At 51.1% G+C, this 112,897-nt stretch carries 125 protein-coding genes, 6 tRNA genes, 1 other RNA gene and 2 pseudogenes (2 of these 134 running past the window's edge); 69 read left to right on the top strand and 65 right to left on the bottom strand.

The window, feature by feature from the left end; genetic code table 11:
• The 12 genes from CVV30_07715 to CVV30_07660 form a co-directional block, all read right to left on the bottom strand.
• Positions 1–274: the beginning of an oligosaccharyl transferase, archaeosortase A system-associated gene (locus CVV30_07715; GenBank protein ID PKL69435.1), read on the bottom strand. Its footprint begins 2,312 nt before the window's first position; the window shows 274 of its 2,586 coding nt (coding positions 1–274); the start codon lies at positions 272–274; its stop codon lies beyond the left edge, outside the window.
• A 65-nt stretch (positions 275–339) separates the two neighbouring features.
• Entirely contained in the window at positions 340–1,473 is a 1,134-nt protein-coding gene (locus CVV30_07710; GenBank protein PKL69434.1) for a glycosyltransferase WbuB, read from the bottom strand.
• Positions 1,474–1,522: 49 nt separating this feature from the next.
• Positions 1,523–2,125 (bottom strand): N-acetyltransferase, encoded by a 603-nt coding sequence (locus CVV30_07705; GenBank protein PKL69433.1) that lies wholly within the window; start codon positions 2,123–2,125, stop codon positions 1,523–1,525.
• Complete coding sequence (glmS, locus tag CVV30_07700) at positions 2,122–3,867, bottom strand: glutamine--fructose-6-phosphate transaminase (isomerizing) (protein PKL69432.1); 1,746 nt, start codon at positions 3,865–3,867, stop codon at positions 2,122–2,124. Before glmS ends, CVV30_07705 begins: the two co-directional genes overlap by 4 nt.
• 1 nt (position 3,868) lies before the next feature.
• Positions 3,869–5,023, bottom strand: coding sequence for a nucleotidyl transferase (locus CVV30_07695; protein ID PKL69431.1), 1,155 nt, complete (start codon positions 5,021–5,023; stop codon positions 3,869–3,871).
• An 8-nt stretch (positions 5,024–5,031) separates the two neighbouring features.
• Positions 5,032–6,231 (bottom strand): glucose-1-phosphate thymidylyltransferase, encoded by a 1,200-nt coding sequence (locus tag CVV30_07690; GenBank protein ID PKL69430.1) that lies wholly within the window; start codon positions 6,229–6,231, stop codon positions 5,032–5,034.
• A gap of 23 nt (positions 6,232–6,254) precedes the next feature.
• On the bottom strand, positions 6,255–7,505 hold the full coding sequence (locus tag CVV30_07685; protein PKL69429.1) for a phosphoglucomutase: 1,251 nt from the start codon (positions 7,503–7,505) through the stop codon (positions 6,255–6,257).
• An 84-nt stretch (positions 7,506–7,589) separates the two neighbouring features.
• Positions 7,590–8,201, bottom strand: coding sequence for a hypothetical protein (locus tag CVV30_07680; GenBank protein PKL69428.1), 612 nt, complete (start codon positions 8,199–8,201; stop codon positions 7,590–7,592).
• 14 nt (positions 8,202–8,215) lie between these two features.
• A complete protein-coding gene (locus CVV30_07675; protein ID PKL69776.1) occupies positions 8,216–8,818 on the bottom strand; it encodes a cyclase in 603 nt (200 codons plus the stop codon).
• A 4-nt stretch (positions 8,819–8,822) separates the two neighbouring features.
• Complete coding sequence (locus CVV30_07670; GenBank protein PKL69427.1) at positions 8,823–9,473, bottom strand: protein-L-isoaspartate O-methyltransferase; 651 nt, start codon at positions 9,471–9,473, stop codon at positions 8,823–8,825.
• Between the two features lie 12 nt (positions 9,474–9,485).
• Positions 9,486–10,601 (bottom strand): hypothetical protein, encoded by a 1,116-nt coding sequence (locus tag CVV30_07665; protein PKL69426.1) that lies wholly within the window; start codon positions 10,599–10,601, stop codon positions 9,486–9,488.
• Positions 10,586–11,317, bottom strand: a complete 732-nt coding sequence (locus CVV30_07660) for an ABC transporter ATP-binding protein (GenBank protein ID PKL69425.1) — start codon at positions 11,315–11,317, stop codon at positions 10,586–10,588. Before CVV30_07660 ends, CVV30_07665 begins: the two co-directional genes overlap by 16 nt.
• Before the next feature lie 122 nt (positions 11,318–11,439).
• Here CVV30_07660 and CVV30_07655 point away from each other — a divergent pair, with 122 nt between their 5' ends.
• A complete protein-coding gene (locus tag CVV30_07655) occupies positions 11,440–12,363 on the top strand; it encodes a site-specific DNA-methyltransferase (protein PKL69424.1) in 924 nt (307 codons plus the stop codon).
• A 15-nt stretch (positions 12,364–12,378) separates the two neighbouring features.
• Here CVV30_07655 and CVV30_07650 read toward each other — a convergent pair whose 3' ends face one another.
• Together CVV30_07650 and CVV30_07645 are read right to left on the bottom strand one after the other, a co-directional pair.
• Positions 12,379–13,497 (bottom strand): hypothetical protein, encoded by a 1,119-nt coding sequence (locus tag CVV30_07650; GenBank protein ID PKL69423.1) that lies wholly within the window; start codon positions 13,495–13,497, stop codon positions 12,379–12,381.
• Positions 13,498–13,533: 36 nt separating this feature from the next.
• Positions 13,534–14,304, bottom strand: coding sequence for a TIGR01458 family HAD-type hydrolase (locus CVV30_07645; protein PKL69422.1), 771 nt, complete (start codon positions 14,302–14,304; stop codon positions 13,534–13,536).
• Between the two features lie 178 nt (positions 14,305–14,482).
• Between CVV30_07645 and CVV30_07640 the strand changes: the two genes are divergently transcribed.
• Both CVV30_07640 and CVV30_07635 read left to right on the top strand, forming a co-directional pair.
• Positions 14,483–15,571, top strand: a complete 1,089-nt coding sequence (locus CVV30_07640) for an exonuclease (protein ID PKL69421.1) — start codon at positions 14,483–14,485, stop codon at positions 15,569–15,571.
• A complete protein-coding gene (locus CVV30_07635) occupies positions 15,561–17,870 on the top strand; it encodes a DEAD/DEAH box helicase (protein ID PKL69420.1) in 2,310 nt (769 codons plus the stop codon). Before CVV30_07640 ends, CVV30_07635 begins: the two co-directional genes overlap by 11 nt.
• A gap of 11 nt (positions 17,871–17,881) precedes the next feature.
• On the opposite strand, the gene CVV30_07630 is transcribed toward CVV30_07635, so the two are convergent.
• The 11 genes from CVV30_07630 to CVV30_07580 form a co-directional block, all read right to left on the bottom strand.
• Entirely contained in the window at positions 17,882–18,115 is a 234-nt protein-coding gene (locus tag CVV30_07630) for a transcriptional regulator (protein ID PKL69775.1), read from the bottom strand.
• A gap of 22 nt (positions 18,116–18,137) precedes the next feature.
• Positions 18,138–18,524 carry a hypothetical protein gene (locus tag CVV30_07625; protein PKL69419.1) on the bottom strand — a complete coding sequence of 129 codons (387 nt, stop codon included), beginning with the start codon at positions 18,522–18,524 and terminating at the stop codon, positions 18,138–18,140.
• 541 nt (positions 18,525–19,065) lie between these two features.
• Complete coding sequence (locus CVV30_07620; GenBank protein PKL69418.1) at positions 19,066–20,718, bottom strand: O-phosphoserine--tRNA ligase; 1,653 nt, start codon at positions 20,716–20,718, stop codon at positions 19,066–19,068.
• Complete coding sequence (gene twy1 / locus CVV30_07615) at positions 20,715–21,614, bottom strand: 4-demethylwyosine synthase TYW1 (protein ID PKL69417.1); 900 nt, start codon at positions 21,612–21,614, stop codon at positions 20,715–20,717. The genes CVV30_07620 and twy1 overlap by 4 nt, the downstream gene beginning before the upstream one ends.
• Positions 21,595–23,259 carry an arginine--tRNA ligase gene (locus CVV30_07610; protein ID PKL69416.1) on the bottom strand — a complete coding sequence of 555 codons (1,665 nt, stop codon included), beginning with the start codon at positions 23,257–23,259 and terminating at the stop codon, positions 21,595–21,597. The genes twy1 and CVV30_07610 overlap by 20 nt, the downstream gene beginning before the upstream one ends.
• Positions 23,259–24,530 carry a peptide chain release factor 1 gene (gene prf1 / locus CVV30_07605; protein PKL69415.1) on the bottom strand — a complete coding sequence of 424 codons (1,272 nt, stop codon included), beginning with the start codon at positions 24,528–24,530 and terminating at the stop codon, positions 23,259–23,261. Before prf1 ends, CVV30_07610 begins: the two co-directional genes overlap by 1 nt.
• A gap of 8 nt (positions 24,531–24,538) precedes the next feature.
• Positions 24,539–25,474 carry an alpha/beta hydrolase gene (locus CVV30_07600; GenBank protein PKL69774.1) on the bottom strand — a complete coding sequence of 312 codons (936 nt, stop codon included), beginning with the start codon at positions 25,472–25,474 and terminating at the stop codon, positions 24,539–24,541.
• Positions 25,474–25,971: an NUDIX hydrolase gene (locus CVV30_07595; GenBank protein ID PKL69414.1), complete on the bottom strand. Its 498-nt coding sequence runs from the start codon at positions 25,969–25,971 to the stop codon at positions 25,474–25,476. The genes CVV30_07600 and CVV30_07595 overlap by 1 nt, the downstream gene beginning before the upstream one ends.
• A complete protein-coding gene (queC, locus tag CVV30_07590; GenBank protein PKL69413.1) occupies positions 25,972–26,637 on the bottom strand; it encodes a 7-cyano-7-deazaguanine synthase QueC in 666 nt (221 codons plus the stop codon). It abuts the gene before it with no gap.
• Positions 26,634–27,242: a 7-carboxy-7-deazaguanine synthase gene (locus CVV30_07585; GenBank protein ID PKL69412.1), complete on the bottom strand. Its 609-nt coding sequence runs from the start codon at positions 27,240–27,242 to the stop codon at positions 26,634–26,636. Before CVV30_07585 ends, queC begins: the two co-directional genes overlap by 4 nt.
• Complete coding sequence (locus tag CVV30_07580) at positions 27,243–27,644, bottom strand: 6-carboxytetrahydropterin synthase (protein ID PKL69411.1); 402 nt, start codon at positions 27,642–27,644, stop codon at positions 27,243–27,245.
• Positions 27,645–27,808: 164 nt separating this feature from the next.
• Between CVV30_07580 and CVV30_07575 the strand changes: the two genes are divergently transcribed.
• From CVV30_07575 to CVV30_07560, 4 genes are all read left to right on the top strand, one after another.
• Complete coding sequence (locus tag CVV30_07575) at positions 27,809–28,237, top strand: 30S ribosomal protein S12 (GenBank protein ID PKL69410.1); 429 nt, start codon at positions 27,809–27,811, stop codon at positions 28,235–28,237.
• A 5-nt stretch (positions 28,238–28,242) separates the two neighbouring features.
• Positions 28,243–28,833 (top strand): 30S ribosomal protein S7, encoded by a 591-nt coding sequence (locus CVV30_07570; protein PKL69773.1) that lies wholly within the window; start codon positions 28,243–28,245, stop codon positions 28,831–28,833.
• Positions 28,834–28,857: 24 nt separating this feature from the next.
• Entirely contained in the window at positions 28,858–31,053 is a 2,196-nt protein-coding gene (locus tag CVV30_07565; GenBank protein ID PKL69409.1) for an elongation factor EF-2, read from the top strand.
• A 107-nt stretch (positions 31,054–31,160) separates the two neighbouring features.
• Positions 31,161–31,670, top strand: a complete 510-nt coding sequence (locus tag CVV30_07560) for a GTP-binding protein (protein PKL69408.1) — start codon at positions 31,161–31,163, stop codon at positions 31,668–31,670.
• A 776-nt stretch (positions 31,671–32,446) separates the two neighbouring features.
• On the opposite strand, the gene CVV30_07555 is transcribed toward CVV30_07560, so the two are convergent.
• The 8 genes from CVV30_07555 to CVV30_07520 form a co-directional block, all read right to left on the bottom strand.
• The gene (locus tag CVV30_07555; protein ID PKL69407.1) at positions 32,447–32,914 is read right to left on the bottom strand and encodes a peptidylprolyl isomerase; all 468 of its coding nucleotides are present in this window, start codon (positions 32,912–32,914) and stop codon (positions 32,447–32,449) included.
• Between the two features lie 79 nt (positions 32,915–32,993).
• Positions 32,994–33,650, bottom strand: coding sequence for a peptidylprolyl isomerase (locus tag CVV30_07550; protein ID PKL69406.1), 657 nt, complete (start codon positions 33,648–33,650; stop codon positions 32,994–32,996).
• A gap of 68 nt (positions 33,651–33,718) precedes the next feature.
• Positions 33,719–34,390: a hypothetical protein gene (locus CVV30_07545; GenBank protein ID PKL69405.1), complete on the bottom strand. Its 672-nt coding sequence runs from the start codon at positions 34,388–34,390 to the stop codon at positions 33,719–33,721.
• Positions 34,387–35,958 (bottom strand): S-layer protein, encoded by a 1,572-nt coding sequence (locus tag CVV30_07540; protein PKL69404.1) that lies wholly within the window; start codon positions 35,956–35,958, stop codon positions 34,387–34,389. Before CVV30_07540 ends, CVV30_07545 begins: the two co-directional genes overlap by 4 nt.
• 92 nt (positions 35,959–36,050) lie before the next feature.
• Complete coding sequence (locus CVV30_07535) at positions 36,051–37,229, bottom strand: aspartate aminotransferase (GenBank protein PKL69403.1); 1,179 nt, start codon at positions 37,227–37,229, stop codon at positions 36,051–36,053.
• A gap of 288 nt (positions 37,230–37,517) precedes the next feature.
• A complete protein-coding gene (locus CVV30_07530; GenBank protein PKL69402.1) occupies positions 37,518–37,748 on the bottom strand; it encodes a type II toxin-antitoxin system HicB family antitoxin in 231 nt (76 codons plus the stop codon).
• Between the two features lie 92 nt (positions 37,749–37,840).
• On the bottom strand, positions 37,841–38,641 hold the full coding sequence (locus CVV30_07525) for a hypothetical protein (GenBank protein ID PKL69401.1): 801 nt from the start codon (positions 38,639–38,641) through the stop codon (positions 37,841–37,843).
• Between the two features lie 86 nt (positions 38,642–38,727).
• Positions 38,728–39,648: a hypothetical protein gene (locus CVV30_07520; protein PKL69400.1), complete on the bottom strand. Its 921-nt coding sequence runs from the start codon at positions 39,646–39,648 to the stop codon at positions 38,728–38,730.
• Here CVV30_07520 and CVV30_07515 point away from each other — a divergent pair.
• Positions 39,641–39,820, top strand: a complete 180-nt coding sequence (locus tag CVV30_07515) for a hypothetical protein (protein PKL69399.1) — start codon at positions 39,641–39,643, stop codon at positions 39,818–39,820. The genes CVV30_07520 and CVV30_07515 overlap by 8 nt on opposite strands.
• Here the strand turns inward: CVV30_07515 and CVV30_07510 are convergent.
• Positions 39,817–40,638 carry a site-specific DNA-methyltransferase gene (locus CVV30_07510; protein ID PKL69398.1) on the bottom strand — a complete coding sequence of 274 codons (822 nt, stop codon included), beginning with the start codon at positions 40,636–40,638 and terminating at the stop codon, positions 39,817–39,819. The genes CVV30_07515 and CVV30_07510 overlap by 4 nt on opposite strands.
• Positions 40,639–40,810: 172 nt before the next feature.
• Here CVV30_07510 and CVV30_07505 point away from each other — a divergent pair, with 172 nt between their 5' ends.
• Entirely contained in the window at positions 40,811–41,578 is a 768-nt protein-coding gene (locus tag CVV30_07505; protein PKL69397.1) for a hypothetical protein, read from the top strand.
• Between the two features lie 138 nt (positions 41,579–41,716).
• Positions 41,717–42,205: a DUF2124 domain-containing protein gene (locus CVV30_07500; GenBank protein ID PKL69772.1), complete on the top strand. Its 489-nt coding sequence runs from the start codon at positions 41,717–41,719 to the stop codon at positions 42,203–42,205.
• Between the two features lie 22 nt (positions 42,206–42,227).
• Here the strand turns inward: CVV30_07500 and CVV30_07495 are convergent, their stop codons facing one another.
• The 6 genes from CVV30_07495 to CVV30_07470 form a co-directional block, all read right to left on the bottom strand.
• Complete coding sequence (locus CVV30_07495; GenBank protein ID PKL69396.1) at positions 42,228–43,196, bottom strand: hypothetical protein; 969 nt, start codon at positions 43,194–43,196, stop codon at positions 42,228–42,230.
• A 291-nt stretch (positions 43,197–43,487) separates the two neighbouring features.
• Positions 43,488–44,414, bottom strand: coding sequence for a coenzyme F420 hydrogenase subunit beta (frhB, locus tag CVV30_07490; protein ID PKL69771.1), 927 nt, complete (start codon positions 44,412–44,414; stop codon positions 43,488–43,490).
• Positions 44,415–44,423: 9 nt separating this feature from the next.
• A complete protein-coding gene (gene frhG / locus CVV30_07485) occupies positions 44,424–45,287 on the bottom strand; it encodes a coenzyme F420 hydrogenase subunit gamma (GenBank protein ID PKL69395.1) in 864 nt (287 codons plus the stop codon).
• Positions 45,226–45,747 carry a coenzyme F420-reducing hydrogenase, FrhD protein gene (frhD, locus tag CVV30_07480; GenBank protein ID PKL69394.1) on the bottom strand — a complete coding sequence of 174 codons (522 nt, stop codon included), beginning with the start codon at positions 45,745–45,747 and terminating at the stop codon, positions 45,226–45,228. Before frhD ends, frhG begins: the two co-directional genes overlap by 62 nt.
• A 10-nt stretch (positions 45,748–45,757) precedes the next feature.
• A complete protein-coding gene (gene frhA, locus CVV30_07475; protein ID PKL69393.1) occupies positions 45,758–47,125 on the bottom strand; it encodes a coenzyme F420 hydrogenase subunit alpha in 1,368 nt (455 codons plus the stop codon).
• A 268-nt stretch (positions 47,126–47,393) separates the two neighbouring features.
• On the bottom strand, positions 47,394–48,395 hold the full coding sequence (locus CVV30_07470; GenBank protein ID PKL69392.1) for a GTP cyclohydrolase I FolE2: 1,002 nt from the start codon (positions 48,393–48,395) through the stop codon (positions 47,394–47,396).
• An 86-nt stretch (positions 48,396–48,481) separates the two neighbouring features.
• Here CVV30_07470 and CVV30_07465 point away from each other — a divergent pair.
• From CVV30_07465 to CVV30_07455, 3 genes and pseudogenes are all read left to right on the top strand, one after another.
• A pseudogene (locus CVV30_07465) lies at positions 48,482–49,474 on the top strand (ketol-acid reductoisomerase).
• A gap of 115 nt (positions 49,475–49,589) precedes the next feature.
• Entirely contained in the window at positions 49,590–50,072 is a 483-nt protein-coding gene (locus CVV30_07460; protein PKL69391.1) for an ArsR family transcriptional regulator, read from the top strand.
• A gap of 199 nt (positions 50,073–50,271) precedes the next feature.
• Positions 50,272–50,889 (top strand): translation initiation factor IF-2 subunit beta, encoded by a 618-nt coding sequence (locus CVV30_07455; GenBank protein PKL69390.1) that lies wholly within the window; start codon positions 50,272–50,274, stop codon positions 50,887–50,889.
• 208 nt (positions 50,890–51,097) lie between these two features.
• On the opposite strand, the gene CVV30_07450 is transcribed toward CVV30_07455, so the two are convergent.
• The 5 genes from CVV30_07450 to CVV30_07430 form a co-directional block, all read right to left on the bottom strand.
• Positions 51,098–51,367, bottom strand: coding sequence for a DNA-directed RNA polymerase subunit L (locus tag CVV30_07450; protein ID PKL69389.1), 270 nt, complete (start codon positions 51,365–51,367; stop codon positions 51,098–51,100).
• A gap of 174 nt (positions 51,368–51,541) precedes the next feature.
• Positions 51,542–52,264: an MBL fold metallo-hydrolase gene (locus CVV30_07445; GenBank protein PKL69388.1), complete on the bottom strand. Its 723-nt coding sequence runs from the start codon at positions 52,262–52,264 to the stop codon at positions 51,542–51,544.
• A gap of 1 nt (position 52,265) precedes the next feature.
• A complete protein-coding gene (locus CVV30_07440) occupies positions 52,266–53,540 on the bottom strand; it encodes an ATP-binding protein (GenBank protein ID PKL69387.1) in 1,275 nt (424 codons plus the stop codon).
• 44 nt (positions 53,541–53,584) lie between these two features.
• The gene (locus CVV30_07435) at positions 53,585–54,460 is read right to left on the bottom strand and encodes a type II methionyl aminopeptidase (GenBank protein PKL69386.1); all 876 of its coding nucleotides are present in this window, start codon (positions 54,458–54,460) and stop codon (positions 53,585–53,587) included.
• A complete protein-coding gene (locus CVV30_07430) occupies positions 54,457–55,584 on the bottom strand; it encodes an aminopeptidase P family protein (GenBank protein PKL69385.1) in 1,128 nt (375 codons plus the stop codon). Before CVV30_07430 ends, CVV30_07435 begins: the two co-directional genes overlap by 4 nt.
• Positions 55,585–55,644: 60 nt before the next feature.
• Here CVV30_07430 and CVV30_07425 point away from each other — a divergent pair, with 60 nt between their 5' ends.
• The 7 genes from CVV30_07425 to CVV30_07395 all read left to right on the top strand — a co-directional run bounded on the left by CVV30_07425 (position 55,645) and on the right by CVV30_07395 (position 58,965).
• Positions 55,645–55,920, top strand: a complete 276-nt coding sequence (locus CVV30_07425; protein ID PKL69384.1) for a hypothetical protein — start codon at positions 55,645–55,647, stop codon at positions 55,918–55,920.
• A 28-nt stretch (positions 55,921–55,948) separates the two neighbouring features.
• Positions 55,949–56,233, top strand: coding sequence for a hypothetical protein (locus tag CVV30_07420; GenBank protein PKL69383.1), 285 nt, complete (start codon positions 55,949–55,951; stop codon positions 56,231–56,233).
• A 97-nt stretch (positions 56,234–56,330) separates the two neighbouring features.
• Positions 56,331–56,403: transfer RNA gene (locus CVV30_07415), tRNA-Asn, on the top strand.
• 9 nt (positions 56,404–56,412) lie between these two features.
• Positions 56,413–56,487, top strand: a tRNA-Met gene (locus CVV30_07410).
• Between the two features lie 95 nt (positions 56,488–56,582).
• Positions 56,583–57,614 (top strand): hypothetical protein, encoded by a 1,032-nt coding sequence (locus tag CVV30_07405; GenBank protein PKL69382.1) that lies wholly within the window; start codon positions 56,583–56,585, stop codon positions 57,612–57,614.
• A gap of 78 nt (positions 57,615–57,692) precedes the next feature.
• An RNA gene (gene ffs / locus CVV30_07400) (signal recognition particle sRNA) lies at positions 57,693–58,003 on the top strand.
• An 11-nt stretch (positions 58,004–58,014) separates the two neighbouring features.
• The gene (locus tag CVV30_07395) at positions 58,015–58,965 is read left to right on the top strand and encodes a malate dehydrogenase (GenBank protein ID PKL69381.1); all 951 of its coding nucleotides are present in this window, start codon (positions 58,015–58,017) and stop codon (positions 58,963–58,965) included.
• Between the two features lie 21 nt (positions 58,966–58,986).
• Here CVV30_07395 and CVV30_07390 read toward each other — a convergent pair whose 3' ends face one another.
• Genes CVV30_07390 through CVV30_07380 form a run of 3 tightly spaced genes read right to left on the bottom strand, consistent with a single transcriptional unit; the run spans position 58,987 to position 60,072 of the window.
• Positions 58,987–59,244 (bottom strand): elongation factor 1-beta, encoded by a 258-nt coding sequence (locus tag CVV30_07390; protein ID PKL69380.1) that lies wholly within the window; start codon positions 59,242–59,244, stop codon positions 58,987–58,989.
• A gap of 3 nt (positions 59,245–59,247) precedes the next feature.
• Entirely contained in the window at positions 59,248–59,409 is a 162-nt protein-coding gene (locus tag CVV30_07385) for an RNA-binding protein (GenBank protein ID PKL69379.1), read from the bottom strand.
• Positions 59,410–59,451: 42 nt separating this feature from the next.
• Positions 59,452–60,072 carry a uridylate kinase gene (locus CVV30_07380; GenBank protein ID PKL69378.1) on the bottom strand — a complete coding sequence of 207 codons (621 nt, stop codon included), beginning with the start codon at positions 60,070–60,072 and terminating at the stop codon, positions 59,452–59,454.
• Between the two features lie 58 nt (positions 60,073–60,130).
• Between CVV30_07380 and CVV30_07375 the strand changes: the two genes are divergently transcribed.
• Entirely contained in the window at positions 60,131–61,804 is a 1,674-nt protein-coding gene (locus tag CVV30_07375; protein ID PKL69377.1) for a phospholipase, read from the top strand.
• Positions 61,805–61,897: 93 nt separating this feature from the next.
• Here the strand turns inward: CVV30_07375 and CVV30_07370 are convergent, their stop codons facing one another.
• Both CVV30_07370 and CVV30_07365 read right to left on the bottom strand, forming a co-directional pair.
• Complete coding sequence (locus CVV30_07370; protein PKL69376.1) at positions 61,898–62,206, bottom strand: transcriptional regulator; 309 nt, start codon at positions 62,204–62,206, stop codon at positions 61,898–61,900.
• Positions 62,203–62,448, bottom strand: a complete 246-nt coding sequence (locus CVV30_07365; GenBank protein ID PKL69375.1) for a MarR family transcriptional regulator — start codon at positions 62,446–62,448, stop codon at positions 62,203–62,205. Before CVV30_07365 ends, CVV30_07370 begins: the two co-directional genes overlap by 4 nt.
• 70 nt (positions 62,449–62,518) lie before the next feature.
• Between CVV30_07365 and CVV30_07360 the strand changes: the two genes are divergently transcribed.
• Positions 62,519–62,884 carry a hypothetical protein gene (locus CVV30_07360; protein ID PKL69374.1) on the top strand — a complete coding sequence of 122 codons (366 nt, stop codon included), beginning with the start codon at positions 62,519–62,521 and terminating at the stop codon, positions 62,882–62,884.
• Between the two features lie 33 nt (positions 62,885–62,917).
• Here CVV30_07360 and CVV30_07355 read toward each other — a convergent pair whose 3' ends face one another.
• The 3 genes from CVV30_07355 to nadX all read right to left on the bottom strand — a co-directional run bounded on the left by CVV30_07355 (position 62,918) and on the right by nadX (position 65,268).
• Positions 62,918–63,490 (bottom strand): PBS lyase, encoded by a 573-nt coding sequence (locus tag CVV30_07355; GenBank protein ID PKL69373.1) that lies wholly within the window; start codon positions 63,488–63,490, stop codon positions 62,918–62,920.
• 160 nt (positions 63,491–63,650) lie between these two features.
• Entirely contained in the window at positions 63,651–64,484 is an 834-nt protein-coding gene (nadC, locus tag CVV30_07350; GenBank protein ID PKL69372.1) for a nicotinate-nucleotide diphosphorylase (carboxylating), read from the bottom strand.
• 25 nt (positions 64,485–64,509) lie between these two features.
• Entirely contained in the window at positions 64,510–65,268 is a 759-nt protein-coding gene (gene nadX / locus CVV30_07345) for an aspartate dehydrogenase (protein PKL69371.1), read from the bottom strand.
• 353 nt (positions 65,269–65,621) lie between these two features.
• Between nadX and CVV30_07340 the strand changes: the two genes are divergently transcribed.
• Complete coding sequence (locus tag CVV30_07340; GenBank protein PKL69370.1) at positions 65,622–66,152, top strand: hypothetical protein; 531 nt, start codon at positions 65,622–65,624, stop codon at positions 66,150–66,152.
• A gap of 270 nt (positions 66,153–66,422) precedes the next feature.
• Here CVV30_07340 and CVV30_07335 read toward each other — a convergent pair.
• A tRNA-Ile gene (locus CVV30_07335) sits at positions 66,423–66,496 on the bottom strand.
• Positions 66,497–66,630: 134 nt separating this feature from the next.
• Here CVV30_07335 and iorA point away from each other — a divergent pair.
• Complete coding sequence (iorA, locus tag CVV30_07330; GenBank protein ID PKL69369.1) at positions 66,631–68,400, top strand: indolepyruvate ferredoxin oxidoreductase subunit alpha; 1,770 nt, start codon at positions 66,631–66,633, stop codon at positions 68,398–68,400.
• Complete coding sequence (gene iorB / locus CVV30_07325; GenBank protein ID PKL69368.1) at positions 68,397–68,981, top strand: indolepyruvate ferredoxin oxidoreductase subunit beta; 585 nt, start codon at positions 68,397–68,399, stop codon at positions 68,979–68,981. The genes iorA and iorB overlap by 4 nt, the downstream gene beginning before the upstream one ends.
• Positions 68,982–69,446: 465 nt before the next feature.
• On the opposite strand, the gene CVV30_07320 is transcribed toward iorB, so the two are convergent.
• From CVV30_07320 to CVV30_07310, 3 genes are all read right to left on the bottom strand, one after another.
• Positions 69,447–69,530: transfer RNA gene (locus CVV30_07320), tRNA-Ser, on the bottom strand.
• Positions 69,531–69,565: 35 nt separating this feature from the next.
• A complete protein-coding gene (locus CVV30_07315) occupies positions 69,566–70,594 on the bottom strand; it encodes an RNA-guided pseudouridylation complex pseudouridine synthase subunit Cbf5 (protein ID PKL69367.1) in 1,029 nt (342 codons plus the stop codon).
• A gap of 1 nt (position 70,595) precedes the next feature.
• Entirely contained in the window at positions 70,596–71,285 is a 690-nt protein-coding gene (locus CVV30_07310; protein PKL69366.1) for a uroporphyrinogen-III synthase, read from the bottom strand.
• 78 nt (positions 71,286–71,363) lie between these two features.
• Here CVV30_07310 and CVV30_07305 point away from each other — a divergent pair, with 78 nt between their 5' ends.
• The 4 genes from CVV30_07305 to CVV30_07290 all read left to right on the top strand — a co-directional run bounded on the left by CVV30_07305 (position 71,364) and on the right by CVV30_07290 (position 74,894).
• Positions 71,364–72,578 carry a hypothetical protein gene (locus CVV30_07305; GenBank protein PKL69365.1) on the top strand — a complete coding sequence of 405 codons (1,215 nt, stop codon included), beginning with the start codon at positions 71,364–71,366 and terminating at the stop codon, positions 72,576–72,578.
• 87 nt (positions 72,579–72,665) lie between these two features.
• Entirely contained in the window at positions 72,666–73,565 is a 900-nt protein-coding gene (locus tag CVV30_07300; protein PKL69364.1) for an RNA-processing protein, read from the top strand.
• Complete coding sequence (locus tag CVV30_07295; GenBank protein PKL69363.1) at positions 73,562–74,170, top strand: fibrillin; 609 nt, start codon at positions 73,562–73,564, stop codon at positions 74,168–74,170. Before CVV30_07300 ends, CVV30_07295 begins: the two co-directional genes overlap by 4 nt.
• A 7-nt stretch (positions 74,171–74,177) precedes the next feature.
• Positions 74,178–74,894, top strand: coding sequence for a hypothetical protein (locus tag CVV30_07290; protein PKL69362.1), 717 nt, complete (start codon positions 74,178–74,180; stop codon positions 74,892–74,894).
• A gap of 83 nt (positions 74,895–74,977) precedes the next feature.
• Here CVV30_07290 and CVV30_07285 read toward each other — a convergent pair.
• A tRNA-Gln gene (locus CVV30_07285) sits at positions 74,978–75,050 on the bottom strand.
• Between the two features lie 59 nt (positions 75,051–75,109).
• The gene (locus tag CVV30_07280; GenBank protein ID PKL69361.1) at positions 75,110–75,835 is read right to left on the bottom strand and encodes a thymidylate synthase; all 726 of its coding nucleotides are present in this window, start codon (positions 75,833–75,835) and stop codon (positions 75,110–75,112) included.
• Positions 75,836–76,634: 799 nt separating this feature from the next.
• Between CVV30_07280 and CVV30_07275 the strand changes: the two genes are divergently transcribed.
• The 3 genes from CVV30_07275 to CVV30_07265 all read left to right on the top strand — a co-directional run bounded on the left by CVV30_07275 (position 76,635) and on the right by CVV30_07265 (position 82,674).
• Positions 76,635–79,448, top strand: a complete 2,814-nt coding sequence (locus CVV30_07275; protein PKL69770.1) for a PGF-CTERM sorting domain-containing protein — start codon at positions 76,635–76,637, stop codon at positions 79,446–79,448.
• Positions 79,449–79,718: 270 nt separating this feature from the next.
• On the top strand, positions 79,719–81,242 hold the full coding sequence (locus CVV30_07270; protein ID PKL69360.1) for an AMP phosphorylase: 1,524 nt from the start codon (positions 79,719–79,721) through the stop codon (positions 81,240–81,242).
• 40 nt (positions 81,243–81,282) lie between these two features.
• Positions 81,283–82,674 (top strand): hypothetical protein, encoded by a 1,392-nt coding sequence (locus CVV30_07265; GenBank protein PKL69359.1) that lies wholly within the window; start codon positions 81,283–81,285, stop codon positions 82,672–82,674.
• A 188-nt stretch (positions 82,675–82,862) separates the two neighbouring features.
• On the opposite strand, the gene CVV30_07260 is transcribed toward CVV30_07265, so the two are convergent.
• Positions 82,863–82,934 (bottom strand) — tRNA-Arg (locus tag CVV30_07260).
• 56 nt (positions 82,935–82,990) lie between these two features.
• Between CVV30_07260 and CVV30_07255 the strand changes: the two genes are divergently transcribed.
• Positions 82,991–83,428, top strand: a complete 438-nt coding sequence (locus tag CVV30_07255) for a dCTP deaminase (protein ID PKL69358.1) — start codon at positions 82,991–82,993, stop codon at positions 83,426–83,428.
• Between the two features lie 2 nt (positions 83,429–83,430).
• On the top strand, positions 83,431–84,381 hold the full coding sequence (locus CVV30_07250) for a hypothetical protein (protein PKL69357.1): 951 nt from the start codon (positions 83,431–83,433) through the stop codon (positions 84,379–84,381).
• Between the two features lie 9 nt (positions 84,382–84,390).
• On the opposite strand, the gene CVV30_07245 is transcribed toward CVV30_07250, so the two are convergent.
• A complete protein-coding gene (locus CVV30_07245; GenBank protein ID PKL69356.1) occupies positions 84,391–86,706 on the bottom strand; it encodes a hypothetical protein in 2,316 nt (771 codons plus the stop codon).
• A 431-nt stretch (positions 86,707–87,137) separates the two neighbouring features.
• On the opposite strand from CVV30_07245, the gene CVV30_07240 reads away from it, so the two are divergent.
• On the top strand, positions 87,138–88,124 hold the full coding sequence (locus CVV30_07240; GenBank protein ID PKL69355.1) for a 5,10-methylenetetrahydromethanopterin reductase: 987 nt from the start codon (positions 87,138–87,140) through the stop codon (positions 88,122–88,124).
• Positions 88,125–88,834: 710 nt separating this feature from the next.
• Entirely contained in the window at positions 88,835–89,764 is a 930-nt protein-coding gene (locus tag CVV30_07235; GenBank protein ID PKL69354.1) for a galactose-1-phosphate uridylyltransferase, read from the top strand.
• A 7-nt stretch (positions 89,765–89,771) separates the two neighbouring features.
• Here the strand turns inward: CVV30_07235 and CVV30_07230 are convergent, their stop codons facing one another.
• Complete coding sequence (locus CVV30_07230) at positions 89,772–90,611, bottom strand: methylenetetrahydromethanopterin dehydrogenase (GenBank protein ID PKL69353.1); 840 nt, start codon at positions 90,609–90,611, stop codon at positions 89,772–89,774.
• 201 nt (positions 90,612–90,812) lie between these two features.
• Here CVV30_07230 and CVV30_07225 point away from each other — a divergent pair, with 201 nt between their 5' ends.
• From CVV30_07225 to CVV30_07080, 30 genes are all read left to right on the top strand, one after another.
• The gene (locus tag CVV30_07225; protein PKL69352.1) at positions 90,813–91,217 is read left to right on the top strand and encodes a transcriptional regulator; all 405 of its coding nucleotides are present in this window, start codon (positions 90,813–90,815) and stop codon (positions 91,215–91,217) included.
• Positions 91,218–91,875: 658 nt separating this feature from the next.
• Entirely contained in the window at positions 91,876–92,889 is a 1,014-nt protein-coding gene (locus CVV30_07220) for a 50S ribosomal protein L3 (GenBank protein PKL69351.1), read from the top strand.
• Positions 92,890–92,895: 6 nt separating this feature from the next.
• Positions 92,896–93,642 carry a 50S ribosomal protein L4 gene (rpl4p, locus tag CVV30_07215; protein PKL69350.1) on the top strand — a complete coding sequence of 249 codons (747 nt, stop codon included), beginning with the start codon at positions 92,896–92,898 and terminating at the stop codon, positions 93,640–93,642.
• Entirely contained in the window at positions 93,643–93,891 is a 249-nt protein-coding gene (locus tag CVV30_07210) for a 50S ribosomal protein L23 (protein ID PKL69349.1), read from the top strand.
• Positions 93,892–93,901: 10 nt separating this feature from the next.
• The gene (locus CVV30_07205; GenBank protein ID PKL69348.1) at positions 93,902–94,618 is read left to right on the top strand and encodes a 50S ribosomal protein L2; all 717 of its coding nucleotides are present in this window, start codon (positions 93,902–93,904) and stop codon (positions 94,616–94,618) included.
• 5 nt (positions 94,619–94,623) lie between these two features.
• Complete coding sequence (locus CVV30_07200) at positions 94,624–95,043, top strand: 30S ribosomal protein S19 (GenBank protein ID PKL69347.1); 420 nt, start codon at positions 94,624–94,626, stop codon at positions 95,041–95,043.
• Between the two features lie 5 nt (positions 95,044–95,048).
• Positions 95,049–95,513: a 50S ribosomal protein L22 gene (locus CVV30_07195; GenBank protein ID PKL69769.1), complete on the top strand. Its 465-nt coding sequence runs from the start codon at positions 95,049–95,051 to the stop codon at positions 95,511–95,513.
• On the top strand, positions 95,514–96,209 hold the full coding sequence (locus CVV30_07190; GenBank protein PKL69346.1) for a 30S ribosomal protein S3: 696 nt from the start codon (positions 95,514–95,516) through the stop codon (positions 96,207–96,209).
• Positions 96,209–96,412, top strand: coding sequence for a 50S ribosomal protein L29 (gene rpmC, locus CVV30_07185; protein PKL69345.1), 204 nt, complete (start codon positions 96,209–96,211; stop codon positions 96,410–96,412). Before CVV30_07190 ends, rpmC begins: the two co-directional genes overlap by 1 nt.
• A complete protein-coding gene (locus CVV30_07180) occupies positions 96,409–96,690 on the top strand; it encodes a ribonuclease P (protein ID PKL69344.1) in 282 nt (93 codons plus the stop codon). The genes rpmC and CVV30_07180 overlap by 4 nt, the downstream gene beginning before the upstream one ends.
• On the top strand, positions 96,690–97,016 hold the full coding sequence (locus CVV30_07175; protein PKL69343.1) for a 30S ribosomal protein S17: 327 nt from the start codon (positions 96,690–96,692) through the stop codon (positions 97,014–97,016). The genes CVV30_07180 and CVV30_07175 overlap by 1 nt, the downstream gene beginning before the upstream one ends.
• On the top strand, positions 97,013–97,411 hold the full coding sequence (locus CVV30_07170; GenBank protein ID PKL69342.1) for a 50S ribosomal protein L14: 399 nt from the start codon (positions 97,013–97,015) through the stop codon (positions 97,409–97,411). Before CVV30_07175 ends, CVV30_07170 begins: the two co-directional genes overlap by 4 nt.
• 10 nt (positions 97,412–97,421) lie before the next feature.
• A complete protein-coding gene (locus CVV30_07165) occupies positions 97,422–97,787 on the top strand; it encodes a 50S ribosomal protein L24 (protein PKL69341.1) in 366 nt (121 codons plus the stop codon).
• Complete coding sequence (locus CVV30_07160; GenBank protein ID PKL69340.1) at positions 97,787–98,512, top strand: 30S ribosomal protein S4e; 726 nt, start codon at positions 97,787–97,789, stop codon at positions 98,510–98,512. Before CVV30_07165 ends, CVV30_07160 begins: the two co-directional genes overlap by 1 nt.
• A 5-nt stretch (positions 98,513–98,517) precedes the next feature.
• Positions 98,518–99,015, top strand: coding sequence for a 50S ribosomal protein L5 (locus tag CVV30_07155; protein ID PKL69339.1), 498 nt, complete (start codon positions 98,518–98,520; stop codon positions 99,013–99,015).
• Positions 99,015–99,170 (top strand): 30S ribosomal protein S14, encoded by a 156-nt coding sequence (locus CVV30_07150; GenBank protein ID PKL69338.1) that lies wholly within the window; start codon positions 99,015–99,017, stop codon positions 99,168–99,170. The genes CVV30_07155 and CVV30_07150 overlap by 1 nt, the downstream gene beginning before the upstream one ends.
• Positions 99,171–99,183: 13 nt before the next feature.
• Entirely contained in the window at positions 99,184–99,576 is a 393-nt protein-coding gene (locus CVV30_07145; protein ID PKL69337.1) for a 30S ribosomal protein S8, read from the top strand.
• Positions 99,577–99,589: 13 nt separating this feature from the next.
• Positions 99,590–100,114: a 50S ribosomal protein L6 gene (locus CVV30_07140; protein PKL69336.1), complete on the top strand. Its 525-nt coding sequence runs from the start codon at positions 99,590–99,592 to the stop codon at positions 100,112–100,114.
• Positions 100,115–100,120: 6 nt separating this feature from the next.
• Positions 100,121–100,846 (top strand): 50S ribosomal protein L32e, encoded by a 726-nt coding sequence (locus tag CVV30_07135; GenBank protein PKL69335.1) that lies wholly within the window; start codon positions 100,121–100,123, stop codon positions 100,844–100,846.
• The gene (locus CVV30_07130; protein ID PKL69334.1) at positions 100,839–101,291 is read left to right on the top strand and encodes a 50S ribosomal protein L19e; all 453 of its coding nucleotides are present in this window, start codon (positions 100,839–100,841) and stop codon (positions 101,289–101,291) included. The genes CVV30_07135 and CVV30_07130 overlap by 8 nt, the downstream gene beginning before the upstream one ends.
• Position 101,292: 1 nt before the next feature.
• Complete coding sequence (locus tag CVV30_07125) at positions 101,293–101,817, top strand: 50S ribosomal protein L18 (GenBank protein PKL69333.1); 525 nt, start codon at positions 101,293–101,295, stop codon at positions 101,815–101,817.
• Entirely contained in the window at positions 101,818–102,435 is a 618-nt protein-coding gene (locus CVV30_07120) for a 30S ribosomal protein S5 (GenBank protein ID PKL69332.1), read from the top strand. It begins immediately after the preceding gene.
• On the top strand, positions 102,436–102,897 hold the full coding sequence (locus CVV30_07115) for a 50S ribosomal protein L30 (protein ID PKL69331.1): 462 nt from the start codon (positions 102,436–102,438) through the stop codon (positions 102,895–102,897).
• A 7-nt stretch (positions 102,898–102,904) separates the two neighbouring features.
• Positions 102,905–103,333, top strand: coding sequence for a 50S ribosomal protein L15 (locus CVV30_07110; GenBank protein ID PKL69330.1), 429 nt, complete (start codon positions 102,905–102,907; stop codon positions 103,331–103,333).
• Positions 103,334–103,360: 27 nt separating this feature from the next.
• Positions 103,361–104,794 (top strand): preprotein translocase subunit SecY, encoded by a 1,434-nt coding sequence (locus tag CVV30_07105; GenBank protein PKL69329.1) that lies wholly within the window; start codon positions 103,361–103,363, stop codon positions 104,792–104,794.
• A gap of 18 nt (positions 104,795–104,812) precedes the next feature.
• Entirely contained in the window at positions 104,813–105,385 is a 573-nt protein-coding gene (locus CVV30_07100) for an adenylate kinase (protein PKL69328.1), read from the top strand.
• A gap of 4 nt (positions 105,386–105,389) precedes the next feature.
• A complete protein-coding gene (locus CVV30_07095) occupies positions 105,390–106,001 on the top strand; it encodes a hypothetical protein (protein PKL69327.1) in 612 nt (203 codons plus the stop codon).
• Entirely contained in the window at positions 106,001–106,534 is a 534-nt protein-coding gene (locus tag CVV30_07090; protein PKL69326.1) for a cytidylate kinase, read from the top strand. The genes CVV30_07095 and CVV30_07090 overlap by 1 nt, the downstream gene beginning before the upstream one ends.
• A 105-nt stretch (positions 106,535–106,639) precedes the next feature.
• Complete coding sequence (locus CVV30_07085) at positions 106,640–107,068, top strand: N-acetyltransferase (protein PKL69768.1); 429 nt, start codon at positions 106,640–106,642, stop codon at positions 107,066–107,068.
• Entirely contained in the window at positions 107,065–107,961 is an 897-nt protein-coding gene (locus tag CVV30_07080) for a hypothetical protein (GenBank protein PKL69325.1), read from the top strand. The genes CVV30_07085 and CVV30_07080 overlap by 4 nt, the downstream gene beginning before the upstream one ends.
• A gap of 100 nt (positions 107,962–108,061) precedes the next feature.
• On the opposite strand, the gene CVV30_07075 is transcribed toward CVV30_07080, so the two are convergent.
• Positions 108,062–108,658: an antibiotic resistance protein MarC gene (locus CVV30_07075; protein PKL69324.1), complete on the bottom strand. Its 597-nt coding sequence runs from the start codon at positions 108,656–108,658 to the stop codon at positions 108,062–108,064.
• A gap of 366 nt (positions 108,659–109,024) precedes the next feature.
• On the opposite strand from CVV30_07075, the gene CVV30_07070 reads away from it, so the two are divergent.
• The 3 genes from CVV30_07070 (at position 109,025) to CVV30_07060 (ending at position 111,166) form a co-directional block, all read left to right on the top strand.
• Positions 109,025–109,540, top strand: a complete 516-nt coding sequence (locus tag CVV30_07070) for a rubredoxin (protein PKL69767.1) — start codon at positions 109,025–109,027, stop codon at positions 109,538–109,540.
• Positions 109,541–109,788: 248 nt separating this feature from the next.
• Positions 109,789–110,487, top strand: a complete 699-nt coding sequence (locus tag CVV30_07065) for a hypothetical protein (GenBank protein ID PKL69323.1) — start codon at positions 109,789–109,791, stop codon at positions 110,485–110,487.
• Positions 110,488–110,530: 43 nt separating this feature from the next.
• Entirely contained in the window at positions 110,531–111,166 is a 636-nt protein-coding gene (locus CVV30_07060) for a hypothetical protein (protein PKL69766.1), read from the top strand.
• A gap of 252 nt (positions 111,167–111,418) precedes the next feature.
• Here CVV30_07060 and CVV30_07055 read toward each other — a convergent pair whose 3' ends face one another.
• Together CVV30_07055 and CVV30_07050 are read right to left on the bottom strand one after the other, a co-directional pair.
• Positions 111,419–112,456 carry a tetrahydromethanopterin S-methyltransferase subunit H gene (locus tag CVV30_07055; protein PKL69322.1) on the bottom strand — a complete coding sequence of 346 codons (1,038 nt, stop codon included), beginning with the start codon at positions 112,454–112,456 and terminating at the stop codon, positions 111,419–111,421.
• Between the two features lie 17 nt (positions 112,457–112,473).
• Positions 112,474–112,897: pseudogene (locus CVV30_07050) on the bottom strand (tetrahydromethanopterin S-methyltransferase subunit G); it runs 133 nt beyond the window's last position.

The following is a 112,897-nucleotide window of genomic DNA, read 5'->3' as shown; positions in this document are numbered from 1 at the left end:
TGATCATGGGAAAGAGGGGGCCCCAGTAAACCATTGAACCTGAGGGATACTGGGTCATGGGATCAAACCAGGCATAGGCAAGATTATTGGAAAGCATCTGTTCAACCTGGCGCAGGTTATAGAGTGGATCATCACTTCCGACCATTGTCAGGATATCCGTATTCCCCATCATGAACATCGGGATGAGACGAAGCCAGAGGGCAAAGAGCGAGAACAGGGCAACAAGGCCGAAGATCAGATATGTCCGGCGGTTTTTCAGATCAAAAAATACCATAAGGTCAACCTTTCTTAAGTAAGTAGTTTTTAAGTTGCGATCATTAATAAATATGGATAAATGCATCAGGCAATCGACTGTAAAAGGGTCTCAAACTGGCGTGCTTTTTCTTTCCAGCTATAATTTTTCAGATCAATCGAAAAATTCACCGGGTTATCCATGATGGCTTTAATCTCTGCTATGTAATCTTCCTGCGTCCGGTAGACACACAAATTGGGTCCTCCTATGCGGGTTACATCAGGGATTGGTCGCATCAGGATTGGTTTTCCGCAGGCTGAATATTCAAAGAATTTGTTGGGGAGTGCAATATCTCCCCATTGGGGTGGCGAGAGGGGGATAGTGCAGACATCCATGCAGGCGATATATTCCGGGAGCTCGCGGTAGGGTTTGGTCCCGGTAAAAACAACACGATCTGAGACATTCAATCCCGCAGCGAGTTCCTGAAGTTCTGCTTTGTAATCGGTGAACAGGGAACCTCCAACCACCAGCATTTTTGTGGATGGATGGTATCGGATCAACTCTGGAAGAGCCCTGATCATCTCATCAATAGCATACCAGCGTTCAATGCTTCCGCAGAAGCCAATGATAAAATCATCTGCGGTAAAACCGAGTTCCTTTCGTTTTTCTGCACCATTCATCGGCTTGAATATATCGGTATCCACACCGTTTGTTATCAGATCCGCCGAAAACCCGTGTTTTTTGAGTTTTTCGACAAGTGAAGGCGAGACCGTAGTGATTTTGTCGCTATTGGAAAGGTTCCTTTTCGTAATTGCCCAGACACTTTTTCTGACCGTTTCCTGGATAATGCTGTTCTTGAAATATGCAGCAGCGGAATCCGGGAACCAGTCCTTGAGATCAAATACGACCGGCACCTGGTATTTTTTTGCTGCATGAATGACTGCTGTGCCGGCGAGGACATGGGCAGCGACGACGACATCTATGCCCTGTTCCCGGATAATTTTATTGAATATATGGAAATGATACGGTGCATTGAGTGTATAATGTAATAGCGGACTGGTAAGGGGGAATTGTGTAGCTTCTTCGACGATGAGGCGGGTGGGGCGTGTATCCCCCCGGCTGACATGGAAGTGGGCAACATGTACCTCGTGACGGCGGGCCAGTTCTTCGAATATGTAATGGTGCCGTGAAGGTATGGGATGATGGATATAGTCCTGTGTTGATACGAGAAGAATTTTCATGAGGTGTCCGGTAGTTCTAATTCAGAAAGTGATTTGCTGGTTGTACAAATTACTTTGTGTCAGAGTTCATCAATTTAGGTAATTCCCTGATCTTTGCCGGTGCACCAATTGCCATCATGTAAGCGGGGACATTCCGGGTCACGATAGCGCCGGCAGCAACAAATGCGCCCTCTCCAATACACACTCCCGGCAATAAGGTGGCATTTGCCCCAATGGCCGCACCATCCATGACCTCTGGGCCGGTCAGTCCGCCAATCCGGCTCGGGGGATACCGGTCGTTTGTGAAGATTGCATTCGGCCCGATAAAAACATGATTCCCTATCCGGGTATTGGTTGGTATGTATACCCGGCTTTGAAGGCTAACATCATCTCCAATGGTGGTGTGACCATCTATCACCGTTGCTGTACCGATGGAAACCCGATCGCCGATCCGTGTCTCTTCGCGAATCACTACGTTATGACCTGTCTGGAAAAAATCCCCTGCGATTACATCGCAATAGATAATGGTCCCTGATCGAATCACCGCATTTTTCCCAATTTTAGTGCCGGTAAAACCGGTTTTTTGCATTTTTTCCCGTGAGGGAAATCCAAGGGTCACCGGTTCGAATATCTGTGCATCGGGACCTAGACAATTAATGCCATACTCAATCATTCGACCGTCACGCTCTTTGCCAGGTTTCTGGGTTTATCGACATCCCGCCCCAGTGCAACTGCTGTATAATATGCGAGAAGCTGGAGGACCACAAGGCTGGTGAGCACCTGAACAAAGGGGGCTGTGCGGGGAATCGGAATGAAAATATCAACGATGTCGGGAAGTTCACTATCTCCCTCGCTACCCACAGCTATCACGGGTGCCCCCCGCGCTTTCATCTCTTTGATGTTGGAGATCATCACCCCGTAGGTGTCTCCGGGTGTGCAGAGTGCAATAACCGGGGTGTCGGGTGAAAGAAGGGCAAAAGGACCGTGTTTGAGTTCCCCTGCTGCATATCCTTCGGCATGGATGTACGAGATCTCTTTCATCTTGAGGGCCCCTTCGAGTGCCACTGCGTAAAACGGGCCGCGACCCACATAAAAAATATCTTTTGCACCGGTACAAACAGAGACCGCTTCAGTAAGATCTATCAACAGGGTCTCTTCGATCGCCTGGTGGGCATGCAGGAGCATGTCATTGCACTTTTGGTGAGAGATAGTGTTGACGATCTGCATCAGCACGGCAAGCTGGCCGATAAATGATTTCGTTGCAGCAACACTGATCTCGGGTCCTGCCCGCATGAATATAGTTGCATCCGCAATCCGGCTCACACTGCTTCCTAAAATATTGGTGATTGCAAGGGTTCTGCAGTTGTGGGTCTTTGCCTGTTTGAGTGCGGTAAGGGTATCGGCAGTTTCACCGGATTGGGTGATCCCGATAACCAGCCCTTCTACGGGGGGTGGATAATATTTGAATTCTGATGCAAATTCAAGCCGGACTGGAATCCTGCAGGACTCTTCAAGGAGATACTTAAAGATAAGCCCGGTATGATATGAAGAGCCGCAGGCAACAACGGTGACGGATGCGGGATGACGGATATAATCCAGAAGGGTTTCGGCATTTACTGCACGGATGGTGTTGTAGAATGCCTGGGGCTGCTCATAGATCTCTTTGAGCATATAATGGGCAAACCCGCCTTTTTTAACATCTTCAAGTGACCAGTCTATGAGTTCCAGAGGACGTTTTACAACCCTACCTTGGTTGTATATCGTTACCTCCGCCTGGCTCATGGTAGCAATATCCCCATCTTCAAGAAACATGGCACGTTCGGTGTGTTCGAGTATGGGAGTCATATCCGACGCAGCAAAGTTCTCCCCATCTCCTATTCCGATAACCAGTGGACTTGCATTACGGGCCACGATCATCTGCTCTTCATTATTTGCGATAACAAGCAGGGCATAGGATCCTTCAAGTTTCGGGACAACTGTCTGGACTGCAAGGAGCAGGTCTTTATTCTTTCCATATTCCTCTTCTATAAGGTGAACGATTACTTCGGTGTCCGTTTCTGAACGAAATGTATGTCCCCGTGTTTTGAGTTGCCTTTTTAACTCTGCATAATTTTCAATAATTCCATTGTGGACAAGGGCAATAGTACCGGAGCAGTCCAGATGGGGATGGGCGTTGATATCATTGGGAATACCATGGGTTGCCCAACGGGTGTGGCCAATGCCAATCTTTCCTTTCAGACGTAACGCCGAATGGGTGTTTTCGGATATTCTTCCCTTGTGCTTATCCAGTTCAATAGACTTTCCGATGGTTGCCACACCGAATGAATCGTATCCCCGGTATTCGAGTTTTTTCAGCCCTTCAACGATCAGGGGTGCAGCCTCTCTCCTGCCGACATACCCGACAATACCGCACACGTTACATCACCAGTGAGCCGTCCGGAATGTTCCGGGATTTAAGACAGCCCTGTTCCTCAATAGTTACATTGTTTCCGATAATGCTGTTATGATAGAGGGAAAACGATCCGCCTTTTACACTATCTCCAAAGATTGCTCCGAATTCCGATCGTGTCACGCAGCCTTCAATCTCCAGAAGACCACTCGCCGGACTTGCAGAGGTATGATCCGCAAGAGTACACCGCTCTCCGAGAACCGTATCCATGATCAGTGAATGTGATCCTATCATGGAATCGTCCATGATCAGGGTGTTGCCTATTGAGGTAAAAGGTTCGATGGTGACCCGGGAACCAATGCTGGTGTTGGGCAGTATACAACAGTTCGGACCTATGGTGCAATCATTTCCAATAAAAACCGGCCCGGTGATGATAGTGTTGGGACCTATTGATGTGCCCTTCCCGATCTTGACTGCCCCTTGTATAATGGTCTGCCTGCTTGCAGTGCCCTCTCGTGCAGGTGGCAATGTGCTCAGAAGACGCCGGTTCATCTTGAGGAGATCCCATGCAAAGATTGCATCCTGCCAGTCATCTGCAGGGATTGCCCGCACCCTCTCCCCCTCATTGATCATCAGGGATATTACGTCTGTTATATCATTTCCGTGTATTTTGGTGAAAAAATCCTTTTTGAGGGAATAAATTCCGGTACTCACCATGAAACTGGGGGCATGCTCCGGCTTCTCGATTATGTGGGTTACACATCCGTCTTCCAGCGTAACAACTCCGAAATTCGAAGGATTGGGATGTTCTTTTACCAGCATCGCATTGGGAGTATCTTTTATTTTTGCGATTGATTGCGGATCTATGTAATTATCTCCGGGCAGGACAAGAAAATCCCCGGAAATTTTTGATTCCGCACATAAAAGGGCGTGTGCAGTGCCAAGCTGCTTGGTCTGGACAACCACATCTATGGGTATATCGAGCTGGTTCAAAAAACGGGTCACCTGCTCTTTTCTGTACCCAACGACGACGATAATGTCGCGTATGCCATTTTTCAATAGTGCTTCGATTACGTATTCGATAATAGGCCGGTTTGCCACCGGAATCATCGCTTTAGGGCGGCTCCTCGTGAGCGGGCGCACCCGTTTTCCCTCTCCTGCTGCTAAAATGACGGCTTGCATTTTTTCACCTAACGGATTATCGCTTTATCTCCGATGCATCCTTCAATCGATGAATTGGGCGCAAAATGTGCTCCGCTCCCTATCATTGAACCAACGTTGATGGAGCAGTTGATGCCAAACTGGACCTCGTCTCCAATAACTGCCCCGAATTTTTTCCTTCGCGTATCTTTTCCGCATACTTTGACATTCCCATGATCATGCCGGAGGTTTGCGAGTTTGGTCCCTGCTCCAAAGTTACAGCTAGATCCAATCACAGAATCCCCGATATAGTTGAAGTGGGGGATTTTGGTCCCACTCATGATGATAGAATTTTTTATCTCAGAGCAATGCCCGATATGGCAGTCATCGCCGATGCTCGTCGCCCCCCGAATATATGCATGAGGACCTATACGGCAATTTTTCCCGATGATGCAGGGTCCCTCAATATAAGTTCCCGATTTTATGACACTCCCTTTTCCAATATCAACAGAACCCTGAAGGAACACTCCTTCTTCAACAACCCCGGCATTACCGGAATCAAGAGTTGCCATCAGGGTAGTATTGGCATCAAGCATATCCCACGGGTGCCCGACGTCCATCCAGTAGGACAGGCAGTAGGCTTTTAATTTTTTTTCCGCAATTAACCCGGTAAATGCATCGGTGAGTTCAAGTTCACCTCTTGAAGATAACTGTACCTGATCGATGAGATCGAAGATCTCCTGAGAGAAAAGATATGCCCCGGCGTTAATGAGGTTGGATTTTGGCTGTTTTGATTTCTCTTCGAGCGAAGTGACATAACCCCCTTCCTCGAGAATCACCCCATAATCTCCGGGATGATCGGTTGTACTGATACCCATGCAGGGAGCTGGCTGGCTGCACAAGTTTGCAATATCGCCTGTTTTAAGGATCATATCCCCGTTTAAGAGAAGAAACGGTCCTGTTACAAGATCCCGTGCTGACCGGACGGCATCAGCAGTCCCGTGCTGGTGTCGCTGGGCAGCATACGCGATATGAATGCCCCAGGCAGAACCATCGCCAAAATACTTTCGGATCTCTCTTTCCCCATAGCCAACAACAAAAACAAAATCGGTTATACCCGCGTCACGAGCTGCAAGGACGAGGTGCTCCATCATGGGGCGGTTAGCGAGCGGGAGCATCACTTTCGGGCGCTTCGCCGTGAGGGGACGCATCCGTTTTCCCTCTCCTGCGGCGAGCACAACACATTCCATACGTACAGCTCCTCTTACAACATTTAAGCAGTTTTCCCCTGTTTCAGCCTGTCACGTCCTATTGAAAGCATCTCCTTTGCTTTCTGCAGTGACTTTCCTTCAGCAGTGATACGGATCTTCGGTTCGGTTCCACTTGCCCGGATCAGGTACCAGCCGTCTTCATCAGCTACCCGGATACCATCTGTCGGGTTTGAAGCACCGAGCGAAGATACAATCTCTCGTGCAGATTCGTGCACGAATGACTCCCGTAGTATCGGGTAAGCTGGCATCTTATCAAGCGAAGATGCGACATCCCATTCGGATGCAATTTCGCAAAAGAGTGCTGCTGCGTAAGGGCCATCAGGACAGAGAGAGATCTTCGGGAAGATCCATGCGCCTGATGGTTCACCCCCGAAATCTCCCCATTTCCGGAGTTCTTCAGATACATAGGAGTCCCCAACCGGAGTACGCCGGACGTCTGCAATACTCTCAATGAGCATTGAAGCATCACTTGTTGTAACGACCTTTTTTGCATCGAGATACTGGGCAAAGAGCATGAGGAGGTGATCCCCATCGATAAAGCGCCCCTTGTTATCGAATGCCATCATCCGGTCTGCATCCCCGTCATGAACAACTGCACAGGCGGATTGGGTTTTTTTAACCATATCTCCCAGGTAGCCGAGATGTTCTTTGAGCGGTTCAGAGGGCCGGGCAAAATGCCCGGAGGTATCGCAATTGATGCAGGTGGTTTTTGCACCTGCATCCGCAAGAAGTGATGGTGTAAGTGTGCATCCCGCACCGTTCCCGCAATCAACAACAACAGGCAGATCCTGTTTGATACTGATAAGATCAAGAATTGCTTTTTTATGGGGGGTGATGGCATCAAATGACTTCACGTCTCCCTGGTGTTGCCAGTCTGCCCATAGTGGCGTTTGCAGGCGCCTTTCCATATCTGCCTGCTGTGCAAGGGTAAAGGATGAGCCATCGGGATTGAACAGTTTCAGGCCATTATATTCTTCTGGGTTATGCGAGGCGGTGATCATACTGCCGGCTTTTGCATTGCGGGTACTGAATGCAACCGATGGTGTCGGGACAATGCCGGTAACATGCGCTGTCCCGCCACCCCCTATTATACCGGATACAACCAGGTGCGCGAGCAGGGGGCTTGTTGTGCGGGTGTCCATGCCGACAATACAGTCTGAAGACTCAGTGGCAAGCACAGATCCTGCTTTTAATGCGATATCGACCAGTGTCTGGTCAAATTTTCTTCGAATCCCCGATGACCCAAAAAGCATGAGAAATAATTGGGATGCTGGTAACAAGAGTTTTACCCTTCTATGGCCCCGAGTACGGACGACTAATGGAGTTGTGTTAAGGATTTACACGCTCGTTCCATATGGACACCAGTGTTCTAGCTGCTGGAGCCGGGCAACCCCGGCGGTTGAAGGCCCGAGACAGATAATGCGTTTTGTATCTTTGCATTCTGCGATCAGGTCTCCCAGTCCCGGGTCGGTTATACCTTCTGCATTGACCAGAACCAGATCTGCATCCTTGTCATTGGTGACAATATACGAAGGGAATGCATTTTCAATTGCCGGAATACTCCCGACACACAGTATTTTTTTACCCTGAATAACCGCGCTGAGTTCCTTCATACAGTCTGCATGTCGTGATCCCGGGCATGCGTGAAGAACACGTGAGAGGCAGAAAAAACCCGTAGCCACATTGATCATTGCACATGCTGCACTCCTTACGGGCGGAGTATCGAGGGGAGCTCCGAACATAAATGAAATTTTTGTCTGGGCCCGGATTGGATCACTGGTCACGAATTCCGCACTCCTTCCCCCAAACGATGCAGTCATGCATGCACCCCTTTCGAACTGGCAGTTCACCGCATCCGGATTCACGTCCAGAAGTACGCCAACCTCTTCACATCCGCTGTGCTCAAGAATAGTTTCAAGTTTGTTGACCGAGTCGATGAGAATATCCATAATAATCCCTTTTTTTAAGTTTTCATGAGCACAACGCGTGCCGGGGATCCATCAAGTCCCTTGAGGCGCAGGGGCAGTGCGATCATATCGTAATCCCCTTCAGGTACTGTTGACAGGTCAAGAAGTTCTATGATAATACATCCTTTTCCAAGAAGTTCCCGGTGAACCGAACCATCGCAGTGATAGGATTCGATGGAGGGGGAGTCAATCCCGATACAGCAAATCCCCTTATTCGTAATGAGATGTGCCGCATCAAAAGACAGGGAAGGATAATCCTCCACGAATTGATGGTGCCCGGAAAAAGACGTTTTGAGCAGGATTCTGGTAATATTGTCCAGTTTTCCGTCTAAGTGTCCTGCAGTAATGGTACTTCCCGCACTGCTCACATCCACCACCCGGCAGCTGCCAATCAGATTGATGAGGGGAATGGTATCGATTGTATCACCGGATTTGAGGTAGTGAACCGGTGCATCGATGTGGGTACCCGTGTGGGTACTCATGTGCAGGTCACTGATCAGGTACTTCCCTTCATCCCGCTGTTTGAAGGACGGTTCGCTGTCCCCGGGGTACACCAGTGTTTCAGCGGAAAGGGGTCGCGTTATATCAAAAATTTCCATTTTTTCAGTTCTCCCAGCCATGCTTCCCTATGAGAGGTACAAACCTGACTCCCCCGTGGTATTCTGGAATCAGTCTGTTACCCTGTTTTTCAAGTGTCACCAGTTCCTGGATATCGCGTCCACCTACCGGGGCTACCAGCCTTCCTCTGTCCGCGAGCTGGTCCGTCAGCATTCGGGGAATTTCGGGCGTTGCTGCGGTAATTATGATTCCATTATACGGGGCATTCTGCAGATATCCCTGCGTTCCATCCCCTTCAATGACCTCAACATTCCCGATCCCTAATAATTTCAGATTATTCCGGGCAAGAATTGCTACTGCTGATATCCGCTCCATGGTGGTTAACCGGTGTACAAGCCGGGACAGAATCGCTGCCTGGTACCCGCTTCCCGCTCCAATCTCAAGGACATTATCGGAAGGTTCCGGGCGGAGCAGTTCTGTCATTAACGCAACGATATATGGCTGTGAAATGGTTTGCCCATTCCCAATCGGGAGTGGATTATCCTCGTATGCAGATTGATCATAGGGTGGAGGGATAAAAAAGTGGCGTGGAATTTCCCGCATAGCTGCAAGTACGCGGGGGTTGTGGATGCCCCGGGCTTCGATCTGGCGTTCCACCATCCTGCACCGCTCTTCAGCTCGTGGATAGGGAGACATATGTGCTAGATTTTAGAATCCGGACTTCTCCGCCACATCAATGGAGGCATCAATCTGTTTCTGGAGTGCTTCCGGCAGACCATTGATCTTCACATCGAGGAATCCACGAATAATGGTCGCGGTTGCTTCATCCTCGTCAAGTCCCCGGGACATGAGGTATTCGATCTCATCCTTTGCAAGTTTTCCAACTGCTGCTTCGTGGGAAAGCTCGGTGCCAACGACCGATCCCTCGATCTCTGGAATTGCGTAGATGACACCATCTTTTAAGATCAGGCCTTTGCATTCGAGGTGCCCGCGGGTACCGGCAGTCTTGCCGTTGATGTGACCCCGTGAAATGATCGTTCCTCCCTTGGTGATGGCACGCGTGATCAGTTCAGCGCTTGCACCGACTCCTTCAAGAATCGCACGGGATCCGAGATCCATCAGTGAACCCGGAGTGGCAATTACGATGCTGCTGAAACGGGCAACCGAGTTCGCGCCTTTGAGTGTTGCGGTCGGGTACATCTGCACTTTTTTTACCGGTTGCATGCAGACATAATTGGAAAGAAATACCCCGTTCTCCTCGACAACTGTGGCGCTTCTGGGGTAGACTTCAATATTTTCGCTCCAGTTGTGGATCATCGTGAAGCTGATCTTTGCATCCTTTTTCACATAGAATTCAGAGATGCCATAATGTGCACCGCCTTTACCGACATGAGCACTGCTTGTACAGCCGGATATGATATGGAGTTCAGCGCCCTCTTCTGCGATGATGATATTATGGACATGCTGGATCTGCTCTTTACCGAGATACAGGCATGCCTGTATGGGAAGGATATTGCTCGACCCCTTATGGGCAATAATTACGTAGCCCTGGGGTTTTTTTTGTGCGGCAACGTATTTTGTGATTTCGTCTTTATCAGGAGTGACTAACTTCCAGTTATAATCCTTCATCCACGGGTATTTTTCAAATGCCTTGGCATAGGAAAGGACTTCGATACCTTCCTGTGAGCACTCCGCATGAACAACATCCTGATCCATCTGGAGGAAGCTGCCGCACCGGTTCGTCATGCTGAGATCCATACCCGACTGGGCAAGTCGCTCCTGGTCGTCTTTTGAAAGATCGGGGGTAGTTATGCGTGACGGCATTCGAGGCACTCCTTGTATCCGCGCTGTTTGATCTCCTTTATGATTTCACGGGGATTACCATGACACCGTATCTGCCCGTCGCACATCACATGACCTTTATCGGCATCAAGGTAGTCGAGAATATATCCGGTATGGGTAATGACAAGCCCGCTTTTTCTCCTGTCGGCGAGGTGTTTGTCTTTTTCGAGAAGTTTGCCAATGTTGGTGCCAATAAGGGAAATATTCTCCAGATCGACTCCACTCTCCGGTTCATCGAGCATGACAAAATCCGGGTTCTGGATCATCAGCTGCAGCACCTCGCTGCGTTTGATCTCCCCGCCGGAAAAACCCTTATTGATGTCCCGTTCCAGGAATTTGTCCATATGGACTGATTGTGCCAGTTCCAGAATATTTTCTTTCTTGGTCCGGGAAATGGCGGTAAGCATCTTTCCCAGTTTTAATCCTGAAATTGTGGGGGGACGCTGGAAGAGCATGCCTATTCCGCTTTTTGCCCGTTCGTGGGCGTGCATGTTCGTTACATCTTTTCCATTATAGGTAATCGTCCCTTTTGTTACCATATAGTTAGAAAACCCCATAACGGTCATGAGAAGTGTTGTCTTTCCGGATCCATTGGGGCCCAGCAGAACATGTGTTTCCCCATCATTGATCTGGAGATTTATGTCGTGCAAAACTTCTTTGTCGCCGACATTGACATGCAAGTTTTTGATCTGCAGCATAAAATAATCGTAGAGATTATGTCTATCGCTGCATTAAACGCTTTTCACATTGCTATAAACCGGCAGGGGATTTCGGTATCTTTTAACACACTGATGGTAAATTACACACAGGATAACAGTGCATGAGATCGGAGAAAGTTCAGGATAAGGAAGGCAAGGCAAAAGTAAGGCAGGGATCAAAGCATGCCAACAAGTCTTTTTTTGTCGCTGAAACCCCGCAGATACTCCCGTTCGTGAACCGTATCCTCTGCGGGGATGCACAGGATATTCTTGCCCGTATCCCGGACCGGAGTGTCGATCTCATCATCACTTCACCACCTTACAACTTCGGGCACACCTATGCGCAGGATTCCCATGATGATACCCATGAGTGGAACGAGTATTTCGAAAAGCTCCTGCAGGTATGGACAGAGTGCGAGCGGGTGCTCAAGCCGGGGGGTCGTATTGCCGTAAATGTCCAGCCGCTCTTTTCTGATTATGTCCCCACTCATCATATCATCTCTCGCCAGCTGGCCCGGCTCGGGCTTCTCTGGAAAGCGGAGTTTCTCTGGGAGAAGAACAACTACAATGCAAAATATACGGCTTGGGGAAGCTGGAAATCCCCCTCTATGCCCTACATCAAATACACATGGGAATTCATTGAAGTCTTTGACAAGGAAACGCATAAGAAATCCGGCAACCGTGAAGATATCGATATCACTGCCGATGAATTCAAGGAATGGGTACTCGGAAAGTGGTCATTTCCTCCGGAAACACGAATGAAAGATTACGAACATCCGGCCATGTTTCCTGAAGAACTGCCCCGGAGGCTGATGAAATTGTTCTCGTACAAAAACGACATTATCCTTGATCCGTTCAATGGTGCTGGCACGACAAGTCTTGTTGCACGGAAACAAGGCCGGCGTTTTATCGGTATAGATGTATCAGAACAGTATTGCGCTATGGCACTGAAACGGGTAACCGAAGTGGATATTGCTCCAGAAATTTCCGATAGGAATCCCCTACCCTCCCTTATAACAATAAAAGATCTTAGGCAGGAAAAATGAAGTAATATCCGTTCTTCATTCCGACCAATTCTGTTTTACATATGCATAGACGCCAGGCCTGTCGAAATTGTGTTCGAGTATATAGTTATGGACATGAACCGCATTTTCATATTGGGCGAAGAGTGCCTTGTATTTGCTCAGGTGTGTATTATAATCAGATACTAACCCGTTGTGTACTGAAACCTGTGCATTGTAATTCTGGATATTACCTGAACTCCTCAGGCTCTGCATCTGTAATTCCAGTTGAGTGATCTTTTCCTGCCGCAGGGTAAGATCCGCTTCAAGACTCTTTATCTGTGGTTCCAGGTTTCTGACTCTCTGTTCAGAATGGTTGTATGCATTACTTATAGAGCGGTTTTCCTCACCGCTGGTATAGATTTTCGTGCCGTTGCCAATGGGAATGATAACAGGATTTGATTGCAGTGAGCGTCCTCCTCCGAGTGTATCTGCAGGAATGCCGACAAATGAGAAATTTGTTGTTTCAATATACGTGTAAGTCGTGTTTTTATAGAGAAATTCATCGGCAGCGACACCCAGTGCCATATGGGTTTCAGTCCCAAACGACAGCAGGGCAACCCGGTAACTCTCATGGGAAAGAAGTCCTGCGAGAAGCATGCTTTTGTCATCGCAGTCACCGGATCCATCAACAACGGTTTCAACCGGAAATTTTGCCGGATTATCCGCGAGTGTCTCGTATCGGAGTGACTGGACATATAGTGTTATCAGTTCGAGGTATTCATCATCAGAAAGCCCTTTACTTTCTTTGATCTTTTTGAACTCACCTGTCAGGGCACGGTAAAGATCCTCCTGTGCAGGATCGTTTACCATCGATCGGTAACTGTCTGCAATCCAGATCTCTTCGGAGATGTTTCCATAAATGGTGACTTCCTTATTGGTAAGTTTGGCACCCTGGTACACCGCATCGCTGACTGGTACGGTGATCGTAATTATCTCCTTTTCAAATGGGTACGAATGCGTTGAAATGATGGGCGATAAATCTGAGGATGATGGGCTGATATGTGGTGAAACAACTGATGCATGGGGCAGAAGCAGTCCCCCTAAATATGCTGCCGATATCACCACGGCTACAACAAATAAAAAACCTATGAAAAAAATGGTTGTTTTACCTGACATGGGTCTTTCCCTGCATTGTTGTGTTGTTCGTGCTTTTCATAAGATATCTTTCAGATGAGTGATAGAATCGATAGTATAAGTTGGTTTTACGGTCGAGTTTCTCACTGTATCTTCACGGAATTTCCCCGTCCTGACCAGAATACTTCTCATCCCGGCGTGGTGAGCTCCCCCGATATCGGTGGTAATATCATCGCCAATCATTGCTACCTGCCCGTTTTGTAATCCCATGTCGTGCAGGGCAAGGTCAAAGAACGCTTTCGAAGGTTTCCCCATTACGGTTGCTGTTTTCCCGGATGCAAATTCAAGTGCCTGCACAAAGGGGCCGGCTGAAAGGGAGAGGCCATCGTGTGCCATCCAGTACCGGTCTTTTTCCAGTGCAATCAGTTCCGCCCCCTCCATGAGGTGGCGGAAGGCTGTGTTGAGGTTGTCATACGTAATCGTATCCCCGGCATCGCCGACAATCACATAATCTTTCTTTGAACCGGAGTCTTGTGCACAAACCTGCTCAAAATCCCGGTCAACATTCCCGGTGGTGAGAAGATAGCAATGCAGTTTGCTGGTTTTTTTCATATACGCAACAGCGGCAAGAGGCGGAGTGAAAATGTATTTCTCGGGGATATCAAATCCCATAGCGGATAAGCGGCTGGCAATGGTTTTCCGGCATTTCTGTGTTGTGTTGGAGACAAACCGGAATGGGTAATTTTCCTGCATGAGATATTCGATGGTATCCTTCGCTCCTGCAATGGGTTTATCTCCCACGTAAAGAACCCCGTCAAGATCGATAAGAAAACCCTTTATTCCTTTCATGCCTCACGACCGCCTTCATTTTTTCGTTTCAATGCCCGGTTTTTCACGGCTTCACCCTGTACAAAAAGGATTGTGTCCCTGGAAAGATTAAACGTCTCATTGAACTATTGAAAATATTTTCACTTTCACCCTGCACGGCCGGAAGTTTATACGTTCATTTCTGGATGTAATCCTGACGATGGCTGCTCTACAAGCATCAGCCCGGATAGGATCCCTCTGGCACCAGCGCATGCAGACGCTGAAGGAATACGAAGTTGTCCGGGATGGAAACATATTCGGGACGAGTTTTTCCAACAGTGTTGTTTTCTCATCAGAGTATGATCAGGCACGGCAGCAGCTTGAACATCTGATCGCCAGTTACCATGACCGGCCTTTTGATGGGGTTTTTTCCGGGGAAGAGATCACCAATGACCGTGGGACCTGCTTCTCGTTAACGAGCCCGCACTCCCTTCATCCCCCGGCATTCGATCTCGATCACTACCGGAATACCATTCTTAATGATCTCTCCCTTGTCCGGGGGATTGGACGGGCAACGGAAAAACGACTGCGGGAACGGGGTTATGAGACATTGTACGACCTCGCTGAGCATCCCAAGTACCGTTCGCATGTCCATCCGGTCATTGACTGTATGTGCCACGGGGATTCGCGTGATATCATGGAACTCATTGGTAAACGGCATGCAAAGTCGCATCCCCTGGTGCTGGGAGCAGCAGGTCTGCACGAACCTGAAGATTATGTCTTTCTTGATATCGAGACTATGGGTCTGTTCTCCCGGCCGATCATTCTCTTTGGCATCGGGGTGATGGAAAACGGATCGCTGAATGTTTACCAGTACCTGCTCCGTGATATCGAAGAGGAGCAGGCTGCACTCTATGAAACAATCCGTCACTTGTCCGGAGAGCGAAAAGCACTTGTTACGTTTAATGGCAAAGCATTCGATCTACCCTATATCAATGACCGGCTCGGGTACTACGGGATGGACAATCCTGTCAGTACCCGTATTTCGCATTTTGATGTCCTTCATTTCAGCCGCAGGCACTGGCTGGGTCAATTCCCCTCAATGCGCCTCACCGCACTGGAACGGGAGATATTAGGCATTCACCGCGAGGATGATATTCCCGGCCAGATGGTGCCCGAATTTTATGAGACGTACCTGCGGACGGGTAATTGCGGGCCTCTGGTTCCGATCGTTGAGCACAACAGGCAGGATATTATTTCGCTGGCCCTGTTGTTTTTCCATCTGATGGGGGAATCCTATGGCTGTTGAGGATGTAATCCGGCTTCTCGCTACCAACCCGGTCTATCATCACCGCGTGGTACATACCGAAATTATTGAACCCTGCCTCCCCCGTTATGGCACACTCGATTCACCTCTTTCCGATAGTATCACTTCCTATCTCGACCAGAAAGGCATCCGGCTGTACACGCACCAGTGTGATGCAATCAACCACGTTAATGCCGGCAAAAATGTGATAATCACGACGCCAACAGCAAGCGGTAAGACCCTGGCGTTCAATATTCCAGTTTTTTCCGCGCTTGAAGCCAATCCGGAAGCTCGTGCACTATACCTGTACCCGACAAAAGCGCTGTCAAACGACCAACTTATAACCCTTGAGCAGATGGCTGACTATACCGGCATTTCAGCAAAACCCGCTATTTATGACGGGGACACCCCGCAGTCTCGACGGGCGGCGATACGGGATAACTCGCGGATAATTCTCTCGAATCCCCATGAGATTCATCAGATCCTGTCCTGGCACATGAAATGGCGCCCGCTGTTTGCCAATCTCCGGTATATTGTCATCGATGAGGCACACCGGTACCGGGGAGTATTCGGTTCACATATTGCGATGCTGATCCGGCGTTTGTCGCGACTTTGCCTTCACTATGGTTCACGCCCGCAGTTCATCATGTCCACGGCAACGCTGGCAAACCCGGAGGAATTTTCCTCCCGGCTGACCGGTCATCCATTCGAGTTAATCGACGGTAATGGATCCCCTCACGGGAGGAAACATTTCGTTCTCTACAACCCGTTCTACGATGGCGTAGGTGAACGCTCCACGCATCAGGAAACAAAAGACCTTCTGGTTTCCTGCGTGAAAAACGATCTCCAGACATTGTGTTTTACTGGTTCCCGGAAGATGGCGGAACTCGTTACCCTCTGGGCGCGGGAGGATGCACGACGTTCAAGTGCTCAGCTCGCAGATGCAATCTGCGCGTACCGGGCAGGTTATCTTCCCGAGGACCGGCGGATTATCGAGAACCGTCTCAAGGATGGGACGATGAAGGGTGTTGTCTCGACAAATGCACTTGAGCTTGGTATCGATATCGGATCGCTCGATGCCGTGATTATTTCCGGGTACCCGGGTACCATGATGTCCACGTGGCAACAGGCCGGCCGGGTCGGGAGGAAAGGTGATGTATCTCTTGCTCTTCTTGTTGCGCAGGCCAATCCCCTTGACCAGTACTTCATGAACCACCCGGAACAGTTTTTTTCGCGTTCGAACGAACACGCAATCGTTGATACGGACAATCCGTATATCGTATCCGGGCACCTGCTCTGCGCTGCAGCTGAGCTTCCCCTCCGCGAAGATGAAGACCGGGTATTTTTCGGTGATGCATTCCCTCAATTGCTTCCGGAACTTGCATCCACCGATCTTGTCAGGAAGACAGCCCGCGGGTGGGTGTATTCCGGGCGGGGCAGAGCAGCCAGCCTGGTAAGTCTTTGGGGGATTCCCGGAGAAACCTTCCGGATTATGTGCCATGGCAGGATGCTCGAGACCATGGACCGGGCTCAGGCATACCGGGAAGCCCACAAAGGGGCTATTCTTCTCCACCAGGGCGAGATGTATCTTGTCAAGGAGATGGATCTGGAAACCCATACCGTGCGGGTGGCCGAGGCCGATGTGGACTATTACACGCAGCCCTTAAAAGAGGTGGATCTTGCGATCATCGAGACCCTTGAAACCTGTGAATTGAATGGGGTGAAATGTGCCTTTGGAGTAGTGGAAGTGACCGAACAATATACCGGTTACAAGATCAAACGCGGCGATACCATTCTGGGTGTTGAACCCCTCTGTCTCCCCCCGCTCACCTTCAGGACAAAAGCATTCTGGCTCATCCCTTCTCCCCATACGGAGCAGAACATTTTGAAAGGGAACCTGGATTTTGCCGGCGGACTGCATGGTGCAGAGCATGCCATCATTGCCCTCATGCCTCTGCATGTGATGTGCGATCGCTGGGATATTGGCGGATTGTCATCAGCCGCATATGGTGAGAACGGAGAGCCGGTCATATTTGTTTATGATGGCTATGAAGGAGGTATCGGACTTGCTGAGAAAGCCTACGAGATCCTGCCCGATCTGTTTGCCACCGCCCATGCACTGGTCCGGGACTGCCGGTGCGAAGATGGCTGCCCGTCCTGCATTTACTCCCCAAAATGTGGCAATGACAACCAACCCCTCGATAAGAATGCGACCATGCTTATTCTTGGAGACCTCTGCCGGGAACCGGTAATTTCTGAACCCGTCATGGATTCCATGAGCTCTGAAACAGCCTCTTCGTGAATTCTCTGTTGCTAGTCTTCGAGAACGATCCCGCTTTCCTGTCCCTGCACCTCGTCTTCAAAAATGAAGAGTTCGTCTATCGTGGTATGCAGGGTCCGGGCTACATCATGGGCGAGTTTGAGGGACGGATTATATTTTCCCTGTTCCAAAAAGACGATTGTCTCCCTTCGCACACCTACTTTTTTTGCGAGATCATCCTGTGTAAGGGAAAAACGCGTCCGGAATTCTTTGATTCTGGTCTGCACAATTGTGTACTCCAATTATATCCTATTCCACATCCCCTTTCCGGAACAGATAGATCTGATAGAGCCGGGCAGAGAGTGCAAGCACGACAATGGACAGTGCAAGTGCAACCTGGGTTCCCAGCCTTAATAGTCCCAGATAATCCAGCCAGAACAGGCAGAACATAAAGAGCAGGCCGGTGAGCCATGCATAGGACAGCCCGTATGCACCGATCTTTTTTGAGCGCTCATCAGATTCCGGCTCATTCCCATATTGCCGGTGCCGGGTGATCCCCGTGATAAGGAAGGCAAGTCCTGCTACAAGCAGGATAGTCCCGATGATGGCTTCACCCGCGGTCAGGATCATGGAAGCGATACCGCTGATGATCATTAGTATTCCGATGATTATGCGGTAGAGATTTCTGGGTTTCATTTCTATCAGTCCTGTGTGTTATCTATTTCTAACACTATTTCATATTAATGTTATCTATTTCTAACATATGTACGAGACCCCCATTTTGAGCATTGATTCCCGGAGGGGGTGATCAGGAATGTTTCCATCATCTACCGTGACCCACGGGGTTTCGGGAGTCACCCCGGCATTCCAACTGTACCCATGTGACCCCCCTCAGTGGATCCCGGCACAAAAAACACCAATCGTCGACGTAAATCAGGATAAAATATGTCCGGAATTCAAGTGGGCATGGAGGGGGTCGCGTGGGTACACTTGATAATTGCCATCAGTACCTCCTGCGGTTTTCGTGATCCTGTGGAATGATCTCAACGCCGTTAACCTGCCGGGAATGAGTGGCAGATTCAGGGTCACGGGTTGAGTTTAGGCCGTGCAAATGTACCCACGCGACCCCCATCCTCCCCCTGACTTGAAAGCGTGATAGATAATCAATACTTATGAACGCAAAAAAAGTGAGAGAATCCAAAAGAGCAAGAGGATTTGTCCAGAGCAAGAAAAAAAATTATTCTTTGATTGTTGAACTGACGGAAAGGAATACCGGGCCCCTTACGTCCACTTTTTTGTTATTATCTGTTATTGCACGCATTGCGAACTCCTCGATCTTCAGGTTAATGTCACTGGGGAGTTTTGCCATCTTCACCTGCACCGTGGTGGCCTTCCCGCACCGGGCAGCTTCTTCGATGCGGGCAGCGGCGAGCGCTGCAACTGCGCTCAGGTAGCTGATGCCGGTTGAGACTCCCTCTGTCCGCGCCTGTTTCCACTTCTCAACATCCGGCACACCCAGAATCGATCCTTCATGGACGAATATTTCATTGGCGCAGGCGGGACCGCAGAGCTTTGCATTGGATTCCGGCTCTTCTACTGCCACTTTTATCGCTACTCCGCCAAGAGTCCCTTCCCATGCATCGAATGAGCATGGTCCGGCAGCGGCGCCATTTGCGGTAGCGACACGGATAATTGCTGCTGCAAGCTGCTTTCCTTCCGGGGATGCCGGTTCTTCCCGTACATGAACCGCCCGGGCAATATCCCGGTCAGTAATGGGTCGGGGGAAGAACTGGGGGAAACAGAGTTGACGGACGTCATTTGAATTGTACGCAATCATCGCGAGTCGCTCTACACCTAACCCGAGGTTCATGACCGGTACGCCGATACCGTACTCGGCAAGTGCTGAGGGGGAGTACATCCCAAACGTTGCCACCTCAACCCAGCCATGTACCGGGTGGCGGGCATAGACCTCGGTCTGCGAATCCGGCATATAATACTTGGAACGTTTCTCATCCGGCTGGAACCGGAAATCAGTGTACCCGAATGCGGAAAGGAGTGCCTCGCTGACGGCTTTACCATCTTCAATGGTGACATTTTCTCCGGCAATGATACACGATGCCGAATGATAGGTCATGAGACGGGTCGGCCCTTCAGCCTGTTCGCGCCGGAAACACCGGTCAACTGAGAACATACGGATGGGAAGCGCTGTTTTCTCCCAGATCGCTCCGAGAGTCATGAACCAGCCGCTCGTCATGTGGCTGCGGAGCGTTGAACGCGAAGATTCCGGAACGAGTGCCCTGAACTCCGGAAAAACAACGTCGAGGATGTGCACAACCAGCGCGTCATCCACCCCAAGCACCTTGGAGAGCTCGAAGGTCAGTTCGTCCCCGTCGATCTCCGATTTCTTGTACGCGTGGAGCGTCTCGCGCAGGTGCTCCTCGGTTTCTTTTGTCATGGATTTGTAATGTTCATGCAGGTGAGCTTGTTCGACCGGCACGGTATCCCCGTGTGCGAGCGGGCTCCGATGGCTCATCAGGATCTCATTGATCTCATCGAGCTGTTTCCGGGCGATCCCCACGTTCGGACGGGGAAGTCCCCCGAGATAGAAGACCCGGTCGAGCACGGCCATTGCCTCGGGGCCGAACTGCCGGTAGATGTCCTGTTCCTCGATGATGACTGGGTTTTCGGCTTCATCGAATCCCAGCGAAAGGTAGGTCTCGCGGAGCCGGTTTATCGTGGCAAAGATCGGGTGCGCCTGGGCCCGTTTGAACGTAAGGCATGGGTATGTTGCCGCATGTCCCGGCGGTGTAACTACAGATGGCCCTTCATGCCATGCACCTTCAAAATTCTCACGTGATTTTCGCTTCCATTCTTCGGGATTGAATCTCATGTTATACGCTCCAGGCAGACCACTCTGCTCAAAATATTCTCATCTTTAAACCGGTAATCGCACGCTGCTGCAATCTTTTCTGCAAACGATCGTACATACTCATGCGCCGGCATGTTCTCTCTAGCCAACCGGTTTCTACTGTATCCCAGATACATATATCCCTTCACTTCCACAAATGACGCGCCCGAATCCTGCAGGATCGCGGCGTATTTTTCCGGAGAGAAATCGTTGAGACCCTTGACAAGGGTAATCCGCACTGCGGATCGCCGCGTTCCCAGCAGGGCAAGGCTCTCATTTACCTGCTCCCAGTAATCCTCCTCCGGGCGGCATACCGCGATGTAGGTCTCCCGATCCGGCGCATCGAGCGAGACATACATCTGGTACGGGTGGCACCTCCGGAGCATGTCAGGATTTGTTCCGTTGCTCACGAGAAATGTTGTATAGCCTTTATCGTTGAAGAGATCGATCAGCGCCGGGAGCTGGCTGTAGAGTGTCGGTTCCCCGGAGAGCGAGATCGCGACGTGTTTTGGATCCAGGGCTTCCTGCCACTTTTCGGAAGTGACTGTATTATCGAGGATGGAATTGTACCCGGCAAGAGCTTTTTTCTGGAACTTGTGTAATCCGGCCAGAATTGTTTCCGGAGAGCACTCCTTTTCCTCGGGCATCTCTTCTTCGTAGGATCTCCAGCAGAATAGGCAGCGCTGGTTGCAGCGCAGGGTGGGGGTCATCTGGACGCAACGGTGGCTGTCAATCCCATAGAACTGGTGCTTGTAACACATGTCACCGCCCATAAGTGCCCGTTTGCACCACATGCAGGGCTTGAGAGCAGCGCCTGAAGTCTTTGAAAAAAACTGGTATCCCTGCTTTCGCAGGGCATTACATGGTGCGGATGGCATCGATCCCAAGTGTCTCTAACGACTCTTTGAGGGTGTTCTGCGCTGCTTTCACGAGGGTAAGCCGTCTATCGCGGACTTTTCCCTCGCTCTTCAGTACCGGGTCGAAGTGGTAGAACGAGTTGAAGGTATCGGCAAGTTCGCGGGAGTACGTGGCAAGGATATGCGGACGAAGTTCTGCGATCACCCGTTCGATGACCATGGGCAGCTTCGCAATCTGTTTGGCAAGGGCAATCTCAGCCGGTGTCTCAAGATCGTAGCATTCCTCAAAAGGTCCTGCTTTCTCTAAGATACTGCAGGCTCGGGCATGGGAGTACTGGATGTACGGCCCGCTCTGGCGCTCGAAGTCCAGCGCTTCCTTCCAGTCAAAGACCGTGCTCTTTTCGGGGGATACCTTCACGATATCATACCGGACTGCTGCAAGACCGACTGATTGTGCAATTGCCCTCCGGGCCGGCTCATCGAGTTCGGGTCTCCGTGCGGTCACTTCATCGAATGCCCGCTTGTTGATCTCGGTGATCAGGTCATCGGCCGAGATGAACTTGCCTGCCCGGGTGCTCATCGACCCATCTGGCAGGGATACGAACTCGAAGTGGACGATCTCCGGTACCTTCTCCCCGAGCAGTTTCATGGTGCACTGGAGCTGGGCGCCAATCAGCTTGTGATCAGCACCAAGCACATCGATCATCCGGTCAAAGTTCGCTCCTTTCCATGCATGGAATGCAAGGTCGCGGGCTGCATAGACCGAGGTACCGTCACTGCGCCGGATCACGTACTTGTTCTCGAACCCGAACTCCGAGAGATCGAGTGCAAGGGTCTCTTCCTGTCGTGCCTGCGGAAGTTTCCTGATCCGGTTGATGATCTTCTCGGTGTACCCGTTCCGGATGAAATCGCTCTCCCAGACAAACCGGTCGTGAGCCACGTTGAGGTTTTTCATCGTGACCTTGAACCCGTCAAGGCAGCGCGAGACCTCGTTCCTGAACTTCTTGACCGTGGGAGTATCGCCTTTCTCCACCAGCTGCATCAGTTCATTGACCTGCTGGGTGATCTCCGGATCCTTCTCGATCTCGCGGTTTGCTGCAATATAGATGCGGGCAATATGGGCATCCTCTTTCTCGCCCTCCTGCTGAGTGCTGTCAAGATGAGTGAACCCCCAGACGACGATTGCGATCTGCCGGCCCATATCATTGACATAGTACTGGACTTCGAGCCGGTAGCCAGCCTTGCGGAATGCCCGGGCAAGGGTGTCACCGATGATTGAGTTCCGGATGTGTCCCACATGGAGCGGACCGTTAGGGTTGGCGCTCGTGTGTTCGAGAACAACACGGGTTGTTTTTTTCTCAAGTGAACCATAACCCGGTTTCACTGCGGCTTTTATTGTCTCGCTGACATATTCCTTGCCGAAAATGAAATTGATATACGGGCCTTTGGCTTCAACCTGAATTCCTGTGAGTTCAGGATGTTTCGCAAGCTCGGCGACAAGATCCTGTGCGATCTTGACCGGTGCCTGTTTTTTCTGCTTTGCCAGTGCGAATGCGATAGTCGTTGCAAGGTCGGCATGCTCCCCGCCTTCGGCCAGCAGCACATCTTCCATGCCGGTACTCTCCCTGAGTACGCGCTCCAGTAGTATTCGTTTTTCCAGTAACATCAGCATCCCGTCCTGTAGCGCAGTATTGCGGCAATCCCGCCGAAAGCGGTGAAGAGGATCGATCCTTCTTCAAAATCATCGGAAATAAGCTCGACTTTGGCACTGCTCTGTTCAGCGAGTTTGGTTAGTTCATCGACGATATCGATCTCCTCATCGAGGATAAGCGGTGCCGTACATTTCGGGCAAGAACCGAGAGGGATGTCCCCGACTGTTTTTCCTGCATCGATGTGAACCGTCTTTTCATCCGTGAAATCGCAGTTCTGGCATTTTATCCGGAGCCGGGATTTACGGAGGTTTGCCGAGAGAAGCAGGGTATCGACGGCCCCGATTTCAAGATTTTTCCGGATGCTATCTTCCCCATAAGCTGCAATGCTGGCATCCTTGACGAGCTCTCTGAGGTACCTATCCATGAGCGCTTTTTCCTTGACTACGGTCATGCCTTTGAGCGCATCCTTTGCCGCATCCACCAGTTCGGAGAGACCGTCTTCGTTGGTATATGCTACATCAAAGATCCCGATGATCCGCTTCTGGATCTCGTGATGGAGGAAGTTACCGGCTTCAAACTCCTCTTTTGTCGGGCTGGGGCCCCCTATCAGCAGACCTTTGAATCGCTCGAAGAAATCTTTCTCTGCAAGGAATATGGCACTGGATCGCTCCCCGATTCTTGTATAGAACTCGGCAATCGCAATCTCCCTGAGACGCCCGAACCGGGCAGCGGACTGGCCGCCTTTGCGCGTCTTTCCCGGAACTGTTGACGTTGTACCGCCAACAGGTTCGATCCGGTTGCCGCGTAAAAAGCCCCAGTACGCTTCCCGCCGGTCAAGGACGAGAAGCCCGTAGATAGACTTTTCTTCGAGCATCTGCTTGAGCGGCTCGAGCTCAAAGTTCGAGCTGCAGCGGTACATGTAGAGGTTGAGTGGTTCGGGAGGCTCTACGATCGTGCACTGGAGATCCGTACGATCGCCATAGGTTTTGACGGTACCACAGAAGACCGCAAGGCCATGCAGGGGCGGGCGCTTGTAGTACTTGAGCCGTGAGAGGATGGAGGAGATGGCGCTCTGGACATTGGTCTTGGTCTGCTTGCTCTTGATGTTGGCGCACTGGCCAAACTCGTCCTTGAGCTGGTTGGTAACATCGTAGATCTGCTTGTCAGGGGGGATATAGATCGTAATAAGTTCCGTCCCGTCTCCCTGCTGTAACTCGAGCTTCTCGAGCGCCTTTTTGAACTCGTAACGCTTTCGCGCGTCGTCCATCTCCCGTTCTTCTGCCATTGCCGGTCTCAAACCTCTCTAGAGCTATTACTTATAGACTCTCGTGGGCCATAAATTTGCGCCCAGTGCATAATGATCTGCGTATCGACATCACTGTTGATCCCATGATCTCCGGAAAATTCGGTGAAGGTCTTAGGCTCCTGTGCTGAGTCAAAGAACTGTTTTCCGCTGGCAAACGGGATGATCGGGTCACCTGCTGCATGGAAGATCCAGACCGGGCGCGGGGCAATTTTTGTGAAATAGGTGCCGGGCTCGATCGAGGTGGCGAACCGTACGGGATCTCCCGTATATCCCTGTTGTATCACGGAGTCGAGTAATCCCCAGTTGGATGTGGATATTCCCACGTACCCGGCGAATTGGGGATCAACACCTGCTGCGACGGCTGCATATCGCCCGCCATTACTCGATCCCATAGCATAGACCGGGACTGAGAACCGGTCGGAAACAATCTTCTGCGCGCTGACCAGATCGCAGACCGTGAGGTAATATTGTGGCCAGTCCCCCTTCTCAAACCGGCTGAAGTCCTGCTGGACGAGCTGCTGGCTGAAAGGAACGCCGGGGGTTTCCGCACCATTCCCGCGGGTATCTGCAAACATGAATGCATAGCCGGCTGCTGCGTACCGGACCATCCGTTCCTCGTGGCCGGTGATCTTCTCACCCGCACCGGGAGCATACACGATTACCGCCTTCGGGTTTTTGGGTGCAGCAAGGTACGTGACCACATCGCCGCTTTGCGTATGCAGGACAATCCGGGACTTCGTATAGGTCTCATTGGAGACGAGCACTTCTTCACTTGTCGTAACCGGGGCGCAGGTAACGGAAAGGATACCATTGTTATCTACTGAGTATGCAGGTTTTGCTTCAGCAGCGGGTGTACCTGTACATCCGGCACATGCGATGAGCAGGACAATGATTACTCCAATGGTAAGAAAAGAACGCACGATTAACACCCGAAACAGCGGTGGATTAAGCAGATCGTCTTTGCATCAATGATCGTGCCATCACGGATCATGGCCGGCAGGTCGCGGATGGCAACATCCACCACCTCAATTATTTCGTCTTCGTCTTTCCCGTACTCCTGCGAGAGGGAGAGGTCCCGGGCTTCGAATAAGAAGATCTTCTCATCGGTATATCCCGGTGTTGTATAAATGAACCCTTTTTCCTGCATTTCCTTGGCTGCAAAACCCGTCTCTTCGATCAATTCCCGGTGAGCGGTCTGCAACGGGTCTTCGCCCGGTTCCATGGTTCCTGCCGGGGCTTCGAATATGTACTGGTCGATGGCATACCGGTATTGTTTTACCAGTTTGCACCGGTCACCATCAAGGGGGAGAATAGCCACGGCATTGCTGGGGTGAACAATGACCTTTTCCCGTTCAATCCCATTCGGGAGCCGGATCATACGACTCTCTATCCAGAGACGCCTGCCGCGAAAGATCTCCATTTATTCCTCGTAAGGGATCGGGTCCTGTCTTCCAATTGCAGCAAAGGCTTCTTTCCGGAAATGGCACGACCCGCAGGTGCCGCAGGCTTTGCCCTCATTCCGGTAACAGGACCATGTGTGCTCGTACGGAACGCCGAGTTTCATACCGACATTCAGGATGTCTGTCTTTGTCATGTGGATGAAGGGGGTCTTCAGCATTATCTTAGTTGTATCTTTAGTACCCAGATCGATCACGCGCTGGAATGCTTCGATAAACTGGGGGCGGCAGTCCGGGTAACCGCTATAATCGAGCGACTGGACTCCGATGAAGATTGCCTCTGCACCTTTCGCCTCGGCAAAACTGGTTGCAATGGAAAGCAGGTTGGCATTCCGGAACGGCACATACGTATTGGGAACATGTGCCCGGGCCGCATCAAACTCCTCGACGGCGATTTTATTGTCCGTGAGGCTGCTCTCGCCGAATTGTGAGAAATAGCCGACATTCACTGCGATGAAGTCTTTTGCATTGAGCAGGGAGGCAATCTTCCGTGCACATGCCAGTTCTTTTGATTCAGTCCTCTGTCCGTAGTTCAGGTGCAGGGCGCAGATATCATATCCTTCGCTCTTTGCCAGGTACGCAAGCGTGGACGAGTCCATGCCGCCGGAAAGTAAACATACCGCTTTCATTTCACACCTATGATCTTGTGCAGTTGCAGCTGGAACCTGACGGGCAGGTTGTTGGTCAGTATAAATTGTGCAATATTGGAGTAATTGCTTCCAGTAACCGGAGAAAAGAAGATCTCACCGGCAATTCTATGCGATTCTATAATCTGCTGTGCATACCGGCAATCGGTTTCATCCTTGAGGACAAACTTCACGCTGTCCTGCGGGCGGATGGTATCGAGCAGAGCCAGATCGCTCTGCTCTCCGGATGACGGGCATTTCACATCCATGCAGATCGAGGCATATGGCTGCAACCGGGTAAATGCATAGGTACCGTTTGTCTCAATATCGACATGTGCGCCCCGCTTGTGCAGGGATGCAAGCAATGGTTCGAGTTCAGCTGCCTGCATGAGCGGTTCGCCACCCGTTATGCAGACATACGGGGGATTGATGCGCCACACCTGTTCCAGGATTGCATCGAGACTCATCTCCTTGCCACCCGACCGGGAGTATTCCGTATCGCACCAGTGACAGTTCAGGTTGCAGCCTGCGAGCCGGATAAAGAGGCAGGATTTCCCCTGGTTTTTACCCTCGCCCTGGAGGCTCCTGAAAATTTCCGTGACATTCATTCAGGTAAGCTCGGCGCAGGCTGTGGGGGATTCCCAGACACGGATCTTCGTTACGACTGCCTTAATTCCCCTTTCCCGGCAGACCGCAGAGAGATCATCGCGGATAAGGACTGCCATCAGTTCACTGGTTGGCTCCCCGGGGGTCGTGATAACCGGGTGGAACTCCTCGATGCGGGGGACCATCGGGTCTTCGCGGTTCAGGATGATCTGGTGATCGTACTTGTTAATGACCTGCTTGATCAGACTATAATCGATCAGGATTTGCGTTGCCGGGTCCGGCTCGCCTTCCATCCATACCTCAATCTTCCACCGGTGCCCGTGGAGGTTGGCACACTTGCCCTTGTAATGGAGCAGACGGTGGCTGGTATCGATCTGCACCTCTTTATAGATCCCGACTTTCATCGCATATCATTGGCCTTACAGGATATAATATTATTATGAGGTAGGGATAATAGTATAGGACAGTCAGGTGGATTGCCACAATTTATAAATCGGAACCCCGCGATTGTATATATCTCAGTGTGGGTTATCGATAACCACAAAAACAACTAAAATGAGGTTATTTAATGGGACAGGGTAAATTTGCAGCCAGAAAGATGGTTCGGGACTCAAATAAGTTCCGGTGGGCAGACAAGAACTACGCCCGCCGTGAGCTCAATCTTGATGTGAAGTCAGACCCGTGTGAGGGCGCTCCACAGGCAAGAGGTATCGTGCTGGAGAAGGTCGGTGTTGAGGCAAAACAGCCCAACTCAGCTATCCGGAAGTGCGTGCGCGTGCAGTTGATCAAGAACGGACGTCAGGTCACCGCGTTTGCAGTGGGCGACGGTGCAATCAACTTCATCGATGAGCACGACGAAGTCGAGATCGAAGGCATCGGCGGTCGTCTCGGTCGTTCCATGGGAGATATCCCTGGAGTCCGGTACGTGGTTACCAAGGTGAATAATGTCTGCCTCCACGAAATGGTAATTGGCAGGAAAGAGAAACCGCGCAGGTGATTGAGATGACAGAAACCGAAGCAAAGGCCGCTGGCCAGAAACTGCTGTTCAATAAGTGGGACGTTGGCGAAGTCAAGGTTATCGATCCCAGTCTTATACGCTATGTGACTCTCACCGCCCAGATCATCCCCCACTCCTGCGGCAAGTTCTCCCGCCAGGAATTTGGCAAGAGCAACATGATGATTGTCGAGCGGCTTATCAACCGCCTCATGCAGACCGAGAATAATACCGGAAAGAAGCAGCTGGCAATCCGGATCGTGCGGGATGCTTTCGAGATCATCAACAAGAAGACCAAGCGCAACCCCATCGATGTTCTGGTTGAGGCAATCGCCAACGCCGGTCCCCGGGAAGAGACCGTCCGTCTGAAATACGGTGGTATCAACGTCCCGAAGTCGGTTGACACCGCCCCCATGCGTCGTGTCGATACCGCCATTGGTTTCCTTGCAGAAGCAACCCTGAAAGGATCCAGCACGAGCAAGAAGAGTGCAAGTGCAGTTCTCGCCGATGAACTCATCGCCGCCTCAAAGGGCGACATGAAGTGTTTCTCGGTAGGGAAAAAGGAAGAACGCGAGCGCATTGCAAAATCCGCCCGTTAAACATCTTTTTTTGAGGTAATTTTCATGGTCCGCGGCAAAAAATCAGTCGAGCGCGTAACTGAGCTCATGAAGGAACCGAAGCACATTCGGAACATCGGTATTGTGGCACACATTGACCACGGCAAGACGACTCTTTCTGACAACCTGCTTTCAGGTGCAGGCATCATCTCTGAGGAGCTTGCAGGAAAGCAGCTCTTCATGGACTCAGATCCAGAAGAGCAGGCCCGTGGTATCACTATTGACGCATCCAACGTCTCAATGGTGCATGAGTACGAAGGTCAGGATTACCTGATCAACATGATCGATACGCCCGGTCACGTTGACTTCGGTGGCGACGTCACCCGTGCGATGCGTGCGGTCGATGGAGCGGTTGTCCTCGTGGACGCAGTCGAGGGCACCATGCCCCAGACCGAGACCGTGCTCCGGCAGGCCCTCAAGGAGGGAGTCCGTCCCGTTCTCTTCATCAACAAAGTTGACCGTCTCGTTAACGAGATTAAAGTCGACGAAATGGAGATGCAGATCCGGCTCGGTAAAGTGATCGACAAGGTCAACAAGCTGATCAAGGGTATGAACGAGGAAGCCTATAACAGTGGCTGGAAACTTGATGCAGGACTGGGTACTGTTGCCTTCGGGTCAGCACTCTACAACTGGGCAGTCTCCATTCCGTTCATGAAGAAGAGTGGCGTCTCATTCAAAGATGTGTTCGACAAGTGCCGTGCAGGCGACATGAAGTACCTGGCAAAGAACAGCCCGCTCTCCGATGTTCTTCTCGATATGGTAGTAAACCATCTCCCCAATCCGATCGACGCACAGAAGCGTCGTATCCCGGTTATCTGGCATGGCGACAAGGAGTCAAAGGAAGGCAAGGCCATGATCACCTGCGACCCGAACGGTCCGGTTTCCCTGATGGTTACCGACATTTCATTCGATCCCCATGCCGGGGAAGTCGCCACCGGACGTCTCTTCTCGGGACGCATCAAGCGAGGCGACAGCCTCTATGTCATGGGTTCAGCGATGAAAGAGAACCGGCTCCAGCAGGTCGGTATCTTCATGGGCCCGAAGCGCGTTGAGGTCGATGAGATTGTCGGCGGAAATATCGCCGCAGTTACCGGCCTGAGAGATGCGATGGTCGGCTCGACCGTTACCTCGCTCCTGGAAATCACCCCCTTCGAGTCACTCAAGCACTACTCTGAACCGGTCATGACCGTTGCCGTCGAGGCAAAGAACATGAAGGATCTGCCCAAGCTCGTTGAAGTGCTCCGGCAGGTTGCAAAGGAAGACCCGACGCTGGTCATCACCATCAACGAAGAGACCGGTGAGCACCTGATCTCAGGTATGGGCGAACTGCACCTTGAGATTATTACCGGACGTATCAAGCGCGACAAGGGTGTAGAGATCATCACCTCCGAGCCAATCGTGGTTTACCGTGAAACCGTAACCCAGAAGATTGAGTCTGTGGAAGGCAAGTCCCCGAACCGTCATAACCGGTTCTATTTCGACCTCGAAATTCTGCCTGATGAGATTGTTAACCTGATCAAGAAAGGCGAGGTCTCGATGAACCAGCCGATGCTTGAGCGCCGTGACATCCTCATGAATGCGGGCATGGAAAAGGATGATGCCAAGAGCATCAAGGATATCAAAGCCACCAACATGCTCATTGACCGGACCAAGGGTGTCCAGTACCTCAATGAGACTATGGAACTGATCATCGAAGGTATCCACGAGGCACTCGCCGGTGGTCCGCTTGCAGATGAGCCGGTCCAGAATCTCAAGATGACGCTCGTCGATGTGAAGCTCCACGAGGATGCAATTCACCGTGGCCCGGCACAGGTTATCCCGGCCGTGCGCAGTGCCATCAAAGCAGGTATGCTGATCGCTGGTGACTCACTTCTTGAGCCAGTCCAGAGGATCCAGATTACCGTCCCGATGGACCAGATGGGGGCAGCAACCTCCCAGATCCAGGGACGGCGCGGTCAGGTCTTTGACATGCAGAGCGAGGGTGACACAATCACCGTTGTAGGTAAGGCACCGGTTGCCGAGCTCTTCGGGTTTGCAGGCGATATCCGTTCAGCAACAGAAGGCCGTGCTATGTGGAATACGGAGTTTGCAGGATTCGAACTCGTGCCCAACAGCATGCTCAAGGAAGTTGTGGTTGCAATCCGCAAGCGCAAGGGCTTGAAAGAACAGCTCCCAACCCCGGCAGATTACCTGTCGGCATAATCTTTTTACCCCATCCCCAGTCCCATTTTTTTATATTTTTTCAGGCGTAAATTTCTCATTGTTTCTACCGAAATGGTAAACATGTTTTCCACCCAATCTGTATGACAATGGCTGATGAAAGCAAACTGAAAATTGTCATCTTTGGTGCATTCGGGGCAGGGAAAACCACCCTGATCAAAACACTGGATCCTGAATCGAAACATGTCGAGGCGAACTGTGCGGGAGGTACCACAACCGTTGCGCTTGACTTCGGCCGTCTCCGGAATAACGGGTGCAATATCCATATCTACGGGACCCCCGGGCAGGAGCGGTTTGAGTTTGCCCGCGAGATTATTGCAAAAGGCATGGACGGGGCAATCCTGCTCGTGGATGTGACAAGCCTGCTGGATGAGTTCACCCGCCATCTTTCAGTTACCCTGCAGAGTGCAAAGGTTCCCTTTGTGGTATTCCTGAACAAGTGCGACAGCGAAGGGGCAGACCCGGATGCATTCACCGGTCAGTTCGGGGCATCAGAAGTACGGAAGGTTTCTGCAAAGGACAAGCAACAGTCCATGGATGCCCTGCTGCAATTTGCCGGGACACTTGCACCGCGTCCGAATGGGCCTAACCGTAGTTGATCCCTCTCTTTTCTCCTGCACTGCACCACATCGCCACCAACATCTGCACCACCCTGGTATGAGTTTTTTATGGCAGACCCTGCTTGAAAAAAATCAAACCTTGATTTAAAAATTTTAACCGGACCTTGAATTTTATTTTTCAACCACACCTTGCCTAAAAAAAATAAATCAGACCCTGCTCAAAAATTTTCAATCAACCCCCTAGCCCCTGCCTGGAATCCGTTCGCAGCTCAACCAGACTCTGCTTGAAAATGTAAAAACGCGATCCGTTTCTGATTCTTTCAACCGAAATGGAGAAAAACCGGTCAGCACATCAGAAGTGAACCCGCTCCGGCATCTCACCCAAACCGTACATCCGGCCACTCAGCCGGATCAACCAGACTCCGCTCAAAAATTTTCAATCGGGTACGCGATCGCGATTGAAAATCATTTCCGGATCAACCGGACTTTGATCAAAAAAATTCATCCAGACTTTGATTTTTATTTTTTAATCGAACCTTGATTCAAAAAAGAGATCTGCCGGCCGGAAAAACCAGAAAAAGCCGGCTCATCAGAAAAAATGCAGGTGCACCAGATCACGGAGCTCGTGGTGCTGCATGAATCGTTTACGCACCAGAATCTTAAGCAATAGATCGGTTTTGTACGAGTTTGCACCATCCGGCTGAGTAAGAACCCGGTCAAATGTCAGCGGACCAAAATGGAGGATTTCGAAATCTGGAACCGGTACAAAATTTTGAAACAAACCTTCGCCCGGTAACGGCAAAAAAAGATAAAGTTCAGACCATCACGGCGCGGACGATCGTTACATCCTTGGCCGGGCGATCGCCACGAAGGGTCTTGGTCTTGCCGATCTTATCGACAACATCCATCCCCTCAACCACTTTCCCAAAGACCGGGTGTTTGTCGTCAAGGAAGTTGTTGTTGACAAGGTTGATGAAGAACTGTGATCCGCCGGTGTTGGGGCCGGCGTTTGCCATGGAGATGGTGCCGCGGTTGTTCCGGTTGGCTGGCCCGAACTCATCCTTGATCGCGTAACCGGGTCCGCCCATACCGGTCCCCTGCGGGCAACCGGCCTGCAGCATGAACCCGTCGATAACCCGGTGGAAGATAATGCCATCATAGAAGCCTTTTTTCACAAGCGTTTCAAAATTGCCCGCAGTAACGGGCATAGCGGGATCGAGCGCAATGGTTATGTTACCCATGTTCGTCTCGAGCCGCACGGAATTTCCTGCTGGTGCTGTCATGGTATGCTGCAATAGTATTGGATCCGGGGATTCTTCTGTGTTGCGAATGTCCGCACTGTGCGGGCAGGAAAAAAAGAGATCAGATCATGACCGCTTTTACGATCGTCACGTTCTGGAGCGGGTGGTATAACGGTCCGCCGGATGTCGGCACTTTGGCGATCGTGTCGACAACGTCCATACCTTCCACAACTTTCCCAAAGACCGGGTGTATGGTATCAAGGTAATTGTTGTTTACCAGATTGATGAAGAACTGTGATCCGCCGGTGTTGGGGCCGGCGTTTGCCATTGCAATGGTCCCACGGTTGTTCTGGTTGTTTGTCCCGAACTCATCAGCAATCAGATAACCCGGGCCACCGCGGCCGGTACCGGTCGGGTCGCCGCCCTGGATCATGAAACCGGGCATGACCCGGTGGAAGATCACATTGTTGTAGTATCCTTTGTTCACGAGCGTCTCGAAGTTGCCCGTGGTGATGGGCATGGTCGGGTCGAGCGCGATAACGATATCTCCCATGTCTGTCGAAAGCCGGACCCGTTTCCATGGCTCTGTGGAGAGCGTGGCAGGTACGGTCACGGCGGGCGTGGCGGTAACCGTTGTTATTACGGGAGTTGCCGCAATGGTCCTGGTTGTCGTTTCGGTACTGACTGGTGATACCGGTTGCTGGGTGCATCCCGCAGCGAGAAGAAATGCCGCTATGAGAACACATGCCAGAAGTGCGGTGCGCACGGGTGATGACATAGTAAGAATAGTTGGAATGATAAGAAAAAAGAAGTTGCGGGACAACAGCCCCGTTTTATTGCAAGTCTTCACTCGTCCTTCTTCGTGGTACTGCGCCCGAACAAGAAGATCGCGCCAATAGCAAGGATCATTGAGACGAGCCCTGTCAGAAGGATCCATCCCCCGCGGGAAGTATAATCATTATAATCCGTTGCGGGCACATCGATTGCAAGCACCGCATAGGTGTTTCCGGTCGAATCCAGAATATTGTCATCGATGGGAGCATAGGCGGTCATGAACGACCCGTACTTGGTAGTGTAGGGCTGTTTCGATGTTGTCGGGCCGGAGAGGGCGAGCAGGATATCCATTTTCGGAGCTGTCGACACTTCACCTATCTTTGCCGAGCCCTGGGGATCCTGCAGATAGAGATCGTCTACCAGGAATGTTACGGTCTGGTCGGGATTGACTTTGAGGATATAGGCATTGAGCAGCGCGTCATCCATACTGCGCATTGTGCGCAGTTTCTGCACTATGGCCTTATACTGTTCCGACCCCTCATCACCGGGCTTGATTCCAGCAAGATCCTTGGGCGATATCTGGGTTGCCATCACGCTTACCGTGGATTCCATGCCCTGCTTGACTGAGTTCTGCAGGGCAGTGTTCTGGTTATTGTACGCGAGCAGGGTGAACGATCCTATGATAAGGATGACAAGGATCGAACCGATAAGGATCTTGTTTGATTGCACGAATGAGCTGTTCATGGACGGAACCTCCTTGTTGCGATACCAATCGCAAGAATTGCAGTGCAACCCGCGATCATCGTCAGGATTGAGGGAGCGGACTTCGGTGTGGGTGAAGGAGCAGGCTGCATGCTGATGGCTAGCGGGGTCGTCTGACCGGCGGTTACCGATGCTACGGTTGAGTAATCAATATAGTTCGTGTATTTGAGCAGGACCTGGTGGTCTCCAGGGGTAATGCCATCCAGTGTTGCCGGGGTGTATCCCTTGAACAGGTTGTCGATGTAGACTTCAGCACCGGTTGGCGTGGAAACAATGTTGAACCCGCCGGTAGCAGGTACAGGTGTCGGGTTCGGATTGATCGGCGTCAGGGGCGCACTGATCGGGTTTACGACATTGGGCCGGATATACACGGTGTTCATCCATTCATTGTACCCGGGTGCAGTGACCTTGAAGAGGTGGTTTCCGCTGGGGATGTTGTAAAGGGTGAGTGTGCCTGACGGAGGGATTTGTCCCTGGGCATTGCTGTCCATGAAAACACTTGCACCGGGCATGGATGTGATGGCAACCGTACCATATATGGCCGGGGACATCTCCGCGTTCAGTTTCTGGTTGGTGTTGGCGTTGACGTAGAGAGTTACGGGGAAGTCACTGTATCCGGGAAGGGTCAGGCTGAAGGAATGACTGCCCGGGTACAATGTCACCGTTATCGGGGTCTGGCCCTGGTACGTGCCATCGACATAGACCGATGCATGGTTGGGACTCGAGGTTACTGACACGGTCCCGGTGTTCCGGGGTGCAGGGGGAGATGGCTGGAGGTTCGGGTAATAGGTAGCCGTCTGCCCGGAGTACACGGTAATCAGCTGGGTATCCGATGTATAACCGGAGAGAGATGCTTTCATGGAATAGGTGGACGGAATCATGTTGGGAAGCGTTATCGGTGCATATCCCTGGAAGTTACCGTTCATGTAGATCGCTGCACCGGCAGGACTTGACTGGACATAGATTGCGCCATTCTGGATCGGAGGCACAGTAGTCTGGGTTGGGATTGGGTTGATGGTTGAATAGACTGCAACATGCTCACCACTCTCCGGCATGCGGGAGAGCGGACCGGACCATGTGGTGTAGCCGGAGAGTGATACGGAAATGGTCCTGACAGGAGAACCTGTCGGAGATACCGCTACCGAGAGAATGCCCCCGGCAATATTACCCTGCGGGACACCATCGAAGTATACAGTGGCGCCGTCAACATTGCAATAGGTATCGATCCATCCTTTACCCCCGCCAACCTGGGTGGGTTGGATAGTGATGGTGACCGTTGGTAAGAGCGTGGGGGGTACCGTGGTGGGCTGGGTGACAAATGTCGGCAATGATGTTGGTTCCGTGGTGGGCACCTTAGTTGGTACCGTAGTTTGTACCGTAGTGGGTTGGGTGACAAATGTCGGCAAAGCTGTCGGTTCTGGTGTTGCCTTTGTTGTCACTTCAGTTACCGGGGGGGTAACATCACCGACAACAATGCTCGCAGATACCGGGAAGGTACAGACCGCACACAGTATCAGGATCATAAGTATCATAAGGAAATTTCTTCTCATTGTATCTCTTCCTGTACTCTAATTTCAGGGGAGCGCGCTATTTATAGCATACGTTTTTCCATAAAAACGGATAGCGGAAAATTTTTTAAAAATTACGAGACAAGCCCCTTAATTACCTGAACAAGCCGGGAGATGCCGGTTTTGATCATCTCTTCGTCCGGGTTCGAGAAGTTCAGTCGTATATTGTCCTCCCCGCCCCCGTCCACATAGAAGGGCATACCGGGAAGCACGGCGACTTTTTGCCGGATTCCCTCGTCAAAGACCTTGCGGGAAGAGATGCCGGGCGGAAGAGTTGCCATCAGGAACATACCCCCTTCCGGAGTAGTGTGGGAGAGCTGGGGCAACTGGTCATCGAGCAGGTCGCACATCAGCCGGCACTTCCTGCCATACACCCGGGTAATGTGCCGGATATGGTCATCGAGATCGTGCGTGATCAGGTACTGGTGGAGGATCTTCTGGCAGAGGAAATTGGAATGCAGGTCTGCTGCCTGCTTGACGACATTGAACGGGGTGAGAATGGCTTCCGGCGCATAGATCCAGCCTATCCGCATGCCCGGTGCGATGATCTTGGAGAATGAGCCGGAGATGACACTCTGGTCCGGCAGGTACTTTGTTACCGGCATCCGGGGTTTTGTATCAAAGAAGAGCTCACCGAATGCGTCATCTTCGTAAAAGACGGTGTCGCTCGTCCGGAGTATGTCGGCCATTGCCCGGCGTTTTTCCTGTGAGTATGTCCTGCCGGACGGGTTCTGGGAGTTGGGAATGCCGTAAAAGAATTTCGCATTCGTAGTTTTAACGAACTGTTCGAACAATGCGAGATCCGGGCCATCGTCTTCCAGCGGAACGGTATCGATGACCGGTTCATAGAGCGAAAAAGCTTCGATGGCGCCGAGATACCCCGGCCGCTCCATACCGACATGGTCTCCGATATTAAGAAAAATCTTGGCAAAGAGGTCAAGGCACTGCTGCGAACCGTTGACGATCTGGATATCTGCTGCGGTTGCTGGTATTCCCAGCCGGGTCCGGTAGCGGTCTGCTATATATTCCCGCAGTGGCAGGTACCCGTCAGTAGTAGTGTACTGGAGTGCGATCTGGGCTTCTTCTTCCATTACCTGTTGTGTTGCCTGTGCAATTCCCTCAGTGTCTATCAGGGCTGATGATGGGAGTCCCCCGGCAAACGAGATGATGGACGGGTTGTTCGATACGGAAAAGAGTTCAGAGAGAAATGATACCGGTGCCCGTTTGATCCTGTCTGCGAAATGGAATGCCATGAAATGCTCCCGCTGTATGTACTGGTACCTGATTGGGGATTCACCACAAAAAAAACCGTGCATCCGGATTGAACTATGGTTTTTCCCGTATCGGTAGCGCACCCGGCTCAATGTTATGGCGGAAAAAAACCTGTACCTTTGCTAATGTTTCATGTGCCTGATGCGGGGAGACCCTGGAAAACGTCCTCTGAAATTATTTCAGGAAATGAATCATTGCACGGATAAAAACATGTCACCCGGAAAAAAAGGAGAGATTTTTGTGTCCTGCCGGAATACCCGGGAGGACGGTTACGCAGTGTCAGCTACTTCGATCCTGATGATCTCGGAGTTGACTGCACCCATGGTCTTGTGCAGGACTTCGCAGCGGGCTGCCTGTTCCAGTTCGATGGATTCACGAATACTGGCAAGCGCTTCGCCCTGCGTGCTGCCCTGGCCAAGAGCCTCCGATAACTCAACGCACCGGGCGGTATACTCGCCGTCTGCCTGAGCATCGAGGATGATGGTGTAGTGCATGATCATACTAAAAAGAGATATTTCTTCACATAGTTTTTGGTCGGATAGGGCAATTTCTGCGCTTTTCAGGTAAAAAACCGGAATTCCTTCCTGCCGTGTCAGTTGTCGCCCGGTTCCATCTCTTCTGGCAAATCGGACTGCTCCCCCTCCTTCTGGATTCGTGCGGCTTCCCGTGCCTTCTCGTACTGCAGGATATGGTCAACGATACCTGCCCGGGTCTCCTTCTGGTGCTGTCCGAACTCCATATCCACGAGAAACATGCGGGCCGCATCGCCGATTGCCTTGTGCGGTTTGATGACATACTGGTACTGCTTGGGAATCGTGTAAGAGAGATGTGCGGACCGTATTGTGGTGCTGGAAATGCCAAACCCGATGATCAGCGACATGCGGTCAAGTGAGATTTGTTCTTTCAGCTGCATCGCATGGGCGATTTCGTGCTGGATATCACGGGTGAGAAATCCGTCGGTCCGCACCCGTGCCTGCCGGAACGCTACCATCTCGCGTTGCCGGGCAAAAAAAACCAGTGTGCCGATGTTCCTGCTGTTCAGCGCCTGCATGAACAGGCGGAGATCGGTATTCACCGTTGCGATGGCTGTCCGGGCCTTGCGGGCACCTGCAGGACTCAGGTGGAACCGGTGGTCAAACTGCTGGGTGCGGGCAGGTTCGGCAAGGTTGAAGACTCTCCTCCGGGCATCCACGCGTTTTCCTACATCGTTTAAGATATTCTTCCAGAGTTCCACCTCGATATCGGCCTGGAAAGGTTTTCCGGCAAACGAGAGGGCATCGGTGGCAGGATCATGCAGCACTACACCGATCTCGATGGGGATCTGCATCCGCTGGTGCGTGCCGTAGATGCCGGCAAATTCCATGTCAATATATGCGGTCAGCGTTGCGGTCATAGGAAAGGATGATTGAGTATCGTGAAACTGGCCGGTAATTATGTGTAATGGTTTTTATTCTGTTTTCATCAATCCCGGCCGAGAGATCACCGGTCCCCGTCTAACTGGTACTGTATTTTCTGGGCTGCTGCTTCGCCAGCCGTGTCCAGCGGGATGAGGTTTATCCGGTCAGCGGATGCAATCCCTACGCCCAGTTCTGCTGCCCGGGCGATCTGTTCCAGTTCAAAGATCTTTCCGTTCATCACATCCGGGATAGTCCCGAACGATCGAAGAAGGGCCACGCCCACGGCATCAATTGCAACCCGGTCCGTTCCGGCGATCATGACCCCGGGTCTGATGAGTTTCCCGCGGTCCGGTCCCCCTGTCGAGAACCCTTCGACAGCATCCATTACGATCAAGTCGGTCCGGTAGAATTTGTTGATCTCGGCGATCATTATACGCTGTTGGGGGGAACCGTGCAGTTCGTTCATAAAATCGTAATCAAGCCCGGGAACCCGTTTTGCCACGAGGCCAACAGAATTTTTTAATGACATGGTGAAATGCCCGCCATACCGGTGGGTTTTGAGGCAGCAGGTCTGCACGACCCGGTCAGCCCGGGCAAACACGTTTGCAAGGAAAAATCCCCGGGACCAGTGAAGGCCGGGTGCCTGGACCTCATGCCATCCATTACGGTCGAGTTCATCGAGCACGATTGCAGAAAAGCCCTGTTCGCGGGCAAGTGCATCTACTCCCCGCTCTTCCAGCACCGTACGGGTGTTTCCCATACCGCTGCGTTCGGCAAGGATGAGGCGGGCGGGCTTTTGCTCAAGAATTGCCTTGCAGGTTGCATCCAGCGTGTCGATGTGCGTTGATGCGGGTGCGGGGTCGGCGCTGTTGTAGTTTGCCTTGAGAGCGACGGATCCGCCGGAAAAATCCGAGAGATCGAATTCGTTAAGCACTCGTTCAACGCCGTCCCTGCGATCCTGTGCACCGGCAATATATATCTCAGCATTCCCTGTCATGGTCATCCCGGTTCAACGGTATCGCGCCATACGATATGAATATTCGCTCACCGGAATAGATCTAATTGCAATATGTGGTTCGTACCCGGATAAGGGTATAAAAGAACAGCAACCGGTGGGGGCGGATGCACCATTGGTTTTCAGGATGGACCGAGTAGTACAGATACGTTCGATCTAATCCAGCCGCCCTTCTTTTTCTATCCGCTCTGCTGCAATCTCACAATAGCGGGAATCGATCTCGATCCCTACACCCTGCCGGTTACACCGGGATGCGGCTACGAGGGTGGATCCACTGCCCATGAACGGATCGAGCACAGTATCGTTGACAAAAGAGAATAATTTCATGCACCGGAGGGGGAGTTCTACCGGGAACGGGGCCGGGTGACCAATTTTCGTTTTGCGCTCGCCATTGAATGTCCAGAGCCCATTGGTCCACTCCATGAACTCTTCGCGGCTGATGTCAGATTCCCGCGAGCCGCTTGTCTTTTTCCATGATTTTTTGTAGAGGACCACGATCAGTTCAACGGGGGCGATCACGTAAGGTGCCGATGCACTCAGCCATGAACCCCATGCCGTCCGGCGTGAGATGTTTCCTTCGTTCCAGATAATAGTCGAATGGTACGCAAACCCGCATTTCTTCGCGATCGTTGTCAGGTCGGCCCCCACACTCTGCTGGCCGCCCTTGTTCTTGTCAAGCGGGATATTGAGACAGAACCGGCCATCGTCTTTCAGCCAGCCATAACAGCGCTTCATCCAGCGCTTTGAGAACGCGAGATAATCATCATACGTGATCTGGTCATCATGGCTGTTATACTGGATATCCACATTATAGGGTGGTGAAGTGACGATGAGATCGATACTTTCCGGCGGAATCAAGCGGGTGGTGAAAAGATCTTCATTGATGATGGCAGCCTGCCCGTTTTTAAAAAAAAATCCGCTCTTCACGCCGTGCTCTCCTCTTGTACTGTAGATCTTCGTTACCCTGTGGTATAGCATTTCGCCCGCAGAAAGTCAGGGCAGGATTGAGCTAACCTGCAGGTTAGAAGAATAACTTTTGTTATCCTAGCAATATTATCTGCCCGGAATTGCACCTTAACGTAACTACCTGCAACAAGGATTTTGCGGGCTGGGGATTGTGGGGTTCATGAACGGTCAGCGATATACGGGAATGATAATATTGCTGGTATTTCTCCTGGCGATTATTTCGCCGGTTGCCGGTTTAGTTGATGGAAGATATACTGAAATCCCATCCAGTACCGGCCCCCTTGACAAGGACAACCCGGAATTGATCTCGATTCTCAAAACACATACCGCATATGTGGGTATTATGCAACAGGCCCGCATGGACGGGGTTATCGCCTATATCGATCGGATCAGCAATGGTGCCGGGAGTATCAACCTGCGGTGGATACAGGACGATTATCTCACTGCAGCATCCTCGATTCCCCTGTTGTATACCTCCGATGAGATCACTGCCGCCCGGGAAGAGATGCGAGCCCAGTCGATACGGTTCTCCGATGAGACCAAGACCCAGATTGCTGCTTTCAACGGGAATGACGCTGAGCTGAGGGTAAGCACCAATGCAACTGAAGCAATTGCTGAAACTTCTTTTGTCCGGATGCCCGATGCGATCTGGCTGGAAAAAGGCAGTGCCCGAATTGCAGCTTTTAATACCAGCACCGAGAAACGTGAGAATCTCCTCCTCACACTCACCCGACAAGGGGTGGATATCACAGAAGCAAAGAAACTATCCGACCAGATCGATGCTACGCGAACCGAGTTACAGGATGTCGTAATTAATAAGAAAAATAGTGCTGTCCTTTCCATAAACGGGGTTATTTCAAAACTCAACAACCAGTTCCGTAGTTCTGTCGACGATGCGCTCAAAAATCATGAGATCCAGCTGAACGCCGCCGCATTGATGGCGATGAAATGATATCGGGTTCTCCCTGATAGACTTCTGGCCCTGAGATTACCATTTTCTCCTGTCTCTGTTCAGGACTGCACTTGCAGCCGCAGCCGGTTTGCTGGCATTTCACGTATGTTTATTTTCTTTTCCATGGAAATCACTACTATGGCTACAAAGGAGATTTTCAAGAGTGTTCCCGGTATCCTCCGCCCGTTTAAGGAATACCTGCAATCCCTGAAACTGGCAGAAGGAGACCAGATTGTATACTACGGCTGCGCAGGCACCTGTTCGCCGTTTGTCGAACTGCTGGCAATGGCCACGCGGGGACTGCGCCTTGAACAGGTATTTGTACCGCTTCTCAATGAGTCAAAAGCAAAGAAGATTGTTGAAATTTCTGATGTCGGCATGCAGGTGAGTGGGGGTCCTGCCCTGCTCCGTCCCCGGGTGATCGTTATCATGGGCGGGCTTGCTATGCCGAATATGCCACTTACAAAAAAGGATGTACAGGCGCTCATTCAGCAGCATGGCCCGGTCAAGGTTGTCGGGGTCTGTTTCATGAGCATGTTTGAGAAAGCCGGTTGGCTGGATACAGTTTCCTTTGACCTGATGATCGATGCAACGATTGATCCGGTAACGGTAACGAAAAAAGAGTGAGCGGCTAAGTCCCATTCACCGTTCATTTTTTCCCAACGGCAAAGACAATCAGGATGAGAATGAGCACCCCGCTGATGGTGAGGAATAAGAGCGTAGAAACATCATCCCGCGGTATCTCTTTTTCAATACCGGAGAAGGGGAGTGGTGTTTGCGTGGTGTGTGTCGGATCTTTTACGGTAAATTTTGCCAGCCCCGTGCCTGCCTGATTTGATTTCGTCCATCCTACGGTTATGTAGTATTCTCCCTGGGGCAGGCCGGGATCATTGAGTTCGTAGGTCCAGCGGTTGATATGGTTTCCTGCCACAACAGGAAGCGTGTTTGATGTGATGAGCGCGTTTGTATTCCTGTTGTAGACTTGGGCACGGAGGGAATTTTCCGGGCCCATATTCGTTGTTCCGGTAATAGCGATCCGCTCCCCGGTTATCTGGTCAGGGAGATGTATTGTGGATACGGAAATCAGGTTATCGAACTGCACGGACGGTTCTTCAACAAAAAAATATTCGGGCAGGAATGTGTCATCAACGTTCTGGATTTTTGCAGCGTCCATAAGCTTGGCAACTACCGGCTGGACGTTTCCTTTGAGATCCTGGCGGGCACCGATCCTTTCAATTATTTTTCCGCGATTCATGATAGTGAGGTTACCGCTGCTATCCGTCCCGGGCTCAATCTCCATGGTGCCACTCGCGCCCGGGTCCTGGAGTAATACGGCATACTGGCCACTGGAGAACTTTTCCGTGGTCGTGGGTTTTAGTGTGGCCGAGAAATTCCCAAACCGATCCGGTGTGGCCGTGAAAGTATCAAAGTAATTTCTTCCGATGATCCAGATGGTAACCATGCCGTTTTTTGCACTGGTACCGCTTATGGTAAACGTGTCGCCCTTGGTAATTATCTGGGGAGCACTCGATGTGTAATAGACCGATGCAGCAACCGGTGTAACCATGAATGCAAGAAGTATGATCAGGATTGTGGCACGCATGGTATTGATGTTCATATATCTCCCTCCGGTTGTGCTGGATAATGAACTTTCGCCGTAAGCTGTTAAACGTTTTTTGTGTTCGGGGGAGGGTTACAATCCCGTGAATGGCTAGCACCCCCGTTATGTTGCCCGGGATGCGATTCCCGATGTGCTTTACAATCCCCCTTAAAGAGCGAAGAAGCCGGGCGAGAAGCACCCGATTATTGTGGTGCTGACTTTCGAAGTGTTTATCCGGCGCTTATGCACATCCGGAGTTTTTAGTACCCGGATAAAAGGATATAGGAAAAAAGCAGAAATAAAAAAAAATTAGATGTAGGGGTTCCGGAGAGCCTTGCCCACACCGAACGTTGCACGCGCTTCGAGCGTTGCTTTGTTCTTTGAGATCTTCTCGTTTGCGAGCTTGCTTACGAGTTCAAGACCTGGCTTGACCTTTTCGATTGGCTGGGTTTCGAAGCAACCTGCTGCCATTGCCTTTGCCCAGACCGAGTCTCCGATCTTGGACCTGACCATGACAGTTGACCATCCATCGGGGCTGCCAACAGATCCGGTTGAGATATCGCCGAGGTTTGCAACGTAGTCAAGACATACTTTGCATCCTGGCTGCTCGTACTTGTGGGTCACTTTGAGTGGCAGCTGGACTACCTGTCCGCGCTTGCCGTATACCCAGAACTTGCCCTTTCCGATCTCCATCTTCTTGACGGATTCCATCTTCATGGCTGCGTGGTCTTCCACGAGCTGAAGGATGGACTGGTAGGGGAAGTTCTCCATGCAGAAGATACCGACTGCAAGTGCAATGCTGGCGCCGACATCCCGGGCACCAACGGGGTACAGCTGGAGTTTCCTGATTGCCTGCATCTGGCAGGGGGTTCCAACGATACCGACCTTGTCGAGACCGAAGCTACGTGTTGCTTCCTTGATCATCGAAACGTTCGGGCTGACGTTGTACTTGGTACCGGCTGCGGCGATCAATTCTGCCCTTGTGTTGACAATGGCTGGAATTGGTCTCCATGGCTCGATCATGTCGAAGTTTGAGTTGTCAGCCATGACTTTCGACGGGTACTTTGCCGCGAATTCCTTGTTGGCTGCAACAATTGCGCCGTCAATGATGCCCTCGTCAAGTGCGAATCCAAACAGCTGGCTGACGATACCGCCATCCTGTGCGTGCTTGAGAATCTCCTTGTCGGTGCTTCGTGCTGAGACGCATGATTTGTAATTACCGAGTTCTGCTCCCATTTCAATCACCTACTGGAGTGCCGCCATGATAGTCTCGTTGATCGACTCATATGCAGATACCACATCGAAGCTGAACCAGCTTCGTGGGCACTGGTTATAGCACGCACCGCACTTGATGCACAGGTCGCGCTCACCCTGGGGCTTGCCGTACTCGTGAGTAATTGCACGAACCGGGCAGGCTGCTGCACAGCTGCCGCATCCCATGCACAGGCCCTGGTTGATGACGTTGGTCATCAGGTCGCAGAAGCATGCGCTGGTTCCCTTGTCTGCTGCCATCATGAGGGGCTTTAAGTATGCAGTTGCAAGAGCCTTCTGTTCGGGGGATCCCTTTAAGAGCAGGTATGCTGCAACGGCTACGTTCCTGATCAGCTGGGGTGATGGTGCGCATCCGGGGATGTACACATCGACCTTGATCAGGTCACCGATTGGCAGGTATGCCTCTTGTGCCGGCTGGTTCTGCTGGCCACCGCGGCAGAACCGGGTGATGTTGCCGTAACAGGCGCAGCCACCGAGTGCCACTACCACTGCTGACTTTTCACGGGTTTCCTTGATCTCTTCCACTGCGAGTTTGTCGTTAATACAGACTGAACCCTCAACGAATGATACATCAACCTTCTGGATGTGCCTTGCATCTGCAAGTGTTGGCATGTACTTAAGGTCAACGTATTTGTCGAGGAGCGTTAACAATCCGGCGTAGTTGTCTGCTAATGCCACAGTACAACCGGTACACCCACTCAGGTGTGTATAGCCCACTGTAATTTTGTCTGCCACAGGCTTAACCTCCTTTTTTGTTTCTACTGGTTTTGCTACATCAGCGGGTTTCTGAGGTGCCGCACTGATGTTCTTCTTGAAGACACTGTCTAGTAATCCCATTATAATCACCAATCATATCCAGTACGATTCGTACTGTTTTGGGAATAGCTTTTGAAACTTCATCGGAAATCCCGATTTCCATTTCGGGATCGGAGACGTATTTTTGCTGGCATCCGATAACCGTGATATCGATCTGGTCTTTGATCCGCTCCAGCGGCTCAGTGAGATCCCAGGAATGTGCATCGCGGTAACTGCCCGGGGGCAGGTCTTCCATACGGAACTTCGCAATTGAGCCAGGCTCCGCACCAAAGTCCGCAATATCAACGATGATGAGTCGTTTCGTCACTTCCGGGTCGAGCAGGGAAAAAATAAAATGAGGGGCACCAAGGCCCCCGTCTTCTACTTTCACATTGTCGGGAAGTGAGAGCTTCTGCATTTCTTCTGCAACAGCGGGTCCGAACCCGTCATCGGCAAACAGGGGGTTTCCACACCCTACAATCACGATCTCTGGATACAGCATTTATGTACGCTCACTCGATGAGTTTCTGGGCTACTAACCGGTTGTCCTCATCGATCACGATCATATGGGTTGCACATGACACACAGGGGTCATACCCACGCATGATAACTTCGGCAAGCTGCCAGGGTGCACCCTTGAGTGCAGCGCTGCAGGTTGCAAAGTTCCAGGTGGTCGGGACCAGCATGGAGAAGTACTGGACCTTCCAGTCCTTAACACGTGCAATGTGGACATCGGTTCCACGGGGGGCTTCATTTGATGCCCAGCCGAGTGAACCGTCACCGTCGGGGATGTAGTCTGCAACGACCTTACCGCTCGGGTTAAGTTCGTCAATGCAGTCGATCATCTCGTAGAAGCAGTCCTGGTATTCCATCTCACGGGCAACATTCTGTCCCTGGGTGCCTTTTTCGTCGTAGCCCTTGTAGACTGCGAGACGGGCACGGGGGCCGACTTCAACGGGCTGGCCGTCGTACATCGGAATGCCGGTGCAGGCTTCCATCTGGGGGTTGACCTTGGTGCCGAGCTTGGTGGTTCCACCAATGGGGTACTTTGGCTCTTCGAGCGAGATTTCCATCTCACCCATATACCAGTCCCATGGACGGACTTCCTTGAACCGGTTGATGTCCCAGCTGGGGCATTCTTCCTGGCTGGAGCTTCCATAGAACGCGTGGGTTGCAAGGTAGCCCTGGTTGTGGTAACCGAGTTCCTTGACCATCGGAACCTTCATGCCGCCAACATCCACAAAGTCTCTCTTGTGGTAGCTGCGGATGACTGCGATCATGAACTCTGACTGAGCGTGGGCAAGGACAAGTCCTTCCTTTGCCAAGTCGTACATCTTGGTCTTTGCCAGTTCGGAGCAGTTGCGGTACATACCCCCGATACGGGTGTTGCTCGGGTGGATTGCTTCGCCACCGGCGATCTGACAGATAGTCTGGCTGATCTCACGGATTCTCTGGATCCGCTTTGCAACGGTGCGTACCGGCTCTTCTGCCGTGAACGGGTTGATCTTGGTCTCAGTGCCCGGTATATAGAAATCGGGCAGGATCAGTATATCATGCAGTGCAATGCTGTGGGCACGGTTGCCCAGCTGCACGATGTGACGGAGCATCTTTGCGTCCTTTGGGATCTCGCACTTGATGGATGCTTCCATCGCTTCAGTACCTGCAAGGTTGTGTGCAACCGGACAGATACCGCAGACACGTGATGCGATCTTGGGAACTTGCTCTGGTGTCTTTCCGACAGCAAGTTTCTCAACGCCTCTCACCGGGGTAATGGAGCACCAGTTACCCGTTTCGATGATGCCAGCGTCGTTAACCTTCAAGACCAACTTTGAGTGTCCCTCATGTCTTGTGGTTGGGGAAATCTCTACTACTTTCGACAATATTATCGCCTCATTTTATGTTGAGTTGTTCGTATAGCAGTACAAAATTGCTGTATACATCTCTCATCTCGAGATAAGTGACCGTACAAAGTACGTTCAACCTTATTTTACACGAGCCCTCTAATAACCTTTATTATCTGTTCGTGTGCCGATAAAACAAAGAAAATAAAAACAAAAATCGATTTATTTTGTAAAAAAAGTGTGTATTAAGATTTTTTTGGAACAATAATTAACCATTCATACAAATAATGGTAATTGAATTGCTGTTTTACTCACCATTACTTCGGTTTTCACCATTCATTTCATCGACAAGCTCGGCGATGGTTGCCTGTCGTTCGGCATAAGCATCATGCTGGTGGATGCTTTCTTCATTGGTCTGCTTGATAGTAACAACAGAATCGCCGGAAAGATACTCAAATTCTGCAAGCACTTTTTTGGCCATCTGCCTGACGCAGTCTTCAACAAACCGTGGGTTTTTGTGCGCGGCAAGCACCACATGGCCTTCGTCTCCTCTTTTGAGGAGTTCGTAGATACCACTGCTCATCGAGGCTTTGAGAATACCGATGACCTTTTCAAGATCCACATGCTGGTCATCATCCGTCTCTATACTGAGAAACCCTTTTCCGCGCTGGTTGTGGGTTGCCATGGGAACTTCTGCAAAGAACGCGTCGATACTTTGTTGGTCGACGTCAAGTCCCTGCAGTACCCGCATTGCCCGTTCCTTCATGATGTTCTGTGCACAGGGACAGGCGGTCATACCGGTCACTTCTGCACCAATGCTCTTTCTGACGATTGGGTCCCTGAAGGTGCGGCGTGCAACAGCACTTGCGTGTACTTTAACGACTTCATGGCAGACCGTGTGGCTGACCGGCGTCTCACGCTTGACCATGAACTCGCTGCGCATGAATACTTCGGTCCTGTCTGCATATTCATGCCGGTCGAGAAGTTTCCTTGCAACAACACTGCAGAGTTTCTCTATCATGTTCACGTCGCCATCGATCGCCTGCTGGAGCACTTCATCAATCACTTCAAAATTCCGTGAAAGGTTTGCTCCCTTGAGGCTTCCGGGCAGATCGACATAGACATCGAAATTGGATATAAAAATGACCGGACGTTTGTCATTTCGGTGAACTTCGACAAGTTTTTTTACGTTTTTCACGCCGACCCGTGTAAGGTTAATCCGGACATCAGGAGATGAAGCCTGCACGTCTGGCAGTTCCCTGTTGAACGTTCTGTCCAGATTCTGGTCTGTGGGTGTGGTAATGGTCATGGCTGCTTATCGCTCTTCCAAGTGTCTTCTTTAGTTTTTTTATATAATATTTATGTGCTTTGTTGCTGATATCAAAAGGAACTATCATGATGGAAAAATACTACGAGGCGGATGCGGATATCGGTGTGCTGAAAGGCAAGCGCATTGCTGTTATCGGCTATGGCTCCCAGGGGCGCGGACAATCACTGAACTTAAAAGACAGCGGACTCGATGTCGTTATTGGCCTGCGCAAAGGCAAGAGCTGGGATGCTGCAAGTAAGGATGGCATGAAAGTGATGACGGTTGCAGAAGCCGTCAAGAAAGCAGACATTATCCAGATACTCTTACCGGATGAACACCAAGGCACAGTCTTCCGTGCTGAGATTTTGCCATATTTGACTGCGAACAAATGCCTGATGTTCTCCCATGGGTTCAATATCCACTTCGGCCAGATCGTCCCCCCCTCTAATGTTGACGTGATCATGGTCGCGCCAAAGGGCCCCGGCTTTATGGTGCGCCGCCAGTACGAGGAAGGCAAAGGTGTCCCCGCTCTTATCGCAATCCACCAGGATCATTCGGGAAATGCGCATAAGATCGCGCTTGCCTATGCAAAGGGAATCGGGGCAACCCGTGCAGTGGTATTAGAGACTTCATTCCGTGAAGAGACCGAGACCGATCTATTTGGTGAACAGGCCGTTCTCTGTGGCGGTATGACGTCCTTAATTAAAGCGGGATTTGAAACTCTCGTTGACGCGGGTTATGCACCCGAGATGGCATATCTCGAAGTACTTCATGAGACAAAACTCATTGTTGACCTGATCTATGAAGGCGGGCTGACAAACATGCGCAAGTACATCAGCAACACCGCGCAGTATGGCGATCTCACAAGAGGGCCTCGTGTTATTGGAGAAGAGAGTTATATCGCGATGGAGGAGATCCTCGAAGAGATCCAGAGCGGTAAGTTTGCCCGGGAATGGATGCTTGAGAACATGGTAAACCGGCCGGTCTTTAACGCGCTCACCGCAGCAGATGAGGACCATCTTATTGAAGAAGTGGGCAAAGAAGTCCGCGGAATGATGCCCCAGTTCCAGCAGAACGAGGGAAAGAAACCTGTTAAACCAACCGCGAAAAAGGCAGTGAAAGCACCTGCCCGCAAGAAATAATCCTCTTTTTTTCTGATATCTTTTTTGCATCCGGCTGCTTACCTATCAGTAGATGAAAATCTGCATTATATATCACAGCGAGACCGGAAATACCCGTCATATTGCCCAACACCTGTCTTCAGCATTCGACTCATTTCTTGTGGAAATTAATGATGTTGCACCGTATTCGCGGCTGACACGGTTCCTGGTCAGGTGCAAGATGGCACGCGGGGAAGAGCTGACGACAATTGAGCCGGCATCCGTTGATGTATCCGAGTATGATCTGGTGGTTTTCGGTTCCCCGGTCTGGGCGTTCAAGCCAACCCCTGCGATTCATGCTGCAATTGCCGGGCTTAAGGGTTGCATGGGAAAACCGGCGGTTGCTTTTTCCACGCATGGTGGCAGACCTGGCCAAGCGGATGAAACGTTTAAAAAATGGATCGAAGCCCGGGGAATGGTGTCAGTTGCCGTGACTAATATCAACCAGAATGATGTAGAAAATGTGAAAACGAACAAAGAATTAATCGCGCTCGTATCTTCTTCAATAAAAGTATAATTTTAACCTTAATAACAAGAAACTACCTTTTTGTGAATATGATTCTATTACACAATCCCGTATGTGGGGCCGGGACTTCTTCCTGAAATTGCCCCAGACCCGCCCATTTCAATTCATGGACAAAAATAAGGGTGTTGTCGGGAATGTATCTTTCCTGAGAAAGTCTTTTGGATGCAGGGCGCCTTTATATTATACAACTATGACGGACTCATATGAAAATCTCCTTAAACAGGCCTATTCCAATATCACCGAAAAATCAGAATCTTCGGAACGTTTTGTAGTTCCCGAGGCCAAAGCATACGTGGAGGGCAAGACCACAGTTCTTGAGAATTTCACTGATATTGTCAGCAAAGTCCGCCGTGATCCGGATCACCTGATGAAGTTTCTTTTAGGAGAACTGGGAACGTCAGGGAAAGTTGATGGTAACCGGGCGATCTTTAACGGGAAATTCGAGATCTCGCTCATCAAGATGATCATCAAGAGTTACGTAGAAGACTACGTAATCTGTTCAGAATGCGGTAAACCTGATACCCGTCTTGTCAAGGATGACCGTGTAACGCTGCTCCGCTGCGATGCCTGTGGAAGTCACCGTCCGGTAAGAAAGCGAAAAGCCCGCACAGAACCCGTTTCCGAGAATCTTGAAGAAGGCCAGATCATGGATGTTGAGATCCAGTCGATCTCCAAGCGTGGGGACGGGGTCGTCAAGATGGGACGTTACATCATGTATGTAGCCAATTCCAAGCCGGGTATGAAGATAAAGATCAAGATATCCCGTATCTCGGGCTCGATCGTTTTTACCGAGAGAGCAGAAGAATAATTTTTTACCCGGGTTTTCCCAAGAACAATTATCCAGTAAAACCTTTTTTTAATCACTCGGTTTGTAACGTCACGTTGGCAATCAGCCACACCTGATAAAAACAGTCATCAATCTGATGCTTTTGAGATGTTTGCATGGACATCCCCGGAGGGATTGTCAAACGAAATGCACTGGCACAGTTTCATGCAAAAAAATATTGAATGTTAACTTACTGTTTCTTTAAGCCCTTGATGAGCTCGTTGCAGTTACCGGAGATACGCTTGCACGCTTTCTTGATGATGGGGAGGGGATTTTTCTTGCCTTTGGTTGTGACGAAGAGTTCCGGGTCAGAGAACTGGAATTCTATCATGTAGCGGGCGACATCAATATCGGAATCGGTTAACAATTCCTCGACAAGGGCGTTCATGAACGTGTGACCCTGCCCCTGGATGACGAGCCGCACCTTGTCCTTCTCGAGCTCGAGCATTTTTACAATCATGCACCTATGGTTGGGCACCTGAAAATCATTAAGGTATGGGTGATCCGCATACAAGCCCTGGAAACGAAATATGGGTAGTTGCCTCGTGAGATGTCTTTTTGTTAGTACATCCCGGGTTTTTATGCGGGCTCATTTTCCCATAACCTAAAAAGAGTTGACCAGATGGGGAAAAAATCAGGGGAATTCGAATATTTCCCCGTCTTTTCCTGTGTGGGGAAGTTCCCACGGGATCATATGGCTCATGTGCACACAACGGAAATCCTTTGGCGCTAGGCTCCCGGCAAGTGAGCATGCCTCAAGGTAATTCATGTGCTTTCCAATCGAGATGTTCGAAGGCACGAGGCTGTCCAGAAGCAGGAGATCGAGATCCTGTAAGAGATCAAGACTCTGCTGGGGAATGTCGATGTTCGTGTCTGAAGTAAATGCCACGCGTGACTGGTCTGTTTCAAAGAGTATTCCACAGGTATACGCTGGGGGATGTTTTACCATGAAAAGGGTGGCGGTAATTCCGAAGATCTCGAATGGTACGTACGGCTGGATTGCGACTTTGTCGAACGTGAGAAACCGGAATGCTTCTGCACAGTAGTTCAGGACCGGGGGTGCGGCAAAGGCCGGAGGGATGTTCTGGACGCGGTAGAACTCGCCAAACCCGACGAAGTGATCGTAGTGACCATGCGTCCAGATCACGGCATCGATATGCGGCGAGCCGTTCAAGAGAAGCTGCTGGCGAAGATCCGGAGAGGAATCAATGAGGAGGCGATGCCCCTCATTCTCCACGAGCAGGGAGGTGCGCAATCGCATCCTGCCGGTTTCTTTGGCGTGAGTACACTGGGGGCAGGTACATCCAACTTTGGGTGTACCAATCGCATCGCCGGTTCCCAGCAGCGTGATCTTCATATTACAACCAGTTCAGGTGTCGGATTGCGTCCCGGTTTTTCACCATAAGGATGCCTTTCCTGACATCTTCATGGGAAAGGGACTGGCGGTTGTCCATAAGTGCGGAAAGGACTGCTTCTTTGATCATCATGCGGAGATCGGAACCGGAAAATCCCTCTGTTTTTGACGCGAGCATCTGGTAGTCTATATCGCAGCTGAGAGATGCAGTCACTTTTTGCAGGATTTTTTTTCGCATGTCTTCATCAGGTAACGAGAATTCCACCACTTCGTCAAACCGCCGCCATGCCGCTTCATCAAGCAGCTGGGGGTGGTTGGTGGCGCCGATAAGGATCACGCCATTTTTAACCAGGTTTATCCTGTCAATATTTTTTAACAGCGAGTTGACCGCGCGTTTCATGGCACCGTGATCATCGGCAACCCGGCTCTTTGCGACAAAATCGAATTCATCGATGAAAAGGATGGATGGGGAGAGTTTTTTTGCCAGATCGAAAATGCGATCGATATTTTTCGAGGTTTCGCCAAGATACTGCGAGGTGATCATCGAGAGGCGGACTTCCAGCACCGGCATGTGCATGATGTTGGACATGGCAAGGGCTATCGAGGTTTTTCCCGTACCGGGTGGACCGACAAAGAGGAGTTTACCCACTTCGTGGATGCGGTGATGTTGCAGGTACTCCCGGTGTATGAGAGCGTTCTGGATCTTAGAGATGACTGCAAGCTGCGAGGGTGTGCAGACAAGGTCCTCCATTCTCTGCTCCACTTCCTCGGGTGCGCTGATCATGACGAGATCCATTGCACCGCGGAGTTTTTCGTCTTCACCGATCAGCTTCGAGAGGCGTGCATCGAGATGAGCTTTGGTGTCTTCATAGGGCGGGTTTGCAGCACGGACCGTTTTATACTCAACATCAACGGAATCCAGTTTCCCAAAATAGAAAGCGAGAGTCGGATTTTTCTCAATAAGCGACTTCCCTCCCTGTTTAAGGAACCACTGGGCCGCAGATTCGAGCGCCGTGATACGAAGACGCTGGCCGAAATCCTCATATGCCACAAAGGGGTTTGCAGACATTTTCAGGTGAGCATCAGCTATGGACAGTGTTCGTTTGATCACTCCGTCGCTCACGTAAACCGGCCGCTTCACATCAGCTGCGCTGGTGATGCTAAAAATATCGCGGCAGGCCGGCGTCAAGTCATTGATATCGAGCTGGGGGTTCTGGTTGAATATTTCAGCGGTCAGAACGACATCCATTATGCGCAGGGTTTCAGAATCTCCAGACATGGCTGTAACCTCAATTATTCTTTTCCGGATTGAATAAGACTATCTCATCGTGTTGTGACGACGCAACCATCAACGGTCACAATAACCGTATGCTCATGCTGGGATACGAGAGACCCCGGGATATCGGAGAGGACCGGGTATGCATGGAGCGTGTGCGATCTGAGCAGTGTGGGAAGTGCCATATCCTGTTTCCGTTCCTTAAGCCAGCGACGGGAAAACGGGAGCCCGTGACGATCTTTCACGGTCTCGAGAATCGCACGCGCTGCCGGGATCCGCACGGGTTTTTGTGAGATCTGGGAATAGATCTCCATCCGGGTTTTTTCCCCTACATGGCCGCTCCCCGTCGTTGCGAAAGGTTCGATTGCAAAGACCATCCCCTCCTCAAGCACGATCCCCCCGTTATTGCCGACATTGGGGATGGTGGGTGCGCGGTGAAGAACATACTGGTCAAGTCCATGCCCTGTCAGGTTTGAGATAGGGCGGTATCCCCTGCTCTCGATCTCGTGCTGGACTGCCGCGCCCAGTTCGCCGGCTGTTGAACCCGGCCTGACCGTTTTTATTGCTGCCTCGAGCGCCTTTTCTGATGCTGCCAGGAGCAGGGAGTTGCTGCCCAGATCAACGGTAGTAGCCGTGTCTGCGATATACCCGTCAATGTGGACGCCGAGATCGAGTTTTGCTACGTTTCCTTTCTCGAAAACCCGCGTATCGGCAGGAGATGCAGTATCATGGGCAGCATCCTCGTTTAGCGAGAGATTGAGAGGAAACGCGAGAAACGCACCTTCCTCAAGGACTCTTGACTCAATGCTTTCTACGAGATCGAGATATGATTCCCCTATTCTGATATCCTGTGCCCCCTGTCGAAGAATCCTTGAAGCGATGGCACCAGCTTCGACGTATTTCTCAAATATATCGTCATTCATACAACGAGATCCTCCGGAAATTGTGTGAAATTGTTAAACCCTTTTGTCGTGACCTCTCCGATATCTTCGAGGCGCACTCCCCCTATTTTCGGATAGTAGAGCCCCGGCTCGATCGTGATAACGCTGCCTGCCCTGAGTTCTTTTCCTGCAGGTCCGACCGTAGGCAGCTCGTGTACCTGGAGGCCCACCCCGTGACCGAGGTTATGAACAAATCCCCGGGTATCGCTATCATATCCCCGTTCTTTGAAAAAGTCAACAACGGACTGGTAAATATCGGATCCGTATGCCCCGGCCCTGACCCGGGAGATGCCCAGTTGTTTTGCTTCACACAGGGCGGCATACATTTCACGTATCTCCGGTGTGGGTTCACCTTTTACCACCGTGCGCGTCATATCCGCGTAGTATCCGGTTTTCTCCTCGCAGGGGAACAGGTCGATGACAATCGGGTTGTCCGCATGTAATGGGCCAGTCCCGGTTATGTGCGGGACCGCGGTCTCTTCCCCGCACGAAACTATGGTATCTACTGCAGTGCATCCATGTTCGAGAAGATAGGAATGCATGGAGAATTTAATCATCTCTGATGTCAGCGGTTTCCCGTCAGAATGCAGGATGCCGTTTTTTACACTGGAATGCCGTATCAGCGAAACCGCAATACCCATAGCGGTCTCGGTTATCTTCTGGACGTGTTTCATTGCTTGTATTTCGTTCCGGCTCTTCTTTTCCCGCATTGCAGGTACCGTGCCGCTGTCAACCAGTACTGTGCAAAATTCCCCGAGGGCATTTGCCAGCGCTACAGGGAAATTTGGGGGGACCAGTACTTTTTTGCCAACCTGCCCGGCGATCATTTTTGCGGTTGCTTTCCAGGGATCTTTTTCAGTTTTCAGGATATCCGGAAGCCCCGCCTGGGTCCGGGTCATCACGGAAGCAGTGGACTCGCGGGATGCGCGTCCGGTTTCCATCTGGGAGATGATGATCATGCCATTCTCGTTTGCCTTTTTAAAATAGACAAATGGGTCACTGGTGACAAATTGTGTCAGGTAACGCATGTCTGCGTCGCGTGAGGATGCATACATCACAAATGCATCCGCACCACTTTTTCTGACTGCACGGGATAAAGTGTCCATCAAGGTTGATATATGTGGTGAAACGTCAAGTACTTTTATTCCGGAGTTGACAATCCTTTGATGGAAGATGATGCCAAAACCCAGTTCAGATGGAAATTTTATGGACTCACCATTGAGCTGAATATTATTGTGATGCTTGTAGCCCTGTCTATTCTCGTCTTTTTCATTATCCATTCACCCTATGCCCCGATGGCGATCCTTGCGATGCTTGTCCTTGCCCTGGTCCTTTGTCTGGATTTTGTAAAGAGATACCGGCAAACGAAAGCTTGGCTTTATGCACAACCAGAGAAGAGTAAAGAAGGGGAAGACCCCGGACAGAACGACAAGACTGCATAGTTTGTGACCGGGAGTTTTTCGGAGAATTATGCTCAAAAAGATGAAGGATGAAATCGAACTGCTGAGCCGTCATATTGAAGTGGCAAAAGCAGTTGCCGATCATGAACCAATCGGCATTATGAAGTTGTCCGAGCTGCTTGACCTCCCCTCGCACCGGATCCGGTACTCCCTCCATATACTGGAACAACTCGGGTATATCCGCGCATCCCCGGAAGGAGCCGTTGCCACACCCCGTACTGCGGAATTATTCCAGCATCTCAATGAGGACCTGGATGACCTTATCCGGTTGCTCGCGGCGATGAAGCGACCGTGATCCGGTATGTCTCTGGTTTTTCCCGTGTTCAACTGCGATCACCCTCATAGTTACCTTTAAAAGTCCCCGAAAAGAATCTAATAAGGCGCATTAACGTGCCTCCCTAACTCAGTTGGTAGAGTGTCGGACTGTTAATCCGAATGTCACAGGTTCGAGCCCTGTGGGGGGCGTTTTTAAGGGGGCCCGTAGCTCAGTCCGGTTAGAGCGCCCGGCTCATAACCGGGCGGTCATGGGTTCGAATCCCTTCGGGCCCATTGTTTTTTTCATGTTTTTCCTGAAGCTCTGGCGCACACTTTCCTCCTGAACGAATTGAAAAAGTTTCTATTGCGGGACGCACAAAGGGAGGGTAATGAAGTGCCCTGTCTGCCAGATGGACTGTGTCAGATCAGCAAGGGATATTATTGCCACGCTCCCGTCCCTGTTCAGTCCCTGTGCAGAATGCAGTGCCCGCGTACTGGATAAACGGGCCCCGCTTCCCACTCTTGAATACACGTTGCCCTGCTCCTGCGGGAAACGGTTCATTGATGAGGTTTTTGCCCATATCTACGTGATCATGGTGGAAGAAGGGGATATGAAACCGACCGAACCATTGATTTCTGTGGGATCCCCGCTTGTCCACCCGGGATTTCCCATGGAACGCCCGCCATTTCTTCCTGAGAAATCCCTTGTACTGTTAACCCAGAAAGCAACCAAAAAAACTGCAGAACGGCTCATGAGGGATGTTCCTGAACTGCGTGGGGTAGTAAAAACCGGGAATTTTGTACCGGGGATTACAAGCGCTGATTTAAAGTCAGTACCTAATGTATACGATCTTCTGGCAGGGTGCGATGTACGGGCAGACATTTTTCCGCTCAGGAACGGGCCGCTTGTCATATACAAACAGCAGTCACTGGTCCATATAGAATTTTCACGGGGATATGCACCTAAGATCCGGGCGTTGGAACAGCATATTGGAAATCCTCCGGCAAAGCTGCTTATTGATGCCTGTTCCGGTGTCGGGACGCTCGGGCTGTCCGCTGCATATCTTGGGGTGCCGCACGTGATTATGAATGATGCCTGGTATGCCTCGGCATTCTGGTCCGCTTTCAATCTCGAAGTAAACCGGGAGTATTTCAAGGTTAGCCGGGTCAGGATATTCGAACAGATAGAAGATATGGTGAAGCACCCGGTCATGAAAAATCCCATTAAGATTGCCGAAACGGAAGGAGAACAGATAATTGAAGTTTACCAGGGTGATTTCAGGCAGCTCCACGCCGTGATTCCCCCCGGGAGTTTACCGGTTACTGCAATTGATATTTTTGATAAGGGGGACACATCCGGAATCCAGAAAATAAAAAAAGAATGGGGGGAAAACGTGGGGGGGGATATATTCGTTCCATAATCCCCCAAAATGTTTCGTGATCGCAGAACTGTTTCTCTGATCGGTAAAAAGCCTTTATTGAGCTTGGTACAATGATATATGGGGACTAGCCCGGGTGGCTCGGCGTCACTTGTAACCTGAAACCGTCGTTACGCGGGGGGCGAAGTTTGACGAAGGCTGCAACGGCCTGCGGGAGCCTGTGCGTTCTGACAGTGAAACCTCGTCCCATGAGGTCGATGGCCAGGTATCAATATTCCGGAGGGAATGGCGACCTGTTGCTGCGGGGACCGGTTCAGGCCCGGAAGGGAGCAGACTTACCGTAGACATCCGGCGCCCATGGGGTAACGGGGCAGAGGATGAATGCTTTGGTAAACGTAGTAACGTACAGTCGACCGATAACACGTCCCCATTTCCGGTTATTATGGCAAAAGTTACCATCGTCGGGGCAACAGGCAATGTGGGGATGTTCGCTGCACTCGCGATTTCCTCGATTCCGCATGTAAGTGAGATCCTTCTTCATGGACGGGAAGGGCGCGAGTCTCTTTTAAAGGGAATAACCCAGGACTTTGTCGATGCATTCGCTGCACGGGGGACAGATGTCAAGGTCAACTGGACCACGAACTTAAATGATGCTGCCGGTTCTGATGTTATTGTTATTACCGCAGGTGCCCCGCGTATCTCCGGTCAGGATCGTATGGATCTTGCCGTGGGAAACGCCAGGATTATTGCACCGCTTGCCCAGTCAATCGGTGTCATTGCACCGCAGACAAAAATTCTGATGGTGACCAATCCGGTCGATATAATGACCTGTGTTGCGCTGAAGTTCTCAGGTCTTCCGCCAAGCCAGGTATTCGGATTGGGAACGCACCTGGATTCGATGCGACTAAAATCCCTGATTGCAGCATATTTCAAAGTGCACGTAAGTGAAGTCCATACGCGCATTATCGGGGAACATGGCGATAGTCTGGTCCCACTCTGGTCTGCGACAACAATTGGAGGTATCAGGATCTCGAACCTGCCGACATTTTCTCATCTACCCATGCAGGATATTATCCACTCTGTAAAGACCGGCGGTGCCGAGATCATAAAAAACAAGGGTTCAACGGTCTATGGGCCCGGGGAAGCAATTGCTACCCTCGTCAGAACTGTCCTATCTGATGAAAACCGTATCCTTACCGTGTCTACGTATGTTAAATCTGAGGTGCACGGGATTGGCAATGTGTGTATTGGTGTTCCTGCACGGTTAAACCGCGAAGGGGTTTTTCCGATCACTATCAGGATCGATGAATCTGAAGTGATTGCATTCCGAAAGTCTGTTGAAAAAATACGGAAGAATACCCAGAAAGTTCTCGCGGCTCTTGAAGATAAATGAAAAAAAGATGAACTGACTGTTTTAGTTCAGTGTCACTTCAATAATCTCTGCCCGCTCAACGCCCGCGATCTCGCTGAGGGACTTTTCGATTGCATCTGTTTCGCCCCCACAGTCATTGACAACTGCGGCAAGCTTGATTGCTTTTAAGCCAAATCCGATGGGCTCTATCTGCATGTCCTGAATACCGGGCAGTTTTTCTTTGAGTGCCTTCTTGAGTTGTTCAAGATCGACATCGGGTGAATCCGGCATCACCCGCATAATGACTGCAACACTTCCCATACCTTACGGTCCCCCAAATCCACATTTCGGGCAGGTGTAGGGGATGCTCTGTTCTCTGCACCGGTAACACCGGTCAATCTCAAAACCGCATGCGGGGCACCCGAATATCGTTGCGCCCTCTTCTGCAAGCGGAGCACTGCAGGATGTACATTTTTTATCTGACATTTAGCTCCTCCAAGGATTCCTATAGTATCTCTTTTAGAACCTTTAAAAGGTTGTACTAATCCGGGAGCACCTGACTGTTTGACCTTTCAGGAATTTGTCTACCCATTCTCCCTCTTTTCCGTTGATAATGGTTGTTTTTATCCGGTGTTTCAGGACAAAGGGGATGAAAAATGGATCTACTTGTTCAGTATCAATGGGTGTTGTTACCTGTTTCTGAAATAGTCCATTGAGGAAGATCCCGTCAACTGATTTGAGGAGGAGGAGCTCAATTCCCAGTTCAGCTGCTATCCATGCAGCAATGGAGTCTGATGTGATATCCCAGGAGTGAGGGAGGGGATCGCGATGTCTCATGCTGACATAGGGAAGAAAGACCGTGGTTGTTTCCGGCACTGCGAGTATATCGGTTGTCTTCATTCCCTGCGATGCGATCAGCCAGCCATACTGCTCCATTGCAGCAATAGCCATCCAGTGTGCGGCATCATCTGTCACCGCTTCCTGCCTTACGGCATCGGCAAATATTCCCCCCCCGGGAATAACCAGCAACGGGCGCCTGGATTTGCATAACAACGGTATAATGTCAGGAATCTGGTGATGCAGGCTTCCCCCCAGTTTCACTACCAGCGGGGCCTGCGGGTTACCCGGTGATTCTCCTGCCTGCACCATCTCTCCGGAGAATTATATCGCCAGATTATAAAAGGGGGATGGAGAAACAACTGGATCAATGCGCCGGTTCTGCCTGCTTTTCATTTTATTCCTGCTCATTGTGGGTGTTGTTCATGCAGGCACTGCCATCAGGATTACGGAATTTTGCCCCGATCCGTATCTCCATGATGATATGGATGAGTACCTGGTGCTATCCGGCACCGGATCGCTTGATGGCATAACAATCTCTGATGGGAGGGGGGGATTCCGTTTTCCTCCCGGGACGCAAATCAATGGCGCCCTGATTGTCGCCCGCAGTGGGCCGGCATTTTTACAAAGTCATGGAAAACTGCCGGATTTCGAGTGGCTGGACTATTCACCAGTTGTACCAAATGTCATCAATGGCAATCCGCTCCGTCTTGCAAATACCGGAGACGAACTATTGCTCTACGAAAACACTGACCTGATCCAGCGTGTTGTATGGCCGCAGGATGTGAAACCCCGCGAAGGGCAGGTTCATTACTTCGAGAATGGGATGTGGGATCCCCGCCCTCTTATGATCGGTCAGTCCCGGTTTGAACCAGCAGTATTCCATAATGTAACCGTCACGACTTTCGTCTCCCCGGACTGCTCCAGTGAGATGTTTACCTATGTTGTGGATCATGCATCGGATGAGATCCTTCTCAATGTCTATGAATTTTCCAGTCCTGTGATGGCCGATTCCCTGATCTCTGCACGGCAGCGGGGAGTGGATGTTGCGGTTCTTATCGAGGGGGGGCCGGTCGGTGGGATAAGTACAGAGGGAAAATCTGCGATCTGGAGGATGAATACCGGGGGAATCCCGGTCTTTACGATGGCTTCCGACAATGGTGCTCATCCACCTTATCGCTATGACCATGCAAAATATGTTGTTATCGACCGCCGGGCAGTCCTGCTCACGAGTGAGAATTTCAAGTACAGTGGATTTCCCCCTCCGGGTTTCAACAGTAACCGCGGGTGGGGTGTGTATCTTGAAGATCCTGCACTTGCCGGGTATTTTTCAACGGTTTACAGGTTCGATTCGAGTAGCCAATCAGTAATCCCCATCAACGGCTCCCCGGGTAATGCCGAACCAGTCCCCTCATCGAAGCACGCAGTCGAATTTACACCCGCTCGTTTTTCCGGTGCTACAGTCAGACCTGTTATTGCACCTGACACCAGCAGTCAGATTACTGATCTGATACAGTCCTCGCAAACGACCATCGAGATTGAGCAGGCATACATTACCAACGAGACGCCCCTGACGTTAAACCCGTATCTTGCATCCGCAATTAACGCGTCCCGTCGCGGTGTCCATGTTAGGGTGCTGCTGGACTCGTACTGGTATAATACCGAAGACGAAAAGGACAACGACGAGATGGCTGCCCTTATCACTCGTATCGGAACAACCGAACACATTCCGCTTGAAGCGCGTTGTGCGGATCTGACCGCAAGTAACCTGGAGAAGATCCATAACAAAGGTGTGATTGTTGACGGGCAGCGGGTGCTGGTGAGCAGCATCAACTGGAACAGCAATTCTCCCAATTTCAACCGGGAAGCCGGGGTAATCATCGATCATCCCGGTGTTGCCCGGTATTTCCTGAGCGTGTTTGAAGATGACTGGAATCATGCGGTGACATCCCCGGAAAAGAAAACAGATTATCTCAAAATCGTCATAGTGGCTGTTGTCATCCTGCTGCTGCTTATCATCTACTATCGCAGGCATATCCGGTAGAGAGAACGTCAATTTAGAAGAAGTAGAATAAGAATCGGAGAAATCAGCAAAATATTGCTGCGAAAAACAGGTGTTCACACCGAACACATAGGATCAGAATTTCTTGAGTGCACACTGGCACACGTCACACAGGTTAATATCGCTCTCTCCGGTGACTACGGCAAGAGCCCAGCGATCAATAATTGAATCCAGTTCTGTTGACAGTTCAACTTCGCCCGCACCCCGCTTTCTGCTCATGTACTGGGAAACTGCTGCCCGTGTTACACCGAGCCGTTTTGCAGCATCGCTCTGGCTGAGTCCTTGTTTCTGGACGAGCCGGGACACCATTTCCGCTCTCATCGGTGGGAGGAGATTCCGGACCATTGTGTCACAGTGCATCAGGGTACAGGTATGTTTTGTCATACACACGCGGGTTGGGGCTTAGTTGCCTGTTCAGTGCGGTTCTGGTAGATAATCTGCCGTGCATCCCGGAAGTTGAACTTCTCGATGATGAGGTGGCGTTCTTTGAGTTTCTTTAAGGCATACCGCACGGTCCGCGGGGCGAGTTTTGTTTGCGATACAATGTCTTTGTGGGTCATTGCGCCGCCGTGATCCAGTATCTCAAGCACCGTCTTTGATGACGGGGGTAATGTTGTAGAATACATGTTCAATATGTTAACACTGTTAACACATTAAACTATCGGTAATTTAAATTCCCATTTTCAATACTCCATTATGTTCGAACGCCAGGAACGGGTGGCAATCCTGCTGTTGATCGGCGTTGCAGTAGCCGTAATAGCAGCGCACCTGATTCTGGGTTCGCTCGGAAAACAACCCTTTTCCAAGCCATTTACGAACAATTCAGCAGATGGCGAACTGGTGTATGTTGAAGGGACCATCGATCAGGTTGCCCTGACAAAAACCGGTGGGCACATGACCGTCCAGATCAATGATATCACGATTTTTATTCCTGCTCAGGCAGCCCGTGATTTGGTGGTGAAGAAAGGAGATCGTATTTCAGCATATGGGATTGTCGAGACCTATCGCGGGAAGAAAGAAATTATGGTAAATTCTGCAGAAGATATCCGTTTTGCAAAATAAATTGATTACAGACATACTGGTTCTGTTGCGAAATTATCCAGGAGTAGTAAAAACAACATTTTTCCCCCTGTTGATGGAGGCCAGTGCTTTCTGTGCAGCTTCACGGACCTCCTCATCAGGATCTTTTAACAAAGCAGTAAGTCCTTCGATGGCTCGTTTGTCACCGATGTTTCCCAATGCCCATGCGGTATTTTTCCGTACGCCTTTTTTCTTATCGCCAAGAAGTGCGAGAAGTGATTCAACCGCCCGTGGATCACGGAGCCTTCCCAGCCCCCATGCCGCACCCTGGCGGAGCCATTTGTCATCGGCTTTCAGTGCCGCAATCAGGGGCTCAACTGCCCGAAGATCGCCAAGTTTTCCCAATGATTTTGCAGCAAGCCACTGGACATCGACGTAGGGATCATTAAGTGCTTTCAAGAGTGGTTCTACCGCTTCCGGGTCCCCCTCCTCTCCCAGTGCTTCTGCGGCTTTCCAGCGGTAATGGAGGTGATCACTTTTTAAGAGGTTGATATATTCTTTAACTCGTCCCTTTCGCCGCTCTTCTACGACAACAGGATCTTCTTCAGGGATTTCTTTTTCAGGAACCGGCAATTCAGTATCGCCCATTATCCAGCCTCAATAGCCTCCGATACGTGGTGTCGGACTATTAAGGTTTTCCTTTTATTCTTTAGAAAAAATGTCAGGAAAACACAAGAATTTCTCTTAAAACTCCCAAAGATGGTAAAAAATTAGCCCTTTGTGTATCGGGAATAGGAATTGTTGGTTATTATTCCGGCTGAATTTCAAGTTTTACGGAAAAATTCCTGACCGTGTGCGTGAGTGCACCTATGCTGATGACATCGACATCCAATGATGCAAAGTCACGGAGCGTGGTATGATCAATCCCCCCCGACAATTCGATAGTCACCCGCTCCCGTAATCCCTTTTCCCTGAGTGCGTCGAGTGTGGTTTTTACAAGCCCGGGATTCATATTGTCGAGAAGGATAATATCCGCACCCACGGATGCAGCCAGCAGGGCATCGTCTGTTGTTTCGACTTCCACCTCGATCTTCTTGTAGATGGTTGCCTTTTTTGCAGCTGATATAGCATCTTTCAGGGAAACCAGTGCCAGGTGGTTGTCTTTGATAAGGATACCATCGCTCAGGGTCTCACGGTGGGGATCCCCGCCACCGATCTGCACTGCCTTTTTGTCTAGTATCCTGAACCCGGGGCAGGTTTTTCGCGTTGCTGCGATCCGGCAGTGTCCGTTTATTGCTGAAACGATCTTTACCATCTCCCGCGTCTGGGATGCAATGCCACTCATCCTGCCGATGATGTTGAGTGCAGTACGTTCAACCAGCAGGATCTTTTTTGCATTTCCTGTGAGTATGAGGAGGATATCTCCTGCTTTTACCGTATCTCCGTCATGCGCAACCTGCTCTACCGAAATACCATAATGAGAAAACAGCATGGTTGCTTCGCAGAGCCCGGCAATCGTGCCATTCTGCTCTGAAGAAATCTCTGCATGACAGCGGATGTCGGATATAACTGATTCTGATGTCACATCCCCGAATGGGGCATCCTCGTCGATAAAATGGAGCAGGTAATCGAGCGAAACCATAGATGTATTCACCAATACGCCGGAATCATGTTCCTACCACGATCGGACTGTTAAGATCTTCAAGGAGCGAAAGGATGGAAAGAGCCGCGAGGTAGCTTGTTGCCGGGTTGTCCGGGCTCGGGAAATTTGTCACTTTGACATAGGTTTCGCCGAAATCCCCTTCAACAAACAACTCGTGCACATTCCGGTCGACAGCGGGATCGATCCAGAGCTCCACATCCGTATCCTGTCCTGCCGCAAGGCTCATGGCAACCGAGACATTGACGTTTTTTGGGAATGCCTTGATGCATTCATTGGCTTTTCCCGAGAATATCATCCTGCGGGAATCAGAAGCAATACCCAGGGATTTTGGACTTTTTGTCGTCCTGAGAAGGAGCTTTTTGAACTTTGAGATCCTGCCAATCTTCAGGTTATCGAGCCCGAATATCGCGCCGCTGGGGATGTAGATTTTTTGCCCTGACTCAAGTGCGATTTTCCTGAGCTCTTCGTGAAACGCTGTATCGGCAAGTGCCCCGACACTCATGATCACCATATCTTTGTGGTGGGAAAGGACCTTTCCCGCATAGATTTTTACCGCGTTAACTGAGGCTGCCTCGACAATGATATCAATATCCGCAGAAAGAAATGCCTCAACATTTTCATAGGTCCGGGCTCCCGACAGGGCTGCGATCTCCTCTGCCCGTTCCAGAACCTGGTCGAATACGGCTGTTATCTCGAAACTGCCCGCATGCTGTGCGATGATATGCCCGATATTGCCACAGCCGAGCAGCCCGATTCTCATCATGGTAAACAGATTATGGGTGCCATTGGTTAAGCGTTGTGCTTGCGCAATGCAGTATATCGTGGCACAGGAAAAATCAAAAGGAAGAAAAACTGGCCTTGTATCCGAATGCGTTTAATGGATCTGTTGATGGCAAGAACTCCGAACTATACCGGCATAGTTCTCAATCATGACCTCCCATTGGGACATGAAGGAAAAGCAGTCATTACCTACTATCGAAGGTTTTTTTTATCGGGGAACTTGTCAGTCAGGTATTTCCCGGGGGCAGAACCCGGTTCAGGAAACAAGTGGTTTTATAGCCGTAGTATAAACAGATCTTAACCTTCGCAAAATTGTGACGGGTTCTGGTGAATGCAATGGATGAAATTGAAACCGGGTTTGAAAAACTGATAGAGAAGATCGAAGCGAACCGGGGGAAGACAGCAGATCTTTCGGCCAAGATCAAAGAGAATGATGCAAAACTTCTCGCCCGTATGGCAAAATCTGCCATACCTGTAGTAAAAACAGTTGGTCTCGATTTGCTCAAAATGGGCAAGCAGGATACCAAAGGGGAAATTTACGATCCCATGTATTATCCCCGGAAGATGATCATTCTCGGAAAATCCGAACCTGCTGCATTCCGCCCGGACAACCCCCAGAAACAGATCACCGATCAGTTCTGTGTCTTGTCCGATGAAGGGAAAATATTTGAATTAATGTACAGTTTTGATGGTTTTCTTACCGATTCATACCTGAACCCTATCGATGCACAGACCGCACTTGAGCATTATGGCTATGACGTCCTGTTCATGCTTTATCGTGCGCTTCACGATTACCTTGAGGGTGAAGAGGCACTGATTGCAGCACTCGATAAGGTAATCGGGTATACTTTTGCCACAAAAGCGTGAAAAATCTCATATTTTTCTTTTTTTAGATTTTTAGCATGGTCTGCATTTCTTCAGCAGATTCCTCGATTTTATTCCCAATCGGAAAAAATTTCGGGATGAGTTACCCATTGCGTATGATATGGTGCGGCATGAAACCGGTCATGGTTTTTGCACCGTAATTATTCAGGGTGACCATGAGTTTCAGACCCTAAAAAGTGCTGCTCTGAAAAAGAATGATAATATCATCTCTTCGAAGCGAATGATAAATCATAAAAACAAAATTGCGCTGGATGGGCCCGATGTGATTCGAACACATGACCTCCCGGTTATCAGCCGGGCGCACCACCGGGCTATGCTACGGGCCCAAAAGATTGCCTTATTTTACCCTAATAACTACTCCACCAGAGTTTTTATAGGTTGTGAATCGCCCGGACAAACCTGAGTAGTATTCAGATAGGGATATGTGCAGAAAAATCACGGTAATAGTACGGACAGGATCATGGAACGAAAATATCTCCTTGGGAATGAAGCGATCGCCCACGCCTGTATTGAATCCGGTGTGGATTTTGTGAGCGGTTACCCCGGTACGCCTTCATCGGAAGTCGTTGATGTACTGCGGGCACAACCGGATCGGTCATATTACCTTGAATGGTCGGTGAACGAGAAGGTGGCACTGGAAAACGCCCTTGCCGCTGCATGGTGTGGCATCCGCGCACTCTGTACCATGAAACACGTGGGGCTCAATGTTGCTGCCGATCCGCTCATGACCAGTGCCTATACCGGTGTTACCGGGGGTCTTGTGATCCTGAGTGCAGATGATCCATTCGCGCACAGTTCCCAGAATGAACAGGATACCCGGTGCTATGCCCATTTCGCGCGGGTACCCTGTTTTGATCCTGCCAGCGTGCAGGAAGCGCATGATATGATCCCCGCGGCGTTCGGTCTTTCCGAAGAGTTTGGATTACCGGTGATATTCCGCCCGACAACCCGTATCTGTCACTCGAAAGGAGACGTTGCGCTGGGAGATGTTGTCCCCAGTACCCGCAAAGGAGAGTTCCACAAGGATCCGCGCCAGTATGTCGTAATCCCGGCCCATACCCGCATCCTCCACAAGAAACTCAACGAGAAGCAGCCCGCAATAAAAAAACGGCTGGTGGAACTGGGATTCAACCGTTTTGAAATACGGGGAAAGACTGCCGTTATTGCCAGTGGTATTGCTGCATCCTATGTACAGGAACTGCTGCCTGCCGGTGTTTCATTTATGAAGATCGGTGCCTATCCTATCGATGAGGAATGGCTCGGTGCCTTTGTTCAGAAGCATGAAAAAATACTGGTAATCGAGGAACTTGCGCCGGAAGTTGAAGAGATTGTCCGGCAGGTAGCCGGTTGTGTGCCCGTGTTCGGGAAGAAAAACGGGTATGCATCCTATGAAGGAGAATTGTCCCCACCAGCTGTTGCAGCGATTATGGCAAAGGCCGGAGTCCTGCCTCACAACCCGTTCCCAACGGTAGATGCTGTGCAGAACCTGCCCCCCCGTCCGCCGATCCTGTGTGCCGGCTGTCATCACCGCGTGGCGTTCTATGCGATTAAAAAAGTCTTCAAAGACGCGATTTATCCCAGCGACATTGGCTGTTACACGCTGGGGCTTCAGCTTGGTGCAGTGGATACAACGATCTGCATGGGGGCATCTATTACCGTTGGCAGCGGTATCGCCCATTCCGGAGAGCCACGGGATGTGATCTGTACCATCGGAGATTCCACGTTCCTCCATACGGGTATCCAGGGCCTGATGAATGCAGTCTACAATGGCGCGAACATGACAGTCGTGATCCTTGATAACCGGATCACGGCAATGACCGGCCACCAGCCGAACCCGAACAGCGGTGCGACTGCCTGCGGTGTAGAGAGCCCGCCTATCTCGCTCGATGCGATCTGCCGCTCCTGTGGTGCCAGTTTTGTCGAGACCATCGACCCGTACGATCTCACTGGTATGATCAATGTCCTCGAGGCAGCAAAGAAACGCAAAGGTGTCAAGGTTATCATCGCAAAGCAGATGTGCGTGATCACTGCCCGCCGTGCCGGGATAAAGCGCGGTCGGTATCAGGTCGATGCTGAAACCTGCACCGGTTGCGGCAACTGCGTGCGGTTCGGGTGCCCTGCCATCGAGTTTGTCGATAATAAGGCATCGATCAATGATCTCTGCAGCGGGTGTGCCGTCTGCGTCCAGCTATGTCCTGTGGGAGCAATAGGCAGGGAGGGGAAGAAATGAGCGGAAGTTTCGATATTCTGATGGTAGGAATCGGGGGGCAGGGAACGATCCTTGCTTCCAATATCCTTGGCGAAGCCTGCCTGATTGAAGGGAGGCCGGTGAAAGGAGCCGAGACCCACGGTATGGCTCAACGCGGCGGCTCCGTTGAGAGTCATATCCGTATAGACGGTTTATTCGGCCCCCTGATCCCCCCCGGGCAGGCGGATCTCATGATCGCGTTCGATCTCCTGGAAGCCCTCCGCTATGCCCATTACCTGAAAAAAGAGGGGCGGATTGTTGTCAATAATCATGTCGTGCTACCCACATCGGTATACACGCAGAAACTTGTCGCGCCAACGGAAGATGAGGTTATTGCCGCGCTGAAGAAGAACTCTCTGTGCTTGCTCGATGCAGACAAAATGGCAGCTGATGCAGGAAGTCCGCTCTCCCAGAATGTGGTGATGCTGGGTGCTGCATCCGGATCCATACCCCTCAAACCCGAGTCACTGCTTGAAGCGGTCCGGCGCCTTGTGCCGAAAAAGACCGTGGAGATCAATGTGAAGGCGTTCGAGTCGGGACGGGCATTCGGCAGTAAGTGCTGACTCTTTCCAGGTTCCCTTAAAATTCATATGGGGATGGGGGCCCCTCATTTGCACTAGGGGAACCCCCCCTTCACTTGAAAAAGTTTTGACCCCCGCCCTCCCCTCTTAGGCTAAGTGGGGGCCCTACCCCCCCTTTTTTGCATAAACTCCAGCATGGTTTCGTGTGGAATCACGACGGAGAGTATTTTTCATGCTTATCAGCGGGAGGGGGTAGGGTCCCCTTGTGTGCCCGGAGGGGACCCTCCCTTCCAAAAAAAGAGGGGTGGGTGCTCACCCCCCCTTCACTTGAAAAAGTTTTGACCCCCACCCTCCCCTCTTAGGTTAAGTGGGGACCCTACCCCCCATTCAGCAGGGATCCGCAGAGTGAAAGTCAATGGATGAAGACCCCAATGAGCGACTATTGCTTCGCTTCAGGTTTTTTAAAAAGAACCAAAAATCCAAGAAAACAAGATGAAGCGCTGAGGGGGGTGAGGGGGGGAATTGAACCCCCGAGGCACTTTCGCACCACAGGCTTTCCAGGCCTGCGCCCTACCGCTAGACTACCTCAGCAAAAAGTGTATCCTATCTGTATGCGGGGGATTTTTTTAATGGTATCTCTTTCTCTGGAACTGGGGGGAGGGTCTTCTGGCTGGTTTCTGTACCGGTTTTTTCGCCGGTTTCTTATCGTGTGATACGGGCTTATCAGATTTCGTCCAGCCACGGGGATAGGTCCCCGGAGCCAGGAACACGGATGTAGGTGCAACAACCAGTCCGGTCTCACCGGGTTTAAACGATGACGATGGGACGAGCGCCTTGCCCAGGCAGACAAATTCGCGTTTCTGGGAGAGGACCGCAACAGTCTGGTTCTTACCGAACTCATCGCAACTGATCACCCCAACACCTGCAAGGATCGCGCCCCGGCAGATCGCATCGATCGCGGTATCGCGCACAATAACTGCCGGAAGATCCGGCACTGCGGCATCGACCGACATCACCATGGACTCAAGAGCCGCCCGGTCCCCGGCTTCTGCCGCCACGCAGGCATCCTTGAGCTCGTGGAGCGTGTGCATGGTCGTCTCATCGAATGTCCCGGAACGGGTGCGGCGCAGCTCCTGCATGTGCCCCCCGACGCCCAGCGCAAAACCCATGTGGTGGCAGAGCGAGCGGATGTAAGTTCCTGCCTCGCAGTTCACCCGGAAGAGGACAAGGCGTCCCTCGATACTGAGGATCTCGAGTTTGTGGATCGTGCGGATCCGCAAATTCCGCTTGACCGCGCTTTTACGGGGCGGGCGCTGGTAGAGTCTGCCGGTGAACTCCTCTCCCATCTTCTGGATACAGGCCGGGTCGACATCGCCATGCAGCCGCATCAGGCAGACATATTCCTTGTCATGGGCAAGGAGCAGCGGTGCGAGACGAACAGCGTTGCCGAGCATAATGAGAAGTAACCCGGAAACCTGGGGATCAAGCGTGCCGGAATGCCCCACTTCGCACCCGAGCATCTGCCCAACCCATGCGGCGATCTCGTGGCTTGACGGACCTTGGGTCTTGTCCACTACGATGATGCCCGCACCTTTCCATAAGGCCGCCTTTTTTTCCTGCTGAGTCTGCTCATTATCCGCAATCGGTAATTCCATATTATTTGCTCCGGTTATTGTCGAGATATTCGTTGAGTGCCGCAAGGGTCCCTTCAAGAGACCCGTCTCCCACGATTGCAGGCACCGTGCCCCCCGAACGCATGGCCGCTGCCGTTATGTCACCAATTGCCATGACGAGCAGATTACTGCGTGGTGTCCAGATAGCTTTTGTATATGACATGGCACTGGTAAAGAGGATTGCTTCAGCTGCATCAAGCGCAAGCGTCTCTCCGGTAGGTTCAAGCCCATAACACCGGAATTCATGGACAATTCCCCCCGCTGCCGTGATCGCATCGATGAGCATAGGGTTCGGGACATCGGCTCGGGGGATGCCGATATGTTTTTCCCGGATCCAGTCGCCGAGATAGGGAACAAAGTCCCGTGAATAAAATCCCGGGAGCGTCTCGCACGCGATACCGGATTGCACCAGTTCTTTTGCAGTCTGGGGCCCGATCGCAATCACGCGGGGGACCTTTTTGAGGAGCGGGGCAATGATCTTTGCCGGGAGGGCGCTGGTAAAGAAGATGCAGTCGAACTCATTGCGCTCAACTCCCTTCACAAACTCCGCGATCTCCGCATCGCGCAGATCCGAGCGGAGCGGGTGAACGCTGTAGCAGGTATGCCCGGCCTTTGCGCATCGCGCAGCATCGCTCTTCTCTTTTCCTGAAAGACGGGTGACTGCGATATTCATTACGGATTCATGGCCCCTGTATGATAATATCATATGCATTTCGGTGAATTTATGTTCGCTCTCCCTTATCTTTAGTCAATGATAGAGATCCTGCTGGGTGTCGTTATCGGGGTGATTCTCGGCACCATCAGCGGGATCATCCCCGGGGTGCATGCCAACACCCTTGCCGGTGTACTCTTGAGCATGCAGGTTGCGCTCCTGTCACTGCTCGGACCGGTCGCGCTTGCCGGTGCGATGTTTGCAGCCCTTATCACCCACACATTTGTCGATGCGATTCCCAGCACATTTCTCGGTATTCCGGATGCCGATACATCGCTTGCGGTACTGCCCGCCCATGCTCTCTGCCTTGAAGGCAATGGAGAAGAAGCCGTGCGGATCGCTGCACTGGGCAGTGCCTGTGCGATGATAATTGCAGTGCCGCTATCGATTCTCTGTTTCCTGTTACTCCCGGCACTCCAGCCGTACTTTGACTGGTGGATTGGCATCCTGCTGATTGCTTCGGTGGGGTATATGATCGTCACCAGCGAGGCGCCGGGCTGGGCGTTTGGTATCTTCATTGTCTCCGGACTGCTGGGTGCGTTCTCGCTCCACTATGCATTTCTCGGCTGGCACACTCTTGCGGGAGGCAGTGCGATTCTCATGCCGCTGCTTACCGGATTGTTCGGTATTTCGGTACTCCTCACCTCCTCGCAGGGGAAGATGCCCGACCAGCAGTTCAAAGGCATTCGCATGGACGACCGGACTGTAGTGAAATGCTCGGTGCTTGGCACAGCAGCCGGTGTTGCAGTTGGCTGGCTTCCCGGTCTTTCCACGGCATCGGCAAACGGGGTGCTTGCATCAGTGATCGGGTACGACAAGGATCGTCGCGCGTATATCCTCGCAACGAATGCGGCAAACACCTCCAATGCTTTCATCGGCCTTGCTGCACTATTTGCCCTGTCGAGGATGCGCAACGGCGTGATGGTCGCTCTTTCGGAACTGCCGCTGCCTTCGATGAGCGAGCTCACCGTGATCGGCGTGCTTGCGGCCGTTGCTGCATACCTGATTACCGTGTGGCTCTCAAAATATGCGCATCATCTCAATGGGATTGATGCGTGGTTACTGAACCGTGCAGTTATTGCGTTCATTATCATTCTCTGCATCATCCTCACCGGCCCGTTCGGCATTATGGTCCTGATCCTTGCAACAGCGCTTGGCCTTGTGCCGCACCTGGTGAATGTGCCGAGAATGTACTGTATGGGTGCGATTATGATCCCGGTGATGCTTTACTCGTTTGGTATTGCGGGTATCTGATCCCGACATTCGTACATGCCTTTCAACGTTGGGGTGGCCAGGTTGATCTATGGTTTTATACGGACTCACACCCCTTATCTTTCTACTATGCGATCCTACTGGTTCGGGGATGTCGAGGATGGACAGTGTACACCCTCTGGCGGTGATGCGCAGGCAAAAGCTGACCGTGTCCGCACGATTCGCACCAGTATGGACCCTTTTATTCCTCTTACCTGGGAAACTGCGGTCGCGTGCGGCGCATGCCGTGACCGTGCGGATTATATTGCAAGACTCCGCGAGGTCTGTTTTGCTGCTGCCGATCGCGACATACGCCAGCAGTATTCCGGCAAGGATGCCGAACTGCTCCAGATGGTGAGGACTCTTGATGAGATGGATACCGTGATCAACCTGCTTACCGAACGGGCAGTGGAATGGTACCAGCTCCGGCATCCGACCTTCACCCGGAAGTATCGAAAGACGCCTGCGCACATCGTGGTGAAGAACATCCGAGAGAAATCCCGTGGTGCGCTTTCTTTCGTGGCCGGGGAGATTGAGCGTCTCTCTGCTACCCGGACGGAACTTGCAAAAGCGGTTTCGGGACGGGCGAATGACGTGATGCCGAATACCAGTGCACTTATCGGCGGGCTGGTTGCCGCCCGGCTTATGGCGCACGCCGGTGGACTTTCAGATCTTTCCCGTATGCCAGCCAGCGCTATTCAGGTGCTCGGTGCAAGGACGGCCCTGTTTGCCCATCTCCGGACAAAGACACCGTCTCCCAAGCACGGGATCATCTTCCAGCACCGGAGGGTACACAATGCGCCCCGGGATTGCCGTGGCAAGGTTGCCCGCGTACTTGCCGGAAAACTGGCAATTGCCGCCCGGATCGATCACTACCGGGGGGTTGCGGACCCGGAGTTCCTCGAATCTGCGCAGGCACGCATCGATCTGACTATGAATAGTACCGGAAAAGGGACCGAAAAAATAACCGGAAAGGAGAATGAATCATGATCTGGATTGGCGATGTGCTGGTTTCGCATGGCGAAGGCGGTGTATACAGTGAACGTATGCTGGGCACTGCGCGGGTTTGGGATCCGTTCCGCAGCAAGCTGGCGGCCCTCTACCATAAGGGAACTGGTGTGGAGATAACAGCGGAAACCCGGGTACTCTATCTGGGTGCTGCAAACGGGACTACCGTCTCGCATGTGGCGGATTATGCCGATGTGGTTTATGCTATTGAGTTCGCTCCCCGCCCCATGCAGGATTTGCTCGAAGTGTCCCGCCGCCGCAAAAATATTGTGCCGATTATGGCTGATGCAACCCGCCCGGAGCAGTACGCACCTTTGGTTGAAATGGTGGATCTCGTGTATCAGGATGTAGCTCAGCCGGATCAGGCAACAATTGCAATCCGGAACTCCGCGTTCCTGCGTCCCGGTGGGCAGATTATCCTGATGCTCAAGACCCGGAGTGTTGATGTCAGAAAAGAGCCCGATGTTGTCTTCCAGGAGACCGTGGATGCACTCACTTCAGCAGGGTTTGTAGTGCAGGAGAGTATCTGGCTTGCACCCTACCACCAGGATCATGCGGCGATTGTCTGCACCCGGTCAGGGGTGTGAGAGCAGCATGGCTGATGGTGTCCGTTTTGTTTCTGCCGGGGCCCTCCCGGTGCTCGCAATTCTCCTGTTTGTCGGGTTGATTATTGTCCTCATTCCCCTGCTCATTCTCGGGGTAATCGGAGCTGCATTTACCAAACTGGGTTTTTCCTGGATTACGGCCATTGCCGTTGTCCTGCTGATGCTCTTTGGAAGTTATGTCAGTATCCCGTTATACCGGATCAAACGCGATATGGTCCGGATGAATTCTGATACCACGGCAGTATTCGGATCCGGTTCGCCGTGGCAGGCGGATCCGGTCTGGGAGACCGTTGTCTCAATTAATCTTGGGGGTGCGATTCTGCCCGTGTGCATATCGCTCTACCTGTTATACCAGGCATTTTCGATTACCAGCTCCTCATTGATTGTGCCGGTGGGAGCGGGGATTTTGGTTGTGGCCCTCATCACCTATTTCGCAACGCGACCGGTATCCGGTGTGGGATTGCGTGTTCCCCTGCTTATACCGGCCCTCACCGCCCTTCTTATGGGCCTGCTCCTGTTTGGGGGAGCCGGTATTCCGGCTACGGTCGTAGCCTTTGTGAGCGGGACTGTCGGTACCCTGCTTGGGGGAAATATCGCCCGGCTCAATCGTATCAGGGATCTTGAAGTTCCTGAAATGAGCATTGGCGGAGCGGGAACTTTCAGTGCAATTTTTATCTGCTGTATCCTGCCGGCGCTTATCGCATAATTTTTTACATACGCAGGCTGGCGTTGCAGAATCAGTTAGAATTAAAATGATTCAATCATTTTTAACAAAAACGCGAAAAGAAGTAGCCCGGAGCAGATTCGAACTGCTGTCGGCGGCTCCAGAGGCCACCATGATTGACCGCTACACTACCGGGCTATATGCCTCATACTTTTTGCCGCTGTAGCTTAATTAAAGTGACGGATTATTTGTGCCGGTTATATGCTCTCCGCCCGCTTACATCCTTTGCAGGCGCGGCAGACTTCTTTGACCGGGTGGATGAACTCGCCTTTGCCGCAGAACGGTTCGATATCATGCATATCCCGGATATAATAGATGTGAGGAACGAGCGAGATGTGGGTGTATGTTCCGCAGGTAATACCGAGCTGATCGGCGATATGTTTCTGGAGCTGGACAAGGGCATACATATTGGCACCGGCAGCGGTGAGCATATCATTGGAGCGGAAGACCACCCGCATGTGGAGTTTGTTGTCCCGCACCACGCACTGGACGAGCTGGAGGCAGGGACAGTCATCGAGTTTCTCATCAATAACCGGGTTCCAGGTAATTGCGACTGCCCTTCGGGTTTCCGGCTGGGACCGGAGTTTGTCCACAATATAGGCAATCTGGTCCACATGCACTGGCTGCCCATCAGTGACAAGGCGTTCGCCCCAGTCGAAGAGGCGCCCATGGTAATCGTACTCGAAGTTTGCGTTTGATCCGTGAATCAGGTCCCGGGCATACTGTTCAACGAATCTCTGCTGGAACCGGGAGTGCGGGCTTGTCATGGGTTCGGCAAGCGGGGTGTCCACCTGCAGGGTAACTTCTTCGAACTCGACTGTTGCTTCGGCATCTTCTGTCCGGAGGGTCCAGCCTTTCTCTAAGATCATTTTAATGACCTGTTCGTGTGCCCCCCCGATGCTTGGAGCCCGGATAACTCTCATGAAGAAATGTGGGTTTTGGTATATTGTATATGTGTTGAAATGTGTGCCGGACACTGAGGGTAATGATGTGGATTGCCATTCTTAGTATGTAAGAAATGAAAAGGATGGTACATTGTATTATTGTACAGTATGCTATCAGGCAGCTCTAATTACTTAAAGTGGGTTCATATTCTCCCTCTTCATTTGGAAATCGCGAAGGGTAAAATGTTCATACCTATGTCCAGAGTCTGGGATTTTGCACTTCTGGCTTTGATGAGGGGTGATTGCAGATGTAGCATTCAGATTGGGTATAGAATGGGAATCCTTTGAGCGGAGTAGATGTCATGCTTCTCCTGAAGGTGTATGGGCGGGGGCCGGGGCATCATTTTTACAGGGAGAATCGTATATCATACAGTTAGAAAAGTCCTGTTGATTGGATTGTTCTTGCAAAAGAATCTCAATGGAAAGGATGAATGTACAATTCTATACAATTGTGTACAGTATACAGTGATTTTAGTGAAATATCACCGTGCGCGACATATAACCAATTCACAATGCCGTGTGCAAAAAACCATGAAGGGAACCGGAGAAGTATGGGGCAATGAAAACCCTATTTATTTCTTTTAAATCAAAAATGGGGCTCATTTAGGTTGTTAAATCCCCTAAAAAAATGACCACAAAGGATATATTAGCTCTTTAACAAATACTGTTCCATATTCCGTCTAAACGGAGTATGGGGCTCGCAGAACTGTTATTCGGCATCTGTCGAAACGGTTCGCGGCTTGAAATGTATGATGTAAACTTTGGAGGAACTAAACATATGACTAAGCGATTAAGCATTGCACTCGTTGCAGTTGCTCTGTTGTTCATTCTCGCAGTAGTGATGCCGGTATCGGCAGCTCCCTACGCAACCAGAACGAACATTACACAGGGCGCAACGGTCTTTATTGGAGAACAGGGCTTGAACCTGTCCGCAGTAGTGAACAACGGAGTATATTATACCCCTACTAATACCTCGGTATTAGCACCTGCAGCAGATGGAGCAGCAGCACAAATTGGCTGGTGGGCATCAGCAGCACAGCTTACTACCACTTCACCCACAAAGTCACTTTCATTAGTTGGACGCAGTGGCTCGTTTACTGTTGAACCATCAGACTTTGGTGCATATGCCGGTAACTGGTATCTTATCAACACGTCCACCGGTTACGCAAACACACCGGCTGCATTCGTGGCTGCAGATCCAAGCATTGATATTCAGGTTTGGGACTTTACCAATGGTGTAACGAACAACAATTTCGATGTAACTGGCAAGTCAATCCCCCAGGGAGACTACCTTGGTTTCAAGATTAACACCAACCAGTACGTTGCACTGGCCAATAACCGCTGGTCCGCAAATCAGTCCGCTTGGGCAAATGGAATCCCAACGGGTGCGGCCACTGACTTCCCATGGGTCCAGTACAACAACGCTCTCGAAGGTTACATTGATATCAACTTTAAGGACGCATCCGGTTCCACCTTAACAGCACTGTTGAACCAATCCAAGTTAGCCAACACGATTGTTAAGCTTAACGTATCTACCCAGCCATATACCTGGGGTGGGGCATACCAAGCAATTGGTGGCGTTCCCTCTAACTGGTCAACCGATGCTACTGATGTTAATGGTCAGTATGCATACCCGCCGGGAACCTACAGTATTTCCGCAACGTCCAAGCTCAACGCAATGAATGATAACTACAAGAATGCGGGAGCAGATTATACCGGAAAGACGGTCTCTCAGGTAGTTACTGTTACATTGGTTTCTGACACAATCAAGATCGAAGCCAACAAGGACTCAGTCGTTCGCAGCAAACCTTTCTCGGTTACTGTCACAGGTAAGCCCAACACCATCTATCACTTCTGGGTCAAGGGTACCAGCACAATGTCTGGTGCATATGATAGCCAGCCCCCGATGGTGAAGGCAAACCAGCTTGGTGTCACCCAGGATAAATACACTAACGCCGCTACACCCGTTTACTATCTTGGTACTCAGGATGTAGGTGCCTACCTCTACGAAAATGGTAATAACCAAGTGATCTGGCAAGATGTAGCATCTGGTTCAAATGACGCCAACAAGGCTCTGCTCGGAAACGGTACCTATGTATATGGTAACGTTACCCTGTCAACCTCTGGTACCAGAACCATTGAGTTCACAACCAACAACTGGACCAAGGCACAGAAATACACCATCCGTGTAGAAAACTTATTCGGTACACAGTACAAGAGCGATGAGGTCGATGTAAAGGTCGAGAAGGGCGCAGTCACTATCGTGGCAGCCGGCGACCAGAGCTACTACCTCGGAGAGGAGATCAAGTTCTCCGGTACCAACACCGAGTCCTACAAGACCTACCTGTTCATCATGGGTCCGAACCTGAAGCCATCCGGTTCAAAGATCGACTCATCCAACCCCCGTACTGTTCCAGTTGCAACCAATGATCTGAATACATTCAAGATCGTTGATGTCAACGGTGACAACACCTGGTCATGGAAGTGGGGAACATCAGCCGTTGCACTTGATGCAGGCACGTACACCATCTACGCAGTAAGCCAGCCCAAGCAGTATGACTCGGCAGCTCTTGCAGAAGCAGCATTCGGAACGGTCTCTATCATCATCAAGAAGCCGTTCGTTTCAGCAACTGCATCGCAGTCCACTGTCGCTCAGGGTGACAAAGTATTCATCACCGGTACCGCAGAGGGTAACCCCTCTGGTGTCAAGATCTGGATCCTTGGTAAGAACTACCCGACCACCCCCGGACAGGTCCAGGATGAATCTGTAAACGCTGACGCCACGTTCAGTTACGAGGTCACCCAGGCAGCAACCAAGACACTCTACCCCGGCCAGTACTTCGTCGTTGTTCAGCACCCAATGCAGAACAATGTGTTCGATGTTAAGCCCGTAGAAGATACAGCTTCAGGTAAAACCTACGTCAGGAACATGCAGCTGAACGGAGTAGGTCTCACCACCGGTACAAACGTCTTCACCCTCCTCGGAGCAGGAAGCCTCCAGGGTTCAGACGCAGCTGAAGCACTTGTCCAGGGAATCAACGACCCCAACGTCGATGATACCTACACCAAGCTCCAGTTCCTCGTCGAGGTACCCGTCATTCGTATCGACCCCGTTGGCGACAAGCACGTTGGTGACAAGTTCACCATCACTGCAGCAACCAACCTCGCGGTAGATGACGAAATCCTCGTCCAGGTCTACTCATCATCATTCAAGCCGACTCAGAAGAGCCAGAGCGGCGAGTTCAGCGGTGCAACCGGCACTGTCAAGGTAGCTAAGGGAGACAGCGGCATGAACAAGATCTCGTTCGATGTTGATTCATCAACATTCAAACCGGACGAGTACATTGTTACTGCAGATGCAATCCTTCAGACCGCAACCGGAACTGCACTCTTCAATGTTCTTGAAGGCGCAGCACCTGTTGTTACAACTACAGCACCTGTTATGACAACCGCAGTACCAACCGCAGTCCCGACCACTGTAGCAACCGCAGTCCCGACCCCGATCCCGACCACCAAGTCGCCCGGGTACGGTGCACTCATTGCATTGATTGGTCTCGGCGCAGTTGCGTTCATCGTTGTCCGCAGGCACTGAACTAACATCTAAAAATCTTTTTTTTATTTGCAGTTTTCAAAAATTCAGAGTTAAGCCGGATTGGCTTTCCTGCATATCCGATGAAAATGTTTTGATATATTTCATGCAAGATTCGTTCATGCTGAACGTTTGTTTTATTACAACGATTTTATCCGGGTTTTTGCGTATTCACCAGGTCCGGCGTGGCACCTTTTAATGCCAGAGCGGTTAACGTAGATGTAACTGTAATGCTTCCGGAAGGAGGCCTCATTACATGCGGAGGAACTGGCAGTGAAATTCAGTGCAAAAATCTTGGATATTGCAACGCGAGGCATACTTCTCAACAGGGCTGATGCCCGCAGCATCGGTGTGCTTGACGGAGATCGTGTCCAGGTAATAAATTCAAAAAACAGCATTTCATCTGCGGCATTAGTGCAGACAACCTCAACGATTGCACAACAGGGAACTGTTGGGATATACCGCATTACCAATGAGCGTTTGCATCTCGAAGATGGTGATGAAATAGAGATCCGGGAAGCACGAAGACCCGCATCCCTTGACTTTATAAAAAAGAAGATGGATGGTGTCCGGCTCACCAAAGAAGAGACGCTGACCATCATCAAGGATGTAGTCAGCGACGATTTATCCGCTGCCGAACTGACGGCATTCATCACCGCGTCCTACATCAACCCGCTCGATATGGATGAAGTCGAACATCTCACCCGTGCGATGGTTGAGACCGGGGAACAGATCAAGTTCGCATCACGCCCGATTGTTGATAAACATTCCATTGGTGGCGTGCCGGGTAACAAGATCTCCCTACTCGTAGTCCCCATCATCGCTGCAAGCGGCCTGAAAATCCCAAAGACCAGTTCGCGGGCAATCACGGGTGCCGGTGGCACAGCGGATCTCATGGAAGTCCTCGCTTTCGTTGAGTTCTCTGCAAGCGAAGTCCAGCAGATGACCGAAAAAGTGGGCGGTGCAATTGTTTGGGGCGGGGCGACGAATATCGCACCTGCCGATGATCGCATCATCATCCAGGAATACCCTTTCAAGATTGATGCCCGGGGTCAGATGCTTGCCAGTGTCATGGCAAAAAAGTATGCCGTTGGTGCAAATATCGTGGTTATTGATATCCCCGTAGGTCAGCATACCAAAGTTGCGAACATGGCTGAAGGAAGAAAACTTGCCCGGGAGTTTATTGAACTGGGCGAACGGCTTAACATGAAGGTTGAATGTGCGCTGACCTATGGGGATATTCCTGTAGGGCACAGTATCGGGCCAAAACTTGAGGTCAAAGAAGCCCTCCGGGTACTTGAGGGAGCAACGGAACCCAACTCCTTTATCCAGAAGAGTATCTCACTTGCGGGAATCGCATTTGAAATGTCAGGAAAGGCTGCACGGGGTACCGGAGCAGCAATGGCACAGGAAATCCTTGCAAATGGAAAAGCGCTCGAAAAATTCCGGCAGATTATTGAGATACAGGGCGGTGATCCCCTGGTGAAATCCGAAGATATTATCCCTGGAGAACACCAGTTTGTGATAAAAGCTCCCGTATCAGGGTACGTAATCGAGATGAACAACCGTTCCCTTGTAACCCTTGCCCGCACTGCGGGAGCCCCCCAGGACCGTGGCGCCGGTATTCTCCTGCATGCCAAAAAGGGCAAGCTCGTCAAAGCCGGAGAACCGCTCTTTACTCTGTTTGCTGAACGGAACTGGCGGCTACAGAACGCCATTGAGGAAGGGCGGCGGCTCATGCCGGTGCTGGTTGAAGGTATGCTTTTAGACCGTGTGCCCTCAATTTCAGAGATTTAGACCGATTGGCTGATATATGAGCAGGTGGCGATAATTTATCATGAATAGTCATAGGCATCGTTTCCTTTTTGCTCTGCTGTGTTTGATCCTTCTCTGCAGCTCAGTACAGGCAACGAACCTGCAGATATCTGTGCAGGACAGTATTGATAATTCCACGATTCCTCACGCTACGGTATTCCTCAACGGTGGCAACTATGCCCGGGCAAATACTCTTGGTCAGGTGTATATCAGTCATTCCGGAGCGAATGATCTGAATATCCGGGTTTCCATGACCGGTTATGATGACTGGGTTAACACGGTGAGCAGAAATGAAACCTCCCTTCTGGTCAACCTGAGCAGGAAAACCCTGACGCTTAAAGTGAGTCTTTATGACTCGGATACTCTTGTGCCGGTTTCAGGAGCCAACGTGAATATTTCCGCAGAAAATGTGACGTTGGGAAAGCAGACTGATCTCTCCGGCTCTGCAACATTTGGAGTGAACGCCGTAACCCTGTATTCAGTGGATGTTATTGCACCAAACTACCAGCCTCGCAGCGGGACCGTGGATATGGTTGCGGAAAATCAGGAGATCCAGTACTGGTTGCTCTCCGGAGACCGCTTTGCAATTGAGATCAAGGATAAAGATGGAAAGGCACCCATTCCCGATGCAGAAGTGAGTATCGATTCAGTGTCTGTGGGAAAGACCGATGCCAAAGGAAGACTGGTCATACCGGTTACCCGCGGAAAAGCCTATTCCATTGAGATCAGGAAACTGGGATACCAGACGTACCTGGAATCAAGAATCATCAGTGAAGGCGATGCATTCTATTCTGTAGAAATCGCCAAAGCCCCCATTGGTGCGTTTATCTATGTTTTTGATGAAAACAATGCCGCGATCAATGGTGCGGATGTATACATCAATGGTAATCTGGCAGGGTCAACCAACCAGTACGGGCGCAGTACAGTACCCAGCCTTGTCCTGGGAACCTATCCAGTTGAGATCCGAAAGACCGGATATGTAACCGTAAGTCGTCCTATTCAGGTATCAAACACCAATGATGACTATACCTTCCAGATGGCATTGGAGAACGCCGATTTCACGCTTCTTGTCCAGGATAACGACAAGAAGATTATTCCGGATGCCAGTATCTCTATCAACGGGAATGTACTCGGTGTGACCGATGTTCACGGGCAGTACAATACCAGACTCAAATTTAATTCGTTCTACAATATCACCGCTTCAAAGGAGGGTTACCAGCCCGTATCAATCCAGAAACAAGTCGTTCAGGGCAATACAACCGCAACGGAGACTATCACCCTGGAAAAGAATCTTGACTGGGGCCTGATCACCATTATTGCAGCAGGGATTGTGGGGGTTCTTGTGCTGTTTGCAGTAATCCGGATGCTCGGTCACCATAAGCGACGCCACACTACGCGAAGGAACGACATATAATACCTTTTTTCGGACTGTTTTTACCGATTATTAAAAAAGTACTCGATCGGAGTGATTTGCACAATCAGTAAAAGCGTTGGTACACCTGATACTCCGGCACCATTGCAACACTTTACTCCCAGAATCGTTGATGGTTATGGAAAAATTGCATCAAAATTTGTTTTTTTTAAAATAATTTCAAGAAAAAACGGACCCAGCGGGAATCGAACCCGCGTCCTTGGGTTCGAAGCCCAAGAGGATATCCTCTACCCCATGGATCCTTCTCATCTTCTTTAAATCAAAAGATATTAAGTATTTTCTACCGATAAACTACTGGATGATTTTGTCTGCACCTGAAATTGAGCGCCGTCTCGACCTCGACAGCGCAGCAGGGAAACTTGTTATCACCCCGTATGGGGCTGAATGCCAGCAACCTGCATCTTATGATCTCCGCGCTGCCGGCAATATCGTGCTGGAACGAGGCGTATGCACGCTTGTCCCGACACTGGAATGGGTTGAACTCCCTATGGATATTGCCGGAACATTGCGGTGCAGATCCTCGATGGGGAGACGTGGTGTATTACTGGGTGCAGGCTTTGTGGATCCGGGTTTTCGGGGGCAACTGACGCTTTGCCTGACCAATATGGGTGCAGATACAATACCTATACAGAAGGATGACCGGATTGTACAGATGGTTCTTCATGAGGTAAGGGAAGGAACCCGATTATATTCGGGGCGTTACCAGGATAGTAAGGGTGTTGTGGAGGCGAAGTGATCATGATTCGTACCGAAAGAAAATATATCGAAATACTAAGAATCCTAAAAGAGCACAGTGAGCCGGTGGGGGCAAAACGACTTTCAGAACTGATGGCGGAGCGGGGTTTTGTCCTGAGTGACCGTGCGGTTCAGTACTATCTCAGTTATCTTGATACAATGGGGTTTACCGAGAAGGTCGGGAACCTGGGAAGGGTATTGACCACTCTTGGCCGGGATGAGACCGACAATGCCCTTGTTGACGACCGGATTGGATTTATCATATCAAAACTCGAGCGGCTCGCGTTCCGGAGCACGTTCGATCCGGAGACCGGCACCGGGGACGTTGCGTATAATCTCTCTATTGTGCCTGCCGAGGCTCTGGAAAAGGTTACCATTGCCTTTGATGAAGTGGCAAAATCCGGCTGTGGATTTTTTAACTCTTACCGGATTATTGATCGTGATCCCCGGATCCCTCCCGGATCGGTAGGTCTGATGACCCTTTGCAGTATTTCCATGGATGGAGTATTCCAGAGAAAGGGAATCCCGGTTAAGATGGCATTTGGCGGAAGGCTGGAGATCGAACAGGGTACACCCAAACGCTTCAGGGATCTGATCGGTTACCGGGGAACTACCATCGATCCTCTGGAACTTTTTATCTCCTCCGGGCTCACCACGATTTCCAGTTTTGCCCGAACAAAAACCGGCATTGCCCTCGCAAACGTCCGTGAAGTGCCCTGCGCCGCGAAATCGCAGGTTGAAGAGACCATTCAACAGATGAACAAATGTGGATTCATCTTTCCCGTCACTTTGGGAACGCAGGTTTTCAATTTACCCAGCAATCCCTACCGGCTCTCAATTGTTGCCTTCAGCGGGCTGAATTATATAGGGAATACTGTTGAACACGGTATTGAGATTAAAACAGAGATCGGGGCCGGGAATATCCCCTATTCAAAAGTGATGGAGACGAACTGATCCCTTCAATCAGATCCATGAAATATCATCTTTTTTTGTGGTAATTTTCCGTTTTTTCTCCGGAGTCTGGGACTGTCCGGTGTTGGAATCATCCTGCGATTCTCTCTCCTCCTCCGCTGGATTCGCAGCGATATTTTTCGGGGTGAGCTGCGTATGGACCAGCCCGGAGTCCCGAGCTGTTGGAACCGATGAGCGTGCAACACTCTTTCCCCCAAAAATATCATCTTTTGCCCGGTAACTCGGCTCTTTCACGCTGACATTTTTCCCGTCAGTGGCTGCTTTGGGTGTATAGGTATCGGGTTCTGATGAAACGGAAAAATCCTCATGAACCACAGTTTCTGTGTCAGTTGGATCTTCCGCATAGATTGGGCGATCCATTATTGGTGCAGTTTTTCGCCTGCCAATAATGACCGTTTTTTGTTCCGGGAGTTTTTCTACAGGGAGAACTGGTCTGTCGCGCTCCTGCACACGAATATGGGGTTCATGGTCGGGCGAATCGTGGTGAATGACCGTCCGGCTTGGTGAAGCCACCGGTTTTTTCGGAATATCGGTATTTATCTTGAGGGTCCGGCCGGATATGGCAATCATCCTCTGCCTCTGCAAGTCTTTTTCAATCCTCTGGCGCTCAGTGTCTTTTGCCCGTATCTGGTTTTCATTGATGTGCACACCCGTTTCTCTGGCAGGTTCCTGCTGTCTGGCTGGTGCCGGGGCATCGTGGTGTGATACTTTGTGTGGCTGGGGAGGGTTAAAGGTGGATGAGCGGTCAGGGTGCGCTTCGTGTTCTTCCGTGACAACAACCCGGCGTTGTGGTGTGGAATCCCTTAGATCCTGCGGTTGTCGGGTTTTTTCATGGAGAGCTGCAGTCGGGGATCTGGTATCGGCTGGTGGCAGATAATCTGTATCCGGCAACCCCTTTTTTGAGGTTCGGTCTGTTCCTTCCGAAATACTCTCTTGAATGTGCGGACGAGCGGAAGGAGAACGCGAACTGATATCCCGGTCCGGGCTGTCTCTTGCAGAAAGAACGACCATCTCGTCACGGGATTGCCTCTCTCTCTGTTTTGGAGATATTGCGCCGGTGTCCGCGGTTCTACCCGGACTCTTTGGCAAGGTGATAGAATCCAAAGAAATGGATTCGGTTTCTGTATCAGGAGGTCTCTGGTACCCGGTTCTTCCCTGAGCACGGATCCCCCGGATCTCATCGATACGGGGAATATTCTCCAGGCCGGAGAGCATGACAATGATCGCAACATTGTGGGTGTTTACCACGGGATAATCCCCGGAACGGGTCTCGAGCCCGGCAATACTGCGATCGATCCATTTGCGTACGGTCATGAACCCTTTCATGGAGAGTTCATGCGATGGCCCGGCAACCAGAACGAGTGCCTTGTGGGCGCTGGTCATGTCACACGGTGTTGAAATCTCGTGATATATTGCCTGCTTTGCGAGTTCAACGATACGAGATGCCTTTTTATTATGGTCATCGGCGGATACACCTGCTGGTCGCAGCCATGACAGGAAACCCAGTGGCTCGTGGGGAAGGTGTTCCACAGCATAACCGATGGTGATGAAGCCCATCCCTTTCATTGTATTGAGAATCTCTCCGGAATCCAGAACCACTTCTGCGAGTTCAAGTCCCCCGTCAGCCTTGAACTCCCCTGCCCGCAGGATAAGACTGATCCTCTTGACAATTGCATCGTTTAACAGGAGATAGGTTGCAAGTTTTGGAGAGAGTGCAGGTTGCTCTTTTACAAAGCCCATCTTTTCTGCAAAACTCTTCTCTCTTTTTGCCAGGGTGGATTTACGTGACCTGGTTTTTTTATACCATGTCTCGTTATCAAAGAGAATAATGCCATCGAGCAGGGGTGAAAGCATATCGATATCATCCGCAGCCTTTCCGGATTTACGCTCACCTTCGGCAAGACAGGGAAGCGTGACGAGACCGAATATGGGTTCTGCGACCGTGTTCCGAAGAGCTGTAATGATATGGGGTGCCACGTCCACCATGCTTCCGCCAAGCCCGCAACAGATGAAGATTGCATCGGTCTCTGCATATTCCAGGTTCTGGATCCTTGAGACAACTTCACCGATATCGATCGTTGCAGTCCGGGGAGTCTCTCCAGCAGCATCCGCAAATCCGGGATCCAGTGCAGGGAAGTATATCTTTGCACTTTCCGGCAGGCCTTTGAGCTGCGCTAAGGTAACGTCATCGACATCTAAAGCAAACGCATTGACACAAGCCACGTTGCTGCTGCGACGGTCGATGGAATACAGGCTGTTGACGATCCTGCAGCCTGCACCCCCAAGTCCGATTGCCAGTATTCTCATGCACGTCCCTTGTTAAGCCCGGTTATACGATATGTACAATAGATTGTTCGAAGTTCAATATCTTATAGGATAATACCATCTGATAAAAAAAAAGGTTTGTTGCTCCATGAACAGGAATCTCCCTGTTTTCCTATATCTGGTATTGAAGGGTCATAATTTTTTTTATATTTTCCAAAGGACAGAAATGCAGGAACCGGTTGTTTTTCATGAAACCTGTTTTTTGAACAAACTGTTTTTATAAAAAACATACTTCTGCCAATCGAATGACTGGATCTTCCTGCGTTCACCTCCGATCGGACTCACGATTCAGGGTTTTTTATTTAAAAAACGTCAGAATGGGCTTTTTTTCCGGGAGAGTTCCAAATACGTCAACATAAAATCATAATTTATTTAAACGCGTGTACGATAATACTCCATGAGGTGAACTAACCTTGACATATGGAATTGAATTTGTACCAGGAAATGTCAACGTAAAGCAAGTTGTCAACTATTGTAAACTTGCAGAATCCAAAGACATCGATTTCGCATGGATCACAAACCACTACAACAACCGCCACTGCTACCCCACTCTCGCTGCCATCGCGCTGGCGACTTCGTCCCTTAAGATGGGACCGGGTATCATGAACGCATTTACCGACACCCCAGCAGCAATGGCATCCTTTGCCTGCACGCTGAATGAGATCTCCGATGGACGCGCAGTCCTCGGGATTGGTCCCGGTGACCTCTCCACGCTCCCGAAGCTGGCAATCAGCCCCGACAAGCCAGTCGGACGCCTCGAGGAAGCTGTTGTGCAGATCCGCAAGCTCTGTGCCGGTGAAGAAGTCAAGAAGTCAGGAATGCAGTTCTTTGACTATGACGGAGCAAAGCTGACCGGTGTCACCCTGCCCGGAAAGAAGGGTATCCCGATGTACATCGGTGCACAGGGCCCCAAGGTCCTTGACCTTGCCGGAAGAATTGGTGACGGTGCATTGATCAATGCATCCAACCCCAAGGATTTCGCCGTTGCAATCCCGATCATCAAGGCAGCCACCGAAAAGGTAGGCAAGAAGAACTTTGACATCGGTGCATACACTGCAATGTCCATTGACCAGAGCGAGAAGAAGGCCCGCAATGCAGCAAAGATTGTTGCAGCATTTATTGCAGCCGGCTCACCGGAACCTCTGCTCACCCGCCACGGACTCGACCTTGCCAATGTTGCGAAGATCAAGGCAGCACTCGGAAAGTTCGACTTCAAGACCGTTGGAGAACTCGTTGGAGATAAAGAGATCGATGCATTCACCATTGCAGGAACCCCTGACATGGTCAAGCAGAAATGCGAAGACCTCACCAAGGCCGGTGTCACCCAGATCATCTTCGGCTCACCCCTTGGCCCCGACATGACCAACTCGATCCGCCTCCTCGGCAAATACGTCGTATAAGCGCGGAACAATACCTGCCAGTGTGCTTTTTAAAAAAGGAGCACCCGTTTCTGACAGATATTATCAATCATTTTTTCTTTCTATTTTCCTTCCGTGACCTTTTCACCTTACTTGTTTGGCTGTTACCGGGATTTCGAAACATAAAATGGGCGTGGCTTTCTCAAATTCCGCAGACTAATAACGCACCTCGTTTATTGGCTGGGAACACTATGGACCGGTCCGTATCCCATGCGGGCACATGCACAAGCGCAGGACCCGGAAGCCATGTCCTGCAGAAAATTTTACATTGCGATCGATCTCCGGCAAAAAAAATTCAATCACCCCCTCACCCCCCGCTCATTTTTTTTCAATCGAACCTTGGATCCCTCGTGCGGATCGTTACGCCGGATAAAAGGATTTGCTGTTAGATCATTATCCAACAGTTGGATAATTATCCAACTGTTGGCAGGTTTACTAACACCCCCGTACCCTACCTGAAATTTTTTGAGCAGGGTCTGGCAAAAAGTGCGATAAAAAAAAGGATATTGTGCATTGAACTGAACACAAAAGATGCGATACCGGGTCTGCCCATTTTCACGAGAATTGCACGGTAACTGGTATAGGAAAGCGATTGACGGCAGTGCGATCAGACCGCGGAACCAGCGGGTGGACTTAACGGCTCAAGTGCAAACGACTATCAGATCCTGTCGGAAATATAATCCTGAACAGGCATGTTTTCGGTAAGGGAAGTTGTCACCGGCAGGGGCACGTTACAGTATCGTGGGGAGCATCTCACCGGCCTCCGGTGCAGGATCAGTCCGGGCCGTCTAAAGCGACAGATCGATCAGGCATTATACCTGCCATCAAATGCGGAGGGTTGCCCGTTCTGCCGTGATACAGTAATGACAGTAACCCCAACATTTCCCGATGGCACCCGGATCATCCGCGGTGAAAGCGTCACGTTTCCCAACCTTTTTCCTTTCGGGGAAGGCCATGTGGTAACGGTTATGACCCGTGAACATGCGGTCGTCACCTTCAGCAGGCAACACGTTGTTGATGCCCTTCTCTCCCAGATCGAGGCACTCCGGCCAGTAGATGGCTACCCCAGCATCAACTGGAACTTTTTGCCATCCGCAGGGGCGAGTCTGGTCCATCCTCATATGCAGGGTTTGTCAGATTCCCGCCCATCACATATTGTAGATCTCTATCTTTCCGCAAGTGAGCAGTACCGAAAAACACAAGGCAGGAACTACTGGGATGCGGTGAGGGAGCAGGAAAAAACCACCGACCGGTACCTGTTCGGTGATGAGATTCTCTGGTCTGCCCATGCGGTTCCCCTGGGCGAGCGCGAGGTACGGGGAATCCTGCCCATCTCCACGCTTGATGGACTGGAAAGTTACGTTGATCTTATAGCGCAGGGGATCCTCGAGATCATCGCATTATACCGGGAACTGGGAACCCATGCGTTCAATATGTCGCTATTTTTTGACAAGACGGGCAATGATCACGGATTCCGGGCGTTCTGCTCCATGATTTCCCGGATCAATCCCAACCCTTCATCAACAAGTGATTCCGCCTTCATGGAACGGCTCCACTTGGAACCAGTAATAATGACGCTTCCCGAAGACCTGGGAAAATTCTACAAAAAAGAGAAAAAATAAAATAAATTTACTCGAATTTTGCAACGAGTTTGTTCTTGCAGACGAGTGTGCCGTCTTTCTTGTGGGGCTTGCGCATAATGCTGTCGCCGGCCTTCTCGATCTCGCGGGCTTCATCGCAGAGTGCTGCTGCGCATCTCATCATTTCGTGAGCGCTGGCAACTATGGGGATGTATTTCTCCCATTCCTTGGTCATGAAGCAGCCCTTGACGTTCTGTCCTGCAACGGCCATTGCAATCTCGTGGGCAGCGCGTGCCTTTGCGAGTGCATAGTTGTTGGTAAATTCGCCGTCGACTGCCTTGTCGGTGGTCATGACGATCTTGGGGAGCACAAGTTCTGCGCCCTTCTTTCCTGCCTTCACCTGGTCGATGACCAGATCAATAGCAAGCTGCATCTTGCGGAATGCACCGGTAAGTGCCAGCACTTTCACAAGGTTGCCGTTGAAGTCGGCCATCTCGGTGGGGTCAAGGAACTCTCTGCGGGCACCAATCATGGAGTCTGCCTTCATGATAATGTAGCCGAAAGTGCTTGCCTTGACTCCTTCCCATTCCTTCTTGGTGGTTACATCATCAGTGATGATGATGACCGGGATACCTGCTGCTGCGAGCTGTTCGCGGGCACCGGTTGGGCCGGGGAGAACCCCGTTGGGGGAGACAACAATACAGAAGTCAGGTTTGTATGCCTTCAGGTTGGAAACAACACGGTCAACATCAGCCGGCTCGAGTTTTGTGCCGCTGGTCGCCATGAATGTCTGCATGTCTTCACGGTCTGCTCTCTCATCGAGAAGCAGTTCTGCCATTACACCACTTGCGATGTTGCCGAGCTTGGCAACTCCTACTTTAACAACCATCTATTTTCACCTCGATTTGTTATAACACGATATTATGGCCTAGTATTCATATAAACATTTTGAAATGTCATTTTACGTCGAAAAAATCCAGAATTCGTTTTCTCTGCCCGGCGATATTCTGCTGCAGTCAGCCTGGTCATAAGTCCTCAGTATACCTGAGTTAACGAAAAGTGTTTAAGTTCTACCGGAATACTATTTTCCATGAAAGATGGGCTGCTTACTGATCGTCAGATGGAGGTTCTCAGGTACCGGAAACAGGGGCTGACCCAGCAACAGATCGCCGATATTATTTCCACATCCAAAGCCAATGTCTGCACTATAGAAAAGAGTGCTATGGAAAATATTCGTCGTGCAAAAGAGACGCTTGAGTTCCTTTACACCCTCGATGCCACTCATCTCTGCACCATTCCCTCAGGTACGGACCTGTTCGATGTTCCTGCCATTGTATTCGGTGAAGCAGAAAAGATCAATATCAAAGTCAAATACGATACCATATCCTTGATCAACCGTATCCGGGAAGCGCGCCCCCAGTGCTGCAAGGCCCGGTGCATGTGCGAGGATATTGTGGTGTATATCACCGATCAGGGAGAACTCTATTTCGGATAATAATCCCATTCGCCGCACGTGGTTGTTTTCTCCCCGGTGAAAAACCGACACCCCTCTGGCATATATTTATATCTTCTTCTCTACAATCATTATGGAAGCCGATATGAGGTTATCCTATCGAGAATCAGTATGTTTTTCAGATGAAAAGCATATTTTTGATCTCTTGAAACGGCGGAACCGTATCTCCAGACACAAAGAATAACGGTTGTGCCGTGGGTGTTCCTCGATTGGTGCCTCTCCCCATAAGGGAGGGGTAAACCGAGAAGGAGTTGTGATTCGTCACAACAGGCTGACAGAGTGGGTCTGATTAGGACGCATGGGTCGACGTTCGTGCAACGAGCCCGTTCCCTCTGCTGCACCAAGCAGCAAGTGGATGCGCCAATATCAGGATCTTCTTTCGCGAGACAGGAATGCCGGAGCACATCGGCACAGTGATGCAATTCTGTTGCATCCCCTAAATTACGGACGAAAAACCAGCATCAGTCACCAGAGTCAGCAATCCGTTACTACGGATTGATTTCGCTGATGGTTGTTAATGGGTTCATTCTCCGTGTCGCGTGTTAGTTTCTGGAACAAAATTTGTTTCAAAAGCTCGGATTAATCTCAAATTCGTGTCGCAATCAGAATAACCTACACGCAAAAAAGGATTGATTAACACATGCCAAAAATTAACAGACCCCGCCGTGGTTCTCTTGCATTCAGCCCGAGAAAGCGTGCAAAGAGCCCAATCCCGAAGTACCAGTCGTGGCCCGTTACCGAAGGGGCACCGATGCTGCAGGGATTTGCAGGATACAAAGTAGGTATGACGCATGTTATCATGGTGGACGATCGCAAGACCAGCCCCACCGAAGGTAAGGAGATAATGGTGCCCGTCACCGTTATTGAAATACCCTCGATGAAAGTGGCTGCAATCCGCGCATACTCCCGTGATACATACGGTAAACATGCCCTGACCGAAATCTGGGCAGACCCGCTCGATGCAGTTCTTGGACGCAGGATCACTATGCCCAAGGATTACAACAAAGAAGCCGCGCAGAAAAAATTTGCAGATGCAATTACAGCCGGTATTGTTGCAGAGATCCATGCGGTTACCTACACACAACCCGCAGCCCTTTCCGGAGTTCCCAAGAAAGTCCCCGACCTTATGGAAATCAAGGTCGGCGGTGGCGATATCGCGAAATTGTTTGAATTTGCGCAGGGTCTCTTAGGACAAGAGATCACGTTAGATAATGTCATCCAGACCGGCGCGTTTGCCGATATTACGGCGATCACAACCGGTAAAGGTACCCAGGGTGCTGTAAAGCGCTGGGGTATCGCACTGCGCAAACGCAAGCACTCTCGCGGCAAGAAAGAACGACATATCGGTACTCTTGGACCATGGAACCCCCACCATGTAAGGTGGCAGGTCCCCCAGATTGGTCAGCTGGGATTCCAGCAGCGCACTGAATTCAACAAGCGGATCTTAAAAGTCAGCGAGAATGCCAGTGAAATCACACCAGCAGGTGGATTCCTTCACTATGGTGTTTTAAAGAGCCCGTATGTTCTGGTCAAGGGATCGATACCCGGTCCGGTCAAGCGTCTTGTACGTATCCGCCCGGCAATTCGTCTCGGTGAACAAGTTGTCAAGATGCCCGCAATCCAGTTTGTGAGCGTCCAGAGCAAGCAGGGGTGATCAGAGATGAAAGCACAGGTTAAAACACTTGATGGCGGCGTTGTAAAAGACATTGAACTTCCGGAACTCTTTTCCGAAGCATACCGCCCCGATCTGATCAAAAAGGCAGTCATGGCCCTCCAGAGCACCCGCAGGCAGCCGCACGGGACTAACCCGTTTGCCGGCATCTGCTCGTCAGCAGTAGGCTGGGGAAGCGGTCGTGGTTCATCGCACGTGCCCCGTCTCAAAAACGGTTCACGGGCAGCCAAGGTTCCGCAGGCAAAGGGCGGGCGTGAAGCACACCCCCCGAAAGTAGCCAAAATACTGATCAAAGAGATCAACCAGAAGGAAAAACAGAAGGCATTCCGCTCTGCGGTTGCAGCAAGCATCTGTGAAGAACTCATCAGGGGAAGAGGCCACATCTTCAATGGCGCAGCCCCGTTTGTCCTCGAGGACAAGTTTGAGTCTCTTGACAAGACAGCAGATGTCATCACCGCCCTCACTACAGCAGGTCTCTACGGAGATGTTGAGCGGTCAAAGGACAGCAAGAAAGTCAAAGCCGGGAGAGGCAAGATGCGCGGTCGCCGGTTCAAGCAGCGAAAGAGCCTGCTCATCGTCACTGCCGGAACACCGCTGCGTGCAGCACGCAACCTTTCCGGTGTCGATGTAGTGACTGTAGACCAACTGAATGTAGAGCACCTTGCACCCGGTATGCTGGCAGGACGCCTGACCGTATGGACCGAAAGTGCACTCGTCCGGCTGGAGGGGAGATAAATGGTTCTGAAATACCCGTTTGTAACTGAAAAGGCGATGGTCCTGTTAGAGAACCAGAGCAAACTCCAGTTCCTCGTTAACCGTCAGGCAACAAAGATCTCCATCAAACGCGAGATGGAAAAGACGTTCGGACAGAAGGTAAAGAGCGTTTGCACTCTCATGAACATGCACGGTGAAAAGAAAGCCACCGTGAGCTTTGAGAACGAAAAAGCAGCCGAGGAAATTCTGAGCCGGCTTGGCATAATGTAGGTGGGGAAAAATGGGACATCGCATTACTACACAAGCGCGTGGAAAAGGAGGTCCGACATACCGGGCGCCATCCCACCGTTACAAAGCAGAGTTGAAACACATCGGTGACGACACACAGAATATCACCGGCAGTGTTATCGACATCGAGCACGACCCGGCCCGCAATGCACCTATTGCACTCGTCAAACTCGAGAGTGGATCCAAGGTTTATATGCTTGTGACCGAAGGGCTCGGAATCGGAGAAGTTATCACCTGGGGTTCCAGCGGAGAAGTGAAGAACGGAAACACACTCACTCTCCAGCACATCCCGACCGGTACCTACATCTGCAATATCGAAGCCCGCCCCAATGATGGCGGCAAGTTTGTCAGGGCGTCAGGAGTCCAGGCAGTTGTCGTTGATAAAATAGAAGACCGGGTCGGTATTAAGATGCCCAGCGGCAAGACCAAGTGGTTCAACCACCGCTGCCGTGCAACTATCGGTATCGTAGCCGGTGGCGGTCGCGTAGACAAGCCGTTTGTCAAAGCAGGCAACAAGCACCATAAGATGCAGAACACCGCATCCAACTGGCCACGCGTCCGTGGTGTCGCAATGAACGTTATCGACCACCCGTTCGGTGGCGGTGGACACCAGCACACTGGTCGCCCGAAGACTGTTGCGAGAGGCACATCTCCAGGCAGGACTGTAGGGCATGTGGCTGCACGCAGGACAGGTAAGAGCAGGAAGTGAAGGGTATGGCAGCACCTAAAAAGACACAGAAGAGAATGCCAAGACGGCGTGAGGAGTTCACCTATCGCGGCTTTACAATAGACGAGCTCAAGGCAAAGGGAATCAGCGAACTCCTCCCGCTTATGCCTTCCCGTCCCCGCCGCAAGATTGTTCGCGGTTTCTCCCGTGGAGAAGAGACATTACTCGCTAAGGTTCGCAGTGGCGATGAAAAAGTCAGAACACATCTCCGTGAGATGCTGGTCATGCCGGAAATGATCGGCAAGACCATCGAGATTTACAATGGCAAAGAGTTCCTCAAGGTGGAATTCCAGCCGGAGTCTGTCTTCCACTACCTCGGTGAATTTGCACTGACCAGAAAGAAGATCTCTCACGGAAGCGCCGGTATCGGTGCAACACGAGGAAGCAAGTACGTTCCGCTGAAGTGATGGAAATGGCACGAATTGATTATTCACTGAAAATCGCAGGCGATGACATAGCCAGAGGAAAGGCTAACGAACTGAATATGTCGCCCAAGCATTCGATCGAAATTGCCACGTTCATCAGGCATCAGCATGTGAACGATGCAATTGCATACCTGAATCAGGTCGTCACCTTGAAAAAGGCAATTCCGTTCCGGCGATTTAACCGGAACGTTGCCCACAAGCGTGGTCTTCCCGGTAACTGGGATGCAGGCAGGTACCCGGTCAAGGCATCAAAGGCCTATATCCGCCTCCTTGAATCGATAAAGAAGAATGCCGAGTACATTGGTCTCGACCCGGAAAACTTAGAGATCATCCATGCCACGGCAAGCCGCGGGCGGGCTCAGAAGGCATTCTTCCCAAGAGCAATGGGACGAGCAACCCCCAAGGTCCGCGAATCCGTGAACCTTGAGATCGTAGTCCGAGAGGTGGCATAAATGGCAGTCGAGAGAAAATTCATTTCAGAGGGTGTACGGAAAGCCCGCGTTGAGAAGTACCTTTCAAAGGAACTCAAACGCGCGGGATATGGCGGTATGGATATTGCCAGAACCCCGCTGGGTACACAGGTCACCATCTTTGCCGAGAAGCCCGGTATCGTGATCGGTAAGGGCGGGAAACTCGTCCACCAGCTCACCCTGGACCTTGCCCAGAACTACGGTGTTGAATCACCGCAGATCGAAGTGCAGCAGGTCACCAACCCCAGCTTCAACGCCCAGATCATGGCAGAAAGACTCGCCAATGCCTTGGAGAGGGGCTGGTACTTCCGTAAGGCAGGCACCAGCATCCTGCGCCGTGTCATGGAATCCGGTGCACTGGGTTGTGAAGTCGTGATTGCCGGTAAGCTGACCGGTGCACGTGCGCGTACCCAGAAGTTCACCGAAGGCTACATCAAGCACTGCGGTGAACCCAGCAACACGATCGTTGAGAAAGGCTACGCAGTTGCCATCAAGAAACTTGGTGTAATCGGTGTCCAGGTCAAACTGGTCCCCGGTGGCGCAAAGATGCCCGATCATTTCACGATCATCGAGCAGGAAAAGAAGCGCCCGGCAGCCGTTGCCACGGTCACCAGTATCGGTGACGCAGAGGTTGACGAGCCCGCACTTCCTGACGAGAAATTAGGGGAGGACCAATAATGGCGATCTTCAGGGCAAAGGATGTCCGGCAGCTTTCGGAAGTTGAAATTCAGGAACAGATGGGAAAACTCCGGATGGAGCTTGTCCAGCACTACGGTAAAGTCAGTGCCGGTGGCGCAACCGAGAACTCGGGACACATCAGAGAACTCCGGCGAACAATCGCCCGCATGTTGACCGAGCAGAACCGCAGGAGAACTGCATGATCTCTCCCCAGAACGTTATCAGGCACGAATTGATCGGCTTTGACGTTCTGGTTTCGGGAGCCACAAACCCCCTTCACCGGGGAATTTGCGGTCGCATCATCGATGAAACAAAAAATCTGGTGGTAATCATGACATCACAGGGTGCAAAACGTATCCCCAAGACGCACACCAGATTTCAGCTGCACATCGGCAGCAGAATTGTCGAGATTGATGGATCCGTGATGGCTCTGGCTCCTGAAAAGAGGATCAACCTGCACGATAGGAAGAGGATACCATAATGGCACTAAACATTGGATTGAACGTTCAGGCACCCCAGAAGGAGTGCGCGGATGTTAATTGTCCGTTTCACGGCACTTTACCGGTGCGCGGCCAGGTGATCACCGGCAAAGTCGTGAGCGATCGAATGATGGGAACGGTTGTAGTAGAGCGTAATTTCATGCACTACATCCGGAAATACAAGCGGTACGAAAAACGCAGCTCGAAACTCCATGCGCACAACTCCCCCTGCATCCAGGCGAAGGTTGGCGATATGGTGAAGATTGCTGAGTGCAGACCGTTGTCAAAGAGCACCACCTTTGTAGTAGTAGAGGTGCAGCAGCCATGAAAGCAAAGGGTTCAAAGACCCCACGATCACTCGCCACAGGGACGAGACTTGCATGCGCCGATAACACCGGTGCCAGAACAGTGCAGATCATTTCAGTCTTTGGCTTCCATGGAGTCAGGCGCCGTCAGCCCAAACTGGGTCTGGGGGATCTCGCCACGGTGAGTGTCCAGAAAGGTACACCCGACATGCGCCGCAAGCTGGTGCGTGCGGTTGTCATCCGGCAGAAGAAGGAGATTCGCAGGCCAAGCGGCATGCGGGTGTCCTTTGATGACAACGCTGTTGTCGTGGTGGATGAAAAGAATGAGCCAAAAGGAACAGAGATCAAAGGACCGGTTGCCCGTGAAGTTGCGGAACGGTTCCCGAAACTCGGATCCATGGCCACGATCATCGTATGAGGTGTGAAGTATGGTAAGAATCGAAAGCGAACAGCCAAGAAAGCAAAGAAAGGCACGCTATCAGGCACCTTCACACGTGAAGTCCAAATACTTAAACGCCCCGCTTTCCGCTGCACTGAAAGATCAATACAAGGTAAAGACACTGCGGGTCGTCAAGGGAGACACAGTAAAAGTCACCCGAGGGGATTTTGTCGGTGATGAAGGGATCGTTGATGCTGTTGATACCAGGAAGTCAAAGATTGTCGTCCATGGTGTTACGTCAACCAAGGCTGACGGGACTGAAGTTCCCCGCCCCGTTGATGCGTCGAACGTCCAGATAACCAAACTGAACCTTGCAGACAAGCGCCGTGAGGCAAAATTAGCGGAGGCTGAATAATGGGAGACCATTTAAAGCGGTTAGACGCCCCGGACTCGTGGCACATCGCAAAGAAAACAAACAAATTCATCACAAAAACAGCACCCGGTCCACACAACGCGAATGCCATGCCGATTACTGTCTGGCTTCGTGACCACATGGGCTTTGCGCGGAACCTGAAAGAGGTCAAGCAGATTCTCCAGCAGCATGATATTATCATCAACGGAAGACCCTGCCGTGACTCCCGGATGGGTATCGGTATCTTCGATATCATCGCACTGCCGAAGATGAGTAAATATTACCGGATACTCCGCGGCAAAAACGGACGTCACCAGGCTGTTGAGATTGATGCCGAAGCTGCCCAGAGCAGGTTGTGCAAGATCCAGAACAAGACAGTCATCTCCGGTGGAAGGGTTCAGTTGAACCTGCGTTACGGTGCCAATATCCTTGCGGACAATACCTACAAATCGAACGACTCGGTTGTTGTATCGTTAAAACCCGAAGACCGGTTCAAGATCCTCGAACATTTCCCCTTCGCTGTCGGCAACATGGCGATGGTCACCGGAGGTAAGCATTCCGGTAAGGTGGCGCGGATAGTCGAGATTATCAATACTCCTGGAAGCGTCCCCAACAAAATCATTCTTGAGGATGATGCCACGAAGACCCGGTTCGACACGATTATCCCCTATATCTATATGGTAGGCACAAAGACGCCCGCAATCGCACAATGGGGGTATGAGCAGTGACCTCGATGCGCGATATCTATATCGACAAGGTTGTCGTTCACATGGGAGTAGGCGAGAGCGGCGAAAAACTCGTCAAAGCTGAAAACATCATGAAGACGATCACCGGTCAGATCTCCATCAGGACCATTGCAAAGCAAACCCAGCCAGCGTTCTCCGTCAGAAAAGGAGCCCCGATTGGCTGCAAAGTAACCCTCCGCGGAAAAACCGCCCGGGATTTCTTTAACACCGCTGTCACCATCCTGAACAAGACCGTATTCGAGAGCCAGTTCGACAAGGGCGGCAACATCTCGTTCGGTGTTGAGGAACACACGGATTTCCCAGGCATGTCGTATGATCCCCAGATTGGTATCTTCGGCATGGATGTGAACGTAGTTCTCGAGCGTAAGGGTATTCGTATCACCCGCAGGCGCGTGGAGAGGAAGAAACTCCCCGCAAAGCAGCGTGTGAACAAGCAGGATGCGATTGCATTCCTCAAAGAGGCATACCAGGTTGAGGTGCGCTAATGGCTGGAGAAAGGAAGAAGATCTACGGTCGCGGTGCGAACGAATGCAAGATGTGCGGACGCAAACAGGGCCTCGTACGCAGATACCATATCATGTTCTGCAGGCAGTGCTTCCGCGAATGGGCCTCGAAGATTGGCTTTAAGAAAATGAGCTGAAGGTGAATGCACAATGACACGATCAAATACTTTAGCAGACGGAATGTGTGCCTTGAAAAACGCCGGTGACACCGGCAAGTCCGTGTGCATCATCGAACCCGCTAGTAAACTCCTCGGCGCGATGCTCCGCATTATGCAGGACGCCGGTTATATTGGAAGTTTCGAGTTTATCGATGACGGCAGGGGCGGGCAGCTCAAGGTCCACCTCACGGGCAGAATTAACCGCTGCGGGGCAATCACGCCGCGGTTTTCAGTACAGCTGGATGAAATGGAATACTGGGAGAAGCAGTACCTGCCTGGAAAGAATTTCGGGCTCATTATGCTTTCGACCTCGCGCGGCGTGATGTCGCACGAACAGGCGAGGAAAGAGAGCATTGGTGGCGAACTGCTCGGGTATGTTTACTAAAAGGTGCTAAAAAATGTCGGCAATCAGAAAAGTAACTATCCCCAAGGGCGTTAAAGCCCAGCTTGACGGCTCGCTGCTTCATGTGACTGGCCCGAAAGGACAGCTTTCCCGGAACATGCGGTTCCCGCAGGTTGTTGTAACCTGTGATGGAAACGAAGTCTCCATCTCAACAGAATCCAAGCGTAAAGAGATCACAGCAATGGTCGGAACGCTCGAGGCACATACCAAAAATATGTTCCGCGGCGTCAGCGAAGGGTTTGAGTACCACATGAAGGTAGTCTACAGCCACTTCCCGATCCAGCTGAAACTCCAGGGAAACCGGCTTGAAATCGCCAATTTCCTTGGTGAGAAGAAGGCACGGTCTGCACGGATCGAAGCGGGTGTTGTAGCAAAGGTAGCAAACGATGAAGTTGTGCTTACCGGTATCGACCGTGAACTGGTCGGTAACTCGGCAGCAAACATCGAGCATGCAACTCACATCCGTGACCGTGACCCCCGTGTCTTCCAGGATGGCATCTATATTGTACAGAGGGGTTGAGGAGCTATGACTACAGAAATAAAGCGACTTATCCGAGTGCGAGTAGAGAAGGGTGCCGTCTTCAAGCGCGATGGATACGGCAAGAAACGACAGCTCTCCGATTCCTGGAGAAAGCCCAAAGGGCAGCACAACAAACAGAGGGAGCAGAAGAAAGCTAAAGGCGCTCACCCCAAGCCCGGCTACGGAAGCCCGATAGCGGTGCGCGGTATGCACCCCAGCGGATTTTTCGAAGTGCTGGTCTCCTCGATCAAGGAACTTGAAGGGCTCGATCCAAAGACACAGGCGGTCCGTATATCCGCTACCGTCGGCGACCGAAAGCGTGTTGGTCTTCAGGCAAAGGCAATCGCGGCAGGTCTCAAGGTTCTCAATGTTAAGGCCGTAAAGAGTGCCGTAAAGAAGGAAGCGGCAACCCCGGCAGCAAAGGGTGCAGCCGCTCCGAAAAAGGAGACAAAGAAGCCCGCAAAGTCCAAGGCAACCGATGCACCGGTAAAGAAGGGTGCAAAGAAAGCCACGGACAAAGGCGCTGAAGCGAAAAAAGCTCCGGCGAAAGAAACAAAGAAGGCTGAAACCCCCAAGGCAGAGAAGGCTGTAAAGGCACCGGAAACGGCAACGAAAAAGGCTGCAAATCCCAAGGCCGAAAAAACCACCGAGCCTGCAGCAGCAAAACAGAATGCAGCTTCAAAGCCAAAGGCGAAAAAGAAAACCGATTCCGAGGTGAAGAAGAATGAGTGATGTCTTCAGCCAGAAACGCATCGTTGCCGCTGTATTAAAGTGCGGTGTCAACCGCGTCTGGTTTGATCCGGCCCGCATCTCGGATATCGAGAACGCAATTTCACGCGAAGATCTGCGCGGGCTTGTTGCTGATGGTGCAATCAAGGCACGCCAGAAGAAAGGTGTGAGCCGTGGCAGAGCCAGGGCACGAATCGCCAAGCGTTCGTACGGGCACTGTAAAGGTCCCGGAAAAAGAAAAGGTGCGGCAGGAGCCCGTAACCCGAGCAAGACTGCATGGATCCAGAAGATCCGGGCAATCAGAAAGGTGCTCGTTGCACTCCGTGATGCCGGAACGATTGACCGGCACATGTACCGCCTTGTCTACAGGAAAGCAGCAGGCGGTCAGTTCAGGAGTGTCGCGCACATGAAAGCGCAGATGGAGATCCTCGCAGGGAGGATGAAGTAACATGGCAACAGGAGCACGGTATTTTGTCCCCTTCCGAAGACGAAGGGAAGGCAGAACCGATTACTACAAGCGGACCGCACTCGTCGTAGCAGACGCGCCAAGGATGGTCGTGCGCAGGACAAACCGGCACGTCATCATCCAGCTCGTCACCGCTGAGATGGACGGCGACCGCACACTCGTTGCAGCAAATTCTGCCGAGCTGGAACACTACGGATACAAGGGATCGACTTCCAGCACGCCGGCAGCATATCTGACTGGCATGCTCTTTGCGGTAAAAGCAAAGAAGGCAAACCATGAACGCGCAATCCTTGACATCGGACTCAGCCGGGCAACCAAAGGCGCCCGGGTCTTTGCAGCGCTGAAAGGCGCTGTCGAGGCAGGTCTTGATGTTCCTCATGGCGAAGAGATTCTCCCCTCAGACGAGCGGGCCAAGGGTGCGCATATCGCAGCCTACAACAAAAATGCCGGAGATATCGTAAAGATGGTCGAACTGGCTGCAGACGCCATTAAGAAGGAGCTGGTATAAATGGCATACGAAAAACAAGAGTGGCACCCGGTCACCGGTCTCGGTAAGCTCGTCGCCTCGGGAGAGATCAAGAGTATTGATCAGGTGCTCGAAAGCGGCAGGCCTATCAAGGAACCCGAGATTGTCGATGCATTCCTCCCGGATCTGGAGGACGAGGTTCTTGATATCGCCATGACGCAGCGTATGACCGATTCGGGCCGCCGTGTCCAGTTCCGTGCAGTTGTCATCGTCGGCAACCGCAACGGTTACATTGGATTTGGCCAGGGCAAGGATGTCCAGGTCGGCAATGCGATCAAGAAGGCAATTGTCAAGGCAAAGATGAACCTGGTAAAAGTACGCCGTGGATGTGGCAGCTGGGAATGCGGTTGCGATGCAACCCACTCGCTTCCCATGCAGGTGGAAGGAACTGCCGGCAGTGTCAAAGTTACCTTAAAGCCCGCCCCACAGGGTATCGGGCTTGTCACCGGTGATATCAGCAAGAAAGTGCTGCAGCTCGCCGGTATCAAGGATACCTGGACATTTGCCCGCGGACAGACCCGAACTACGATCAACTTTGCAAAAGCGACGTTCAACGCGCTCAAGGCAACCAATATGATCAGGACCGGGGGGAACCAGTAAATGTATGCGGTCGTTCAGGTTCGCGGGGTTGTAAAAACCCGTCGCGACATCAAGGACACCTTGAAGATGCTGCGTCTCCATCACATCAATCACTGCGTGCTGGTCCCGGACACTCCGGAGAATCTCGGCATGATACGCAAGGTGAAGGATTACGTTGCATACGGCGAAGTGGATGCACCCACCGTTGAAACCCTGCTGCAAACCCGCGGCAAAGTTCTCGGTGATGCACCACTGACTGAGGAGTACTTAAAAACCAACTCCACGTATGCGAGCATCAATGAGTTTGCACAGGCACTTGCCAGCGGCGAAACGAAGTTAAGAGATGTTCCGGGACTCAAACCGGTTCTCCGTCTTCACCCGCCACGCAAGGGACACAAGACCACCAAGCGAACATTCGTACAAGGCGGAGCGCTTGGCTATTATGGTCAGGAGATCAATACTCTCCTCTACAAAATGAGGTGAAGCAAAGATGCCAACAAATAAACGATCAAAATACCGCGGATCGCGGACATGCGGCGGCGGCACCCATAAAAACCGCCGTGGTGCAGGTAACCGTGGAGGCCGGGGACGCGCCGGCATCAATGCCCACCACTTTGTCAAGTGGTATAAGGAAATGGGAGGACGCGTCTTTGGTAAAGATGGTTTCTTCCACAACCCCGCAGTTCTTGTAACAACGATGGATATCGGGATAATCGACCAGATCATGCCGTCGCTTATTGCCCAGGGTATTGCCAAACCGGAAGGAGATGCAGTTACGATCAATGCAGCTGATATGGGCATTGAAAAGGTGCTCGGCAGCGGCCAGGTCACCAAGAAGATCAACATCTCTGCAGAGGCATTCTCTGAATCAGCAAAAGCAAAGATTGAGAAGATGGGTGGAAAGGCGCAGGTCGTCTGAGCCTCCCAATATTTTTTTGGTGAAACCATGGGAAACCTGCTGGATCGAATGGAACCCCTGCTCGCTGCGATGCCCGCAGTCAGAAGCTCGGAGGGACACGTTCATTTCAAGAATAAACTGATTTGGACGTTCGGAATACTTGTTCTGTATTTTGCCCTGACGAATATCCCGCTTTTTGGAATTGCACCCCAGTCTCAGGATCTTTTCGCAGCATGGCGTGCACTCCTTGCCGGGGCAAGCGGCTCGATTGTCCACCTCGGTATCGGACCTATCGTCACCGCATCCATCGTGCTCCAGCTGCTCAAAGGCGCTGACATCCTCCACATTGATACGAGTGAAACGCGCGGTCAGGTCATGTACATGGGTCTTCAGAAGATCCTGATCATCGTCATGATCATCATCGAAGCTGCCCCCAACCTTGTGGGCGGTTTCCTGCAACCTGATCCAACGATTGCCACACAGTTCTTTGGTGGCAACCTGTTTGCGGTTTCGCTCCTGATCTTTATCCAGATCTGTATCGGTGGTATTCTGGTCTTTTTGATGGATGAAGTCGTGACAAAATGGGGTATCGGCTCTGGTGTCGGTCTCTTCATTATTGCCGGTATATCGCAGGCAATCGTCAACGGGTTCATCAACTGGGTGCCGGTCAGTGACCCATATCCTGTCGGGTTCTTCCCCCGTCTTGTTGCCATCGGTATAGATGGTGGCAATTATCTCACGTACTTTGGGAAGGATATTCTCGCATTTGTTACTACTATCACTATCTTCCTCATCATCGTATACGTTGAATCCACGCGTATCGAGATACCGCTTGCCCACGCGCAGGTTCGAGGGGCACGGGCACGATTCCCGGTGAAACTCATTTATGCGAGCGTTCTCCCGATGATCCTTGTCCGTGTACTGCAGGCAAATATCCAGATGCTGGGAATGTTCCTCTCCAATATAGGTATCACGATATTCGGAAAATTCGATGGTTCAACACCCCTTAACGGGATTATGTACTATCTTGCGCCGATCAACGGTCCAAGTGACTGGATGTGGTGGATAACCGATCTCGGGCATGCCCCGTGGGAGGTTCTATTACGTCTGGGAGTAGATACAACTATTATGGTGGTCGGCGGTGCGATCTTCGCACTGTTCTGGATCAAGACCGCGGGGCTCGACTCAAAGGATGTCGCCCGTCAGATCCAGCTATCAGGCATGTCCATTCCCGGCTACCGCAGGAATCCGCAGGTACTGGAAAAGTATCTTGACCGGTATATCCCTCGTGTCACGGTAATAGGTGGTGTCTTTATAGGGGTGCTCAGTGTTATAGCAAACCTCTTTGGTGTCATCGGTGCCGTGAGCGGAACCGGTCTGCTCTTGACGGTAAGTATCACCTACCGGCTCTATGAAGAGATTGCAAGCCAGCAGATCATGGAGATGTACCCGTTCATGCGGACATTCTTTGGAAAAGAGTGAGCCAGGAAAGGGACACGGATGCAGGGAAGAAAAGTCATCATAACCGGTGTACCGGGCGTCGGCAAGACGACGGTAATCAACGAGGCATTAAAGAAGCTCAAGGACGAGGGTGTCGAATACCAATCCATTAATTTCGGCTCCTTCATGTTCGAAGTAGCAAAGAACGATAATGTTGTCCAGGATCGGGACCAGATGCGAACGCTCGATCGCGCCGTCCAGAAACGGTTGCAGCAGCGTGCTGCCCAGGCGATTGCGCAGGTAACGGGCAATGTGCTCATCGATACGCACGCATCGGTCAAGACCCCGAAAGGCTATCTTGCCGGACTACCCGAATGGGTGCTCCGCGAGATTATGCCGGACATCATAGTTCTCGTTGAAACGGATGATGACCAGATTCTCATGCGCCGGCTGGCGGATGAAACCCGTACACGGGATAAGGAAGGGTCCCGGTCCATTGCAGAACACCAGCAGTTCAACCGATCGATTGCTGCTGCCTATGCGATGATGACGGGTTGCACCGTAAAAATTGTAATAAACGCGGACTTTTTACTGGAAAAGTCCACATCCGAACTTGCAGACGTTCTCAGGTGAACAGATGGATTTTTCAAAAATCTGGGATAAATACGGTATTTACATAGCGCTCGGTTTCATGATGCTGATGATGTTCTCGTACAGCATTGAGTGGCTACGAGTAGGAGTAGGCCGGGGAATCGATGGCGCATTCTCTCCGGTCGTTGATGGGTTCGGAATTCCGTTCTACATCCTGATTGTGATTCTTTCAGCATTTACCGGGTTGTACTCTTCAATCATCCAGAAGTATACCATCGATTACGACAAGATGACTGAAACCCAGGAACGGATGAAAGAGTTCCAGACTGAGTACCGCGAAGCCCAGCTCTCCCAGGATGAGAAGAAGATCAAGAAGATGGATGCGAAAAAAGACCGGGTTATGCGCGAACAGCTTGAGATGTCCCAGCAGCAGTTCAAGCCAATGGCATATATCCTCGTGCTGACGGTCCCCATCTTTTTCTGGCTCCTTTACCGGCTTGAAGAAGTGAAAAGCACCATCACAATGCCCTATATCGGCACTATCGGACTGCATGACGCAGCCGTCTGGATCATTCCCGCATGGATTCTCTGGTATATGATCTGTTCTATCACCTTGAGTCAGGTGATCCGGAAATCCTTGAACATCGGGGGACTCTGATGCGGATTACCGTGAGCGGGTTGCCCGGCAGCGGGACGACCTCCCTCTCACGGTACCTTTCAGAACGCCACGGTTTCACATTAATTTCAGCAGGCGAAGTATTCCGGCAGCTCGCAAAGGAACATAACATGGAGCTTGCCGAGTTCGGGCGTCTTGCGGAAGAAGATTCGTCTTTTGACAAGATGATTGATGCCCGGCAGAAAGTGATCGCAGAACAGCAGGACAATATTATTGTTGAAGGCCGGCTCTCCGGCTGGATGATTGAAAATGCAGACCTCAAGGTATGGCTGCATGCACCTATCGGCTGCCGGGTAAAAAGGATAGTCTTCCGTGACCAGGTAGCTGATGAAAAGACTGCCGGGGATCTCACGCTTGAGCGCGAACAGTGTGAAGCCCTGCGATACCGGTCATATTATTCCATTAACATCAACGATCTCTCCATCTATCACCTGACCCTGAACTCCCAGCACTGGGGTGTTGAAGCGCTGGGTGCCATTGTTGATACCGCGATCACCCAGATCAAGCGCGAATAACCAGCATTGTTCTTCTGCGAATTTTTCCCCGCAATGCATACGCCATTCATTTTTTCCTGATCAAATGTTGAGACGGGAAATCTTTTACGTATTGCAGGGGGTATGATATCTGTGGAACATGAGATCGTGGTCCAGCTGGTCTGTTCGTGGGACAACAACGAGATCGCTGACCTGTACCGCGCCGGAGGATGGTGGAAGGATGAATATGATCCATCGGCTCTCGGTGCACTGATCCGGGGTAGTTTTTCATTTGCCGTTGCCGTTGACAAAAAAACCGGGAAGGCCATAGGTATGGGACGAGTGATCTCCGATGGAGTCTCGGATGGATATATCCAGGACCTGGTGGTTCTTCCGGCATACCGAAAGAGCGGCATTGGCAAAGAGATGGTATCTGCCCTTGTCGACCGGTGCGTAAAAGCCGGGGTAACGTGGATTGCCCTGATTGCAGAGCCGGGCTCCGAACATTTTTACCTGCCGCTCGGTTTTAAACCCATGGGGGGGCACGTCCCCCTGATCTTCCGGGGTGAAGGATGAAACTTACCCAGACTGATTTCCAACCGGTCACGCTGGCAGAACGGGCATTTTTCCAGCAGCATTATGCACATTATCCCCAGACCCACAGCGATAATACGTTTACCAATATGGTCTGCTGGAATCATTACGCACATTACCAGTATGCCTTTGTCGAGAAAAATGTCATTCTTGCCAGCACGATTGATGGTATCACCCGGTTCCGCCCTCCAATCGGGCCCCGTAACCCCGAACTCCTGCGTTCGCTTATCCGGCTGGCATCGGATATCAGTGATGCGGAACCGGTTGTGCTGATCGATCCGGATACTGCCCGCTGGATGCGGGACACCTGCCCCGGCCTGAACCTGGTACCTGACCGGAACCATTTCGAGTACGTGTACCGAGCTTCCGACCTTGCCGACCTTCCGGGAAAGCAGTACCTTACCATCCGACATCACGTCAACAAATTCCGGAAAAACTGTGTCTATTCACTCGAGCCAATCACGCCGGAGAACTATGAGGAAGTGAAACGATTCCTGATCCAGTGGTGTGAATGGAAAGGTTGTGAAGGAGATCCGGTCCTTGCCCATGAAAAAGATGCAACGTTTTTTGCCATCGATCATTTCAACGAGCTGGGATTGTCCGGGCTGATTATCCGTATTGGTGAAGCGATCGGTGCCATGTCGCTCTTCGAACCCCTCAATAACGACACTGCACTGGTCCATTTCGAGAAAGGGATGCCCGATTGTGAAGGCATCTACAAGGAAATCAATGCGGAAACCGCATCCATCCTCAGGAAAAATTTCACGTATATCAACCGGGAAAGCGATCTCGGTGTTGCCGGTCTCCGGGAAGCAAAGATGCGGTACCACCCGGATCATATGGTTGAAGTATATTCCTTAAAACGCGATTCCTGATTTTTTACCAAGGCATGAATTCACGCACTGCAGGTGACCTGCAACAATGCCGGATGGAATAAAAAAACGGATTTTGGATTTTTTTTAGCGATGTGCTGGATCAGGCAACAGCGGCCAGTGCGATCACACCAGACGCAATGATCTTAACCGCGATAGCAGCGACAAGCATACCGAGCACTTTTCCCATAATGTCTGTTACCACATCGCCGAGAATTCTCTGGATAAATTCAGAGTAATAAAGGACAAGCCACGTAGCAAGCAGTGAAAGGGTGATTGCAATAAAGGGGATAAGGAGGCCGTAATCCCTTGAAAGCAGCATCACGGTAGTAATGGTACCCGGGCCGCACAGGAGTGGTGTTCCGATAACCACACCCACTGCGGTTTTTGCCCGATCTTTGCAGTGCCCGATCTCAATTCCCAGCGCATACTGGATACCGAGGAGGAACAGGAGAATACCCCCGGCGATCTGGAAACTGGGCAAATTGAGGCCAAGGATGTCAAAGATCAGTTTATTGAATACCAGGAACAGGTACATCAGCCCGCCGGCAACGGCGACCGCGATGAAAGCCTGTTTGTGAATCTCTGCTGGTGTCTGCCCTTTGGTCATAGCAGCAAAGATCGGTACCGACAGAAGGGGATCGAGGATGATGAACAGAGCGGCAAAGGAATAGATAATTCCCGGAATCAGGTCCTGCATGGTCTGTTAAAATATGTGCGCTGTTCACGGATAAACCGGGATGTTTCTTACCTTTTTGATATATCTGCGGGATTCCCTCTATACCGCGAAATAGAGGATCAGGATGCAGGCAGTTGAGTGTGCACCTGCTCCCTATTTCCACAGCCTCAATTTGCATCGTCCACAATATATAATACCCATAAATTTCCATGTTCCCCTTGAGCGAACTTCGCCCGGCAACAGGGTTACCGGGAGAAAAGAAGTCCGCAATGGTGGATTTTTATGGCAAAAGCAGTGACAGCAACAAAAAAAAGTGGCGCTAAAAGCATAAAAAAACTGGTTGCAGCCAAAGCTAAAGCATCATCTGTGGCAAAGAAAAAGCCCGGTATGGTGGGTAAACCTGAGGGGACGAAAGTAACCGCTGCAGCCAGAAAGAAAACCCCGGTTAAATCTGCGGTAAAGGTCCAGCCAAAGAAAACGGTGAAAAAAAGCGCAGCGAAAAGAGGGACAAAAAAATCTGCTGCAACAGCCGTACGGTACAAATGCAGGCTCTGCGGGTACATCTATTCACCTCTCCGTGGCGAACCGCACAATGGCATTCCTGCGGGAACTCCTTTTGAGGATCTTCCCGACACGTACCTCTGTCCGGTCTGCGGGTACCAGGGAAAAGGAAAGATCGGTAAATGGGGATTTGAAGAGTGGAGCCCAACACGATATCTCTGCTCAATGTGTTCCTACGTGTATGATGAGAAACGCGGGGAACCTCACCGGGGGATAAAACCGGGAACGAAATTTGAGGATCTTCCGGACGATTATGTCTGCCCGGTTTGTGCGCAGGATCCCAAGATCCGCATGCAGTTCGGTAAGGTGTTCAAACAGGGATTTGAACCACTTCAGGCCTGATAGTTGAAAATACATTTCCCCTGCCTTTTTTCGTTCCCGTTTATCCTGCCGGTATTCCCTTCAATGTGTTTGGGGAATTACAAAGCCAGAATCCTGCTATTTGCATGTGAACCGGGCGTGCATCGGGACGTAAGAGCCCTTCTCCTCCGGATAACTTCCCCGAGCTTTACCATGGGGTCACGCGGGGTACGGTGCTGAAATTCCATGACACATATCTATAAACCCGCCGGCAGTTTATTTACTATTTAGTGATTGATTTGACCTGTTTAATCAAGAGATCCGGTATCTGCCGGTATACTTTTATCATCGTCGTCTGCCTTCTTGCTGCATTCATGATCCTTCCTGTCACCGGGGCTGATGCCTCTATCACAGCAGAACTGGGAGATACCCTGACCCTCCACGGGGTGTCCTACTCGGGCAGCAGCGTGTACCTCTTCATGACCGGTCCGGGCCTGCCGGAGAACGGGGTTACCCTGACTGATGTGAGCCAGCGGGCTGACAAGGGAATGTTTACGCAGATCGACCTGGACAGCAATCAGGAGTGGACCTTCCGCTGGGATACCTCACGTATCGAGAATGAGATCAAGGCCGGAACGTACCTGGTTTACGTCACCCCCGAGCCGGTGGACAAGGCCCATTTGGGCGGGTCGAATACCTACAAGACTCTTGAAGTCTACTTAAAAGATACCAACAAGGCATCCAGAGTATCGATCAGCACCGGGACTTCGTATACGCTCAACCCCGAGATGCATGCTTCGACCCTGGTGCCGATACTCATCATACCTTCCCCGACTCCTGCACCAACATCTCCCCCGGAACCGGTGACAACCCTGCTAACGGCAGCTCCGGCAACTCCCCTTCCAACGACAAAATCATCCCTGCCACCAGCAACCGTATTCCTTGCCTTGCTCTCGTGTGCGGGTGCTGTCATCCTGTACAGGGATTAATTCCTTCTTTTTTACCGCAAGGTATTATCGTGTGAATGGTATACTGATTGGTATGGACGTTACCGCATTGCTGGAAAAGGCACATCATCTCAAGAAGATCGGCCGGTATGATGATGCAATTACCCACTATGACCGTGTCCTTGAACTGGACCGCAGGAATACCACGGCTCTTGAGGAAAAAGGGAATGTCTATTATTATCTCGGGCGGCACAACGATGCAATCGCGGCTTACGATGCAGCCCTCAAGATAAACCCAAAACTCATCACCCTCTGGTTCGAGAAAGGATATGCCCTGAGGAAGATTCACCGGTATAGTGATGCGATCGAGTGCTTTGATCTGGCGCTGGCCCTTGATCCGGATTACACCTTTGCGCTGAGCAACAAAGGGTATGCATTAAACGAACTGGGGCGGTATAAGGAAGCGATAGTCTGCTTCGACAAAATACTTGAATCAAGCCCGAACAATATCCGGGCAGCGACGGCAAAAGGTATTGCGCTGCGGGAGCTGGGTAAAAACGAAGAATCCCTCGTATTCTTTGATAAAGCACTCGATCTCAACTCCATCAATTCTTTCGTATACTATAACAAGGCAATTGCTCTCCGCAATCTTGGGAGAATAAAAGAAGCGGACGAGTGCCTTTTAATCGTAAATTTCCCCCAGGGGGCAACAAAAATTTAATTTTTTTAACCGGATGATATCTTTTTTTATCCATTTTCAGTCACCGGAACATTCTCGCAGTGTTGGATTCATTTATTCATGTACGACTATCAGGAGGGTGATCCCATTTTGATAGAAAGTGGTGGTCTTTAATCAGGGGCGCTGCAATTGGCAGATTGTTCGGAGAAAAATGCACCGCAATCCGGTTGGAGATTTCAGAATGAATCTTCTCGTTTGTGAATAATCCCGCTAACGCGGACCTTGAAAAAAAAATTAAATGAGTTTAAAGATGGGGTGGCTATCTGATTTGCACTCAATGCCGAGCTGACGGGTTGCTTCAAGGACAGTGATGTCCGTGTATGCCTGTGCCGTGATCATTGCTTCGACATTCTCGATCGGACCGTACATGATAAGGTCTGCACCGAGGGTGCTAGCAATCATGTTGCAGCCGATATCGGGGGCTGACCATGCTGCCTGCTTGATGCCTTCAATACCGCCGAGGTAGTGGTGGGACATCTGCTTGAGCAGAACATCCTTACCTTCGTATCCTGCTGCGAGTACCGAGGGGGTCTTGCTCGTCCCCTTCCAGCGCTTGAGCCAGGTCCAGGAAACGGTCATGTTGTGGTATGCACCACCGGTCGGGTACCCGTGGATTGCCTTGCATGCAAGGATCTCACGGTATGAGCCGCCGCTGCCGAGGCCGAGCGGGGTTGCTGCAGTGTCGAGAATCGGGCGCTTGATACCGCAGTACTCTGCGATCTCGAGCATACCCTTTGTCTGTCCTGCAACGCCACCCTCTACGAGCACCTTCTCCCTTCCCGCTACTGACGGGTCTGCAGGGTTGAATGCGAGCACAATGGCTGCATCGACGTCACTGTTCTTGAGTGCTTCGATGCTCTCGGGCAGGATTGAACCGTTGATCGAGTTGTAGATCGCACGGTTAGCAAGGCCGACTTCAGTAACATACTTGCATGCATGGGCAAGTGCTGCTGGTACTGATGAGTCCATCAGGAATGCGGTCTTGTTGTCGATGCTGTCGAACCAGTTGAAGTAGCTCTCAAAGGCTTCGCCGTACTCCGCGATGATCTGGATGAAGTGTGGAACTCCGGTCAGGTCTGACAGGACCTGACAGCGGTTCCAGAGGGCTTCTGCCTTTGCCTTGTCGATCGTTCCCTTGTGGTCATCAAGCACGCACTCGTGCTTGTTGTAGAAAATTGAGGCACCCAATACGGTTGGGTACTCTCCGGGCTGTCCACCAATCTTGGTGCCGTTAAAGTCCCAGACACTCTGTTCTTTTTCAAATCTGAACATATTCGTTTACACCTCCGTTATACCAATGCCATTAATTTCTGGTACAGGAACAGCAGCATGATAAATACGATAACGCCTGCCATTAGGCCGTACAGTATGCCGATATCCCGTCCGATTTTTCTTCCAACACGCTGCGCAACCTCTGCATCCACGAACTCGATCTTCTTCTCGATCTTGTCGAGTCTCTTCTCGATTTCGAGGAACTGGGGGTTTGCACTTGCAGCGCCAACTTCCTGTCCGCCTGCTGCTTCCTTGACTTCTACGACAATGGCGTCGCCAGCGAACGCACCCGGGTCCCGGGCCTTGAGTTCGTTGATCTTCGCCTTGATTGCGTTGAGGTCTTCGCTTTCCATGATGTTGACGATTTCCGTCTGTTCCTGGAAGCGCTTGATAGCTGCATCGTTGAGGTTCTCGATGAACGGAATAGCCCCTTCAGCGCCG

This window comes from Methanomicrobiales archaeon HGW-Methanomicrobiales-1 (assembly GCA_002839675.1).
Classification (GTDB): domain Archaea; phylum Halobacteriota; class Methanomicrobia; order Methanomicrobiales; family Methanospirillaceae; genus Methanoregula.
Note: the sequence above shows the minus strand (reverse complement) of the source record. Positions and strands in the feature narration are given on the sequence as shown.

Excerpts from the sequence above, each read along its gene's own strand:
- CVV30_07710 (PKL69434.1), bottom strand. The coding sequence starts at position 1,473 with ATGAAAATTCTTCTCGTATCAACACAGGACTATATCCATCATCCCATA.
- CVV30_07705 (PKL69433.1), bottom strand. The coding sequence starts at position 2,125 with ATGATTGAGTATGGCATTAATTGTCTAGGTCCCGATGCACAGATATTC.
- CVV30_07695 (PKL69431.1), bottom strand. The coding sequence starts at position 5,023 with ATGCAAGCCGTCATTTTAGCAGCAGGAGAGGGAAAACGGGTGCGCCCG.
- CVV30_07690 (PKL69430.1), bottom strand. The coding sequence starts at position 6,231 with ATGGAATGTGTTGTGCTCGCCGCAGGAGAGGGAAAACGGATGCGTCCC.
- CVV30_07685 (PKL69429.1), bottom strand. The coding sequence starts at position 7,505 with ATGCTTTTTGGGTCATCGGGGATTCGAAGAAAATTTGACCAGACACTG.
- CVV30_07680 (PKL69428.1), bottom strand. The coding sequence starts at position 8,201 with ATGGATATTCTCATCGACTCGGTCAACAAACTTGAAACTATTCTTGAG.
- CVV30_07675 (PKL69776.1), bottom strand. The coding sequence starts at position 8,818 with ATGGAAATTTTTGATATAACGCGACCCCTTTCCGCTGAAACACTGGTG.
- CVV30_07670 (PKL69427.1), bottom strand. The coding sequence starts at position 9,473 with ATGTCTCCCTATCCACGAGCTGAAGAGCGGTGCAGGATGGTGGAACGC.
- CVV30_07665 (PKL69426.1), bottom strand. The coding sequence starts at position 10,601 with ATGCCGTCACGCATAACTACCCCCGATCTTTCAAAAGACGACCAGGAG.
- CVV30_07660 (PKL69425.1), bottom strand. The coding sequence starts at position 11,317 with ATGCTGCAGATCAAAAACTTGCATGTCAATGTCGGCGACAAAGAAGTT.
- CVV30_07655 (PKL69424.1), top strand. The coding sequence starts at position 11,440 with ATGAGATCGGAGAAAGTTCAGGATAAGGAAGGCAAGGCAAAAGTAAGG.
- CVV30_07650 (PKL69423.1), bottom strand. The coding sequence starts at position 13,497 with ATGTCAGGTAAAACAACCATTTTTTTCATAGGTTTTTTATTTGTTGTA.
- CVV30_07645 (PKL69422.1), bottom strand. The coding sequence starts at position 14,304 with ATGAAAGGAATAAAGGGTTTTCTTATCGATCTTGACGGGGTTCTTTAC.
- CVV30_07640 (PKL69421.1), top strand. The coding sequence starts at position 14,483 with ATGGCTGCTCTACAAGCATCAGCCCGGATAGGATCCCTCTGGCACCAG.
- CVV30_07635 (PKL69420.1), top strand. The coding sequence starts at position 15,561 with ATGGCTGTTGAGGATGTAATCCGGCTTCTCGCTACCAACCCGGTCTAT.
- CVV30_07625 (PKL69419.1), bottom strand. The coding sequence starts at position 18,524 with ATGAAACCCAGAAATCTCTACCGCATAATCATCGGAATACTAATGATC.
- CVV30_07620 (PKL69418.1), bottom strand. The coding sequence starts at position 20,718 with ATGAGATTCAATCCCGAAGAATGGAAGCGAAAATCACGTGAGAATTTT.
- twy1 (PKL69417.1), bottom strand. The coding sequence starts at position 21,614 with ATGCCATCCGCACCATGTAATGCCCTGCGAAAGCAGGGATACCAGTTT.
- CVV30_07610 (PKL69416.1), bottom strand. The coding sequence starts at position 23,259 with ATGTTACTGGAAAAACGAATACTACTGGAGCGCGTACTCAGGGAGAGT.
- prf1 (PKL69415.1), bottom strand. The coding sequence starts at position 24,530 with ATGGCAGAAGAACGGGAGATGGACGACGCGCGAAAGCGTTACGAGTTC.
- CVV30_07595 (PKL69414.1), bottom strand. The coding sequence starts at position 25,971 with ATGGAGATCTTTCGCGGCAGGCGTCTCTGGATAGAGAGTCGTATGATC.
- queC (PKL69413.1), bottom strand. The coding sequence starts at position 26,637 with ATGAAAGCGGTATGTTTACTTTCCGGCGGCATGGACTCGTCCACGCTT.
- CVV30_07585 (PKL69412.1), bottom strand. The coding sequence starts at position 27,242 with ATGAATGTCACGGAAATTTTCAGGAGCCTCCAGGGCGAGGGTAAAAAC.
- CVV30_07580 (PKL69411.1), bottom strand. The coding sequence starts at position 27,644 with ATGAAAGTCGGGATCTATAAAGAGGTGCAGATCGATACCAGCCACCGT.
- CVV30_07575 (PKL69410.1), top strand. The coding sequence starts at position 27,809 with ATGGGACAGGGTAAATTTGCAGCCAGAAAGATGGTTCGGGACTCAAAT.
- CVV30_07570 (PKL69773.1), top strand. The coding sequence starts at position 28,243 with ATGACAGAAACCGAAGCAAAGGCCGCTGGCCAGAAACTGCTGTTCAAT.
- CVV30_07565 (PKL69409.1), top strand. The coding sequence starts at position 28,858 with ATGGTCCGCGGCAAAAAATCAGTCGAGCGCGTAACTGAGCTCATGAAG.
- CVV30_07560 (PKL69408.1), top strand. The coding sequence starts at position 31,161 with ATGGCTGATGAAAGCAAACTGAAAATTGTCATCTTTGGTGCATTCGGG.
- CVV30_07555 (PKL69407.1), bottom strand. The coding sequence starts at position 32,914 with ATGACAGCACCAGCAGGAAATTCCGTGCGGCTCGAGACGAACATGGGT.
- CVV30_07550 (PKL69406.1), bottom strand. The coding sequence starts at position 33,650 with ATGTCATCACCCGTGCGCACCGCACTTCTGGCATGTGTTCTCATAGCG.
- CVV30_07545 (PKL69405.1), bottom strand. The coding sequence starts at position 34,390 with ATGAACAGCTCATTCGTGCAATCAAACAAGATCCTTATCGGTTCGATC.
- CVV30_07540 (PKL69404.1), bottom strand. The coding sequence starts at position 35,958 with ATGAGAAGAAATTTCCTTATGATACTTATGATCCTGATACTGTGTGCG.
- CVV30_07535 (PKL69403.1), bottom strand. The coding sequence starts at position 37,229 with ATGGCATTCCATTTCGCAGACAGGATCAAACGGGCACCGGTATCATTT.
- CVV30_07530 (PKL69402.1), bottom strand. The coding sequence starts at position 37,748 with ATGATCATGCACTACACCATCATCCTCGATGCTCAGGCAGACGGCGAG.
- CVV30_07525 (PKL69401.1), bottom strand. The coding sequence starts at position 38,641 with ATGACCGCAACGCTGACCGCATATATTGACATGGAATTTGCCGGCATC.
- CVV30_07515 (PKL69399.1), top strand. The coding sequence starts at position 39,641 with ATGGTCATCCCGGTTCAACGGTATCGCGCCATACGATATGAATATTCG.
- CVV30_07520 (PKL69400.1), bottom strand. The coding sequence starts at position 39,648 with ATGACCATGACAGGGAATGCTGAGATATATATTGCCGGTGCACAGGAT.
- CVV30_07510 (PKL69398.1), bottom strand. The coding sequence starts at position 40,638 with ATGCTATACCACAGGGTAACGAAGATCTACAGTACAAGAGGAGAGCAC.
- CVV30_07505 (PKL69397.1), top strand. The coding sequence starts at position 40,811 with ATGATAATATTGCTGGTATTTCTCCTGGCGATTATTTCGCCGGTTGCC.
- CVV30_07500 (PKL69772.1), top strand. The coding sequence starts at position 41,717 with ATGGCTACAAAGGAGATTTTCAAGAGTGTTCCCGGTATCCTCCGCCCG.
- CVV30_07495 (PKL69396.1), bottom strand. The coding sequence starts at position 43,196 with ATGAACATCAATACCATGCGTGCCACAATCCTGATCATACTTCTTGCA.
- frhB (PKL69771.1), bottom strand. The coding sequence starts at position 44,414 with ATGGGAGCAGAACTCGGTAATTACAAATCATGCGTCTCAGCACGAAGC.
- frhG (PKL69395.1), bottom strand. The coding sequence starts at position 45,287 with ATGGGATTACTAGACAGTGTCTTCAAGAAGAACATCAGTGCGGCACCT.
- frhD (PKL69394.1), bottom strand. The coding sequence starts at position 45,747 with ATGCTGTATCCAGAGATCGTGATTGTAGGGTGTGGAAACCCCCTGTTT.
- CVV30_07470 (PKL69392.1), bottom strand. The coding sequence starts at position 48,395 with ATGACCATTACCACACCCACAGACCAGAATCTGGACAGAACGTTCAAC.
- CVV30_07460 (PKL69391.1), top strand. The coding sequence starts at position 49,590 with ATGAAAATCTGCATTATATATCACAGCGAGACCGGAAATACCCGTCAT.
- CVV30_07455 (PKL69390.1), top strand. The coding sequence starts at position 50,272 with ATGACGGACTCATATGAAAATCTCCTTAAACAGGCCTATTCCAATATC.
- CVV30_07450 (PKL69389.1), bottom strand. The coding sequence starts at position 51,367 with ATGATTGTAAAAATGCTCGAGCTCGAGAAGGACAAGGTGCGGCTCGTC.
- CVV30_07445 (PKL69388.1), bottom strand. The coding sequence starts at position 52,264 with ATGAAGATCACGCTGCTGGGAACCGGCGATGCGATTGGTACACCCAAA.
- CVV30_07440 (PKL69387.1), bottom strand. The coding sequence starts at position 53,540 with ATGTCTGGAGATTCTGAAACCCTGCGCATAATGGATGTCGTTCTGACC.
- CVV30_07435 (PKL69386.1), bottom strand. The coding sequence starts at position 54,460 with ATGAATGACGATATATTTGAGAAATACGTCGAAGCTGGTGCCATCGCT.
- CVV30_07430 (PKL69385.1), bottom strand. The coding sequence starts at position 55,584 with ATGGACACTTTATCCCGTGCAGTCAGAAAAAGTGGTGCGGATGCATTT.
- CVV30_07425 (PKL69384.1), top strand. The coding sequence starts at position 55,645 with ATGGAAGATGATGCCAAAACCCAGTTCAGATGGAAATTTTATGGACTC.
- CVV30_07420 (PKL69383.1), top strand. The coding sequence starts at position 55,949 with ATGCTCAAAAAGATGAAGGATGAAATCGAACTGCTGAGCCGTCATATT.
- CVV30_07405 (PKL69382.1), top strand. The coding sequence starts at position 56,583 with ATGAAGTGCCCTGTCTGCCAGATGGACTGTGTCAGATCAGCAAGGGAT.
- CVV30_07395 (PKL69381.1), top strand. The coding sequence starts at position 58,015 with ATGGCAAAAGTTACCATCGTCGGGGCAACAGGCAATGTGGGGATGTTC.
- CVV30_07390 (PKL69380.1), bottom strand. The coding sequence starts at position 59,244 with ATGGGAAGTGTTGCAGTCATTATGCGGGTGATGCCGGATTCACCCGAT.
- CVV30_07385 (PKL69379.1), bottom strand. The coding sequence starts at position 59,409 with ATGTCAGATAAAAAATGTACATCCTGCAGTGCTCCGCTTGCAGAAGAG.
- CVV30_07380 (PKL69378.1), bottom strand. The coding sequence starts at position 60,072 with ATGGTGCAGGCAGGAGAATCACCGGGTAACCCGCAGGCCCCGCTGGTA.
- CVV30_07375 (PKL69377.1), top strand. The coding sequence starts at position 60,131 with ATGCGCCGGTTCTGCCTGCTTTTCATTTTATTCCTGCTCATTGTGGGT.
- CVV30_07370 (PKL69376.1), bottom strand. The coding sequence starts at position 62,206 with ATGACAAAACATACCTGTACCCTGATGCACTGTGACACAATGGTCCGG.
- CVV30_07365 (PKL69375.1), bottom strand. The coding sequence starts at position 62,448 with ATGTATTCTACAACATTACCCCCGTCATCAAAGACGGTGCTTGAGATA.
- CVV30_07360 (PKL69374.1), top strand. The coding sequence starts at position 62,519 with ATGTTCGAACGCCAGGAACGGGTGGCAATCCTGCTGTTGATCGGCGTT.
- CVV30_07355 (PKL69373.1), bottom strand. The coding sequence starts at position 63,490 with ATGGGCGATACTGAATTGCCGGTTCCTGAAAAAGAAATCCCTGAAGAA.
- nadC (PKL69372.1), bottom strand. The coding sequence starts at position 64,484 with ATGGTTTCGCTCGATTACCTGCTCCATTTTATCGACGAGGATGCCCCA.
- nadX (PKL69371.1), bottom strand. The coding sequence starts at position 65,268 with ATGATGAGAATCGGGCTGCTCGGCTGTGGCAATATCGGGCATATCATC.
- CVV30_07340 (PKL69370.1), top strand. The coding sequence starts at position 65,622 with ATGGATGAAATTGAAACCGGGTTTGAAAAACTGATAGAGAAGATCGAA.
- iorA (PKL69369.1), top strand. The coding sequence starts at position 66,631 with ATGGAACGAAAATATCTCCTTGGGAATGAAGCGATCGCCCACGCCTGT.
- iorB (PKL69368.1), top strand. The coding sequence starts at position 68,397 with ATGAGCGGAAGTTTCGATATTCTGATGGTAGGAATCGGGGGGCAGGGA.
- CVV30_07315 (PKL69367.1), bottom strand. The coding sequence starts at position 70,594 with ATGGAATTACCGATTGCGGATAATGAGCAGACTCAGCAGGAAAAAAAG.
- CVV30_07310 (PKL69366.1), bottom strand. The coding sequence starts at position 71,285 with ATGAATATCGCAGTCACCCGTCTTTCAGGAAAAGAGAAGAGCGATGCT.
- CVV30_07305 (PKL69365.1), top strand. The coding sequence starts at position 71,364 with ATGATAGAGATCCTGCTGGGTGTCGTTATCGGGGTGATTCTCGGCACC.
- CVV30_07300 (PKL69364.1), top strand. The coding sequence starts at position 72,666 with ATGCGATCCTACTGGTTCGGGGATGTCGAGGATGGACAGTGTACACCC.
- CVV30_07295 (PKL69363.1), top strand. The coding sequence starts at position 73,562 with ATGATCTGGATTGGCGATGTGCTGGTTTCGCATGGCGAAGGCGGTGTA.
- CVV30_07290 (PKL69362.1), top strand. The coding sequence starts at position 74,178 with ATGGCTGATGGTGTCCGTTTTGTTTCTGCCGGGGCCCTCCCGGTGCTC.
- CVV30_07280 (PKL69361.1), bottom strand. The coding sequence starts at position 75,835 with ATGAGAGTTATCCGGGCTCCAAGCATCGGGGGGGCACACGAACAGGTC.
- CVV30_07275 (PKL69770.1), top strand. The coding sequence starts at position 76,635 with ATGACTAAGCGATTAAGCATTGCACTCGTTGCAGTTGCTCTGTTGTTC.
- CVV30_07265 (PKL69359.1), top strand. The coding sequence starts at position 81,283 with ATGAATAGTCATAGGCATCGTTTCCTTTTTGCTCTGCTGTGTTTGATC.
- CVV30_07255 (PKL69358.1), top strand. The coding sequence starts at position 82,991 with ATGATTTTGTCTGCACCTGAAATTGAGCGCCGTCTCGACCTCGACAGC.
- CVV30_07250 (PKL69357.1), top strand. The coding sequence starts at position 83,431 with ATGATTCGTACCGAAAGAAAATATATCGAAATACTAAGAATCCTAAAA.
- CVV30_07245 (PKL69356.1), bottom strand. The coding sequence starts at position 86,706 with ATGAGAATACTGGCAATCGGACTTGGGGGTGCAGGCTGCAGGATCGTC.
- CVV30_07235 (PKL69354.1), top strand. The coding sequence starts at position 88,835 with ATGTTTTCGGTAAGGGAAGTTGTCACCGGCAGGGGCACGTTACAGTAT.
- CVV30_07230 (PKL69353.1), bottom strand. The coding sequence starts at position 90,611 with ATGGTTGTTAAAGTAGGAGTTGCCAAGCTCGGCAACATCGCAAGTGGT.
- CVV30_07225 (PKL69352.1), top strand. The coding sequence starts at position 90,813 with ATGAAAGATGGGCTGCTTACTGATCGTCAGATGGAGGTTCTCAGGTAC.
- CVV30_07220 (PKL69351.1), top strand. The coding sequence starts at position 91,876 with ATGCCAAAAATTAACAGACCCCGCCGTGGTTCTCTTGCATTCAGCCCG.
- rpl4p (PKL69350.1), top strand. The coding sequence starts at position 92,896 with ATGAAAGCACAGGTTAAAACACTTGATGGCGGCGTTGTAAAAGACATT.
- CVV30_07210 (PKL69349.1), top strand. The coding sequence starts at position 93,643 with ATGGTTCTGAAATACCCGTTTGTAACTGAAAAGGCGATGGTCCTGTTA.
- CVV30_07205 (PKL69348.1), top strand. The coding sequence starts at position 93,902 with ATGGGACATCGCATTACTACACAAGCGCGTGGAAAAGGAGGTCCGACA.
- CVV30_07200 (PKL69347.1), top strand. The coding sequence starts at position 94,624 with ATGGCAGCACCTAAAAAGACACAGAAGAGAATGCCAAGACGGCGTGAG.
- CVV30_07195 (PKL69769.1), top strand. The coding sequence starts at position 95,049 with ATGGCACGAATTGATTATTCACTGAAAATCGCAGGCGATGACATAGCC.
- CVV30_07190 (PKL69346.1), top strand. The coding sequence starts at position 95,514 with ATGGCAGTCGAGAGAAAATTCATTTCAGAGGGTGTACGGAAAGCCCGC.
- rpmC (PKL69345.1), top strand. The coding sequence starts at position 96,209 with ATGGCGATCTTCAGGGCAAAGGATGTCCGGCAGCTTTCGGAAGTTGAA.
- CVV30_07180 (PKL69344.1), top strand. The coding sequence starts at position 96,409 with ATGATCTCTCCCCAGAACGTTATCAGGCACGAATTGATCGGCTTTGAC.
- CVV30_07175 (PKL69343.1), top strand. The coding sequence starts at position 96,690 with ATGGCACTAAACATTGGATTGAACGTTCAGGCACCCCAGAAGGAGTGC.
- CVV30_07170 (PKL69342.1), top strand. The coding sequence starts at position 97,013 with ATGAAAGCAAAGGGTTCAAAGACCCCACGATCACTCGCCACAGGGACG.
- CVV30_07165 (PKL69341.1), top strand. The coding sequence starts at position 97,422 with ATGGTAAGAATCGAAAGCGAACAGCCAAGAAAGCAAAGAAAGGCACGC.
- CVV30_07160 (PKL69340.1), top strand. The coding sequence starts at position 97,787 with ATGGGAGACCATTTAAAGCGGTTAGACGCCCCGGACTCGTGGCACATC.
- CVV30_07155 (PKL69339.1), top strand. The coding sequence starts at position 98,518 with ATGCGCGATATCTATATCGACAAGGTTGTCGTTCACATGGGAGTAGGC.
- CVV30_07150 (PKL69338.1), top strand. The coding sequence starts at position 99,015 with ATGGCTGGAGAAAGGAAGAAGATCTACGGTCGCGGTGCGAACGAATGC.
- CVV30_07145 (PKL69337.1), top strand. The coding sequence starts at position 99,184 with ATGACACGATCAAATACTTTAGCAGACGGAATGTGTGCCTTGAAAAAC.
- CVV30_07140 (PKL69336.1), top strand. The coding sequence starts at position 99,590 with ATGTCGGCAATCAGAAAAGTAACTATCCCCAAGGGCGTTAAAGCCCAG.
- CVV30_07135 (PKL69335.1), top strand. The coding sequence starts at position 100,121 with ATGACTACAGAAATAAAGCGACTTATCCGAGTGCGAGTAGAGAAGGGT.
- CVV30_07130 (PKL69334.1), top strand. The coding sequence starts at position 100,839 with ATGAGTGATGTCTTCAGCCAGAAACGCATCGTTGCCGCTGTATTAAAG.
- CVV30_07125 (PKL69333.1), top strand. The coding sequence starts at position 101,293 with ATGGCAACAGGAGCACGGTATTTTGTCCCCTTCCGAAGACGAAGGGAA.
- CVV30_07120 (PKL69332.1), top strand. The coding sequence starts at position 101,818 with ATGGCATACGAAAAACAAGAGTGGCACCCGGTCACCGGTCTCGGTAAG.
- CVV30_07115 (PKL69331.1), top strand. The coding sequence starts at position 102,436 with ATGTATGCGGTCGTTCAGGTTCGCGGGGTTGTAAAAACCCGTCGCGAC.
- CVV30_07110 (PKL69330.1), top strand. The coding sequence starts at position 102,905 with ATGCCAACAAATAAACGATCAAAATACCGCGGATCGCGGACATGCGGC.
- CVV30_07105 (PKL69329.1), top strand. The coding sequence starts at position 103,361 with ATGGGAAACCTGCTGGATCGAATGGAACCCCTGCTCGCTGCGATGCCC.
- CVV30_07100 (PKL69328.1), top strand. The coding sequence starts at position 104,813 with ATGCAGGGAAGAAAAGTCATCATAACCGGTGTACCGGGCGTCGGCAAG.
- CVV30_07095 (PKL69327.1), top strand. The coding sequence starts at position 105,390 with ATGGATTTTTCAAAAATCTGGGATAAATACGGTATTTACATAGCGCTC.
- CVV30_07090 (PKL69326.1), top strand. The coding sequence starts at position 106,001 with ATGCGGATTACCGTGAGCGGGTTGCCCGGCAGCGGGACGACCTCCCTC.
- CVV30_07080 (PKL69325.1), top strand. The coding sequence starts at position 107,065 with ATGAAACTTACCCAGACTGATTTCCAACCGGTCACGCTGGCAGAACGG.
- CVV30_07075 (PKL69324.1), bottom strand. The coding sequence starts at position 108,658 with ATGCAGGACCTGATTCCGGGAATTATCTATTCCTTTGCCGCTCTGTTC.
- CVV30_07070 (PKL69767.1), top strand. The coding sequence starts at position 109,025 with ATGGTGGGTAAACCTGAGGGGACGAAAGTAACCGCTGCAGCCAGAAAG.
- CVV30_07055 (PKL69322.1), bottom strand. The coding sequence starts at position 112,456 with ATGTTCAGATTTGAAAAAGAACAGAGTGTCTGGGACTTTAACGGCACC.